The sequence below is a fragment of the Zunongwangia pacifica genome (assembly GCF_023499215.1).
GTDB classification, from domain to species: domain Bacteria; phylum Bacteroidota; class Bacteroidia; order Flavobacteriales; family Flavobacteriaceae; genus Zunongwangia; species Zunongwangia pacifica.
This window is the reverse complement of record NZ_JAKHSK010000020.1, coordinates 1-85,954: the sequence shown is the minus strand read 5'-3', so window position 1 is coordinate 85,954 and position 85,954 is coordinate 1. Positions and strand designations below refer to the sequence as shown.

The 85,954-nt window shown below is 35.9% G+C and carries 74 protein-coding genes and 1 tRNA gene; 37 read left to right on the top strand and 38 right to left on the bottom strand.

Annotated elements, in window-relative coordinates:
- Positions 1 to 138: 138 nt before the first annotated feature.
- The 16 genes from L1967_RS14135 to L1967_RS14060 all read right to left on the bottom strand — a co-directional run bounded on the left by L1967_RS14135 (position 139) and on the right by L1967_RS14060 (position 22,096).
- Positions 139 to 357 (bottom strand): hypothetical protein, encoded by a 219-nt coding sequence (locus L1967_RS14135; RefSeq protein WP_249602153.1) that lies wholly within the window; start codon positions 355 to 357, stop codon positions 139 to 141.
- Between the two features lie 376 nt (positions 358 to 733).
- Positions 734 to 1,006, bottom strand: coding sequence for a hypothetical protein (locus L1967_RS14130; protein WP_249602152.1), 273 nt, complete (start codon positions 1,004 to 1,006; stop codon positions 734 to 736).
- A 100-nt stretch (positions 1,007 to 1,106) separates the two neighbouring features.
- Complete coding sequence (locus L1967_RS14125; protein ID WP_249602151.1) at positions 1,107 to 1,973, bottom strand: RHS repeat-associated core domain-containing protein; 867 nt, start codon at positions 1,971 to 1,973, stop codon at positions 1,107 to 1,109.
- 125 nt (positions 1,974 to 2,098) lie between these two features.
- Positions 2,099 to 2,725 carry a hypothetical protein gene (locus L1967_RS14120; protein WP_249602150.1) on the bottom strand — a complete coding sequence of 209 codons (627 nt, stop codon included), beginning with the start codon at positions 2,723 to 2,725 and terminating at the stop codon, positions 2,099 to 2,101.
- The gene (locus tag L1967_RS14115) at positions 2,725 to 3,606 is read right to left on the bottom strand and encodes an RHS repeat-associated core domain-containing protein (RefSeq protein WP_249602154.1); all 882 of its coding nucleotides are present in this window, start codon (positions 3,604 to 3,606) and stop codon (positions 2,725 to 2,727) included. Before L1967_RS14115 ends, L1967_RS14120 begins: the two co-directional genes overlap by 1 nt.
- A gap of 43 nt (positions 3,607 to 3,649) precedes the next feature.
- On the bottom strand, positions 3,650 to 4,048 hold the full coding sequence (locus tag L1967_RS14110; protein ID WP_249602149.1) for a DUF6896 domain-containing protein: 399 nt from the start codon (positions 4,046 to 4,048) through the stop codon (positions 3,650 to 3,652).
- Between the two features lie 377 nt (positions 4,049 to 4,425).
- Complete coding sequence (locus L1967_RS14105; protein ID WP_249602148.1) at positions 4,426 to 6,621, bottom strand: GH92 family glycosyl hydrolase; 2,196 nt, start codon at positions 6,619 to 6,621, stop codon at positions 4,426 to 4,428.
- 226 nt (positions 6,622 to 6,847) lie between these two features.
- On the bottom strand, positions 6,848 to 8,416 hold the full coding sequence (locus L1967_RS14100) for a RagB/SusD family nutrient uptake outer membrane protein (RefSeq protein WP_249602147.1): 1,569 nt from the start codon (positions 8,414 to 8,416) through the stop codon (positions 6,848 to 6,850).
- 20 nt (positions 8,417 to 8,436) lie between these two features.
- Positions 8,437 to 11,595, bottom strand: coding sequence for a SusC/RagA family TonB-linked outer membrane protein (locus L1967_RS14095; RefSeq protein WP_249602146.1), 3,159 nt, complete (start codon positions 11,593 to 11,595; stop codon positions 8,437 to 8,439).
- A 321-nt stretch (positions 11,596 to 11,916) separates the two neighbouring features.
- Positions 11,917 to 13,338 carry a glycoside hydrolase family 125 protein gene (locus tag L1967_RS14090; RefSeq protein WP_249602145.1) on the bottom strand — a complete coding sequence of 474 codons (1,422 nt, stop codon included), beginning with the start codon at positions 13,336 to 13,338 and terminating at the stop codon, positions 11,917 to 11,919.
- Positions 13,339 to 13,346: 8 nt separating this feature from the next.
- The gene (locus L1967_RS14085; protein WP_249602144.1) at positions 13,347 to 14,012 is read right to left on the bottom strand and encodes a basic secretory family protein; all 666 of its coding nucleotides are present in this window, start codon (positions 14,010 to 14,012) and stop codon (positions 13,347 to 13,349) included.
- 303 nt (positions 14,013 to 14,315) lie between these two features.
- Positions 14,316 to 15,113, bottom strand: coding sequence for a discoidin domain-containing protein (locus L1967_RS14080; RefSeq protein ID WP_249602143.1), 798 nt, complete (start codon positions 15,111 to 15,113; stop codon positions 14,316 to 14,318).
- Between the two features lie 19 nt (positions 15,114 to 15,132).
- Positions 15,133 to 16,752, bottom strand: coding sequence for a RagB/SusD family nutrient uptake outer membrane protein (locus L1967_RS14075; protein ID WP_249602142.1), 1,620 nt, complete (start codon positions 16,750 to 16,752; stop codon positions 15,133 to 15,135).
- Positions 16,753 to 16,764: 12 nt separating this feature from the next.
- Positions 16,765 to 19,839 carry a SusC/RagA family TonB-linked outer membrane protein gene (locus tag L1967_RS14070; protein WP_249602141.1) on the bottom strand — a complete coding sequence of 1,025 codons (3,075 nt, stop codon included), beginning with the start codon at positions 19,837 to 19,839 and terminating at the stop codon, positions 16,765 to 16,767.
- 148 nt (positions 19,840 to 19,987) lie between these two features.
- On the bottom strand, positions 19,988 to 21,019 hold the full coding sequence (locus L1967_RS14065) for a LacI family DNA-binding transcriptional regulator (protein WP_249602140.1): 1,032 nt from the start codon (positions 21,017 to 21,019) through the stop codon (positions 19,988 to 19,990).
- Between the two features lie 54 nt (positions 21,020 to 21,073).
- A complete protein-coding gene (locus L1967_RS14060; RefSeq protein ID WP_249602139.1) occupies positions 21,074 to 22,096 on the bottom strand; it encodes a LacI family DNA-binding transcriptional regulator in 1,023 nt (340 codons plus the stop codon).
- Positions 22,097 to 22,522: 426 nt separating this feature from the next.
- Here L1967_RS14060 and L1967_RS14055 point away from each other — a divergent pair, with 426 nt between their 5' ends.
- On the top strand, positions 22,523 to 22,660 hold the full coding sequence (locus L1967_RS14055) for a hypothetical protein (protein ID WP_249602138.1): 138 nt from the start codon (positions 22,523 to 22,525) through the stop codon (positions 22,658 to 22,660).
- An 18-nt stretch (positions 22,661 to 22,678) separates the two neighbouring features.
- Here L1967_RS14055 and L1967_RS14050 read toward each other — a convergent pair whose 3' ends face one another.
- The 8 genes from L1967_RS14050 to L1967_RS14015 all read right to left on the bottom strand — a co-directional run bounded on the left by L1967_RS14050 (position 22,679) and on the right by L1967_RS14015 (position 35,956).
- Positions 22,679 to 24,382, bottom strand: a complete 1,704-nt coding sequence (locus L1967_RS14050; protein WP_249602137.1) for a sodium:solute symporter — start codon at positions 24,380 to 24,382, stop codon at positions 22,679 to 22,681.
- Positions 24,383 to 24,386: 4 nt separating this feature from the next.
- Positions 24,387 to 25,571, bottom strand: coding sequence for an aldose epimerase family protein (locus tag L1967_RS14045; protein ID WP_249602136.1), 1,185 nt, complete (start codon positions 25,569 to 25,571; stop codon positions 24,387 to 24,389).
- 13 nt (positions 25,572 to 25,584) lie between these two features.
- Positions 25,585 to 27,093 (bottom strand): L-arabinose isomerase, encoded by a 1,509-nt coding sequence (araA, locus tag L1967_RS14040; protein WP_249602135.1) that lies wholly within the window; start codon positions 27,091 to 27,093, stop codon positions 25,585 to 25,587.
- 20 nt (positions 27,094 to 27,113) lie between these two features.
- Positions 27,114 to 27,818, bottom strand: coding sequence for an L-ribulose-5-phosphate 4-epimerase (locus L1967_RS14035; protein WP_249602134.1), 705 nt, complete (start codon positions 27,816 to 27,818; stop codon positions 27,114 to 27,116).
- Positions 27,819 to 29,498 (bottom strand): ribulokinase, encoded by a 1,680-nt coding sequence (locus L1967_RS14030; protein WP_249602133.1) that lies wholly within the window; start codon positions 29,496 to 29,498, stop codon positions 27,819 to 27,821. It abuts the gene before it with no gap.
- Between the two features lie 72 nt (positions 29,499 to 29,570).
- Positions 29,571 to 31,538 carry an alpha-L-arabinofuranosidase C-terminal domain-containing protein gene (locus L1967_RS14025; RefSeq protein WP_249602132.1) on the bottom strand — a complete coding sequence of 656 codons (1,968 nt, stop codon included), beginning with the start codon at positions 31,536 to 31,538 and terminating at the stop codon, positions 29,571 to 29,573.
- Positions 31,539 to 31,748: 210 nt separating this feature from the next.
- Entirely contained in the window at positions 31,749 to 34,133 is a 2,385-nt protein-coding gene (locus tag L1967_RS14020; protein WP_249602131.1) for a glycoside hydrolase family 127 protein, read from the bottom strand.
- A gap of 275 nt (positions 34,134 to 34,408) precedes the next feature.
- Positions 34,409 to 35,956: an alpha-N-arabinofuranosidase gene (locus L1967_RS14015; protein WP_249602130.1), complete on the bottom strand. Its 1,548-nt coding sequence runs from the start codon at positions 35,954 to 35,956 to the stop codon at positions 34,409 to 34,411.
- A gap of 416 nt (positions 35,957 to 36,372) precedes the next feature.
- Between L1967_RS14015 and L1967_RS14010 the strand changes: the two genes are divergently transcribed.
- Positions 36,373 to 37,062 carry an NUDIX hydrolase gene (locus L1967_RS14010; RefSeq protein WP_249602129.1) on the top strand — a complete coding sequence of 230 codons (690 nt, stop codon included), beginning with the start codon at positions 36,373 to 36,375 and terminating at the stop codon, positions 37,060 to 37,062.
- Between the two features lie 167 nt (positions 37,063 to 37,229).
- Here the strand turns inward: L1967_RS14010 and L1967_RS14005 are convergent, their stop codons facing one another.
- Positions 37,230 to 37,805, bottom strand: a complete 576-nt coding sequence (locus L1967_RS14005) for a T9SS type A sorting domain-containing protein (RefSeq protein ID WP_249602128.1) — start codon at positions 37,803 to 37,805, stop codon at positions 37,230 to 37,232.
- A 218-nt stretch (positions 37,806 to 38,023) separates the two neighbouring features.
- Between L1967_RS14005 and L1967_RS14000 the strand changes: the two genes are divergently transcribed.
- Positions 38,024 to 38,902: an AraC family transcriptional regulator gene (locus tag L1967_RS14000; protein ID WP_249602127.1), complete on the top strand. Its 879-nt coding sequence runs from the start codon at positions 38,024 to 38,026 to the stop codon at positions 38,900 to 38,902.
- Between the two features lie 185 nt (positions 38,903 to 39,087).
- On the opposite strand, the gene L1967_RS13995 is transcribed toward L1967_RS14000, so the two are convergent.
- Positions 39,088 to 39,435 (bottom strand): 4Fe-4S dicluster domain-containing protein, encoded by a 348-nt coding sequence (locus L1967_RS13995; RefSeq protein ID WP_249602126.1) that lies wholly within the window; start codon positions 39,433 to 39,435, stop codon positions 39,088 to 39,090.
- A gap of 142 nt (positions 39,436 to 39,577) precedes the next feature.
- Between L1967_RS13995 and L1967_RS13990 the strand changes: the two genes are divergently transcribed.
- The 8 genes from L1967_RS13990 to L1967_RS13955 all read left to right on the top strand — a co-directional run bounded on the left by L1967_RS13990 (position 39,578) and on the right by L1967_RS13955 (position 47,407).
- The gene (locus L1967_RS13990) at positions 39,578 to 40,648 is read left to right on the top strand and encodes an acyl-CoA reductase (RefSeq protein ID WP_249602125.1); all 1,071 of its coding nucleotides are present in this window, start codon (positions 39,578 to 39,580) and stop codon (positions 40,646 to 40,648) included.
- Between the two features lie 96 nt (positions 40,649 to 40,744).
- Positions 40,745 to 41,809: a 3-phosphoserine/phosphohydroxythreonine transaminase gene (gene serC / locus L1967_RS13985; RefSeq protein ID WP_249602124.1), complete on the top strand. Its 1,065-nt coding sequence runs from the start codon at positions 40,745 to 40,747 to the stop codon at positions 41,807 to 41,809.
- A 19-nt stretch (positions 41,810 to 41,828) separates the two neighbouring features.
- Positions 41,829 to 42,800, top strand: coding sequence for an NAD(P)-dependent oxidoreductase (locus tag L1967_RS13980; protein ID WP_249602123.1), 972 nt, complete (start codon positions 41,829 to 41,831; stop codon positions 42,798 to 42,800).
- 262 nt (positions 42,801 to 43,062) lie between these two features.
- Positions 43,063 to 43,674 carry a DUF937 domain-containing protein gene (locus tag L1967_RS13975; RefSeq protein ID WP_249602122.1) on the top strand — a complete coding sequence of 204 codons (612 nt, stop codon included), beginning with the start codon at positions 43,063 to 43,065 and terminating at the stop codon, positions 43,672 to 43,674.
- Between the two features lie 84 nt (positions 43,675 to 43,758).
- Entirely contained in the window at positions 43,759 to 44,184 is a 426-nt protein-coding gene (locus L1967_RS13970; protein ID WP_249602121.1) for a DUF6146 family protein, read from the top strand.
- 45 nt (positions 44,185 to 44,229) lie between these two features.
- Complete coding sequence (locus L1967_RS13965) at positions 44,230 to 44,532, top strand: DUF6787 family protein (protein WP_249602120.1); 303 nt, start codon at positions 44,230 to 44,232, stop codon at positions 44,530 to 44,532.
- Entirely contained in the window at positions 44,533 to 44,856 is a 324-nt protein-coding gene (locus tag L1967_RS13960; protein WP_249602119.1) for a hypothetical protein, read from the top strand.
- Between the two features lie 250 nt (positions 44,857 to 45,106).
- A complete protein-coding gene (locus tag L1967_RS13955; protein ID WP_249602118.1) occupies positions 45,107 to 47,407 on the top strand; it encodes a TonB-dependent receptor in 2,301 nt (766 codons plus the stop codon).
- Positions 47,408 to 47,504: 97 nt separating this feature from the next.
- Here L1967_RS13955 and L1967_RS13950 read toward each other — a convergent pair whose 3' ends face one another.
- From L1967_RS13950 to msrA, 3 genes are read right to left on the bottom strand one after another with little or no spacing between them, the layout of a single operon-like run.
- On the bottom strand, positions 47,505 to 47,804 hold the full coding sequence (locus L1967_RS13950; protein ID WP_249602117.1) for a hypothetical protein: 300 nt from the start codon (positions 47,802 to 47,804) through the stop codon (positions 47,505 to 47,507).
- A gap of 49 nt (positions 47,805 to 47,853) precedes the next feature.
- A complete protein-coding gene (gene folE, locus L1967_RS13945) occupies positions 47,854 to 48,450 on the bottom strand; it encodes a GTP cyclohydrolase I FolE (protein ID WP_249602116.1) in 597 nt (198 codons plus the stop codon).
- 9 nt (positions 48,451 to 48,459) lie between these two features.
- Complete coding sequence (gene msrA, locus L1967_RS13940; protein ID WP_249602115.1) at positions 48,460 to 48,999, bottom strand: peptide-methionine (S)-S-oxide reductase MsrA; 540 nt, start codon at positions 48,997 to 48,999, stop codon at positions 48,460 to 48,462.
- A 178-nt stretch (positions 49,000 to 49,177) separates the two neighbouring features.
- On the opposite strand from msrA, the gene L1967_RS13935 reads away from it, so the two are divergent.
- From L1967_RS13935 to L1967_RS13895, 9 genes are all read left to right on the top strand, one after another.
- Positions 49,178 to 49,837, top strand: coding sequence for an ABC transporter ATP-binding protein (locus L1967_RS13935; RefSeq protein WP_249602114.1), 660 nt, complete (start codon positions 49,178 to 49,180; stop codon positions 49,835 to 49,837).
- Between the two features lie 51 nt (positions 49,838 to 49,888).
- Positions 49,889 to 50,653: a TIGR02757 family protein gene (locus L1967_RS13930; RefSeq protein ID WP_249602113.1), complete on the top strand. Its 765-nt coding sequence runs from the start codon at positions 49,889 to 49,891 to the stop codon at positions 50,651 to 50,653.
- Positions 50,654 to 50,745: 92 nt separating this feature from the next.
- Positions 50,746 to 51,957, top strand: coding sequence for a GAF domain-containing sensor histidine kinase (locus tag L1967_RS13925; protein ID WP_249602112.1), 1,212 nt, complete (start codon positions 50,746 to 50,748; stop codon positions 51,955 to 51,957).
- Positions 51,958 to 52,166: 209 nt separating this feature from the next.
- A complete protein-coding gene (locus tag L1967_RS13920; RefSeq protein WP_249602111.1) occupies positions 52,167 to 54,092 on the top strand; it encodes a BatA domain-containing protein in 1,926 nt (641 codons plus the stop codon).
- Complete coding sequence (locus L1967_RS13915; protein WP_249602110.1) at positions 54,089 to 55,342, top strand: dihydroorotase; 1,254 nt, start codon at positions 54,089 to 54,091, stop codon at positions 55,340 to 55,342. The genes L1967_RS13920 and L1967_RS13915 overlap by 4 nt, the downstream gene beginning before the upstream one ends.
- A 14-nt stretch (positions 55,343 to 55,356) precedes the next feature.
- Positions 55,357 to 55,695 carry a magnetosome magnetite crystal formation protein family gene (locus tag L1967_RS13910; protein ID WP_249602109.1) on the top strand — a complete coding sequence of 113 codons (339 nt, stop codon included), beginning with the start codon at positions 55,357 to 55,359 and terminating at the stop codon, positions 55,693 to 55,695.
- On the top strand, positions 55,695 to 56,354 hold the full coding sequence (locus L1967_RS13905) for an alpha/beta hydrolase (protein ID WP_249602108.1): 660 nt from the start codon (positions 55,695 to 55,697) through the stop codon (positions 56,352 to 56,354). Before L1967_RS13910 ends, L1967_RS13905 begins: the two co-directional genes overlap by 1 nt.
- A 329-nt stretch (positions 56,355 to 56,683) precedes the next feature.
- Positions 56,684 to 58,777 carry a phosphate acetyltransferase gene (pta, locus tag L1967_RS13900; RefSeq protein WP_249602107.1) on the top strand — a complete coding sequence of 698 codons (2,094 nt, stop codon included), beginning with the start codon at positions 56,684 to 56,686 and terminating at the stop codon, positions 58,775 to 58,777.
- A gap of 1 nt (position 58,778) precedes the next feature.
- Positions 58,779 to 59,972: an acetate/propionate family kinase gene (locus L1967_RS13895; protein WP_249602106.1), complete on the top strand. Its 1,194-nt coding sequence runs from the start codon at positions 58,779 to 58,781 to the stop codon at positions 59,970 to 59,972.
- An 84-nt stretch (positions 59,973 to 60,056) separates the two neighbouring features.
- Here the strand turns inward: L1967_RS13895 and L1967_RS13890 are convergent, their stop codons facing one another.
- From L1967_RS13890 to L1967_RS13880, 3 genes are all read right to left on the bottom strand, one after another.
- Positions 60,057 to 60,701 (bottom strand): DUF6624 domain-containing protein, encoded by a 645-nt coding sequence (locus L1967_RS13890; RefSeq protein ID WP_249602105.1) that lies wholly within the window; start codon positions 60,699 to 60,701, stop codon positions 60,057 to 60,059.
- A 154-nt stretch (positions 60,702 to 60,855) separates the two neighbouring features.
- Entirely contained in the window at positions 60,856 to 61,356 is a 501-nt protein-coding gene (locus L1967_RS13885; protein WP_249602104.1) for a hypothetical protein, read from the bottom strand.
- A complete protein-coding gene (locus L1967_RS13880; protein WP_249602103.1) occupies positions 61,346 to 62,116 on the bottom strand; it encodes an MBL fold metallo-hydrolase in 771 nt (256 codons plus the stop codon). The genes L1967_RS13885 and L1967_RS13880 overlap by 11 nt, the downstream gene beginning before the upstream one ends.
- Before the next feature lie 104 nt (positions 62,117 to 62,220).
- On the opposite strand from L1967_RS13880, the gene L1967_RS13875 reads away from it, so the two are divergent.
- From L1967_RS13875 to L1967_RS13865, 3 genes are all read left to right on the top strand, one after another.
- The gene (locus L1967_RS13875; protein ID WP_249602102.1) at positions 62,221 to 63,678 is read left to right on the top strand and encodes a TonB-dependent receptor; all 1,458 of its coding nucleotides are present in this window, start codon (positions 62,221 to 62,223) and stop codon (positions 63,676 to 63,678) included.
- Positions 63,679 to 63,985: 307 nt separating this feature from the next.
- Positions 63,986 to 66,310 (top strand): TonB-dependent receptor, encoded by a 2,325-nt coding sequence (locus tag L1967_RS13870; protein ID WP_249602101.1) that lies wholly within the window; start codon positions 63,986 to 63,988, stop codon positions 66,308 to 66,310.
- Positions 66,311 to 66,351: 41 nt separating this feature from the next.
- Positions 66,352 to 67,071, top strand: a complete 720-nt coding sequence (locus tag L1967_RS13865; protein WP_249602100.1) for a DUF4198 domain-containing protein — start codon at positions 66,352 to 66,354, stop codon at positions 67,069 to 67,071.
- Positions 67,072 to 67,422: 351 nt separating this feature from the next.
- Here L1967_RS13865 and murA read toward each other — a convergent pair whose 3' ends face one another.
- The 3 genes from murA to L1967_RS13850 form a co-directional block, all read right to left on the bottom strand.
- Positions 67,423 to 68,736: a UDP-N-acetylglucosamine 1-carboxyvinyltransferase gene (gene murA, locus L1967_RS13860; RefSeq protein WP_249602099.1), complete on the bottom strand. Its 1,314-nt coding sequence runs from the start codon at positions 68,734 to 68,736 to the stop codon at positions 67,423 to 67,425.
- 15 nt (positions 68,737 to 68,751) lie between these two features.
- Positions 68,752 to 69,387, bottom strand: a complete 636-nt coding sequence (locus L1967_RS13855; protein ID WP_249602098.1) for a DUF4290 domain-containing protein — start codon at positions 69,385 to 69,387, stop codon at positions 68,752 to 68,754.
- Positions 69,388 to 69,630: 243 nt separating this feature from the next.
- On the bottom strand, positions 69,631 to 69,924 hold the full coding sequence (locus tag L1967_RS13850; RefSeq protein ID WP_249602097.1) for a DUF493 family protein: 294 nt from the start codon (positions 69,922 to 69,924) through the stop codon (positions 69,631 to 69,633).
- A gap of 87 nt (positions 69,925 to 70,011) precedes the next feature.
- On the opposite strand from L1967_RS13850, the gene L1967_RS13845 reads away from it, so the two are divergent.
- The 5 genes from L1967_RS13845 (at position 70,012) to L1967_RS13825 (ending at position 74,544) form a co-directional block, all read left to right on the top strand.
- Positions 70,012 to 70,551 (top strand): AAA family ATPase, encoded by a 540-nt coding sequence (locus tag L1967_RS13845; RefSeq protein ID WP_249602096.1) that lies wholly within the window; start codon positions 70,012 to 70,014, stop codon positions 70,549 to 70,551.
- Between the two features lie 2 nt (positions 70,552 to 70,553).
- Entirely contained in the window at positions 70,554 to 72,455 is a 1,902-nt protein-coding gene (locus tag L1967_RS13840; RefSeq protein WP_249602095.1) for a RecQ family ATP-dependent DNA helicase, read from the top strand.
- Between the two features lies 1 nt (position 72,456).
- A complete protein-coding gene (gene fmt / locus L1967_RS13835) occupies positions 72,457 to 73,401 on the top strand; it encodes a methionyl-tRNA formyltransferase (protein WP_249602094.1) in 945 nt (314 codons plus the stop codon).
- Between the two features lie 184 nt (positions 73,402 to 73,585).
- A complete protein-coding gene (locus tag L1967_RS13830; RefSeq protein WP_084842084.1) occupies positions 73,586 to 73,858 on the top strand; it encodes an HU family DNA-binding protein in 273 nt (90 codons plus the stop codon).
- A gap of 125 nt (positions 73,859 to 73,983) precedes the next feature.
- Positions 73,984 to 74,544 carry a YqgE/AlgH family protein gene (locus tag L1967_RS13825; protein ID WP_249602093.1) on the top strand — a complete coding sequence of 187 codons (561 nt, stop codon included), beginning with the start codon at positions 73,984 to 73,986 and terminating at the stop codon, positions 74,542 to 74,544.
- Between the two features lie 39 nt (positions 74,545 to 74,583).
- Here the strand turns inward: L1967_RS13825 and L1967_RS13820 are convergent, their stop codons facing one another.
- Positions 74,584 to 75,429: an aminotransferase class IV gene (locus L1967_RS13820; RefSeq protein ID WP_249602092.1), complete on the bottom strand. Its 846-nt coding sequence runs from the start codon at positions 75,427 to 75,429 to the stop codon at positions 74,584 to 74,586.
- 53 nt (positions 75,430 to 75,482) lie between these two features.
- A complete protein-coding gene (locus tag L1967_RS13815) occupies positions 75,483 to 75,872 on the bottom strand; it encodes an START-like domain-containing protein (RefSeq protein ID WP_013071941.1) in 390 nt (129 codons plus the stop codon).
- Positions 75,873 to 76,044: 172 nt separating this feature from the next.
- Here L1967_RS13815 and L1967_RS13810 point away from each other — a divergent pair.
- The 8 genes from L1967_RS13810 (at position 76,045) to L1967_RS13775 (ending at position 82,634) form a co-directional block, all read left to right on the top strand.
- Positions 76,045 to 76,121: transfer RNA gene (locus L1967_RS13810), tRNA-Met, on the top strand.
- Between the two features lie 354 nt (positions 76,122 to 76,475).
- Positions 76,476 to 77,312: an SDR family NAD(P)-dependent oxidoreductase gene (locus L1967_RS13805; protein WP_249602091.1), complete on the top strand. Its 837-nt coding sequence runs from the start codon at positions 76,476 to 76,478 to the stop codon at positions 77,310 to 77,312.
- Between the two features lie 40 nt (positions 77,313 to 77,352).
- Positions 77,353 to 78,261, top strand: coding sequence for a helix-turn-helix domain-containing protein (locus L1967_RS13800; protein WP_249602090.1), 909 nt, complete (start codon positions 77,353 to 77,355; stop codon positions 78,259 to 78,261).
- Positions 78,262 to 79,113: 852 nt separating this feature from the next.
- On the top strand, positions 79,114 to 79,701 hold the full coding sequence (locus L1967_RS13795; protein ID WP_249602089.1) for a TetR/AcrR family transcriptional regulator: 588 nt from the start codon (positions 79,114 to 79,116) through the stop codon (positions 79,699 to 79,701).
- A 52-nt stretch (positions 79,702 to 79,753) separates the two neighbouring features.
- Complete coding sequence (locus L1967_RS13790) at positions 79,754 to 80,218, top strand: hypothetical protein (RefSeq protein WP_249602088.1); 465 nt, start codon at positions 79,754 to 79,756, stop codon at positions 80,216 to 80,218.
- 10 nt (positions 80,219 to 80,228) lie between these two features.
- Positions 80,229 to 80,534, top strand: a complete 306-nt coding sequence (locus tag L1967_RS13785; RefSeq protein ID WP_249602087.1) for a DUF3817 domain-containing protein — start codon at positions 80,229 to 80,231, stop codon at positions 80,532 to 80,534.
- Positions 80,535 to 80,923: 389 nt separating this feature from the next.
- Positions 80,924 to 81,682 (top strand): SDR family oxidoreductase, encoded by a 759-nt coding sequence (locus tag L1967_RS13780; protein ID WP_249602086.1) that lies wholly within the window; start codon positions 80,924 to 80,926, stop codon positions 81,680 to 81,682.
- A 31-nt stretch (positions 81,683 to 81,713) separates the two neighbouring features.
- Positions 81,714 to 82,634: a helix-turn-helix domain-containing protein gene (locus L1967_RS13775; protein ID WP_249602085.1), complete on the top strand. Its 921-nt coding sequence runs from the start codon at positions 81,714 to 81,716 to the stop codon at positions 82,632 to 82,634.
- Between the two features lie 302 nt (positions 82,635 to 82,936).
- On the opposite strand, the gene L1967_RS13770 is transcribed toward L1967_RS13775, so the two are convergent.
- On the bottom strand, positions 82,937 to 85,186 hold the full coding sequence (locus L1967_RS13770) for an ATP-binding cassette domain-containing protein (protein ID WP_249602084.1): 2,250 nt from the start codon (positions 85,184 to 85,186) through the stop codon (positions 82,937 to 82,939).
- A 48-nt stretch (positions 85,187 to 85,234) separates the two neighbouring features.
- On the opposite strand from L1967_RS13770, the gene L1967_RS13765 reads away from it, so the two are divergent.
- Positions 85,235 to 85,657 (top strand): MarR family winged helix-turn-helix transcriptional regulator, encoded by a 423-nt coding sequence (locus L1967_RS13765; protein ID WP_249602083.1) that lies wholly within the window; start codon positions 85,235 to 85,237, stop codon positions 85,655 to 85,657.
- The last annotated feature ends 297 nt before the right edge of the window (positions 85,658 to 85,954 follow it).

The following is an 85,954-nucleotide window of genomic DNA, read 5'->3' as shown; positions in this document are numbered from 1 at the left end:
ATATAATTCAGATTCCATTCGGTCTTGCTCTGTCATTTTTGGAGCAATAAACTTTATAAAAAAATAAGCTATTATTATAAGTAATAGAACTAGTGTAAAAATTATAAACCTGACTTTCATTCATATTATTAGTTAAAGTTAAAATTTGGGATTTGGGAGTTTCCAATCAAATATTGAAAGAGGGTTTTTCCAAAACTGAGAAGAATGAACAGCATAACCAGCTCCCAAATATCCTTCAATAATACTAAATCTAATTCCCCAGCCTCCAGAACCTCTCCCTCCTAAAACAGCCCAATCATCTCCAATAGCTCCATAGATTCCAACACCTGCTCCAAAAATAGCTAAATTAGCATCCACACCAAATGACAAAAAATAATAACCTCCTCCGAAGAGTAAGGGATCATAGTTAGGGGTGTTTTTAAAATTATAAGCTACAAAAAAAGTTTTACCAGCTTATACTGCTTCTACAATCCCTCCGGTAACACCCCTTGCTTCTGAACCATAAAAGTATGCCTTTCTAAAAAATGTTCCGCATTGACGTTTCCGTTGATTATTTGATTGGCAAGAGTTCTTTATCTACTTATGACGAAGAGGTCTTAAGACGTATCAATGAAATTGAGCATCTAGCCAATGAGAATAAACAGCATATCTTACCTTATTGATAATCTTGTAAAAGCTGCTAAATTGAAGGCTATTTGACTTTACAAATCATTCTGGTTTAGACTACTGTCGGTTAGTCTATTTTTTGATAGTAATAGTTGCTGGAATTATCCACAACAATAGCAAAAGATAAGTTTTTGAACTCTACAGGAAATGAGGCGTTAATCAGTCCTTCTTCATTTACTAAATAGGTATCATCGTATGGTATATCCCTGTCTATAAAAAACTTTGTGAAATCTATCCTTGACTTTTCTGTATAACTCCACTTTCCAGAATTTACATAAATCAGCTTACCTTTTGAATTATATATACTTCGAGTATATTTTCCATTCTCGGATAAATTCAAAGTGTCGATGCTGTTAGAATGATTTTTAATAACGTATGTGCCACAAAGTTGGCTACCATCGGATATACAGCCTATAAGGGATAGAAATAAAAAGAAAATACTACCAATCCGAATCAAATCTTGTATCATAAATATAATGGTTATGTTTTAATTGCTCTTTAGTTAGTAGAAAAATGTAGGTTTGGTTTGTTGTGCTTTTTGGTCCGCCAACGCCATTAACCCTTGGAATATTAACCTCTGAGCCGTCAAAAATATTCCAAGTCCAAGAACTAATTGTCTTGGAATCGTGTAACAAAACTAGCCTATGGTCTCCCAAATTATATATGCTGGTATTGGCTTTGCCTATGAAATGTTCAGTGTCATAATATGAGGTTCGAAAAGGCCCGAAAACGCCAAAACTGCCAGTGAACAAAGTATTTTCCTCATCATTTTTATAAAACTTATCCGTTGCTCGATATACTTGATAAGTCATCGCTACATCTTCGTTTATTGGATGAGATGAACCATACATTATACTGTTCTCGGGTCCATTGCCTTGTTTCCATTCTCTAAATAAATGTTTGAAGTTAGTGTCACTGTTTCTTTGCACATACCCCCTAATTATGGATTCCCCACCCGTTATTAAAGTAGAAGCCCCGGTTTCCCTTACGACTATCCTTGTATCTCCATTAGATTGGTGGAAAAAATCAACTTCATCTCCACCAAGGTTAGAAATTTTATTTCCATTCGCATCATATTCATCAAATCCTCCATCAGGGTCAACCCTGCTAATAGGATTATTCCCCATTCCTAGATATGGAGAACTATATTGACCAGCTGGATCTGTAGTTAACCATCGCCCAATTCTAGCATCCCAAAGCCTTAGCTCAAAGGCTTCCATCCCTGTTTCAGCATCCTTTTCCTGGCCCTGGTATTTATACCGGTATTCAGATTGGTTCGCATCATTATTCCTACCCGGCATAGGCATCCCAAAAACTTATTAACCAGTTGGACGAGGAAGATAAAAAAAACCATCCTTAAAATCATTGAAAAGATGCTTACCAACAAAAAATTTAAGGGCTTTTTTGATAAAAATTTAGCTTCGCTATAAAACTAATTTCTTTCAGACTTATTCAAAGAGTCTTTTATTTTCAAAATGGATTTTGTTTTAAAATCTAACCTCATAGAATCCGCATAGTTTATCATAAACTTATTTAGAGATAAAAGCCTTTTAGAATACTTAAACTTGTTATCATCTATAAAAAACCTCTTTTTATAAAGAGTTTCTTTTTTCTGCTTATTGGTAGCTTTTATGTCTAATACAATACTCTCACTAGACATAGGTTTAAATTCTTTCTCTTCCTCTATGTTTGCTTTATGCATTATTTCGCAAATAATATAATAAAAATCTGAACTGTAACTATTTAAAACTAAATCCTGATTCCTATCTCCTAAAACAGTCCGTTTATCATTTATACTATCATATTTATAAACATACTTATATGGCTCATTTTCATATTTAAAAATTGTTCTTTCTTTTTCACTTAAAATTTTCACTCCAAAAAAATCGCTAAATGTAGGCATCAATAAGTATATATCGTATTTAACGCTTGTATCGCACACATTTTCTTTTATTTGACGTTGTGTCTTAACCACAAAAGAAGCAGTAGCATTCCCCTTTATTTTCTCTTGACAAGAAAAAAAAGACATTAAAACAAGAAAAAATATTAAATGCTTCATTAATTACCACCTATGATTACTTCGTCTAACATAATTGGAGCGCTATAATCATGCCATTTTAAATATTCTTTCAGATAAATACCTCGTAATAGCCCATCACTTTCCATACCGTGGAACTTGTGTAATGCATTCACAATATACCTTTTAAATTCTCCAGTAGTTCCTGCCCAACGAGGCGACTTAACTTGGTTTTGGTAAGCTAATCTATGTGAACCAAAAAGACTACCTTGTTTTTTCATCAAGTGTGAGTACCATTCGTGGTCAATTACTGCACTCCATAGATTTTCAACTGTAGTCATACCATTACTATAACCTTTATCTCTGTTTATATATTTAGTGCCTCTTGACCAAGAATACGCTCCATTTCCTTCATTTGCAGTACCTGTTCTTACTCTAAACTCAAAACTTGACATTGTAAAAGTCTCGTCAAAGATATTTTGCCCCTCTAATCTTGAGAAAATATGCCTCTCTATCTTATCCATAATGGAGTTGCTTAAGGAAGCATTATCATAGAAAGTTCCTCCATTGAAATCTACTAAACCACCAGCAGTCATTTCAGAAAAATCTAAATCACAATCATAAATTATCGGTTGACCTGTAAACCCTTCTACTGTATTTCCTCTATATACTCCATCAGAACCATAAACAGGGTTTTTCTCCGCATAACCACCATCAGAATCTCGTAAAATAACAGGATTATTCCCCATTCCTAGATATGGAGAACTATATTGACCAGCTGGATCTGTAGTTAACCAACGCCCAATCCTTGCATCCCATAATCGAAGTTCAAAGGCTTCCATCCCTGTTTCAGCATCCTTTTCCTGCCCCTGGTACTTATACCGGTATTCAGATTGGTTCCCATCATTATCCCTACCCGGCATAGGCATCCCAAAAGGATAATAAGTTTAAGATTATAAAAAGTCATCAGCATATTTCTACCTGGTATGTAGATGTTTCTATATCGTCTATCTTTAATTTTGATAAAAATTTTTCTTCTACTAATAAAAATAACTCTTTACCTAAATCAGAAAATTCTTTCTCCTCTAATGTAGGATGTGTTTTTATAAAATTCGCTAACTTCCACAAAGAAAATTTTATGCTTTTTCCATTTAACGGCGCAATATCATATTCACAAATAATTCCATTATTTTCAATTCTACAACCAGCCCCATGGAAACTATATTTGTAATCTCTTACCTTTCCTGATTTGGGAAAATCTTTTCCTGATCTTTCCCATATATTTCCTGAAATCTCAAACTTAGAATTTAGTTTCCCTTCAAATTTTTTAATGAATTCTATATATGTACTAAGTTCCTTATTCATATTTCTATTTCATTCTTCTGGAGTTTTTGGCGGAGGTTGGATCATTATAATTCCATTTTCAGCTTTGTCCCCATATATCTGATTCAGATCTTTATTGCCTTTTCTGATTATGCTGATCTCTGCAAAATTTTTTTCATCCGATTTAATCGAATCAGGATCAATAATAGTCTGTTAATCTAAAACAATTATCAGATCCTCAGTTACTTTATCTTCCCATAAAATTAAGCAGAATTTTTCAATTTTCGATTGCGAAAGAAATCTGAATCTGAGTTGAGAAACAGATGTACAAAAGTTTAGAAAAAGTAAATTACCTCAGGGAAAGGCCATAAGGCATTTAACCTCTAATGTCGAGTAAACTAACCTATTAATCTTCGAAATTAATCGTTATTGGTTTTAATCACTACTTTCCCGCCAGATTTGAAAAGCTCAAATGGAATAAAATACCCCTCTAAACTTTCTGAATTCACATTAATTTCCTTCAGGTTTCTTCCTTTACCTTTATGAACAAAATTTAGTTTGCTTCCGTTAGGCATTGTCCAGATTACCTCATCAAAAACCGGTACAGTCACCAAAAATTCGGCATCGGCCGGAGATAATGGATACACTCCGCTGGCCGCAAAAACGTACCAGGAAGACATTTCCCCGGCATCGTCCATTCCAGATAATGCATTCCCGCTTTCTTCGATACCAAAATAATTTTGCATCAAATTATCTAAAATCGCCTGTGATTTTTCAGGTTTATCAATAAAATAATAGGCAAAAGGTGTTTCGTGATCGGGCTGATTTCCCTGACTGTATAGCCCCATAAAACCAGATACATTCCTGGCAATATGTTTAGGATTCCACGGAGTGGTAAAAAGTGAATCCAGTTTTTCCTCAAATTTTTCCCTTCCGTAGAGATTAACCAGACCCGGCATATCATGAGGAACATAAAATGATAACTGCCATGAATTAGCCTCGCGATACATATACTCGTAATAAGGATATGCTGCATCAAAAGGGCTTACCCAACTGCCGTCTTCTAATTTTCCCCTCATAAAATGGGTATTGTTATCAAACACATTTTGATAATTTTTAGATCGCTTCATCAGGTCTTCGTAATGAACTGAATCGCCAAGTGCTTTTGCCAGTAGTGCTAAAGAATAATCGTCATGTGCATATTCTAAGGTTTTGGAAACTCCTGCTTTTGCTTTACTTTCTACATGCGGATTGTCGATTTTTGGAGTAGCGATGTATCCTTTTTCGATATATTCTGAAATATAAGGCCGTGTTCCTCCCTCTTTATAAGCGTTATTCAGTAATAACTCGTAAGCTTTCTCCACATCAAAATCCTGAATTCCCATGTGATACGCTGCAGAAATAAATGAAGCGGCATGATCTCCATGAAAAAACGTAGGTATAAATCCGCTATTTTCCCCTCTATCGATTACCGAGCTTATTACATCTTTAGCAACATCGGGCTGAAGCATGTTTAGCAATACCAACTTATTACGATAGGTATCCCAAAAAGATGGCAGGGTGTAATATAGAAAATTGGCTTTTTTGATCTTACCTTCTACATCGCTAAACTCACCATTAAGATCGCTTCGCAACGCAGGCCATAGGAAGGCACGATACAAAGAAGAATAAAATATTTCTTTTTGCTTCTGGGTACCACCTTTTACCTGTATAGCCCCAAGTAAAGATTCCCAGGTTTCAATTGCCTGATCGTGAACCTCATCGAAACTTCGATTCGCGATCTCTTTTTCAAGATTGTTTTTAGCATTTTCTACACTCACGTAAGAAATACCAACTTTTAAGATTACTTCCTCAGTTTTGCTATTTTCGAGTTCAATTTTTGCATATCCTTCTGGCTCTCCCTGGTTTTCGATCGTTATATTCTTAATATCATGACTCAGTTTTGCAAAAAAATGAACCTTGTCTCCGCCTACCCGTTGATATCCTGAAATTTCGTTTCGGTTGCTAGTGTTAATGTCCCAATCTGAAACGCCGTTATTAGCTTTACCGAGTTTAAAAACAATACTTCGATCTTTATTGTTGCTAAACGTATATTCATGAATAGCACCACGTAAAGTGGAAGTCAGTCTTACATTTATTCCGTAGTCCTCTAAAAATACCTGATAAAATCCTGGCGAGGCCTCTTCATTAGCATGAGAAAACTTCGATTTAAACGGAAATTTTGCTTCCGTAGAAACGGGTAAAATAGGCAAATTACAAAGATTCCAATGTCCTTTATTGGTATGGGTAAACCCATAAATCTCGTTATCCTCGTACTCATAACCGGCACCACTCCCAAATTCTGTAATTGGGCTAATTTGTACCATTGCATTGGGTAGAGACGAACCAGGATAGGTTAAGCCTGCCCAAACACGCCAACCTTCTGGCGGAGTATATCCAATTATAGTCGTATCGGTTAGGGGTGCCGTGCCCAAAAAAGGATTTACATAACTGGTAAGATTTGCTTTTTCTTCAGTTTTTCCTGTTCTGGATTTACAGCCAAAAACAAAACTTAACGCGATAATCAAAAACGCATATTTTAAATTTGATAGAATAGTAGACTTAAAATAGATCATTCCATATATTTTTAGTTTCACAGCCAGACAAAAATACCTATGATATACTCACTGGTCATCAAAGTTTTGACCTTTTTAATCTCAGTATTCAAGAAAAAATCAATCTCTTTTTTGTGGAATATTAGTTTTAATCGATACCGTTTATTCGATATATTCTTCTAATAAAATTCCCCTAAAAAATTTTTAGGGGAATTTTAAACTTTATTCATTTAAAATTTAAATGTTCTTAATTTTCCTGATATCCCGCATTTTGAGTTAGATTAGGGTTACGTTGTAATTCATTCAAAGAAATAGGGAATACCAAATCTGTTTCCTTAAAAGTCGCTCCTGCTGCATTTTGCGCACCAATTAGATCAACATAAGTGACCTCTCCTAGTGTATTTTTAGAAATTTGAGGAAATTTCATGGTACGTACACAATCGTCCCAAATTTTAAACTCTAAAGGAAATTCACGAAGCCTTTCTGTCCAGCATTCCTTAATAAAAGCATCCTGAGACATGCCTAACAGACTGGTCTGAATTTCAGTAACAGACATTCCTGTAGTATTTGCCCTTGCTTTAATCTGTGCTAAATAATTTGCAGCTTCGGTAGTAACACCTTCGGTTTGGGCAATAGACTCGGCATAATCTAGATAGGCCTCAGACAGACGATAAAAATTCCAGTCTTTAGTGGCTATTCCGGTATTTAATATGGCATCTTCATCAAAGTAATACCAGCATCCTGCCTGTCCTTCAGGAGCTGTCCATGTTTTTCCGTTATTAGGATTGGTATAGCTCCAATGAAAAAACTGTTCTTCCTTGATCCTAAGATCATCCTCGTCGTACACATTTAAAAACTGATTTATGGGTCCATATACCCTTTCAAAAATTGAATAGGTATTGAATACGCCTGTAGCCGAAGAAGTAAACGCATAGGTTGGCCACCAGCTCCCATCGCTTATCGAAGCATCATACTCCTGGCTATAGATTACTTCATCTAAATCGTCTACAGCGCGTAATTGGTTATAGGCGCTATTGGCTTCCAAATCTTCATTACTGGCTAGACTATGGGGTGAATTTACCACCATAGCCGCATAGGTTTTAGCATTGGCATAATCTCCAGAATGGAAATAAACATCGGTTAAAACCATCGCTGCTACATATTTGGAAATACGGTGTCCATTTGCAGCAAATGTTTTTGCCGGCAATACATCGATAGCATCTTTAAGATCGCTTTCTATCTGCGCATACACCTGAGTTTTTGCTGTTCTTTCAGGATATAATTCATCTAAAACAGTTGGCTCGGTTAACAATGGTACATCCCCAAAAAATTTCACCATGAAAAAATAATTAAAGGCCCTAAAAAACTTCGCTTCTGCTACTAACTGATTTGCAGTACTTTGGTTCATATCAATTTCAGGAATGCTTGCAATGGCTGTATTGGCTACATTTATAGCTTCATAGCAATTGTCCCAAACATCATCTGAGGTACCTGAAATTTCATTGGTATGCTCTTGTCTTGTTAATAATCGTGAATATTTACATACTACCTCCTGACCTTCATAACTATTGGAAAAATATCCCGTTAGCATTCCTGTTATAGAAACTTTAGGACCTATGTAAGCACTAGACGCGTAAGATATTCTACGAGGCGCACCATTTCTATATAAAAAATTAATGTTAGCCATCGCCTGTGCTTCCGTTTTATAAAAATCGACATCGGTAATCGACGATTTTGGACTTTCTTCTAAAAAATCATCACAGGAAGTTAAACTAACCAGCCCTATCAATGATACTATATATAAAATCTTTTTCATTGTTTCTTCGTTTAAATTAATTAAAAGGTCACATTTATTCCCAATGTCCATGTTCTTGCTCTTGGATAGGAGAAGAAGGTCATGTTCTGCCCAAATTTATTAGAGTCTCCCTGAGAGGTAGATTCTGGATCGTACCCATTAAACTCTTTTGATGTCACTAAAAAAGCATTGTTAACATTGGCATACACCCTAAATTTTGCTAAACCAATAGCATCTGCAGATTTATCTGAGAACGTATAGCCTAGCTGAATTAAATTACCACGTAAATAAGAACCGTCGGCGATCCAACCAGAATCTACTGTAGTATTTTGACCAGCGTGTCCTGAATTTGATAAATAAATAGCCTGTTGCATTGTGTTTGGATTGGTACCATCGTAGGCATCATAAAGAATATTGGATAATCCATTAGTGATCCCAAACCTATCATAAGTAGAATGATAAAATTGTTGCAAAGTTTCTACGCCCCAAACAAATTGAAGATCTACGGTTAAATCGAAATTTTTATAATTGAAGGTATTAATAAAACTACCGGTCCAATCTGGCATTCCTTTTCCTATAATTTCTTTCTCGTTGGTACGTTTTGCACGCCCTACCTGATCGTAATCTATAAGTCCGTCTTCATAATCTTGCTCGGTATATACCCCTAATCTTCTATATCCATAAAAACTACTTAGGTTTTCGCCTACTCTCAATATACTTTCAGAGCCTCCTACCCAATAATTCATTTCGATATCCTCATCATTATCTCCTAAATGCAGAATTTCATTTTTATTGTAATTCATATTAATTGTTGAATTCCAAGTAAAATCCTGAGTATCTACAGGGTAAGCATTCAACATAATATCCAATCCCTGATTTTGTACCGAACCGATATTCTTATAGATAGAACTAAAACCTGAAGAGGTGGGTAACGGAGTATTAAGTAATAAATCTGTGGTCTTTTTATGATAATACGAAATATCCAAATTCAACGCATTACTAAATAATCCCAAATCGAAACCAATATCAAATTGCGATGTTTTTTCCCATTTTAAATCGGGATTAGCAATAGAACTCACATAAGCATAAGGCTCTCTAGAACCGTTTAGTAATAACGTACCTGAATCTACCGAAGCTAAAGATTGATAAGGATCGATCTCTGAATTACCGGTAAGCCCGTAACTAGTATGAAGTTTTAAATTACTAATTAGGTCACTATCTTTTAAAAAGTCCTCCTGAGAAATATTCCAGGCTAAACCGGCCGATGGAAAGAAAGCATATTTGTTATTTTTACCAAATTTTGAAGATCCATCGTAACGACCTGTTAAGGTAGTAGAGTATTTATCGTTATAAGTGTAAGAAAAACGTAAGAAATAAGAGTTCATCGCCCAGCGGTTATAATTAGACTGAGGAGCATCTGGAATTGTTCCTGCTCCTAAATTATTCCACTCAAAAAAATCATCACTAAACCCTTCGGTATAAGAACTATCATAATTATAAGTACGTTCCTGCCAGGAAAGCCCTGCCATGGCATTAATTCGATGTTTATCTATAGTTTTATTATAGGTTAAATAAGTTTCCTCCTGCCAATAGAAAGTATTGGTATGAGAAATCGCTGCCCAACCATTAGGTTTGGATAAATTATTAAGTAAAACCGAAGAATATCCTTTATAGGTTTTATTGTGATTATCTACACCATACTGAGTTTTTAAATCTAGTCCATCTGCTAAATGAAAAGTAAGCGCCGCATTCCCAAAGATCTGCGTGTTATAATTCATTCGTTTTTGCAAATCCAGGATCATTACAGGATTAGACATCCCTTCGAAACCAAAGGTATCAGACATGGAACTGCTTGCTGAAGTGGTATAATTACCTTCTGCATCCTTAACTGGTAACCACGGAAGCATTTCAATCATTGTCCTACGTGCATCCTGGCCTCCACCGGTTTCTGGAGTATAGCGGCCCCAGGTATGGTTTACCATTAAATTCATAGAGGTAGATAACCAACTTAATGGATCTGCATCGTAAGATATTTTTGCATTTACACGCTTACTAAAGGTATTGTTCACTACTCCTTTTTGATCGGTATAGTTTAAGAAACCACCTGTAGACGATTTTTCACCACCTTGCTGAATACTAAACTGGTGATTTTGTGAAAGGGCATCCCGGGTAGCTTCCCGTTGCCAATCGGTATCGTATAATGGATTTCCGTTCTCATCAAAATAATTACGATCTGTAAACCAATCGGCACGATCTAAAGACCAGTCATATCCCATATATTTATTTTCATTAGCCAAACCTTCCATAAAAGCATCAGTCCACTCCTGCGCATTTAAAGGATCCATATATCTGGCTACAGAACTTACACTTACAGAACCTTGATAGTTTACGATTAGTCCTTCCCCTTTTTTACCGCGCTTTGTGGTTACTAAAATAACACCATTGGCTCCCCTGGCTCCGTAAATAGCTGTAGCCGAGGCATCCTTAAGAACTTCCATCCTTTCGATATCATTTGGGTTCACCAGTCCGAAGTTTTCCATAACCACACCATCTACGACATATAGGGGACTCGAAGAAGAGTTTATAGTAGAGAGCCCACGGATAACTACCCGACTTTGATAAGCACCAGGCTGACTGGAATTAGAATAAATATTTACCCCCGAAACTTTACCACGCAAGTTATCTAGCGCACTAAAATTTTGATTTTTGGTAAGTTCAACACCTTTGGCCACAGAAATCGATCCGGTAACATCTGACTTTCGCATGGTTCCATATCCCACAACGACCACTTCATTTAAAGACTGGCTATCTTCTTGCATGGTAATTGAAAGATTGGTATTGTCCCCAACTGTTTTTTCTATTGTTTGCATTCCTACAAAAGAAAAAACCAAAATAGCCTGTTTAGAATCTACCTGAATGGTAAAATTCCCATCAAAATCAGTACTGGCGCCATTAGAAGTTCCTTTTTCAAAAACAGACACACCAGGAAGTGGAACCCCATCACTATCTACAACTTGTCCTTTAACAGTAATGGTCTCCTGATTTAACGAAAACGTTTTAGTTTCAGCATACAAAGAAATATTACTTAGGAACAATAAAAGAGCGATAAAAAAATGTAATCCTACATTTTTTAAAATTTTCGATTGATAAAAACGTTTTAGCACATTAAACATTTTTACGCAGCGTACTTGTTGCTTCATATAAATATTGTTTTGGAAAAATTAGATACTCAAAGTAACTAAAACGTTTTTTCTTTACCAATTTTTTTGTAAGTTTTGTTAATATTTTCTTATTCCTATAAGAAAATTCCCTCTTGTTATTTTCAAAAAAAAATTTTGAAGAACTTATTTTACTAAAAATTTAAATTTTATAGCCAGGTTTCAATATTACGGGAACTGATTTGGCGTATTCAATTTTTACTGAAATTTAAAACGACAAAATTTTTAAAAACAACAATAGCTATCATAGCTAAACAAAAAACAGCGTTTAGCTATGATAAAAGTTCAGTAATATATACACACTTAAGAAAGTAAGTCTGGACTTTCTTGGTAGGTTTTCCAAATGAACTCGCCAAAAAGTGTATTTGCCCAGGCAAACCATGATCTGGAAAAATTAGTTGGATCGTCTTTATGAAAAGTTTCATGCATAAAACCAGTACCGCCATGTGTAGCTTTTAGCATTTTGATGCATTCTTTAATTTCTGCATTACTGATACTTGTTAAACCTCTCATGGTAATCGACATTGGCCAAATCATATCCATCCCAACATGTGGTCCTCCAACACCGTCAGCAGCAGTACCTCTAAAGAAAAATGGATTATCTGTGGACCAGATAAATTCTCTGGTATTTTGATAGATCTCATCATCTACAGGCATGGCATCTAAATAAGGTAGTGACAATAAACTTGGTACATTAGCATCGTCCATTATTAAATGGTTTCCAAAGCCGTCAATTTCAAAAGCATAGATTTTACCATATTTAGGATGTTCTACGATAGCATGTTTTTTTAATGCACTGTCTACTTCTTTTGCAAGACTTAGTAATGCTGAAGCCGTTTGGCTGTCATCGGCTAATGCTGTCATCATTTCAGCTGCTTGTTTTAAGCTTACTACCGCAAAAAAGTTAGAAGGAATTAAAAATGAAAACACCGTGGCATCATCTGAAGGTCTAAAAGCCGAGCAAATTAAACCTACAGGATTTACGGGATATCCGTAACCATGTAAAGCCCTTGTATCGGTTGCTTTGGCCGTTTCTCTTTGAAAGTGATACGACCCCCGATCGTTCTTTTTCTGCTGATCTTTAAAAACTTTTAAAATAGCTTTTATGGCCTTTTGCCAGTTTTCATCAAAAGGCGCAGTATCTCCGGTTGTTTTCCAGTAATTATACCCTAATCGAATTGGGTAACACAATGAATCTATTTCCCATTTGCGTTCATGTACGCCAGGTTTCATATCAGTCAAATCCGTAGTCCACTCCCCTTTTTTATTAGGATCATCATAAAACGCATTGGCATAAGGATCTTTAAGGATATATTGAGTCTGGCGGTTGATCACACCCGCAATTAAATGCTGAAGATCTTTATCTTCATCGGCAAACGCCATGTAAGGCCAAACCTGTGCAGAACTATCCCGTAACCACATGGCATCAATATCTCCTGTAATCACATAAGTATCTGGTCTTCCGTTTTTTGTTGTATAAGTCACCGTTGTATCCAATGTATTTGGAAAACAGTTATTAAACAACCAGGCCAGTTCTTCGTCCTTTACCTTTTTGCCAAATTCTTTTATCGCTTTTTCTATCGCTTTACTTTCAAAATTTCGTTCCCCTTTTGGTCTTCTAACCACAGGATATTTTTCCAGGCTAGAGGCTAATGAAACTTTTGGATTGATCATGGCTAGCGACCCAAATAATGCCGAGTTTTGGATAAATCTTCTTCTTTGCATAGTTTATATTAACTTATTTGCGGTGATTTACTGTATTCTGCCCAAAGTGCATCTAAAGACTTACCGGTATACTGATTCCATAAATCTTCAGAATAGGTTTTATTCCGCATATTTTTATCTAATCTCTTAACGATTTTTTTATCGTATTTTTTAGTTAGCCAGTACAAGAATCTTGCGGTAATTCTATAGCTATTTTTATACGAATGTTCTGGTTTATATGCTGTAAGGCTCCATCCTGCCCCTTTATTGTTAACTCCGTATTTAAACCTTACATAATCGGCTATCCCTTCAGTTAACCATCCGGGGCCACTATTTGGCGGATACGACTGTACAATGTGCATTACTTCGTGCGTAATCACATCGATATCGCCAGGCTTTTTCGCCAACCAGTCTGAACTAATGGTGATACGACCATTATGGGCATAAGCCACACCATCATATTCGGTGTCAATTTTCACTCTAATAGTATCCATAGAGTCTGGATTAAAATCCTTAACTAATTTTGGATATACTTTAAAAAAAGTTTTTATCAGTCCGGTTTTAGTATCCTGATTTAAATTAGGGTCATGATTGGTGAAAATTAATACTTTTCCTTTTTTTTCGAAAGTTTCTTGTTGCTGAGAATATGCCAATGTGTTTATTAATAAGCAGGCAGCTATGATAATTTTTTCCATTTTGATTATTGATTAGGGTTTACCGTATAGTCTTGCTGAAAGCGAAAAGATTGATCACCTCAACTCTATCTTTACATTGTGGGATTGAATTTATTTTCTTGAAATTCAGATCTGTTTTATCATTGAATGAATCGCCTAACACTGCCAATTTGCTAAAATTGTAATAATTTCAATGAAAAATAATAAAGTTAAATCCTTTTAGCAAATTAATTTAAAAAAAGCCCATCTTTTCGGAAAATGAGCCTTTTGGAAATTACCTGTTTAGTAATCAGGTCTATTGATGTTAGGGATTAAATTTTAAGATTAGTCTTCTGGGAATTCAAATATTCCCCATTCAGCCATCTGAAATAACGAGCTACCATTGTTACTGGTTATATCCAGTTTATAATAGGTATAAGCAGTATTGTTATCGAAATAGAACTCTCTGGTCATAAATCTTTCATTGAAAAATTCATTCGTTCTTTCGTCCAAAACCTCCCAATTCTCCCCATCATTAGATCCTGAAATTTGCCAATCTCTTGGGTCTCTACTCGCTGCATCGTTTGCTGAAGTAAATCGGTAAATATTAATTACCCTTGGCGTTTCAAATTCTAAAGTTAAAAAGAATGGATTTAGGTAAGGCGCAAGATATTTTGTAGAGGTATCACCATCTACAAGTTTTGGAGATCCTTCTCCTGCTGCCGGTCCACCATTGTTTTCTCTATAAACACTTAATGTAGCCTGATTGGTAACATCGATAGGTGCTGAAGAAATTACCTGAAGACGTACTGAAGCGGTTAAGGCATCTGAATCCTGAGAAGTAATTCTTAGTAAGGTTTCTCCAGACCCGGTAGCCGTTAGAGATACCGATTGATCATCATTGGTAATCACATCTGCTACGCTTGGATCATCTACTTCCCAGGTGTACTCACGCGCGGGGAAAATATCTGGAACAAAACGAGCGGTTACATCTAAAGTTTCTCCAGATATCAATAAAATAATATCCTGATCGATCGTTACACCTGTTTCTGTAAGTGGTGGAAAATCCCTTCTGCCGTCACAAGCTCCTAGTAAAAATAGGCCAAGAGCAAATAACAAAGGTTTTATATTTAAATTTCTCATTATTTTCATCATATTCAAATTAATATCCTGGGTTTTGTTCTAGGTTAGGGTTACTTTGCACCTGTCGGTAAGGGATAGGATATATTTCGGTATGATCGTCACTATCTGGAGTTTTATCCCACCAAGAACCTGTATTAAATTTATTGAATCTAATTAGGTCTGTTCTTCTTTTACCTTCAAAGATAAATTCTCTCCCTCTTTCGGCTAATAACTCATCTAAAGTTAAAGTAGCAGTGGTATACCTTTCAGCTGGCCAGTCTTCCTCAGAAAAATACCTGCTTTTACTTTCATTAATAAGCGCTACAGCCTCAGAAGTTGCAGCACCACCGTTTTGTCTCATTAAAGCTTCAGCCTTATTGAAGTACATTTCGGTTAAACGATAGATCACGAAATCATTTTCAAGATAATTTTCATCATCCTGGGTACCTGAACGATATTTGTTAAAACGGGCACCACTATTCTCCTCACCATCTGTCATACTTCCTTCACCGGTTTGACCTTCCGAATTTCTACGGATGTTGTTTACATATACAAATGGTTTCCCGGTATATTCTTCAGATCCCAGAATTGGATCTGTCGTTTCGTATCGATATTGAGGTCCAAATAAAAACCACTCTTGTTTACGAATATCATTATCCTGATAAGCATCGAATGCACTGGGAATAACAACTAATGCGTTGTTTCCTGAATAGTTCACATCTAATGCTGCGGTCATATTACTGAAGCCCATAAATAATCCTGCCCAATTATACCCAAAACCATTATCGGGGCTATAAGGAAACTGAAAGATATTTTCAGGAGCATCATCATTGGTATTATTAAACGGTCCTAATGGATCCTGATCTAACATGATGGTTCCTGCCAACGCACCACCATCTCCATCTATAACACGCTCTGCATACGCCGCGGCTTCTGTCCATCTTGCCTCGCCAGACCATACTTCTGCATTTAAGTAAAGTTCAGAAAGCATAGCATAGCCTGCTGCACGAGAAACCCGCCCCAGCATTTGCGGCGATAATAGGGATAGATTCTCTACATTTTCTAATAATTCCTGCTCTACAAAAGCAAAAACCTCTTCTCTACTTTGAGTTTCTGGGTTTTCTGGAATACCTACCTGAGTTACGATTGGCACATTCCCCCAAAGATCCATGATCTTCATGTAGTGATAAGCTCTTAAAACTCGGGATTCAGCCACAATAGCTGCTAATTCTTCTTCAGTAACTTCAGCACTTGCAGGGTCTACAGCTTCGATAGCTTCAATAGCATTATTAATATAACCTACACCTGTCCACATTAAGGACCAGGCAGCCTGTAACCTTACTTCCTGAGGAGTCCAGGTATGATAATGTTGTCTAATATGATCTCCACTATCATAACCATGCCTACCTTTTTGAGGCCAGGCCAGTTGATCTGCCGATAATTCATTATGATAAAAATACCCTCGCTCACCAGAGTAAGAAAGCCAGGCCTGCATATGTGTATATGGCCTTAAAACTGCCTGAGTAAGTTCTAACTCGCTACCATAGAAATTATCTGTAGTTAAATCTGAATATATGGTTTCATCTAGATCGGTACAACTAAACATACCTAATGCGAGAGAAAAACATATAATTATCTTTTTATAATTATTTATTTTCATTTTCATATCATTTTAGAAATTAACATTTACCCCAACAGAAACAGTGGTCGTTCTTGGGTAAAAATCCCTATAATCCATTCCAGGATATAACCCGGTATCTTGAACTTCTGGATCTCTTTCACCACCATTAGCATAACCTGTAATTACCGCTAGGTTTCTAGCACTGGCGTATACTCTTAATCTTGAAAATGCTGCTGACTCTGGGAGCTTAAAATTATAACCTAAGGTTACGTTATCTAACTTTACAAAATCTCCGGACTCCAAATAATAATCTGAATACTGAGGAGCTTCCTGAATATTACTAAATTCACCTAATGCCGATTCTAATACGTTACCTGGTAATAAAGTGGGATTACCATAGAAAAGATCTACTGTATTAAGAATATCAAAATCGAATTTACCTCTAAAGAATACCGTTAGATCAAAGTTTTTATATCTGAAGGTGTTGGTTAGAGAGGCATAATATTTTGGCATACCATTACCAATAACGGCTTTATCCTCTTCAGTCATTTCACTGGTTCTACCTATTGTCCCGTCAGCTTTATGAAATAGCCATTGACCACTTGTTGTAAATCCTGCGAATCTTTTTCCGTAGAAATCACCTATGGGTCCTCCTTCCGTATTTCTAATAGCATCTCCTAAGTTACCCGGGTTCCCTATACTACCTCCAAAAATTTCAGAAGCAATAAATTGATCATTAGAAAGGGTTTCCAGTTCATTTTTCTGATAGTTCGCAGCGACATCCACATTCCATTTAAAATCACCAGAATTAATTACCGCTCCACTTAAAGCGACTTCTATACCACTATTCTTAATAGTTCCCACATTTGTAAAAATTTGAGTTTGTACATACGGAGGTTGTGGTACTGTATAATTCAATAAAAGATCTTCTGTAGTTCTGTCATACACATCGATAGCTCCAGTAATTCTATTTGATAAAATACCGAAGTCTAAACCAAAGTTCCATTCTTTTTTACGTTCCCATCGTAAATCTGGGTTAGGGTTCCTATTTGGCCCATAAGTTTGATAATAAGTTGGAGTTTCAGCACCATCAAGAAAAATTGGATAAGTACCGCCTGTACCTAAAGTAATTAAAGAGCGATAATTAGGGATTCCCTGGTTACCGGTAATACCATAGCCTACTCTTAATTTAAGATTCGAAATGATATCAACATCTTCCATAAAAGCTTCGTCTGAAATTAACCATCCCCCAGAGATCGCAGGGAAATTCCCCCATTTATTATTCGCCCCAAACTTAGAGCTCCCTTCACGCCTTATAGAAGCGGTTAAGAAATAACGATCTAAGTAGGAATAATTAATTCTAGAAAAAAATGCTATTAGAGTATTATCTTCTTTAAAACTTCCCATTTCTGGTCGTGGAAGATCGGTATCTGTAATAGCATTACCAGCACCAAAATTCCAATCTAAGAAACCATCAGTGGTAAAACCACTGTTATTCATTGCGTATCTTTCTTCTGTTCGATATTGATAACTGTATCCTCCTAATAAATCGAATGTATGATCCCCTATTTCTTGTTCAAAAGTAATAGTAGGCTCAAAAGTTTTTGTATAATCTACATGATTATCTCTATGAGCCCAGGCAGTACCTTTATACGCACTACCACTGTTGTATTGCGCCCAATCTGTTGTTGCACGATACTCCCTATCATTCCAGGTATTTCTCTGATAGGATCCAAATGCTGAAATATTTAATCCTTTAATGATTTCATAAGATATTTTTGCATCTCCTGAAAAAGTGGATTGCCTTCTTAAATTAAAGCGGTTAGCATATTCAGAAAATGGGTTATAGCCATTTTGAGGCTGATAAAAACCATATTCACCTTCATTATAAAGATCTGTTCCCTCTTCTACAGAGTAAGGCGCATAAATTGGAGCCGTTGGATTCCAATCGGATATAATACCAAATTGCCCACCACCCTGAAGGTTTGCATTGTTAAAGTTTGTGGCGACACTAGATTGAAAGTTTAATCGCTCATCGAAAGCAGACTGGTTAAAATTAATTCTAAAACCATACTCTTCTCGATCGTTCTCTAATGCAATTCCATCTAACTTTTGGTAATATAAAGAAGCGCGATAATTACTATTCTCTCCTCCACCAGAAGCTACAAAATTATGATACTGACTTAAATTGGTATCATCGACCAGTTCGTCATAAATATCTGTTGTATACCCTAAATCATAATTTTCTGAAATTAGCCCATTTGCAATCGCTTGTCTATATTGACCTGCTGATAAAAACTGTGGCTTGGTTCTTACATAATCACGAGATACATAAGAAGAGTACTCAAATTGAGAAACTCCTTTTTTCCCTTTCTTGGTAGTAATCAAAATAACCCCATTGTTACCACGGGTACCATAAATCGCTGATGCGGCACCATCTTTTAAAACATCAAAAGATTCAATGTCATTTTGCTGAATAAGATCCAGGTTTCCTCCCGGAATACCATCGATAACAATTAGAGGCTCGGTATTCCCACTAATTGATGTTACCCCTCTTAACTGAATAGATGCGCTACTATTAGGATTATTACCACCGGCTCTTGTCACCGAAAGACCTGCAATCTTACCTTGTACCAGGTCTAATGGAGAAGAAACAACTCCCTGATTAAAATCTTCTTCAGATACTTTTGCTACAGCGGTAGTAACAGATCTTCTTGATTGCGTACCATATCCAACAACTACAACTTCATCCAATGCCTGCTGATCATTTTCTAAGGTTACATTAATGGTAGTGTTACCATTAAAGGTTCTTTTAACGGTTGTCATACCTACAAAAGAGAATACTAAAACCGAATCATCTTCTGGTACATCGATGGAGTAATTTCCATCAAAATCTGTTTGTGTACCAATACCTGTCCCCTCTACCCTAACGGTCACCCCGGGCAAAGGAATTCCTTCGCTATCCACAACATTTCCTTCTACAGTTGTCTGTGCAATGGCTTTGGAACTAAAAGCCGAGAAAAGAACAACAAAAAGGAGCAATTGTAAAGATTTTAAAACAAAGGATAATTTGCTAAACCGGTTTAAGTTAATCGATTTAGCATTGCATAGTTTTTGTTTTTTCATTAATGCTAATTTTTAGTTATAATTCACACTTTATTATAATGCGAATATAAATAAATCGATTTAGCTAAAAAATAAAAATGTTATTTTATACCAAAATAATTATCAAATAAATATTAATTATGGATCAAAACCTAGGATTTACCTAGTCTCAGGTAGTTTTATTGGAAAATGATGAATTTCGCTTTATTAATGTCGCAGGAAGTATTTTTTGGTTTCTATAAGGCTTTTCGGGAGTGCTTTTTAACATTTTGAGTACCGTATTCATCAATTCTTTTCCTATTTCTTCCAATGGTTGAGAAACGGCAGTAATTGGTGGAAAATAAATTTTAAAAAGATCATTATCGTCAAAAGTGATGATTCCCAATTCATTGATTCTTTCCGGGAAAGACTCTCTTATGACTTCTAAACCTAGTTGGGTAAGATAGTTGGTAGCAAAAAAAATCGCATCTAGTTGATTATTAGATAAGTAATCAACTATCATCTCTTTTATCTTATCCGTATTCTTTTCGTAAAAATGGACTTCTAAAACAAATTCTGGTAAACCATTTTCTTTCATGGCATCACGATAACCTCTTTGCCTTGCTTCCATTTGTGTCTGATTAGATACAATGGTTATAAATCCGATTCTTTTATAGGTATTATTAATAAGATGCTGACTAGCGTTATGAACGGCTTCAGAATTATCGATAATCACATAATTTGTATCGATTTCAGGAAAATAACGGTCGAATAACACAACCGGGATGTCATCTAAAACCAATTCTGATATATCATCCTGAATACCTGGGGAAGGCACTATAATATAACCATCTACCTGTCTTTCCCTAAACAGGTTAATTAATTCCCTAGAACGTTCATCTTTATTTTCATTACTACAAAACAACACTTTGTATCCTTTATCGTATGCGATATCTTCTATTATCCTTGCCAGTTTAGAAAAGAAATAGTTCGAGATATCTTCTACCATCACCACAATAATCTTACTTCTCCCCGTCCTTAAACTCTGCGCTAACTGATTAGGTTTATAATTGATGGATTTTGCATATTCCAATACTTTTTTGGTAACTTCTTCAGAGATTCTTTTTTCTCTTGCCTTGCCGTTTAATACAAAAGATACCGTAGTTACCGAGACATTTAGAGCCGCCGCAATATCCTTTATAGAATGCCTTTTATTTTTCATGTTAGTGTTAGTTAGTTAGTTAGTTTATTTAGTTAATTAGTTGGTTGTTATGGCCTAGCTTTTGTGTTTTGGTAAAGAACTGCTTCTATATTGAATATCACAATCAAGTTCTATTTTTTTTATGATATTTTCTTCATCTTTACTCTTCAGGTTTTCTAATACTATTTGCATTAATTGCTCACCAATCTTTTGCAGAGGCTGTGATATCGCAGAAATTGAAGGATTAAATAATTTAAATAAAATATCATCATCAAAAGAGAAGAAACCTTTTGTTTGCAGATAATCCGGATATTCCTCCTGTAGTAGCTCTAAAGCACTCACAGCAAGGTAATTTGTCGCAAAAAATATCGCATCAAAATCATCAGATTTTTTTACCTTATCTCGAAACAATTGTTTTCGTTTTTCCCGATCCTTCTCGGCAAAGGATATTTCAAGAATATCTGGCGTTAAACCATACTCTTCAATCGCATTAGTATATCCTAAACGCCTGTCCAGCATCTGAGTTTGTCGCATATCTGTAGTTACAAAAAGAATTTTCCTGAACCCATTTTGTATTAAGTTATTCACTGCCGTATAAGTGGCTTGCTTATTCGCAGCAACAACGTGACTTGCATTTAATTCCGGAAAATAACGGTCGAATAACACGACTGGAATTCCGTCATTAATCAACGCTTTTACGTCCTTTTCTATCCCGGGAGATGGGACTATAATATAACCATCTACCTGCCTGTTTCTAAAAAGGTTAATTAATTCCCTAGATTTCTTATCTTCATTATCGTTACTACAAAATAATACCCGATACCCTTTTTTATAGGCAATATCTTCAATAATTCTGGCTAATCGAGAATAAATATCCTCTACCATTACTACCAAAATTTTACTTCGGCCTGTTCTTAAACTTTGCGCTAATTGATTAGGACGGTAATTGATTTTAGTAGTAAATTCTAAAACCTTATTAGTTAATTCTTCTGAAATTCTTTTCTCTTTTGCTTTTCCGTTTAAGATGAAGGAAACAGTTGTTGAAGAAACACCAAATTCATTGGCTATATCTTTTAAAGAATAACGCTTTTTTTTCATTTAAAAATTTCAATATTTTTTCACCCTGCCAGTGATCATAAGAACATTAAGTCTCTTTTTAAGAATACATTCTTAAGACATTACACCAACTCTACTTTGCCAAATTAAAGAGAAAAAGCAATAACTATTCTCCATCAATAAAACTCATTGCCAAAAAAACTAAAATTTAATCAGTTTATCTTACGAAATAGATAAAATATGATTGTTTTTACAAATAATCGGCATTTTATTTATCATCTATGGCACAAAGCAATATAGGCATTTTACATCATTTTATTTAATCCATCCTACAAGCAAATGACCTAGGGATAAAGCTTATGAGACATTTAAAAATTATTTTCTATTTCGAAACATCGCAATCCTTATCATCATAAGATCTTTCTCAAAGCATTTCATCTGGATAATCGAGTAAAATTCATCCAAAAAATGCCCAAAAATAAGGTTCATTTTTATCAAATATCAACATTACTTGATTTGGGCATTAATTATACAGACTTAAACGAATATTTTTCTGCCTGGACAAATGAAAAAGCCGATAAAACTAAGTTATCGGCTTTAACTTAAATAGTATATAACCTCTTTTTACCAAAAATACCAGTAAAAAGCACCTGTTAAAGCCAAAATAATACCCGAATGAATAACATCCCATTTATTCCAGCTTTTACGGTCTTCTTCATTATCTTCTTTAGTGGTAGTACCAAACACCAATCCTTTAATTTTTTGTGCTTCTGGTGCTTCAGTAGCTAAAGAAACCCCAATTACCACAAGAATACAGAAAAGGAACATCCAACCACAGAAATATAGCCAGTTAAGATCGTAAAATAAGTATTTAAATAACGAATCTGGTGCATCAGCTAAATTACTGTAATACACTTTCGCCCCTAAACGTGTTAATCCTATAACCAATCCAGAAATTAAACCCCACATTCCGCCTTTTGCACTGGTTCGCTTCCAGGTAATTCCTAATAAGAAGGCTGAAGCAATTCCCGGTGCCAGTACAGATTGTACGTCTTGCAGATAGGTATACAATACATCACCTACACTTCTCATAATCGGAATCCATAAAATTCCCAATATCACAATAACAAGGGTAGCAACCTGACCTATTTTCACCAATTTCTTTTCTGGTGTTTCAGGTTTTAGACGCTTATAAAAATCGATCGTAAATAACATCGCAGACGAATTAAATAGCGAAGCTAAAGAACTCATCAATGCTGCTAAAATTCCGCAAACTACCAATCCTTTTACTCCTGCCGGTAACAACTTCGCTACCAAAGTAGGAAATGCGGCATCGGCATTGGCTACACCATTGTCCAAAAATGGTAGGAATCCTTCTCCCCCTGCCGAAATATTTTGATAATGAATCGAAAAAGCGATCATTCCGGGAATTAAGAATAAAAATACCGGTAATAACTTTAAATACGCGCCAAAAATAGTACCTCTACGAGACTCTTTTAAATTCTTTCCTGAAAGGACACGCTGAACGATATACTGGTCTGTACACCAATACCAAAATCCGATAATAGAAGACCCGATTAAAGCACCTAACCAGGGAAAATCTGGATCATTATTACTTCTTATAAGATTAGCCATAGAATCGCCATAATCATTCACTTCTATAGAGCTGGTAATGGCAATCATTTCATCCCATCCGCCTACTTCTTTAAGTCCTAAAACCACAATAATGGCCGACCCTAAAAGTAAAATTGGCGTTTGTAAAATTGAAGTATATAAAACCGACTTCATTCCCCCAAAAATGGTATATAAAGCGGTAATTAAAACCAAACCTATAGCTGCAATCCAGAAGAAATCGATCCCCCATAGTTTCTCAATTCCAAATACTTCCTGAAAAACAAGACCGCCGGCATACACCGTCACCGCAACTTTGGTAAGCACATAACTAATTAAAGAAATTACTGAAAGGATAGTACGTGATTGCTTATTATATCTTCTTTCTAAAAATTCGGGCATGGTATATACCATACTCCTGCTATAAAAAGGCACAAAAACCCAACCTAAAATTAAGATCATCCATCCCTGGATTTCCCAATGCGCCATGGCCATACCACTGGAAGCACCGGCACCGGCAAGACCAATTAAATGTTCAGATCCTATGTTTGAAGCAAATATCGATGTACCAATGGCAATCCAACCGGCATCTTTACCTCCCAGAAAATAATCGGCAGAATCGTTAGATTTTTGTCTTACTACATAAAGTATTACCCCAATAAGCATAAGACAAAACACTCCTATAACGATCCAGTCTAAAGTATCGAATGTTTGCATAGTATTATTTTACAGAGAATTTAAAGGTTGTTTTAGAGCTGTATTGCTCTCCCGGGTTTAAAACCACAGATGGGAAGTTTTCCTGATTGGGTGAATCTGGGTAATGTTGTGTTTCTAAACAAAAACCAGATCGTTTAGCATAGGTCCCTTTACCGCCCTGTTGTGGTAAAGTGCCATCAAGAAAATTACCGGTATAAAACTGAATTCCGGGTTCTGTAGTTGAAACTTCCATAAATCGTCCACTTTCAGGATCGTAAGCTGAAGCTGCAAAATGCATATCTTCGGTTTGATCATTTAACACCCAACAATGATCGTAACCTAATCCAAGCTTTAATTGTTCATTTTCAGCTTCAATTTCTTTACCTACTTTTTTAGCCTCCGTAAAATTAAAAGGAGTCCCTTCAACGTTTCTGATCTCTCCTGTAGGAATTAATGTTTTATCTACCGGCAAAAATTGATCAGCATTAATCACTACTTCGTGATCTAAAATGGTTTTATTAAAATCTCCTGTTAAATTAAAATAAGAATGTTGTGTAAGGTTAACCACTGTTTTTTTATCAGTCTGGGCCTCGTAATCAACATCCAAAGAATTATCTTCATTTAATGTATAAGTCACTTTTACATCAAGATTCCCGGGATATCCCATTTCTCCATCTTTACTTTTATACGTTAAAACTAATGAAGTACTATCTGCAGGAACTTCGGCCCTCCAAACTACTTTATCAAAACCTTTATCACCGCCATGTAAAGAATTTTGGCCATCATTCTGCGGAAGTTGATACGCTTCCCCATCTAAACTGAATTTACCACCGGCAATCCTGTTTCCAAAACGACCAATTAAAGCACCAAAATAAGGATGATCTGAAGTGTACTGACTTATGGAATCGAAGCCTAAAATTACATCTTCAAATTGGCCATTTTTATCTGGAACTTTGAGCGAAGTGATACGCCCGCCGTAGGTGATAATTTTCACTTCCATTCCTGCTTTGTTGGTTAAGGTATACTGCGCTACCTTTTCGCCTTCTGGAGTGGTTCCGTAATCTTCTTTGGTCAAGAAATCGATTTCGGATTCTGTAGTAGTTGCATTTTCCTGAGTCTTTTCAGACTTTCCGTCTCCCTTACAATTAGTAAGGGAAAACAGAAAACTGAACAGACATACAAAGTACACTGTATGCTTTATTTTTTTCATAATTTAAGTCGTATTACATTTTATGTTGAAAGAGATGATAATAAGCTTCGTTAGCATTAATGGTATCTTTAAAGGCCCTTATTTTAGTGTCCTCATCGATAACCAAAAGCTCTACGCCTGCAATATCCGCAAAATCTTCCATATATTCTGTAGTTAATGCCTGCGTATAAACAGTATGATGCGCCCCACCGGCTAAAATCCATGCAGTAGCAGCAACTTCGAGATCTGGTTTACAATCCCAAAGTACCCTTGCCACTGGCAATTTAGGTAATTCCTGCTCTGGTTCAACAGCTTCAACTTCGTTTACGATAAGTCTAAATCGATTACCCATATCTACCCAGGTTGCATTAATTGCGTTTCCTACAGGCGAATTAAACACTAATCGTACAGGATCTTCTTTCCCTCCAATACCTAATGGATGTACTTCACAAGATGGCTTCGCATCAGCTATACTTGGACATATTTCCAGCATGTGCGATCCCATTACCAAAGACTTCTCTGGTGTAAAGTGATATGTGTAATCTTCCATAAAAGATGTTCCGCCTTCCAGCCCTTGTGCCATTACTTTCATTACCCTGGTTAAAGCGGCAGTTTTCCAGTCGCCTTCACCTCCAAAGCCATAACCATCGGCCATTAAACGTTGTACAGCTATACCTGGTAATTGCTTTAACTCTCCCAGATTTTCAAAAGTATCTGTAAAAGCTTTAAATCCGCCTTCTTCTAGAAATTTACGCAGACCTAATTCAATTTTTGCAGCATCAATTAAAGACTGTCTTTTTTCGCCACCTTCTTTTAAACTATCGGTTAGATTATATTCTGTAGCGTAAGTATCCAATAATTTATTGAGTTCGTCCTCAGTAACCTCATTAATCTTCGCAACGATATCTGAAGAATCAAAAGCATTTACCGCTACCCCAAATTTCATTTGCGCCTCAACTTTATCACCTTCGGTTACGGCTACATTACGCATATTGTCACCAATACGGGCAACTTTAAGGTTTTGCATCTCGTCCCAACCTAAAGCTACACGAGACCAGATCCCAAGTTTTTTCTGTACACGTTCGGTTTTCCAGTGCCCTACGATAACCTTACGTTTTTTACGCATTCTAGACATCATAAAACCAAATTCGCGATCACCATGAGCAGATTGGTTAAGGTTCATAAAATCCATATCGATATCGCTCCATGGCACCTCTGCATTAAACTGCGTATGTAAATGGCAAAGTGGTTTGCTTAAAAGCGATAAACCTTTAATCCACATTTTAGCCGGTGAAAATGTATGCATCCAGGCTACTAAACCAATACATTTTTCTGAATTGTTAGCGTCACGCATTACGGCAACGATCTCATCTTCCGTTTTTACGGTGTCTTTATAAACAATCTTAACCGGAATTTCTGCAGAAGCGTCTAATCCTTCTACAATCTCTTTTGAGTTTTTAGCAACCTGTTCTAAAGTTTCAGGTCCGTACAAATGCTGGCTTCCTGTTATAAACCAGATTTCTTTACTTTCTATGGCAATCATTGAATATATTGTTAAGTTTATTAATTCTGACCGTAATACGCATTTTTACCATGCTTACGCTCATAATGTTTTTTAATTAAAGAATCTTTTAGTCTTGGTGCATTAGGGTTAATTTGTAAAGTGAGATAGGCCATTCTTGCTACTTCTTCTAAAACTTTACTGTTGTACACTGCTTTAGCTGCTGTTGGTCCCCAAGTAAAAGGACCGTGGTTACCCAACAATACCATTTGCACCTCTTCATAAGATAATTCCTTATCTTTAAAGCAATCCAGAATCTGGATGCCGGTATTGTGTTCGTAATTACCGGCAATAAGTTCGTCTTTCATTGGTGGTGCACATGGAATATCGGCAGTTAGATGATCTGCATGCGTAGTTCCAAAAATTGGAATATCTAACTGGGACTGGGCCCACGCTACAGAATATGTGGCATGGGTGTGAGCAATTCCCCCAATATTTTCCCAGTTTTTATATAAATAAGCATGTGTTTTTGTATCTGAGGATGGGCGCATTTTTCCTTCGATTACATTATTATCAAAGTCAAGGATCACAATATCTTCAGGCTTCAAATCGGCATAAGGAACTCCACTGGGCTTTATGGCAAAAACACCCTCTTTACGGTCTACTGCACTTACATTTCCGAAGGTATAAATAACAAGATCTAAAGCGTCAAGCTGCATATTGGCCTCGTAACACTCTTGCTTTAAAGATTTATATTTAGAGTTCATTTATTTTGATTTTTTAGTTATGCTTTCTTCAACAAACTGACTTAATTCTTTATAAGCTGCCATTTGTTTCTCAAACTCTCCTACCATTTCTGGTTGCGGATCATATTCAGCTTCAAAATCACTACCTAAGGTTTTGCTGGCTGTAATAACATCATCATACAAGCCTGCGGCCACAGCAGCATAAACTGCCGAACCTAAAGCTGGTGCTTCATCTGATGCTGCTACTTTAATAGGCATATTTAAAGTATTGGCCAGGGTTTGCATGATGTAAGCAGATTTTCTCGCTACTCCCCCAATACCAATTACTGTTTTGATCTCTACGCCTTCTTCTTTAAAACGGTCTACAATTTCTTTGGCTCCAAAACAAATAGCATTTACTAAGGCTTTAAAAATATGCGGTGCTTTGCTGCCCAGGGAAAGATTGCTGATAGCACTTTTTAATTCCTGATTTGCATCTGGAGTGCGGCGACCGTTAATCCAATCTAAGGCTACCGGAATACTATCGTTTAGGTCTATTGCTTCAGCTTCAGCAGACAATTCCTTTATAAATTTCTTATCTACTTCTTCTTTTAAAGCTTCGATCTGTTCTTCGGAAAGGATTTCTGAATTATAAACCAGATGATTTAAAGGCCAGGAAAGTACATTTTTAAACCAGGCCAGTACATCGCCAAAAGCAGATTGACCTGCTTCTAAACCAATCATACCCGGGATAACAGAACCATCTACCTGTCCGCAAATTCCTCTAACCGTCTTGTCCCCTACTACTTTATAAGGAGAAACAATAATATCGCAGGTGGATGTTCCCATAACGCGTACCAAGGCATGCTCTTCAACTTTAGCACCTACAGCTCCTGAATGTGCATCGAATGTTCCTACGGCGATAACAGTATCTTCAGAAAGGCCTAATTTTGAGGCCCATTCTTTACTGATTTTGCCCGCTACCTCATCTGAAGTATAGGTTTCTATATATAGCTTTGAACGTAATTCGGCACAATAAGGATGTAATTTTCCTAAAAATTCTTCTGAAGGTAAACCTCCCCAGCTCTCGTGCCACATGGCTTTATGACCTGCACCACAACGACTTCTTTTAAATGAAGCCAGATCGGTATCTTCAATAAGAATATAGGTCATCATATCGCAATGCTCCATCCAGGAATACGCGGCATTTTTTACCGCTTCATCTTCCCGAACAATATGGGTTATTTTTGCCCAAAACCACTCTGAAGAGTATATCCCTCCTTCGTATTTGGTATAATTTTCACCACCCCAGGTTTCGGCTAATTCGTTAATCTCGTTAGCTTCTTTTATTGCGGTATGGTCTTTCCATAACACCATCATCGCATTTGGGTTATCGGTAAATCCATCTACCAATGCCAAAGGAGTTCCGTCTTCAGTAACCGGTACAGGAGAAGATCCTGTAGTATCTATACAGATACCCTTTACAGCTTCTCCTTTAACCCCGCTTTTTTCGATTACTCCTTTTATCGTTTTCTCTAAACCTTCAATATGATCTAGAGGGTGTTGCCGAAATCGATTTAGAGCAGCATCGCAGTAAAGCTGTTTTTTCCAGCGAGGGTACCAAAACGTATCTGAAGCAAGCTCCTTTCCGCTATTGGTATCTACCAGTACAGCTCTTACTGAATCTGTCCCATAATCAAGTCCTATTACATAAGTTTCCATGTATTTTAACTTTTGGTCTGAAACAAATATATAAATTAGTTTTTATTAAGTGTAATAAAAACACTTATAGTTTTAAGATTTCTTTAATTTTATAATATTTACTGAATTTGGTGCTAATTCAATAGTATTATTGTTTTTAATTTTTACTTCTTTTTCTACCGGAACAATGGTATTTGGCTCTTCAAAAGAATTATAGGCTTTAATATTATCGCCAGAAAGACAAATCCAATCTGCCTTCTTTTTAAAGGTACTACCCGAGATATTAAGTATTACTTCTTTATTTTCAGCAGAGGTATTCACCAATTTTAAAATAATTTCTTTCTTATCTGCATCGATAGCCGCAGTAGCATATATATCTTCATGTCCTATAATTTTATCCCCGTTGCTACGTACCTTTAGTACATTGGTTCCTTTGTTATTGGCAAATAACTTTTGCACGTAGTAATTTACCGTACCGTGAGAAGACAAATTATCGAACCAAATTAGATCTGGTGCCCATTGCCATGCATCTTTATGAGCCATAAGTGGTGCATACGAAGTAAGATGAACCACATCGGCATTACGTTCTAAGCCGGTCATAAATGCAGCTTCGGCCACCGCAGCTTCCAGATTATTTTCTTTAGGACCATCTTCGGCTTTTGGATGCGCCGCATATTCACCGGCAAAAACTTTAGGGCCGTTACGGTCATAATCATCATAACGATCTGCATTTGCCTTAAACCACTCCGGTGATTTGTAATAATGTTCATCTACCAGTTGGGCATCTAATTTTTTGAGTTGCTCCCATCCATAATCAAAATATTCCCCATCGGGCGAAGGACCACTTCCTGAAACAATAATAATCTCGGGATATTTTTCTTTAATGGCTTTCGCAAAAACTTCATATCGCTCGATATATTCCTGTCCCCACTGCTCGTTTCCTACACCTATAAATTTTAGGTTAAAAGGCTCGGGGTGTCCCATATTGGCACGCACTTTTCCCCATTTAGAAGACGTATCACCATTAGCAAATTCTATTAAATCCAAGGCATCTTGTACATAAGGATCTAAACCATCCATAGGCGCTAACTCTCCTGTATTGTACTGGCAGGCAATACCGCAACTTAAAATAGGTAATGGCTCGGCTTCTAAATCTTCTGAAAGTTGAAAATATTCAAAAAAACCAAGTCCAAAACTTTGGTAATAATCTGGTGTTAGTTTATTTGAAAACTCGGTATTCCAACGGTTTACGAGCATTTCACGATCTTCTATTGCTCCTACTGTTTTTTTCCATTGGTAGCGTTTTTCCAGTGTTCTTCCCTCTACGATACATCCCCCTGGAAATCTTAAAAACCCTGGTTGTATATCGGCTAATAATTGTACTAAATCTTTACGCAATCCATTTTTTCGGCCTTTCCAGGTCTCTTCGGGAAACATAGAAATCATATCCATATCTATAGATCCTTTGCCTGAAAATGTGATTCTTAATGTTGCTTTTTCGACTGTTTTAGAAGGTGTAATTGTTACTTCAGAAGTTGTCCAGTTATTTCCTTTTGGAGCGATTGAAGCTTCTCCAAAAACATCTTCGTTTTCATCTAAAAGCTCAAATTTTATTGCTGAAATTCCATTAACCTTTCCAGTCATTACTGAAATTCGATAATTTTCATCTGCTTTTACGCCCATTCCTCGAAAACCTTCATTGATGATCTCGTAACCGGAAGCATCATTGATCTCGAACCTGGCGTAATTTTTATTTCCGGTGTTATCTGTATAATTTATGATTTTCGCTATTCCAGAATTTTTATTTAAAGAGTGGCGGTTACTGTTAGGTTCCTTCCACCCCATTTTAGGAGATTCAAACTCAAAAGAGCGGTTTTTTATAAGCTCGGCATACAATCCACCATCGGCTGCAAAATTGATATCTTCAAAAAATATCCCGTACATGGTGGGCTGAATTTCTGCAATGCTTTTTGAAGCATCTACATCTATTGGGGTTTGTGCAAAGGCACTGGCGCCAATAGCCAAAGCGGCCGCAACACTTAAGTTTTTAATTCTCTTCATATTGTTGATTTTTGTTTGAGTTTTCATCTAATTTCTATTCCATTGGTGATACTTTTCAACATTTTGTATAAATGCAATTGTATCTAAGTATACCAATATTTGGGGTTTAAAGTCTATTTTTGGGTCGCATACAACTTTTAAAATATTCTCCTTTCGGCAGAACTAAAGTTTGGGCTACCAGTAGTCGCTAATCTAACTTGCTGAATATTTTTATTGCTTTTTCATTAATCGAACACCATAGATACCGGCTGTTCTAGAACCCGGTTCGGCTTCAAAGCGTATGCTTAAGGTATTGTTTTTCTGTTCTACTATTTTCTTTGGCAACTCGTAATCTTTGGTAAAAAATTCAGCTCCATTTTCACCTTTTAGATGTTCAGTGGCAACCAATTCTCCATTTACCAAAATCTTGAATTTTCGATCCCTATCTTGTCCAAAGTAGGTTAATCTAATTCTTGCAGCTTCATTATTTGTATCCTTAAATTCGTAGCTAAACCAACCGGTAGCATCACGCCAGTGGCGATCCCTGTTTACGCCTGCATTGGAATTTTCTGTTTTAATAAAATGATCTGATTCGGGTTGTTGTTCCCCCGGACTCACATAATCAATCGTTTTTTCTTCTAGCTCACGTTCGGCAATTTCCTGTTCTTTTCTTTTTTGCTGAATGGCGGCGAGGCTTTCTGGTGACTCTACCGGCAAGTAAATCACATATCTGGAATCATGAACTTTATAAAAAGGCTCGAATTCTAAATCCTGAAATTCTGAAGGATATAAAACCGATTTTGCCGAAAATCGAAGGTCTTTTTTAGCGTCTACCTGCACTTTAGAAGCCAGATCGTCTAGATTTTCTAAAAGAAAAATTGGAGTTTCTGAAAGTGGGATCTTTTTTCCCTCGGCAATATGTCCTCCTCTACTCGCATCGGCAAATAGACCTTTTAAGTCTTCTTTACTTGTTTTAGCAGCCAACACCAATGGCCCATATTTTAAAAATTCGTAATTTGAACCATCAGGTAATCCTTCCGAAGAAATGTTCATGGGCAATTTCATAGAAATTTGATCTCCATTTTTCCATTTTCTAGGGATAGAAATATAAGAGCCCGGTTTTTTATCGAATTTCACTGCTTTGCCATTTACTAAAACTTCAAAACCAGTGCCTGCCCAAGCTGGATAACGCAGATTAATATTTAATTTTTGAGGCTTTTTAGTTTCAATTTTAAAAGAAGTTGTTTCAGCATTCGGGAAATCGGTTTCCTGGATCAATTTAAAATTTTTGGCTTCCCAGTTCACTTCCGAGGGAATAAAAAGATTTACATACAGTGCATCATCGCTATGCGCGTAGATCATTTCGTTATATTTTCCGTGATTTTCTAAACCAGAACCTACACAACACCACATGCTGGTTTCTGGCTGCGAATACACCCGGTAATGGCCGGGTCGCATAGGCGTAAAATATACGAATCCGCCCTCGGGATGCTGTGAAGAAAGGATATGATTATACAATCCCTTTTCGTAAAAATCCATATATTTTTCTTCGGGATCGGCTAAAAACAATTTCTCGCTTAACTTCAACATATTGTAAGTATTACAGGTTTCTGGTCCCTGAACGCTGCTCATCATACTTGAAAAATCATTAGCGGGATGAAAATGCTCCCTAACACTGTTCCCTCCAATAGAAACGGTTCTATGATTCACTACATTTTCCCAAAAATAAGAAGCCGCATTATGATAATCTTTATTTTGATCTAAAGCGGCAATTGTTTCATATCCAATCACTTTTGGGATTTGTGTATTGGCATGCATTCCGTTTAAAATATCTTTCTCATTTTCTAAAGGATGAAGCACTTCTTTTTGCGTAAAAGCATAGGCTAAATCCAGATATTTTTGGTCTCTGGTAATTTTATAGACATCTGCAAAAGTTTCGTTTAATCCCCCGTGTTCTGATTTTAGCATTTGCTGTATTTGCTCTTCAGAAAGATGAGCGGTGACATCAATCATCCAATCGGTTAGATCGATAAGCATTTGTTTTGCCTGCTCGTTACCGCCAATAAGATAGGCATCGCGTAAACCGGCAAAGGTTTTATGAATATTATAGAGCGGTACCCAGCCTCCATTAAGACTAAATCCTCCTGCGTTTATTTTTCCTTCTGAAATTTCGGTCCAGATGCGTTTACTATCGGGAATACCGCCTAAGTAACCATTTCCATTTGCATCCTGCGCTTTTTTTAGTTCAGCAATCATATAATTTAATCGCTCTAAAGCTTCTTCACTACCGGCTGAAGCATACATTTGCGCTAGCGCCGTTAAATAATGCCCACCAATGTGCCCATCTAAGCCCGTATTTTCCCAGTTAGGATAACTCTCTGCTTTGGGCTTTAAACCGGCCTCTCTTAAAAAAGGAGCCAATAAACGATCGGGCTCCATTTGCAGGATATAATCCAAATCGGTATACATTGCCTCTTCAAATAAACTTTCATGAAGTTTTACATTCTTAAGATCAAAAAGCGATAATTGATTTTGCTGCGCAAATGAGGTGGCACTAACAATTGCTGTTCCTATCACCAACCCTACTTTTTTAAAACTCGGGATCCTACTATTCATATAATACAATTAACTGACTATTTTATTTGATAATCAAGGCTTCCTTTCCATTATTAAACCTTGATATAAGCTTAAGCTACAATCCTAAAAAAAGGAATCATCATTAGAGCATTTTTGCTCTAATGATGATGAAATTGGCTAATTTATGAGGTCTTTTTGCTAATCATGTTTTAATCGATAATGTCGATGTAATGCCCGGTTCCTTCTTGATAGCTATGGAGATCGGGATGACTCGAAATAAAAAATAATTTTCTAATAAATGCCTCATGGGTAGTTTATTTACTCTCCAAAACCACTACAGAGAAAGGAGGTAAAGTTATTTTTAAAGTTCCTTTTTTGAATTTAAAATCCTTAAATGCTACAGGTGTTATTTTTTCTGGTTCATCAAAAGTGTTATGATCTTGTAATTCCTCGGAAACTAAAATTTCTGCAATAAAATCATCAATATCGAATCCTGAAAGATCAAACTCCACTTCGTTTTCGTTTTTGGCATCGATATTTACCGCAGAAATATGCACCACACCTTTACTATCTTTAGAAGCAGATACTGACACTGCGGGTAATGATTCTCCTTCAAATTCGTATTTTGGCGAATCGAAATCTACCGGAAGCAATTGTGCATCCTGGTGAACTTTATACATTTCCATCACATGATAGGTTGGTGTAAGGATCATTTTAGCTCCATCTGTTAATGCTACGGCCTGTAATACATTTACCGTTTGGGCTAAATTTGCCATTTTAACACGCTTACTGTGATTGTTGAAAATATTTAATGAAACACCGGCGATCATCGCATCCCGCATCGTATTTTGCTGATATAAAAATCCGGGATTTGTTCCTTCCTGAACGTTATACCATCCTCCCCATTCGTCTACTATAAGATCAATTTCTCCTTTAGGATCATATTTGTCCATGATTTCACTATGCTTGGTCACCAGCTCTTCCATTTTTAAAGCGGTTTGCATAGTTGAAAAATACTGGGATTCATTAAAATCTACCGCATCTCCTTTATCACCCCATTCTACAAAAGAATAAGAGTGTAATGCCACTCCTTCTATTAATTGATGAGGAACATCTCGCATTAAGACCTCTGTCCAATGATAATCGTCTACATTGGCACCAGATGCGATTCTGTATAATCCGGTTTCGTTATCCCAACTGGTCATAAATGTTGCGTACTGGCGATAAAGATTGGCGTAATATTCAGGGGTCATGTTACCTCCACAACCCCACATTTCGTTACCTACACCCCAATATTTAACTCCCCATGGTTTTTCCCTTCCGTATTCTTTACGAAGATTGGCCATGGGGCTTTCTCCATCGTGATTTACATACTGAATCCAATCGGCAAACTCTTTTACCGTTCCGCTACCAATATTTGCAGCCAGGTAAGGTTCTGCTCCTAGAACCTCACAAAGGTTTAAGAAATTATGCGTACCAAAACTATTATCCTCGGTAACTCCTCCCCACCATTGATTTACAATCGTAGGACGATCTTCTTTAGGTCCTATCCCGTCTTTCCAGTGGTAGGTATCTGCAAAGCAACCTCCAGGCCATCTAAGAATCGGAATTTGAAGGTTTTTAAGTGCCTCGATCAAATCGTTACGAACACCATCTGTATTTGGGATCTCACTGTCTTCACCTACATACAATCCGCCATAAATACAACGACCTAAATGCTCTGCAAAATGACCATAAATATTACGGTTTATTACCGGAGCGCTTTCATCATTTTTAATGGTTACTGAAGTTTGAGCTTGCAAGGCAGAAAAAGAAAGCACCAAAAAAAGTAATGATAAATTAAGGAATCTGGTTTTTTTCATAGTATTTGATTCGAGTTATAAATTTGCTGAATTTGACTTTAATGAATTATGAATTTTATTTAGCTTAAAATTTAACCTGAATGCTACTAAATGATCAAATCACCCGAAAAGGTTTTCGGGGTTATTTGAAAATTTCCATTCTTTTGTTTTAAATCTAAAGAAAACAACTTTAATCATTATAAGTGTAAATATCACATTTCCAAATTTAATTAAAGTTTGCTTAAAAAAGCAAATATTTTTTTAGATATTTTTAACTATCCATAATCAAATAAATGAATCTCGTAATTTTACCCTTGGTTATAGGAGCTGGAACATGGTTTTCTAGTATTTTTTTAAATTTTTCTATTACTTTCGAAGTCGATTACCATTATGATTTACTTTTAAATTATCCTAAATTGCCATTTTAAATCCTATCTATGATTCATAGTTATAGTTCTGAAGATAAAGTGCTACTTGCTGTAGACTGTATCATTTTTGGTTTCGATGAAGAAGAACTTAAAATTTTACTTATTAAAAGAGATTTTAAACCTGAACGTGGCAAATGGTCACTTATGGGAGGCTTTCTTAAAAAGGATGAAAATCTGGATCAGGCTGCCAATAGAATCTTACATCACCTAACCGGGATCAATAATGTATATTTAGAGCAACTGTATAATTTTAGTAAAGTAGATCGAGATCCGGTGGAAAGAACCTTATCGGTATCTTATTTTGCTTTAATCAATATTGCCGAGCATAATACTGAGTTAACCGAAAATTATTCTGCCAAATGGTTTACTTTATCTGAAGCTCCTTCCCTAATTTTTGATCACGGTAAAATGGTAAAACATGCTATTAGCAGATTACGTTACCGTGCTTCAAACGGCCCTATTGGGTTTGAATTACTTCCGGAGAAATTCACCATGAGACAACTCCAAAAGTTATACGAAGCGATTTTAGGGGAAGAATTAGATAAGCGTAATTTTATTAATAAAATCAACTCGCTGGATATTTTGGTGAAATTGGATCAAAAGGACATGAGTTCTTCCAGAAAGGGAAGTTTTCTCTACAAATTCGATCAGGAAAAATATAAGCGTAAAACCGATGATGGTTTTTCATTTAAATTATAATTAAAAGCCTTGCTTCAAAATAAATGATTGCTATCGCCTAAACTGCCAAATCACAATTATTACAAAAACGGGATAACCGAAACATTATAAAAAAAGCCGACTAATTTAAATTAGCCGGCTTTTTTATTAAAACCTGTTAAGGGGGATATCAAGTTTTTTTGTCTTTCTTATCCTAAAGTAATGGTTTTTGTAATTGTACGGTCTCCTACTCTTAAAGAGATGATGTATTTTCCTGCTGGAACCTCAGAGAAATCAAAAGTTTTCTTTACTACAAGATCATTATTTGTAGAAGAAGTCATTAAATTACCTTCTGCATCGTAAACTCTAAAAGTTGCATCTTCGTAACCTGGATTGGTAAAAGAAACCATTACTTTATCTTCTAAAGTCTTGTAAAAAGGCTTAAAAAAGATTTTTGAAGATGCTTTATTTACGGTTACTCCGTCTGTATTCTTATTAATAACGGTAGTTACAATACTATCTTCTTTTTCAAAATTTAAAAAATAGGTTCCTTTTGGGATGCTATGAAGATCTAAAGCTTTTTTATAAGAAGTCTCCATTAAAGTATCTTTAAAAAGAACCTCTCCATTCATATCTGTTAAAATTAAAGTAGAACCTTCCTGAGTATTATCTAGTGCTACCATTAATTTCTCTTCTTTCACTTTTACTTCTATATCCTTAGCACTTAGCGTGTTTACTAATCCTAATGCTAAAACCAAAACTACTGTTCTAAATAGATTTTTCATGATCTTCGGTGTTTTTGTTAAATTACTAATTATCCGTCAACAAATATAGAGCGAAACATGAGCGAAGATTAATAGAGAATATACTAAAATATGTGCTATTTTAACCGAAAATATTATCGTAAATGGTTAATTTTGTACTTAGAACATTTTTAGGTTAATTTTCAACATAATGAAATGTTTGTAATTTGAAGCTTTATTTCGGCTAAAACGTTATCGATATGATAAAATCACAAAAAGCAGTCTTCGAAAAGGTTGAACCTCAATTTGGTAGTTCGTTTAGATACCAGACGTTCGATTATTCAAGCCCCAATAAAAACAACAATTTTTGGCATTATCATCCAGAAATAGAACTGGTGTATATAAGTAGCGGGTCGGGAAAAAGACAAATTGGGAGTCATGTTTCCTATTATCGCCAGGGTGATCTTATCCTTATTGGTTCTAATTTACCCCATTGCGGTTTTACCAGTACATTAAATCGATACGAAAGGGAAACAGTTATCCAAATCCATCCAGATTTTTTGGGAAAGACCTTTTTTAATATCCCTGAAACCAAAAATATTGTTACCCTTTTGGAAACCGCCAAAAAAGGAATTGTTTTTCATGGTGAGGATAAAAGATATATAGGGGAAAAAATAGAAGAACTTAAACATCGAACTCCCTTTGGACGACTGGTCGCCTTGCTCGAAATTTTTAAGCATCTGGAAGAAGCCAGAAATTATACCATTCTAAATGCCCAGGGTTTTATTTTAGAAACAGAGCTACAGGATAACAACCGTATTAACCAGATCTTTAATTTTGTAAAAGAAGAGTTTAAAAGATCGATTACTTTAGAAGAAGTTGCTGAGCTTACTAGCATGACGGTCCCTGCTTTTTGCCGATTCTTTAAAAAAATAACCGGTAAAACATTTACACAGTTTGTAAATGAGTATCGCCTTACCCACGCCGCGAAGCTTTTACACGAAGAACAAATGAGTATTACCGATATTTGTTTTGAATGTGGCTTTAATAACTTCAGCCATTTTAACAAGCAATTTAAAAAATTTACTGGTAAATCACCTTCTAAATATAGGAATGAACTGCGAGTGCATCTCTCGTAAAGTACCTCGGGACAAGTCCACAAGGCATTCGTTGAAAACAAATTTTTAATTTCGAGGCAAGCCTCGGGGTATTATACCCTTTGGCGGTGCCAATAAAAAAAGTCCGTTTTTTCAAACGGACTCTTATATTTTCAAAAATCAAAAATCTTGGTGAATTATCCCTCGATAATGGATTATTTTTTCGATTATTCGTGCATAAACTTTTGCTTTGCAAGCAGTGTTTCTTCACTTTCTACGTGATCGTCATCTGGCACGCAACAATCTACCGGGCATACTGCCGCACATTGTGGTTCTTCGTGAAAACCTTTACACTCTGTACACTTATCTGGCACGATATAATAATATTCGTCACTTACCGGCTCCTGGGCTTCGTCAGCATTAGCTTCGGTTCCCGATGGTAATACGATGTCTCCAGAAAGTGCTGTACCATCTGCATAACGCCAGTCATCAGCTCCTTCATAAATTGCTGTATTTGGGCATTCCGGTTCGCAAGCGCCGCAGTTTATACATTCATCTGTTATAATGATTGCCATAGCTGTTTTTTTAATTTATAAAAATAACGCGATTCTTCTCTTTTACTTCCAGTTTTAGGAAATTTTATAGTTTTTCCAGTTAGGAAGTTTTAATTTCGCCGTTACAAATTTAACGTGAAGGCTTTTCATAACCAAATTAGGAATGACAATAAAAGAACGTATTTCATATTTTTCAAAATTAGGCGATTTTCTTAAGAATTTTAATGCTGAAAGCAATTCAGCGCTGAATCTTTCAGAAATCGATAAAAAATACTTCGACGAGCTGGAATACAAAATCAATTCCGCGGTACATTATAATGGCTGGTTTACCAAAGACAATGTCTTATTCGCTTTAAAGCAATGGAGCGAGGCTTTAACTACGGCTAATCTAGAAGCCTGGCTAAAGCCATATAATATTAAAGACGATATCAACCCAAAAACCATTGCGATTATCATGGCCGGAAATATTCCGCTGGTTGGTTTTCATGATTTTTTGAGTGTTTTAATGTCTGGAAATAATGTTCTTATAAAACCTTCAGATAACGACAAGCAGCTTTTACCGGTTTTATGTAATTATTTAGCAAAATTAAATAGTGAATTCGAATCTAAAATCACGTTCACTCAGGACCGATTAGAAAATTTTGATGCCGTAATTGCTACCGGTAGCAACAACACAGCACGTTATTTTGAATATTACTTTAAAAATAAACCGAATATTATTCGTAAAAACCGAAACTCGGTCGCCATTATTCGTGGAGATGAAACCGAAAACGAATTGAAGGCGCTGGCTGAAGATATTTTTAGATATTACGGACTTGGTTGCCGAAACGTATCGAAATTATTCCTGCCTAAAAATTACGATTTTGACCATTTCTATAAAGGGATTTATCATTGGAACGATATTATTAATCAAAATAAATACGCCAATAACTACGATTATAATAAAGCCGTTTATCTAATGAGCGAATTTAATATTCTGGATAACGGTTTTTTAATGCTAAAAGAAGATAAAGGCTTTGGCTCACCAATTTCAGTACTTTTTTATGAGTTTTATGAAGATGAAGCAGCGCTTCAACAACAACTAGAAGAAAAAGGGGAACAATTACAATGTGTGGTACGAAAAGAAGCTTCTGCAAAAAATGAAGTGAAATTTGGCGAAACTCAGCATCCAAAACTTTGGGATTATGCCGATGGTGTAGATACCATCCAATTTTTAATCAACTTAAACCAATAAATTCTTCGCTGTTTCCACAAATTTTGAAAAGTAAATTCAGAATTTACGACCTACAGCAAAGAAAAGCTCACAAATAGAGCTCAATCTAAATACCGTATGAAAAAACATAATTTTAGCGCAGGACCCTGCATTTTGCCACAGGAAGTTTTTGAAAAAGCTTCTGCAGCAGTATTGGATTTTAATAACAGCGGACTTTCAATTCTTGAGATTTCGCATCGTAGTGAGGCTTTTGTTTCGGTAATCGAAGAGGCTCGCGCTTTGATTTTAGAGCTTTTAGGACTTCAGAATAAAGGATATCAGGCCTTATTTTTACATGGCGGTGCCAGCATGCAGTTTTTAATGGTTGCCTATAATTTACTTGACAAAAAAGCGGCATATACCAATACCGGTACCTGGAGCAGTAAAGCAATTAAAGAAGCAAAATTGTTTGGTGAAGTGGTTGAAGTTGCCTCTTCTAAAGACAAAAACTTTAATTATATCCCAAAAGAATACAGCATCCCTACCGATGCAGATTATTTTCACTGTACCAGTAACAACACTATTTACGGAACACAGATGAAGTCTTTCCCTAAAACCGAAGTGCCACTGGTTTGTGATATGAGTAGTGATATTTTATCCAGAACGATGGATTTTAGTCAGTTTGATTTGATCTACGCCGGTGCGCAAAAAAACATGGGACCAGCTGGTGTAACACTCGCTGTGGTTAAAGAAGATATTTTGGGAAAAGTAAAGCGCCAAATTCCATCGATGATGAATTACCAGGTGCATATCGATAAAGACAGTATGTTTAACACCCCATCTGTATTTTCTATTTACACTTCTTTACTGAATTTACAATGGCTTAAGAATTTAGGTGGAATTGCAGGAATCGAAGATAAAAACAATAAAAAAGCGGAATTGCTTTATGCTGAAATAGATCGCAATCCACTATTTAAAGGTTTCGCTGAAAAAGAAGACCGCTCGATCATGAACCCTACTTTTAATCTTGCTGAAGGAGCTGATAAAGCTACTTTCGATAAGCTATGGAAAGAAGCCAATATTAACGGAATTAACGGCCATAGAAGTGTGGGAGGTTATCGAGCTTCTATGTACAATGCGATGCCTATAGAGAGTGTGCAGGTACTGGTAGATGTAATGCAGCATTTCGAAAAGATTTCATAATTAAGAAAAATAAAATTAAATGAATATTTTAGTTACCGATGGACTTTCACAAACCGCAGTTTCACAATTAACCGAAGCTGGGTTTAATGTTTTATCTGTGAAAGTTGCCCAATCTCAGCTAAAAGAATATATCAATGCCAAAAACATTGAAGGGATCATTACTCGTACTACCTTTATAGAAAATGAAGTTATTACAGGTGCACCACAATTAAAATTTATCGCTGTAATTGGTAACGAGCAGGTAGTAAGTTCTGTTGCTGAAGCCGAGAAAAATGGGATTCAGTTTATCACCGCTCCTGTTGCGGCAACAAGATCTGTAGCCGAACTTGTTTTTGCTCATATTCTTGGTGGAAGCCGATTTTTACATCACTCTAACCGAAATATGCCACTGGAAGGCGATATGAACTTTAAGGATCTAAGAAACTTCTATTCTGGCGGAATCGAACTTCAGGGAAAAACGATAGGAATTATTGGTTTTGGAAAAATTGGTCAGGAAATAGCTAAAATCGCCTTAGGTTTTGGGATGAAGGTTATCGCTACAGATCCTAATGTAGTTGGTGCCAAACTTCAACTAAAAATTCAGGATCAAAACGTCGAAATTGGATTAAAAACGGTGAATTTAGAGCAGGTTTTAGAAAATTCAGATATCATTTCTTTAAGTGTTTCTGAGCAGAAAAACCCAATTATTGGAGCTAAAGAAATCGCTTTAATGAAACCGAATGGGGGTATTGTAAACATCTCTAACGGAAATGCGATCGATGAAGAAGCTCTAATTGAAGCTCTAGAGGATGCTAAATTGAAATTTGCCGGTTTAGATACTTACGATAACGAGCCTACACCGGCAATAAAATTGTTAATGAACGAGCGTATTTCCTTAACTCCGCATATTGGCGGACTAACGGGTACGGCTACAGAACGATCTGCAGCGCTTATTGCCAAAGAAGTTATCGCTAAATTTCATGGCAAATCGGGTATGGATTTCTTTAAATAATTCCCTGAAATTTTAAGTATTTCTAAACTTCTTTCCAATCCCAATCTTAAAGAATTCATTTTTGTGATTAGGGATTGGAGAGAAAATATATACCATAAGCACTTACTGTAATTTTATAAGGTATGGGCTATAAAAGATTATAATAAAGATTTAACAGCAGTACCAATCTTTATTGATTAACTTCCGAAAATGATACCGGGTTTTTAAAGATGCAAAAATTTAGAAAATTGCCCTTATTAAAAGCAATAAAACTTTTACCATTATGGCTTCAATATTAGACATTCTAAACACCAATTTAGGGAAAGAACTTATAAATAAAGCTTCCGGTAAAACGGGGGTGCCTTTAAACAATGTTTCTTCTGTTTTAGGAATGGTACTTCCCTTAATTTTAGGAAACTTTAAAAATAAAATTCAGGAAGGTTATACCGAGTCTCTTAATGAAATGCTGGAAGAAGCTCCAAATCCTTCAAAATTTATGAGGGTATTTTCAGATAAAGAAACCGAAGATCTTTTAGAATGTGGTAGTAATTATGGTGAAATGATTTTAGGAGAGAACTTTAACAGCATTATCAACACTATAAGTGATTCTTTAAATGTCGACAAAGCGGCCGTACAAGAAATAACTACAATTTGTATTCCGGTAGTTATCGCTATTTTAAGCATTCAAAAGAAGAAAGAAAATATTAAAAATGACGAAATTGAGGATCTTATTGATAGTGCCCTAGGAAGCTCTTCTAAATATAACAATTCGTTTTTTGATACTATTTTCAATATAAAAAATAATCCAAATATTATTCCTGAAGCTTCAGCAATGGTTATTGGTAAAAAGAATAAAAAAGATAGTATTTTAAAAGGCTACACCGGTGGTAAATAATTTACTTTTTAGCTAAATTGCCAAAATGAAGTCCGTGTTTAGAGACTAAATTTGGCAAATAAATTTCAACCTAAATTTATCCGTTTGAAAAATATACTTTACATCGTCTTAATGGTGCTGTTTGTTTACAGCTGTGGATTAACGAAAAATAGTGGTAAAGGTCATAAAAATTCCAATACCGAAAATGATACGGTTAGAATCGCAAATGATAGTCTGGAATATGAAATCATTATCATTGAACCCGGTTTTAACCTGTTTATTAATAGTATTGCAAGACCCAAAGGATATTATTCCCAAAGTTACCTTGAAAATAAAAACCGCATTTTGGTGAACGATTATAATAATAGAGTTCGCCAACCAATGCGCTACAATAATAACCTATATGTACAGGAAATAAACTATGATCCGCAGATCGATTACGGATATGAGGTAAATTATTTGCTCTATTATTACTTTGTATATCTAAGCAGGCAGTATAATCAAAGATTTACGGTACCAACACGTATTTAAGATATTAAGGCTTTAAAACTCCATTCCTTTTAATATCTTTGCAGTATGGAGAAATTAAAAGAACGATGGGGACTAACCTCTAACCGCCAGTTGGTTGTCATCCTACTTGTTTTTGCAATTACAGGGTCTACTGCCGCAAAATTGGCTGCACCGGTAACAACTTTTCTAGGGATCACTCCACAGCATGACTGGTATGTATACTGGCCCGCTAGAATTTTATTTTTATTTCCTATTTATCAGGTTTTGTTAATCATAATTGGCTGGATATTTGGCCAATTTGAATTTTTCTGGGCATTTGAAAAAAAAATGCTTAGTCGGTTGGGTCTGGGTAAATTTTTTAAAGACTAAATGAAGAAAACGCTTAAAAATATATTTTTTGTTTTCGCGGCGTTTATCATCGTATTTCCGGCAATTGCTAATTTTGCACATGCCTTTAGCGGTCACCATCACGGCCTTTGTGATAATTATGCTAAGCAACATATTCATCACCCAGATTTAGATTGTAACCTACACAAGTTTCATCAAAGCCCTGCATTAAATCTAGAAATTTTACATTTTGAACCTGTTGTTATTAAAACACAGGCGAAACATCTTTTTAGCTTTTACGAATTTTTAAGCGATTATCAGTGTCTATTATTTGAGCTTAGAGGCCCACCTTCCATTATAGCATAATCAAGACAGTACCCCTTCCTTTTTTGCATAATAGAAAGGAAAAATATTTATGATTATTCGCAATATCATAAAATTTATAATCATGCTGTTCCTACAGCTATAGGTATTGATTTAGAATCTCCTTCTAAAATTTTGATTTTTAGTCAAAATAAGATGGAACTTCAAACCTATCAGACAGCGAACAGCTAGTATAAATGATTACTGATAACGGATATTCCTTAATTCATTTAATCGTTTAAAATCCCAACAAATGAGAAAAGTACTCATTACAATACTACTTATAGCAGTATCCAATGTGCTATTTGCACAAAATCAATTTAGTGGAACTGTAAAAAATCAGGATACCGGAGAACCTGTTTTTAGTGCAAGCGTTTATTTCCCTAAACTAGAAAAAGGCACTACAACCGACGAAAGTGGTCATTTTACTATTAAAAATTTACCTTCAGGAAATTATAAATTAGTAATTTCTTCTATAGGCTTTACCTCATACTCCAAAGAAGTGACCATCCCCACAACCAATATTGAGCTGGTATTAAAACCCTCTGCAGTAGAAATGGAAGAAGTGATTGTTTCTACCCCTTTCCACCAGTTACAAAGCGAAAATGTGATGCGGGTAGAACGCGAAAGTGTTTCTGAATTAAATAAAAAAGGAGCAGTTACACTAGCTGATGGAATTTCGCAAATTCCAGGAGTAGAAAATTTAAGCACTGGTATTGGTATTGGAAAACCGGTAATTCGTGGATTAAGTTCTAACCGGGTACTTACTTACACACAGGGTGTGCGTATGGAAAACCAGCAATTTGGTGGTGAACATGGCTTAGGGATTAGCTCTAAAGGGATTGGAAGTGTAGAAGTTATTAAAGGCCCTGCTTCCCTACTTTATGGTAGCGATGCTATTGGTGGTGTTCTTTATCTTAATCCAGAGCAATACGCTGCAGTAGGCCAAACAAACGCTGAATTTAACGGAGATTATTTTAGTAATACTTTAGGCTATCAGGCCAGTGCCATGGCTAAAACTTCCGGAGAAAATTTAAAATTTATCGCTCGTGGGAGTCTTGCCGAACATTCAGATTATAAAACTGGTAATGGCACAAGGGTTACGAATACCAGGTTTAACGAAAAAGACCTAAAAACAGGAATTGCTTATCAAAACGAAAAATTTAGATCTGATCTTCGTTATAATTTTAACCGAAGTGAACTTGGAATCCCGGAAGAAATCACCGCACAAACCACTTCTAAAACACTGGTGTTACCCTACCAGCAAATCGATAATCATATTTTAAGTTTAGACAATACGATCTATTTTGCCAACTCTAGTTTGAATGCAAAATTTGGGTATCAGTTTAATAACCGAAAGGAATTTGAAGACCATCATGATCACGAAGAAGAACATGGTGAGGAACATGATGACCATGCTGAAGAAGAAGATCATGATCACGAAGAGGAACATAGCGAAGAAGGAGAAGAATTGCATCCTGCTTTAGATATGGAGCTGGAAACCTTTAATTACAACATTAAATACAATCTGCCAAAATTAGGAAAGTTTGAAACGATCGCCGGAATACAGGGCATGTGGCAGGACAATAAAAATACAGGAGAAGAAATTTTAATTCCTGATGCCAAAACGGTAGATTTTGGAGTTTTTGCTACCACCCATTTGCACCTAAAAGTTTGGAATTTTCAGGCGGGTTTACGTTATGATACCCGTAATGTCGATAGTGAAACCCACGGTGAAGAAGGTGAAACTGGATATATGCAAGCGGTAGACCGTTCTTTTAATAGTATAAATGGTGCGTTTGGAGCAAAATATCAAATTTCTAAAAATTTAAATGCCAGATTAAATTTAGCAAGCGGATTTAGAGCCCCTAACTTAGCCGAACTTACCAGTAATGGTGCTCACCACGGGGCTAACAGATATGAAGTTGGAAACCCTGAACTGGATAACGAACAAAACTTTCAGGTTGATTTATCACTAGAATGGAGAAATGAGCATTTTGAAGCTTTTGCGAATGCCTTTCATAATACTATAAACGATTATATCTACTTAGCACCTACCGGAGAGCGCATCAACGACGATCCCGTTTATGATTATGTACAGGATGATGCTAAATTATATGGTGGTGAAGTTGGGATCCATATACACCCGCACCCATGGGATTGGATGCATATCGAAAGTAGTTTTGAAACAGTGACCGGAAAAAGAGATGATGATACTTACCTTCCTTTAATTCCGGCAAATAGTATTACCAACACCTTTAGAGTTGAATTTAACAAAGGCAAGATTATCGAAAACAAATACGCCTTTATTCGCTTAAAAAATGTTTTTGATAAAGAAAACACCAGTACATTTGAAACAAGAACCGGAGGATATTCTTTACTAGGTGCAGGCTTTGGTGGCAGGATAAAGTTAAACGATTCTGAAGTACAGGTATCAGTGAACGGAAATAATCTTTTTGATAAAGACTATATCGCTCATTTATCCCGATTAAAAACTGATGGAATTGCCAATATTGGCCGAAATATCATGCTTTCTTTACAGTGGTTTTTGTAAAAACTGAATTCTTAAGAAGCTATAGATTCCAAAGAAAATAAAAAAGCCTGTCTGAATTTATCAAACAGGCTTTTTAGTTATAAGGGGGATTTTCGATTTACCAGCTTTCAACCTCTATGGTTCTCACCTGCTTTCTAGGTTGTTTCTTGAAAACGAAGGTGTATAAATACATTAAAGTGAATGTTGGAATAACATCTGTAAATGGTAAAATTTCTTCGATAAATACTATAGCTGAAGCTAATTTACCATTTTTACCAGGATACATTTCTCTCATTTTACGAGCAGCAAAAGGTGCCCATAAAATATCTAAAAAAGGACCAATTACGGGAACACCCATCGTTAACATCCCTATAGCATCCAACATTAATCCCTTCAAAAAAAATTTATCTTTTAGCATCTTTTTTTGTGTTGATTCAATTTAAATAAGCAAATAAGATGCCAGTTTTTCACGAAAGGTCTGAGCTGATGAGTTTTAAGAATTCGTTCCTGGTTTCTATCTTTTCAAACTGCCCTCTAAAACCCGATGTGGTTGTGGTACTGTTTTGCTTTTGTACACCGCGCATCATCATGCACATGTGCTGTGCTTCTATCACTACAGCAACGCCTTGTGGTTTTAAAGTTTTGTTTAAACATTCTAAAATATCGTGGGTTAATCGCTCCTGTACCTGTAATCTTCTTGCAAAAACATCTACGACCCTTGGCAGTTTACTTAAACCTACAATATGCCCGTTAGGAATATATGCAATATGGGCTTTGCCAAAAAATGGTAACATGTGATGTTCGCAAAGCGAATACAATTCGATGTTCTTTACGACCACCATTTCGTCATAGTCTTCCTTAAACATGGCTTTTTTCAAAATCTTTTCAGCATCCAGTTCGTATCCCTGTGTAAGAAACTGCATTGCTTTTGCAGCCCTTTCGGGTGTTTTTAAAATACCTTCCCTATCGGGATTTTCCCCCAGTTCGGTAATTATTCTTTTATAATTATCTTTTAGGGAATCGGTCACTTCTATCGAATACTCTTCAAAACTTTGGTAAGCCATATTGGGAATTTATTTCTTTAATTTTTCAGCAAAAAGCGATTTTAACTTATTGATTTTAGGATCTATAATATACTGACAATAAGGCTGACTGGGATGCTGATTGTAAAAATTATGATGCTCTTCTTCGGCTTCGTAAAAGTCAGAGGCCTCGGTTACTTCAGTCACTATAGGATCTTTAAAAACCTGCTGTGCTTCCAGTTCTTCAATAACCTGTTCTGCGATCTGCCTTTGTTCTTCAGAATGATAAAAAATGGCGCTGCGATATTGCGTTCCCACATCGTTTTGTTGCCGATTTAAGGTAGTGGGATCGTGCGTAGAAAAGAAAATTAATAATAACTCCTGAAAACTGATAACTTTAGGATCATAGTTAAACTGAATTCCTTCGGCATGGCCGGTTCTTCCCGTCACTACCTCGCGGTATGGCGGATTTTTGATAAACCCTCCGGTAAATCCTGAAATGACATTACTTACCCCTTCCAACCGCTGAAAAACAGCTTCTGTACACCAAAAACAACCCGCCGCCAGGGTCACTGTTTCTTCCTTCTTCATAAAACAATGATTTCTTCAAATGTAAGATTTACAATAAAGATCACACAGGCTATTTGGCTAATTTTAGCATATATCCCTATAAATATTTGCTATAAACATTTACTGTAATCAATTAATACCGGTTTAAACTTGGGGAACGTGATTAATTTGGCTAATTTTCGCACACTTTAAAAGGCTTATGATAACAATTGAAAATATTCATAAATATTATGGCGATTTACACGTTTTAAAAGGTGTAGATCTTCATATTGAAAAAAGTGAAATTGTCTCGATCGTGGGAGCTTCAGGAGCGGGAAAAACCACGTTACTTCAGATTTTAGGAACTTTAGACTTACCTGAAAAAAATAAAGCTTCTAAATTAATTATCAATGAAACCGATATTTATGGCTTAAACCAAAAGAATCTGGCAAAGTTTAGAAACGATCATATTGGTTTTATTTTTCAGTTCCATCAATTATTACCAGAGTTTACGGCGATAGAAAATGTTTGTATCCCGGCTTATATTAAAAACACCCCAAAAGCAGAAGCAGAAAAAAGAGCCATGGAACTTTTGGGCTTTTTAGGTTTGCAAAAAAGAGCGCTTCATAAACCATCGGCCTTAAGTGGTGGTGAACAACAGCGAATTGCCGTAGCCAGGGCACTTATGAATAATCCTGCAGTAATTTTTGCCGATGAGCCGTCAGGAAATTTAGATAGTGAATCTGCCGAAAATCTACATCAGTTATTTTTTAAATTACGGGACGAGTTTGGCCAAACCTTCGTTATTGTAACCCATAATGAAGAGTTAGCCGATATGGCTGATAGAAAATTGACCATGGTTGATGGCGAGATTGTGTAATTTCCCGATGATTTTTCGACTGAAGCATAAGCATCTAAAAAGATTAGTTTTTTGAAGAAAAGCGAATTAAAAGAATTTCTGGATTTTAAGGTCAATCAATATAACACTACGCAGTTTATAGGCACCGATCCCATCCAGATTCCGCATCAATTCAGTAAAAAAGAAGATATTGAAATTGCAGGTTTTTTAACCGCAACTATTGCCTGGGGCAATCGTAAAAGCATCCTGAAAAATGCAAATAACCTTTTGGAGCGCATGGAACATGCGCCACATGATTTTATCCTGAATTTCAGTAAAAATGACCTTGAAGGGCTTGAAGGTTTTGTACACAGAACCTTTAACAGCATCGATCTTTGCTATTTTATGCTGGCACTTCAGCATATTTATAAAAATCATAACGGACTGGAAGCTGTTTTTAGTAAACATGCCTCGGAGAGTTCGCTTCAACCGGCGATCCACGAATTCAAAAAGCTATTTTTTGAACTTTCGCATGAAAAACGGACTCAAAAGCATATAAGTGATCCGTTAAAAAATTCCGCTGCCAAACGTATAAATATGTATTTACGATGGATGGTGAGAAAGGATAATTGCGGTGTCGATTTTGGTATTTGGGAATCACTTTCGCCATCCCAACTCTCCTGCCCGCTTGATGTACATTCTGGTAACATTGCCAGAAAATTAAAACTGCTGAAGCGTAAACAAAACGATGCTAAAGCCTTAGCTGAATTAGATAGGTCGCTTAGAAAATTAGACCATCAAGATCCTGTAAAATACGACTTTGCCCTATTTGGTTTAGGCGCATTCGAAAAATATTGATTAAACCCTTAACATTTTCTTTAAAAAATTTGTTAATTTTATCTTAAATAAAATAACCTTAGTTTTAGGCTATTAAATTTTAATACGTTAAAGTGATTCAACCTGCTGTACCTATAAACGAAAAAGAGCGATTAAATGCCTTAAGTGCTATTGAACTTTTACAAGGTGTTTCTGAAGAGGAGTTTGATAATATTACTCAGCTTGCCTCGTATATCTGTAAAACACCAATTTCTTTAATTACGCTGGTAGAAGATGAGAAAAATTGGTTTAAATCGAATCATGGCGGCCCGCCGATTACAGAAACCGAAAGAAAATACTCCCATTGTGGGCATGCCATTTTAGAACCTGGCAATGTAATGGAGGTAAAAGATACACGCCAGGATAAAAGGTTTTGTGACAATCCCTTTACAACCAATCCAGATTTGCCCATCCTTTATTATGCAGGCATGCCCCTGTTAGATAACGATGGTTTTGCCATAGGCACCTTATGCGTTTTAGATACTAAAATAAATAGGCTCAGTGACGAACAAAAAACAGCTTTAAAAAATCTTGCAAAACAGGTAGAAAAACTATTTGAACTACGCCGTAAAAATCTTCATTTAGAAAAAGTAAAAAAGCAATTAGACGATCATAACTCCTTATTAAAAGATTTTGCGGGTGTAGTTTCCCACGATATGAAGATGCCACTTGCCAATATGATCATCACTGCAGATCTTATAAAAGCCCGTTATAAAAATAATGTTGATGAAAAAGGCCAGCAATTACTGCTTAACCTTAAAAAATCGGCCTTAAAATTAAGCGATTATATTAATGGAATTTTAAATCATTATGAAAGTGATCGTATTGTAGCCTCAGAAGAAGTGGAATTTAATCTTCATCACCTGTTAGAAGACATCATCGACTTGCTAAATATTACAGATAACTGTGAGATTAATTTTCCTCCAGAAAATATGTTACTAAAATGCAACCGAGCTGCCTTAGGCCAAATATTTATCAACCTTATTAACAACAGTATTAAATACAATAACAAGGACAAAATTGTTATTGATATTGAAAGTGCTATGGATGAAAATCATTATTATTTTACCGTAACCGATAATGGTATTGGAATTCCAGAAGATCAGCTCTCTAATATTTTCAAATTATTTAAAACGCTTTATGTTACCGATCGCCAGGGAAATCAGGGTAACGGAATTGGGCTTTCTACCGTTAAAAAACTGGTAGAGTCGTTGGACGGTAAAATAAGTGTTTCCTCGGTACTTGGCGAAAGTACCAGCTTTAAGTTTGATATTAAACGAGCTTAAGTTACTTGAACTGCCACACGATTTACAAAAAGTAGTTCAAAAAACCTCGATCCTCGCCTAAACTATCATTAGGACAATTATTGTGGAAAGTCTTTTTAATCTTGAAACATCCCTATAGCTATCGGGACGAACCTCGCAACATTTAATCTCGATTATCCAGTTTTCCTGCCATACAATTTCTTTATATTTGGGAAATCTTAAAAACCGGTATGCAGTTTAAACATCCAGAACTTCTTTATGCATTAATTTTACTGGTCATCCCCTTTATTGTTCATTTATTTAAGCTTCGTAAATTCCAAAAAGAAGCATTTACCAATGTTAAATTTCTTAAAAAAGTAGTTCAGGAAAACCGAAAAAGCAATCAGCTAAAAAAATGGCTTATTCTAACGACCAGAACTTTAGCTCTGTCTTTTTTGATTCTGGCGTTTGCGCAACCCTTTATTCCTTCTGGCAAAACATCCCAAAAAAGCACCGCTACCCTACTCTATCTGGATAATTCTTTTAGCATGCAGTTGCGTGGCGAACATGGACCAATGTTGCAACATAATATTCAGCAGATTTTAGAAAACAGTGAAGAAAATCAGGCTTTTGGATTATTTACAAATAATAACGATTATGGTGCGATTTCTCCTGTTGAAAGTCGGACTGAAATACAGGATATCGATTACAGCCCAAATTCGTTGAATTTCGACCAGATTAATCTAAAAGCCCGCCAGTTTTTTAAGCAACATCCCGCCGATGTGCAGCGGTTGGTACTGATTTCAGATTTTCAACAAAACTTTGGTGATTTAAATAGGCTTGAAAATATCGAATATTATTTTGTGAAAAACGAAGCGCAAAATATGAGCAATATCAGCATCGATTCCGCGTATGTGATCGATAAAAACCTGAATCAGGTTACTTTAAAGGCCAATTTTAGTAGTACTGAAAAGTTAGATCGGGATATCGCCATTAGTCTGAAAAACGGAGACCAAATATTGGCAAAAAAGAGCCTTAATTTTAAAGAAAATAGGCAACAGGACATCGAATTTCGATTACAGGCAGAAAAAATTGAAAATGGCATTATTTCTATTGAAGATAACGGACTTTATTATGATAACGAATTATTCTTCAGCTATGCAGAAACACCAAAAATCAATGTGGTAAGCATTTCGGGAAGAGATGCCGGTTTTCTACACCGAATTTTTACGGAAGATCAATTCGAGTACTTTAATTTTGATGAAAATCAGGTTGATTTTAGTGCTTTTAGCAGTGCAGACTTACTTATTTTAAATGAAGTGGAGCAGATAAATACCGCTTTACAAAATCAAGTGCTGGAAAAAGTAAAAGAAGGAACGCCTGTTTGCATTATTCCGTCTCCCAATCTTCAGCTTCAAAATTATAATCCTTTTTTATCGAATCTTGGCTTACCGATTGTTCAGAATAAACAAAATCGCGAATTATTAATTACTGAAATTGCCTTTCAGCATCCCTTATTTGAGGCAACTTTCGAAAAGGAGATCAGTAATTTTCAATACCCTAAAGTGCAACGTTTCTACAATTTTAATCAGGATGCCTCAGCGGCTCTTCGCTATCAAAACAACGATGCCTTTTTAATGAATTTCAGCAATGTTTATCTGTTTTCGGCACCCATTAATCAGGACAATTCAAATTTTCAAAATTCACCATTAATCGTCCCTGTTTTTTATAATTTAGGGATTTCAGCTTTAAAAATACCCGACTTGTACTTTACGATAGGCCAGGAAAACACCTTTGATGTAAGCATAGCGGCAAGTGGAGACCAGGTGATTGAAATTCAGCAAAATTCCGAAGAAAGTTTTATTCCGCTACAGCAAAACACATCCAATAAAATCACCGTGACCACTACCGATTTGCCTGCAAATGCAGGAAATTTTATGCTCACTTATCAAAAAAATAATATTTCGCCTATCAGTTATAATTATCCAAGAAGCGAAAGTGATCTTAATTATCTGGATATTAATGATTTTGAAAATGTGCAAAAACAAGCCGACCTAAATACTTTTTTTGAAAGTGTAAAAGCTGCCCAACAAATCGATGTGCTTTGGAAATGGTTTGTTATTTTTGCATTGATCTTTTTAACCATAGAAATGCTCCTCTTAAAATTCTTTAAATGAAGCTACTTATAAAATCTGCCACAATCGTAGACCAGCAAAGCGATTATCATTTAAAACAAGCCGATATTCTTATTAAAGACGGCATGATTATAAAAATCGGAAATTCTATTAAAGAAAAAGCCGATAAGGAAATAAACATCGAAGGGTTACATGTTTCGCAGGGCTGGTTTGATACCAGCGTAAGTTTTGGTGAGCCGGGTTATGAAGAGCGCGAAACTATTGAAAACGGACTAAAAACCGCAGCTTTTAGTGGCTTTACCGATGTGGTACTTAATGCACAAACCAATCCTACTATCGATAACAGTTCCGCTATCCATTCGGTGAAAGCCAAAGCGCAGGGAAATGCGGTGAATTTATTGCCTACTGGAGCCTTAACGGTTAAAACCGAAGGTGTAGATTTAGCCGAACTTTACGATATGAGTAACGCTGGTGCGGTAAGTTTTGGCGATTATAAAAAGCCGGTAAGCAATCCAAACCTTCTAAAAATTGCCTTACAATACACACAAAATTTTGACGGATTGGTACAATCTTTCCCGCTGGAAAAGAAAATTGCCGGTAAAGGGATTGTAAATGAACATCATAACAGTACGCTTTTAGGTTTAAAAGGAATCCCGAATCTTGCTGAAGATCTACAAATTGCCCGTGATCTATATCTTTTAGAATATACCGGTGGGAAACTTCATATACCGACGGTTTCTACAGCAAAATCGGTTGCACTTATTAAAGAAGCGAAGAAAAAAGGCCTGGATGTAACCTGTAGTGTGGCTATCCATAACCTGGTGCTAACCGACGATCTGCTGACCGAATTTGATACCCGTGCAAAAGTATTACCGCCGCTAAGAACAAAAAATGATACCAAGACTTTAATTAAAGGATTAAAAGAAGGGACTATCGATTTTGTAACCAGTGATCATGATCCTATAGATATCGAAAACAAAAAAGTAGAATTTGATAATGCCAGCTACGGAAGTATTGGATTAGAAAGTGCTTTTGGCGCTTTACAGACTATTTTTTCTACGGAAGAAACTGTTGAGATCCTAACTCGCGGAAGATCACGATTTAAAACTGAAAATGCTAAGATAGCTGAAGAGGCATCGGCAAAACTAAGTTTCTTTTTGCCTGAAGAAAAATATACTTTCGAGAAATCAGATATACTTTCAACCTCACAGAACAGTATCTTTTTAGGGCAAAAATTAAAAGGAAAAGCGATTGGTATTTTTAATAATAATCAACTAATCATCGCAGAATAAAAACTTCTAAAAGTATGAGTTCACAATCCCAAAACAGCCCAAATAACGGCAAAACTGCTGCGATTACGGCTTATATCACAATTATAGGATTTATAATCGCCATTTTTATGAATATGGACGATAAGCACAAACTAGCCAGCTTTCATATTCGCCAGGCTTTTGGAACTCATATTATATTTTATTTACTTGGTGCAGTGGCCTCGACCTTTAGCAATTTTTACATTCCAACAGCATTTTATCTGGTTTCTTTAATTATTTGGATTTACGGAATCATTGCGGCTGTTCAGGGAGAATTTCGGTTAATTCCGTATATCGGGGTATATTTCCAAAAATGGTTTAAAACGATCACGTAATGCAAACAGCAAATCTTTCTTTAGAACACCTTATAAAACAACCAAAAGGACAGACCGAGAAAGCTCCTGTAGTTTTTATGTTTCATGGTTATGGCAGTAATGAGCAGGATCTTTTTAGTTTTGCCAGCGAGTTACCCGAAGAGTTTTTTGTGATCTCGGTTAAAGCACCTTATCCCATGCAACCCGGTGGAAATGCCTGGTATGCCATCTATTTTGATAATGTAAACGGAAAATTTAGTGACGATGAGCAAGCTATTGAATCCCGTGACCTTATCGCAAAATTTATTGATGAAGCTATCGAAGCTTATCCCATCAATAAAAACAAAGTAACGTTATTGGGCTTTAGCCAGGGAAGTATTTTAAGTTATGCTGTCGCACTCTCCTATCCAGAAAAAGTTAAAAATGTGATTGCGCTTAGTGGCTATGTGAACAAAGCGATTATAAAAACCGGATTTGAAAACAACAATTTTGATAATCTAAATTTTTATTGTTCTCATGGAAGCGTAGATCAGGTGATCCCTATCGAATGGGCACGAAAAACTAAACCTTTCCTAGATCAATTAAAGATAAAAAATACGTATTCTGAATTTCCGGTAGGTCACGGAGTTGCCCCACAGAATTTCTTTGAGCTAAAGGAATGGTTAGAAAGAAATGGGTAGTTATTTTTATTGATTCTTGTTAATTTGCAGTTATTGATTTTTTTTACCATTCTAGAGCTACCAACTGACGAGGCAGTTTCAGGGTGACCACACCTAATTATGATTTATTACGAGCTTTCAATTATTTCTTACTCTTTTACCTTTCCCATTAAAGTTATTTTAACTTTATAATATGACATTTATTAGGTTTCATGCCTCAAATTACTGGTAAATTTGTACCACTTCTTTAAAATAGAGAAGTATTTTGAAACTAATTTTAATTGTTAAGTATCCCCATAAAACTAGGGAATTAGCATCAAAATCTCACCAGGTGAGAAAAAATAAGCACTATGAATAAAGGTATCTACATTGCTACCATGGAAGAGGACAGCGGAAAGTCTTTAATATCTTTGGGGCTAATGCAAACACTTTTGGGAAAAACAGATAAAGTAGGATATTTTAGACCCATCATCGACGATTTTCCTGAAGATCAGAAAGACAATCACATTGAAACCATGCTTTCCCATTTTGATATCGAAATCCCTTACGAAAAAGCGTATGGCGTTACCCGTAAGGAATTAGTAGATAAAAGAAACGCTGGTAAATCGGGCGAAATTATCGATGTTATTATCCAGAAATATAAAAACCTGGAAGAGCAGTTTAATTTTGTTTTGGTTGAAGGGACCGATTTTTCTGTAAAAGGAAATGTGTTTGAATTCGACACCAATGTAACGGTTGCCAAAAATCTGGGATTACCAACCATAATTATTTCCAGCGGAAAAGATAAAACTCAAAAAGAATTGGTGGATGCATTAAACTTCACCTATAGCTCTTTTAATAACCGCGACGTAAAAGTTATTGGTGTGGTAGCCAATAAAATTCAGGAAGAAAATATTGAAAAAATAAAAGCTGATCTTGATAAATTTTTCCCTAAAGAGGTTGAAGTTTCTATTGTACCAATGATCAATACGCTGCTTCACCCCACCATTAAAGAAATTGTAGAAGAATTAGATGGTAAAGTTCTTTTTGGAGAAACACATTTAAATAATCAAACCGGTAGTTTTGGCGTTGGCGCCATGCAGCTTAGAAATTATATCACCAAGCTTAAAGAAAATAGCCTGGTTATTACCCCGGGAGATCGTGCAGATATTATTCTTGGTGCTTTACAGGCGCATATTTCTACTAATTATCCACCAATTTCAGGGATCATACTTACGGGTGGATTAATTCCTGAAGACAGTATTTTAAAACTTATTGAAGGACTTTCTCAAATTGTACCGATTGTTTCTGTACAGGGCGGAACTTTTGGAGTAACTAACCAGATTGGAAGTATTAAATCTCAGATTTATAAAGACAGTAAACAAAAGATCATGACGTCTTTAGCAGTGTCTGATAAATACCTGAATCTTGATCGCCTGACTGAAAAACTATTTAATTTTCAGCCAAAGGCACTTACTCCAAAAATGTTTCAGTATAGTCTATACAAACGTGCACAGCAATCTAGAAAGCGCATTGTACTTCCTGAAGGAACAGATGAGCGTATCCTTATCGCCACAATGCGTCTAATCGCTTTAGATATTGTAGATATTACCCTTCTAGGAAATATCGATAAGATTAAAAATAAGATTGCAGATCTTGGCTTAAATATCGATTTAAGTAAAGTTACTGTGATCGATCCTATACATTCAGCTAACTATGAAGATTATTCTGAAACCTTCTACGAGCTTAGAAAGCATAAAAATGTAAATATGGATATGGCCCGCGATATGATGGCTGATGTTTCCTATTACGGCACTATGATGATCCATAAAGGTGATGCAGACGGAATGGTTTCGGGAGCGGCACATACCACACAGCATACTATTAGGCCTGCGCTTCAGTTTATTAAAACAAAACCAGGTGTTTCTGTTGTTTCCTCTGTATTCTTTATGTGTCTAGAAGATCGAGTTTCGGTATTTGGTGACTGTGCGATCAACCCAAACCCTAATGCTGCAGAACTTGCCGAAATCGCAATTTCTTCCGCAGAAAGTAGTAAAGCTTTTGGTATCGAGCCAAAAATTGCCATGCTTTCGTACTCATCTGGAACTTCTGGTAAAGGTGAAGATGTTGACCGTGTGCGTGAAGCTACAGAGATTGTAAGAAGTAAACGTCCCGACCTTAAAATTGAAGGACCTATTCAATATGATGCAGCGGTAGATGCCACTGTAGGAAAGAGTAAACTCCCAGATTCTGAAGTTGCAGGACAAGCCAGTGTCCTCATTTTCCCAGATCTTAATACCGGGAACAATACCTACAAAGCTGTACAGCGTGAAACCGGTGCTTTGGCCATTGGCCCAATGCTACAGGGACTTAATAAACCTGTAAACGACCTTAGTAGAGGTTGTACCGTAGACGACGTATTTAACACCGTAATAATAACCGCGATCCAGGCACAAGGAATTTAATATGAATATTTTAGTTATCAACTCAGGGAGTTCTTCTATAAAATACCAACTTATAAAAATGCCAGAAGAAAAAGTGGCAGCAAGCGGACTGGTAGAACGTATTGGTTTAAAGGGTTCTTTGCTTCACTATAAAGCTGGCGAAACCAAGCTTACTAAAGAAATAGATATCCCAAATCACGAAACAGGCTTAAAGAAAATCACCTCGTTTTTAATGGATAAAGAAGTAGGTGTACTTGAAGATGAAAAGCATATTCAGGTGGTAGGACATCGCGTGGTTCACGGCGGAAAAAGTTTCTCTAAAACCGTGGAAGTTACTAAAGATGTAAAAGAAAAAATTAGAAATCTTTTTCCTTTAGCGCCATTACATAATCCTCATAATTTACTCGGAATTGAAGTTGCTGAAAGTGTATTTCCCGAAGCAAAACAGGTGGTAGTTTTCGATACAGCCTATTTTCAAACGATGCCACAAAAAGCCTATCAATATGCCATTCCTAAGAAATTTCTGGAAGATCACGATGTTAGAGCTTACGGTTTTCATGGCACAAGTCATAAATATGTTTCAGAAAAAGCAATTGAATATTTAAAAGAAAAAGGACTTCCTTCAGAAAAAATTATCAGTGTACACCTTGGCAATGGTTGTAGCATCACCGCTATTAAAAACGGAAAAGCGATTGACCATTCGTTGGGAATGGGGCCTGCAAACGGCCTAATCATGGGCACTCGTGCGGGCGACATCGACCAATCGGTCATTTTTTACCTAATCGATAAACTTGGCTATACTGCAAAAGAAGTAAATAATATTCTATTAAAAGAAAGCGGCATGTTAGGCCTTACCGGCTATAGTGATATGCGCGATATTGAAGAACGATCTGCTGAAGGCGACGAAAATTGCAGGCTCGCACTTTATATTAATGGCTACAGGATCAAAAAATATATTGGTTCTTACGTTGCAGCCATGAACGGTGTAGATGCTATTATTTTCACTGCCGGAATCGGAGAAAATAGCAGCGTTATTAGAAAAATTGCTTTAGAAGATATGGAATATTTAGGGCTTCATCTGGATCATCGAAAAAACGATATTCGTGCGAACACCATTCGTCCTATCAATCCACCTGAAGCAGAAAAACAAATTTTAATTGTCCCCACCAATGAAGAATTAGAGATTGCCAAACAATCATATACTTTGGTAAGCTAAGCTAGTTATCTGTTGTAAATTGAATAAGCTCAGATTCGTTAAAAATCTGAGCTTATTTTTTAAATGAAATTAATAGCATTTCGATTAGTTTTTCTTTGCTAGCAATGCTTTTAGCTCTGGTAAATCCTTATAATATTGTTCCAGGCTCCAATCCATCTGAAAACCCTGCTGAAGATAGGTTTGCATATCTGGAAGACCAACTTCTGCCCGTAAACTATCTACTTTTTCTGGATTTTCGATAGGTTGCACATACTTTTTACCGGTATTGGTATCGAGCCAGACCTGACTACCATAAATTTGCTCTCCTCCTTCCCTTAAAGCTATTCGATCTTTTAGCAAAGCTAGGTTAGAAGCTAAAGTTTTGCCATTTTTAACCGCAGATTCGATAATAGGAAGATACTTTTTTTGCGTTTCTAGATCGGCATGCTGAATCACCAAAAATAACGTCTGATTTTGTTGTAAATTCAGATTTTCCGGCCATCCACTTTCTAAAATTTCAAACACTTTTTTCTGATTGATGGAATCCTGAGTTTTCATTTCGCTAATAAGCTCCTGAAATTTTGAAGTATTCGTTTTTCCCTGTTGCTGAAGTTTGATTAACTCCATCCTAATCCCCTGATCGGTTTTCCAAATGGAGTCTAACTGTGCTGAAATTTGCTCATTTTGGGCAAAAACAGATTGACAAATAAATAATAAAGAAACTAAAATAACTGATGATAATCTTTTCATGATTGATGTCTTTCTTTCAAGACGAACCAGAAAAAGATTTGTTACATTATAAATTAGTTTAACAATTAATCTATTTTCAATTTTAAAACAACGACAAATCTCCTGACATCAATAATTATTGCTTTGAGTTATTTTAACGCTTTACTATAAAAAATTATTCCGAAGGATATAAGAAGGAATTTAGAGGCTCAAATTCAACGTTACCATCATCAGTAATATAATAATTCAGTAAAATTTCCCCCCAGTGTTTTCCATCGGTAAAATTAGCGATAAGCCATTTGTGATTTAGCAGCTTTACTTTATTGATGCGCATGGGACCATTCATACCTTCAAACGGAACCATTTTATTATCCTCACTACTTTTATTCATATCGATTAAGGCATCCTGAACTTTACGTTCAATTTCCGAGGCTTCAAAACCGCTATTCTCAAAATAGGTAATTGCCGGCTCATTTCTTTGCAAACTAAAGTCGTAAAACTCTTCAGATCCTGTTGTTTTAGTATTTTCTTCTTCTGCCTTCAAGTCGTCTAACTGCTTTTGTAAACTCACGATCCTCTCTGTTTGATCGTCCAGAATTTTCTTATCATTTACATAAATAAAAATTGTGAACAATGCGGCAAATATGAATAAATATAGTAGGATCTTATTTTTCATCAATAGTGATTTTCAAATTGTCGTAAGCCAGATGAACGTTTTCAGGTAGCGACTGTTCCACCTCATCATGAAATCCAAGCAAATGACTAATATGGGTAAGGTACGCTTTTTGGGGTTTAATTTTATCGATAAATTCTAGTGCTTCAGCCAGGTTAAAATGAGAATGATGGGGCTCGATTCGCAAGGCACTTACTACAACTACCTCCAGGTTTTTAAGTTTTTCAGCCTCTTTTTCAGAAATAGATTTTATATCGGTTAAATACGCAAAATTAGCCATTCGATATCCGTATACCTGCAACCTGTTATGCATGTAACTTACCGGAGTGATTTTTTTTCCTTCGATCTCAAAATCATCATCGGTAACAATATGTTCTCTAACCCCGGGGGCACCGGGATATTTATTTTCAGTAACAAAAATATAATCAAAGCGCTTTTTTAAAGAATTTAAAACACGTTGATGGGCATAAATTGGGATGTCGCCCTGCCTAAAGAAAAATGGTCTAATATCGTCTAACCCCGCAACATGATCATTGTGTTCATGCGTAAAAAGTATGGCGTCCAGCTTGTCAAAATCGTTTGCCAGCATTTGCATTCTAAAATCGGGACCACAATCAATCAAAATATTTAGTCCGCCCCACTCTACCATAATCGAGACCCTTAGACGTTTGTCTTTAGGGTTTTTACTTAAGCAAACGGGGTGCGTACTACCAATAATGGGAATTCCCTGTGATGTTCCTGTACCTAAAAATGTAACTTTCAAGAATGTTATATTTGTGACAAAGTTAGGTATTATTTTTTTGTTTAGCTTCCTGTTTTAGTACCTTTGGCAGCGTTAAATAAGGAAAATCACCTAAAAGGAAAAATATGCCAATCACTATAATGGGCGACAAGGAATTTGAGAATGTTCCTTCGATAAAGAGTAAAGCACTCCGCATCAATCTAAATGAAAATATTTATGGTACCTTTTCTGAAATTGGCGCAGGACAGGAAACTGTAAGAAATTTTTTTAGAGCGGGTGGTGCTTCTGGTACAATAGCTAAGGCTATGAGTGCCTACGACAAAGATTTTAGTGATGCGATCTACGGTGTTGAAGATGACAGAAGATACGTTACTGAAGCCCGACTTAAAAAAATGCTTTCTCATGAAATTAAGCTGATTGAAGAAAGGATTTCCAGAGAAAAACACCCCAATAAACTTTTCTTTAGTTACGCCAATACTGTTGCCACTATAGATTTTGCAAAAAAATATAAAGGACATGGCTGGGTAGGAATTCGTTATCAGGTAAGCCCAGATGAAGATTATAACGAAATAAGCCTTCATATCCGGTTTAAAGAAAACGATGCACGTCACCAACAAAATACCTTAGGGATTTTAGGAGTAAACCTAATTTATGGGGCTTATTATAAGTACGATAATCCTAAAAAACTACTTCGATATTTATATGATCATATCGATAAAGATCAATTAGAGATTGACACCATTAACTTTTCTGGCCCAAGATTCGAAAGAGTTGATAACCGATTAATGAGCTTACAATTGGTTAAAAATGGGATGACCGATGCGGTAATGTTTAGCCCCAATGGAAACAACGTGTTACCGGCTAAGATCCTTTACAAAAAAAATATCCTAGCGCTTCGTGGTAGTTTTAGACCGGTTACCAAGGTGAACATGGATATGTTTGATAGGTCTCGCGAATTATTCTTTAGCGAAAACAGGGTCTCTGAAGAAGATACCGAGGTGATTTTTGAAATTACACTTTCTAACCTAAGAGCTGAAGGTGAAATTAACGAAAAAGACTTTATGGATCGGGCAAAGCTGCTTTGCTCTTTGGGACAAACGGTAATGATCTCTAACTTCCAGGAATATTATAAAGTGGTAGAATACTTTAGTAAATATTCTAAAATGAGAATGGGTCTTGCTATGGGTGTAAATAACCTGGTAGATATTTTTGATGAAAAGTACTATCGTCACCTAAGCGGTGGTATTTTGGAAGCTTTTGGTAAGCTGTTCTTTAAAGATCTTAAGGTATATCTTTATCCTCTTAAAGATCCTGAAACCGGCGAAATCACTACAAGTGAAAACTTAATGGTACACCCGCGTATGAAAGAATTATACAAATTCTTTAAGTACAATGGCCGTGTAGAAGACATCGAAAATTATAACCCGGATATTCTGGATATCTATTCCAGAGAAGTGCTACAAATGATCACCGATGGAAAAGAAGGTTGGGAAGATATGCTTCCTGAAAAAACCACTCAAATGATCAAAGAACAAAACTTATTTCATTATAAAGAAAATAAAGAGCGGGCTCAAAAAGTCTGATTTTTAATTTAACATTTAGGAATAAAGCGATCAGTAATCTGGTCGCTTTTTTTATGCTTCTTTATAAAAAAGAGGACTTTAGGCTAGTTTATAATCAGATATTATGAGTATCGTAAGAATTACCTCTATAAAAAACGAATATCCAACAAACACATAAACAATTAAATTTCAATTATTTAGTTAAAAACGCGGTCATTACTTGCTCTTTATATAGATTCATTCAAAATAATTTTCATTTCTTTATGATTCTTCCCAGCACTTTAATACATTTGTTTTATTATTTATAAATAATCTAAATAAAAATAAAATGAATAAAAATTTACTCTTTCTTCTTCTTATCTTAAGTGGATTTTATGTCAGTTCTGCACAAAACCAGCAAGTAGAACTCAGCGGATTTGTTTTTGATGACCAACAAAACCCCATTAGCAATGCCCATATCTATTTAAAAGATTCCAGGTATGGGGCGTATACTAATCAAAATGGCTACTTCAGCATACAAAACATAAAAAAAGGTGAATACACGATTGTCATTTCAGAAATCGGTTTTATAAAAAAAGAACTTCAAGTTAATTTACAGTCGAATAAAAATATAGAGATCAATATTCAAAAAGAGATTACCGCCCTTTCCGATGTTTTGATTTCAGGAGCAAAAGAAACTTCTTATGCCACCCGTAAAGTATCACCTTCACTTAAACTAAACGAAGCAATTATCAATATTCCACAAAACATCCAGATTATTACCAACGACGTTTTAAAAGATCAGGCCACCATTTCTATTATGGAAAATGTGACCAGAAACGTGAGTGGGGCGCAAATGATCGAACATTGGGGAAATTTTGCAAGAATTAATATGCGCGGATTTAGGATTCCGCCTTTTAGAAATGGGATGAATGTACTTTCTACCTGGGGGCCAATGGCTGAAGATCTTGCATTAGTAGACCGGATAGAAGTGGTTAAAGGCCCCTCTGCCTTTATGCTTTCTAGTGGAGAACCGGGTGGTCTTTACAATGTGGTCACCAAAAAACCAACAGGTAAAACCGGTGGAGAAATCGGCCTACTTACCGGAAGTTACAATACCTTGCGGGCCACAGCAGATATTGAAGGTTATTTATCTGAAGATAAAAAACTGCAATATCGTTTTGTGGGTGCAGCTTCTACCAAAGAATCTCATAGAGATTACGAGCCAGAAAATCGCTACACGATCGCACCGAGTATCAAATACAATTTTAACAACAAAACCTCGGTAACCGCACAATATACGTATCAATATTACAAAACAAAACTTATAGGATCGGCTTACGTGTTTGGTCCCGATAAATATGCCGTTGTAGACCGTGATTTCACCCTGTCTGATCCAAGACTTGGACCAACGGTGATGAAAGAGCATTACGGGTTTATTAATTTTGATCATCAACTGAGTCAGAATTGGAATCTAACCGCGCAGCTTAGTTATATCAACTATCAGCACGAAGGCTCTAGTTTATGGGTAAACAGTGCTTTTGGAGTGAAGGAAAATGGGGATCTATTAAGAAGCATTAGTATCTGGGATGCCAAAGAAGAACAAAAATTAGGACAGGTTTTTATAAACGGGAAAGAATTAACCGGCGATATTTCTCACACCATTTTGGGTGGATTAGACTACGGAAATAAAAACTATACTGCAGACTGGTCACAACATGTAAGTATAGATACCGAAGATAAACCTTTTAATATCTACAATCCACAGCCACCTGCCATATTGCCCGAATTTGATAGAAGCAAAAATTTACAACAACGCGCCAGCGGAATTATAACATCTAACTATCTATCTTATTACCTTCAGGATCAATTAGGTTTTTTTGAGGACGATCTTCGGGTGACCCTTGCCGGTAGATATACCGAATTTAAAAGTAATGCTTATGGCGTAACTTCAGATGATAAAGTCTTTACACCACGCGTAGCGGTTTCTTATTCGATTTTGGATAATTTGGTGGCCTACGGAATGTACGACCAGACATTCTTACCTCAGCAGGGAACCAATAGATTTGGCGAAGCTTTTGATCCTGTAACTGCTGAAGATATTGAAGGAGGATTAAAATTTGAATTCTTAAACGGAAAATGGCATGCTACCGCGACTTACTTCGATATTCATAAAGATAAATTCCTGGTTGCCGATCCCGATGATTCTAACTATTCTTTGCAGGTAGATACCGATATTACATCACGTGGTTTCGAGTTTGATACCCGCGGCGAAATAATTAAAGGATTAAACTTAATCTTAAATTATGCCTACACTAATGTAGAAGATGCCAACGGAAATCCTATTGCGGGGTTCTCTAAACATATCTCTAACGGCTGGTTAGATTATACTTTTCAGGATCAATATTTAAAAGGAATTGGAGTATCACTGGGGTACCAATATTTGGTAGACCGATCGTCATGGGCCTGGGGAACTAATGGAAAAACAGATCTACCCAACTATTTTAGAATGGACGGAGGAGTAAGCTGGGAGAACGACAACTTTCGCATCGCTCTTAATCTTAATAACCTTCTTAACGAATATCTATATTCTGGGGCAGATTATGGTAGCTACGTTTACTGGCAAAGTGAACCGGGAAGAAATTTTAGATTAAGCCTTAACTATAAATTTTAATCTGAATTAATGGATTTAAATATTAAAACAAATTGAGTTACATGAAAAAACTAAGCCTAATTTTCCTATTCTTATTGTGCTACAGCACATCGTTTGCACATTACTTATGGATAGAGACCAGTCCTAACGGCGAGCTGAATAAAAAACAGAAAGTAAAAATTCATTATGGTGAATATACCTACGGCATTATCGAACAAACCGATGGTGATGCCTTTAAAAGTGTTTCAAAATTTGAAGTCTGGATAATTAACCCCGATGGAACCTCTAGCAAGCTTGATTTAGACAAAAAAGAAGATCATTATTTAGGATATTTTACCCCTACTCAAGAAGGTTCTTATACCATTCAGCTTAAAAATGATAATATTGATGTTGTTGATTTTACCGAATATGACTTCGGAATTTTTAAAAGCTACTACCAGTCTTTTGCAAAAGTAAATGTATCTGATATCCCTACGGCTTCAACTATTACTGAAGAAGGATTAAGCATTAAGGAAATTCCTACGGGAAATGATGAAAAAATACTTCAGATATTTTACAAAGGAGCTGCTATTAGCGAGCAGGAAGTAAAAATTTATGTTTCAGATTTATGGTCTAAAACTTTAAATACCGATGCAGAAGGTAAAATCTCATTTAAACTTCCCTGGAACACAAAATATACGATAGAAACCACTAAAAACGAAAATGTTCCAGGAACTTACAATGGTGAAGATTACGAATTCATCTGGCACTGTGCCACATATTGTTTTCCGCAGTCAAACTAAATAAGATAAAACTCAAAAAGATTTGATTTAGCAAATCCAAGTAAATTACCTTAAGGCAAGCCCACCGGGCATTTGTTTGGAAACCATTTTTATTGCGACGCTTCCCGATCCCGTCCCGATAGCCATCGGGATTGGGACGGGACCGGAGCATTTCATCTTGATTATCCAGTAAAAATGGCTGTTCTTACATAAGAAAAGATGTGAAAAACATCGAATCTGGATTCAACATTGTTTGCTCACAAAGAATCCCACACCTATCGTTCTCTTATCAAAGGGCAGCCTATTTTTTAATAAAAAAACTTCGAGAGTATAAAATCTCGAGGTTTTTTGTTTTATGATAATTGATAGACTTTAGTCAATCCGTTCAATTTTAGCTCCTATACTTTTTAAACGTGCTTCGATATCTTCGTACCCTCTATCGATCTGCTCGATATTGTGAATGGTAGAAGTTCCTTTCGCAGAAAGTGCGGCAATTAACAAAGAAATTCCTGCTCTAATATCTGGAGAACTCATGGTAGTAGCCTTTAAAGACGAATGAAAATCGTGACCAATTACTGTCGCCCTATGCGGATCACACAAAATAATCTTAGCCCCCATATCGATAAGTTTATCTACAAAGAACAAGCGACTCTCAAACATTTTTTGATGAATAAGCACACTACCCCTGGCCTGCGTGGCAACTACCAAAATAATGCTTAGCAAATCTGGTGTAAAACCTGGCCATGGCGCATCGCTAATATTCATTATAGAACCATCTATAAAACTCTGCACTTCGTAACCCTCGTTATGTGCCGGTATAAAGATATCGTCTCCCCTGCGCTCGATGGTAATCCCCAACTTTTTAAAAGTGGTAGGAATTAAACCCAGCATTTCCCAATTCACATTGGTGATGGTTATTTCACTCTTGGTCATCGCCGCAAGACCTATCCAGGATCCTATTTCAATCATATCTGGTAAAATGGTATGCTCACAACCGCTCAATGCTGTAACGCCTTCTATAACCAGTAAGTTAGATCCTACACCACTTATCTTTGCTCCCATCGAGTTAAGCATCTTACAAAGTTGCTGTAAATAAGGCTCACAGGCAGCATTGTAGATCGTGGTTGTCCCTTCAGCCATTACGGCAGCCATTACAATATTGGCGGTTCCGGTAACCGATGCTTCTTCTAAAAGCATGTATTTACCTTTTAGTCCGTTTGGCGCTTCTACACCATAAAAACGTTCCTCTTTATTATATCTAAAGCTAGCGCCCAGATTAATAAAACCTTCAAAATGGGTATCTAAACGACGGCGACCAATTTTATCACCACCCGGTTTTGGAATATATCCTTTACCAAATCTTGCCAAAAGTGGCCCGACAATCATTATAGAACCACGCAGTCCGCTACCATCTTTTTTAAACTGCTCACTTTGCAGATAATCTAAGTTTAGCTCGTCACTTTTAAACGAATAGCTTCCTTTTCCTAATTTCTGGATTTTAACACCAAGATTATCTAATAAACTAATAAGCTTATTCACATCTATAATGTCTGGAATATTATTGATTATTACTTCTTCCGAAGTTAATAATACGGCACAAAGAATCTGCAGGGCTTCGTTTTTTGCTCCCTGGGGCTGAATTTTCCCCTGAAGCTGATGCCCTCCTTCAATCTGAAAAGTTCCCATGAAATCAGCTAAATTTTAGTAACGTTTACGGCTTTTACGGCCTGTTCTTTTTGGGTTATTTGTTTTGGTATATTTTTTCTTACCGCGCATAAGGTTAGAAGAGTCACTTAGATCTTCATCTGAGTTTTTAAGATTTAAAGCGCCTTCACTTAACTCTTTTAAATGCTCAAAAATAACATGATCATCTACGGCATCACGATTCCAGTTTAAGAAAGATTTCTTCATGTGATTGGCAATCGCTAATACCAAAGCATCTTTAAATTCGCCATCATCATATTTTTTGGCCTCATCGATCATTCGTTTAATATTATTTCCGTAGAAACGATATTTTGGATGATTTTGCGGATAATCCAAAGGATCTGGATGTTCTTCTAATTTTTCTCTGCTTGGTTTAGGAAAAGGGGAATCTACATCTAGTTTAAAATCACTTATTATAAATAACTGATCCCAAAGTTTATGCTGAAAATCTGGTACATCACGTAAATGCGGGTTCATATTTCCCATAACCGCGATTATAGATTTGGCTACACGGTTTCGCTCCTCATCATCCTCAATGCTTACGGCATGTTCTACCATTTTTTGCAGGTGCCTGCCATATTCAGGAATTATCAACGTACTCCTTTCAGAGTTATATTCTAATGCGTTTGTCAAAAAAATTAGATTTAAATTCGGTAATATTAAATTGCAGAAGTTTATTCTGCCTGCAAAATAAGAAATATTAACCAAGTTGTATAAAAGATCACAGGTTTTTAATAAAGAATTAAAAATTTAATCCTTCACATAAGGTTTAATTCCCAATCCTGTCGATAGATTCTGTATTCACAAGCAAACTATCATATCGGGACTGGAGCATTTCATCTCGATTATCGAGTAAAAACCCAAAAAAATAACATTTTATAAGGAAATTACCCCTTCTATCTTTTCGCCTACTTCTTTATACTTTTCAATCACTGCATCTGGATTTTTCATCCTCACATTTATAGAAACGCTAGTATAAGTGCCTTTTTTAGACTTTTTGGTGGTAATCACCGCACCCATATTATCAAAAATATCTTCTACACCTTTTATCTTATCATCTTCAGAGGGGACAATAAACTTATAAAGATATTCTGAAGGCCACATGGCAGTGTCCTGAAGCTGCGTTTTCAGTTTTGCGTAAAATTCATCGGGATTATTCGATAGACTCATATTATATTCTTCTTCAATTTTAAAGAATACAAAGATACAAGCTTTATACCATTTTTATAATCAAAATCAAATGTCGAAATTTGCAGGGTGAAAGCAAAGAAAATTGTAATTACCGGCGGGCCCGGAACAGGAAAATCTTCGATTATTTTCGAACTGGAAAAACGTGGCTATACCTGCCTGCACGAGATTTCGCGACAGGTAACATTAGATGCTCAAAAAGAAGGTATAGATCAACTATTTTTAGAACAGCCATTACTGTTTAGCAAAAAACTTCTGGAAGGCAGGGATGCACAGTTTATGGAAGCCGAAGAATCGAAAGAAAATATTATCTTTATAGATCGCGGCGTGCACGATGTGGTGGCCTATATGGATTATTTTAATACAGAATATGACGAGCCATTTATTTCGACCTGTAAAAACCGAACGTATGAACAGGTTTTTATGTTACCGCCCTGGGAAGAAATTTACCAGAGTGATAACGAACGTTACGAAAGTTTTGCTGAAGCCGAAAAAATCTCCAAATACCTCTCTAATACGTATATTGACTACGGTTATCAACCTTTAATTGTCCCTACCGGAACTGTAGAAGAAAGAACCAATTTTATTTTACAAAATATTGAGGTATAATATTGCAGGAAGCGGTACAAATACTAAATAAATACTGGGGTCACAAAGAATTTAGACCTTTACAGTGGCCCATCATTGCTTCGGTTCTAGAAGGTGAAAACGTATTGGCGTTACTTCCTACAGGAGGAGGCAAATCGATATGTTTTCAGGTTCCCGCTTTACTACGCGAAGGCATTTGTATTGTGGTTTCTCCACTCATTGCCTTAATGGAAGACCAGGTAAGCAATTTGCAGGCTAAAGGTATAAAAGCCATGAGTATTACCGGCGGTATTTCTTATGTCGATCTTGATAAAAAACTGGATAATTGTATCTACGGAAATTATAAATTTCTATACCTCTCTCCTGAAAGGCTTCAAATGGAACTGGTACAGGAACGCATCAGGTTAATGAATGTAAATTTGATTGCTGTAGACGAAGCCCATTGTATTTCGCAATGGGGACACGACTTTAGACCGGCCTATCGCAATATTCATATCTTTAATGAGCTAAAACCAGCAGTCCCTTTAATTGCCTTAACGGCAACGGCAACTCCGCAGGTTATTGAAGATATTAAAGCACAGCTAAAGTTGCCCCATCTTAGATTACATAAAAAGTCTTTTTACAGGCCAAATATTGCTTATAATGTAATTTATGCTGAAGATAAATTTTATGAAGTTGCTAAACTTTTAAAATCTGCGGAAGAAACAGCGATTATATATGTAAGAAGTCGGAATGCCACGACTGAAATTGCCGGTTACCTGCAATCACAAGGCTACAAAGCTGAAGCTTTTCATGGCGGAATGAAACAGGCAGCTAAAAAGAAAAAGCTGGAAGACTGGCTTCAGAACAAATTTAGGATCATGGTGGCCACTACCGCTTTTGGGATGGGGATCGATAAACCAGATGTTCGGCATGTAATTCACCTTAACCTTCCTGAGAATTTAGAGAGCTATTTTCAGGAAGCAGGCCGTGCCGGGCGTGATGGTAAATATGCTGCGGCAACCGTAATCACCAATAGGAGCGATATTCCGGTTTTAGAGAACCAATTTTTGGTAAAATTACCTTCGATCCCTGAAATTAAGGAAGTGTACAAAAAAGTGCTCGCTTATTTTAGAATTGCTTACGGAGAAGGTGAACAGGAAGTTTTTAATTTTAATTTTAACCTATTCTGTAAACAATACCATTTTAATATCCATAAAGCTTATGCGGCTTTACAAATTTTAGAACGCTGTTCTATCCTGAAATTAAGTGAAGAATTTCATAAACGTACTTTGGTAAAATTTGAAGTTTTCCCGGGTACTTTAAATAACTACTTAAATAATCAGCCTGAAGTTTCAGAATTCACCAAAACCATTTTAAGGACCTATGGGGGCGTTTTCGAGAATCTAACTGCCATAAACCTGTCATCTTTAGCCGAAAAATCAAATATTTCTGAAACCGAAGCTTTACAGTTCCTTCAGAAATTAGAAAAAGATGAAATTATTGAATTCGAATATGCGCAGCACGATGCTTCCGTCACTTTTCTGGTACCCAGGGAAGACGAACGAACACTCATACCGCATACCAAATTCATCGAGCAATACCTTCAGCATAAAAAAGAAAAAATAGCTCAGGTTTTAGCCTATATCGATAATCAGGAAAACTGTCGCAGCAAACAACTTTTAACTTATTTTGGAGAACAGGATATTGCAGACTGCGGACTTTGCTCGATTTGTACAAAAAAGCAAACCGGAAAATTAACCCGGGAATTGATGAATATCATCTATTTTGAAATTATCAAAATACTGAAAAATACTGAGCAATCTTCTAGAGAGTTAGTTACACAATTACCTTTTGCTGAAGCCCACATCTTAGAAGTATTACGCCTTTTATTAGAGAAAAACCGAATAAAAAGAACACCGATAAATACCTACAAAGCAAACTAAAATGAAAGATTTACGAATATTATTTATGGGAACGCCAGACTTTGCTGTAGAAGGTCTCGCAAAAATTATTGAAGCCGGCTATCATGTTGTGGGTGTAGTAACGGCTCCAGATCGTCCCGCCGGTCGCGGAAGAAAATTAAACCAGAGTGCAGTAAAAAAATTCGCGCTAACCAAAGGATTCCCTGTTTTACAGCCCACCAACCTAAAATCTGAAGAATTCGAAAATCAGCTTAAAGAATTGAACCCCAACCTGCAGGTAGTTGTGGCTTTTAGAATGTTACCTGCCAAGGTGTGGAAATTTCCGGCATACGGCACCTTTAATTTACACGCCTCTGTCTTACCAGAATATCGTGGCGCAGCACCCATTAACTGGGCTGTAATTAACGGTGAAAAAACCACGGGAGCAACTACTTTTTTTATCGATGACAAAATCGATACCGGCAATATCATTCTGTCTAAGGAAATCGAAATTGAAGCCACAGAAAATGTAGGGTCGGTTCACGATCGTTTAATGAAACTTGGAGGAGAACTAATCGTAGACACTCTTAAACACATCGAAAGTGGCGAAGTTAAAACAATCCCTCAAAACAAAGAAGAAGACCCTAAGCCTGCTCCTAAATTAACCCGTGAAAACACCAAAATCGACTGGGCAAAAAGTACCAGTACTATTTATAATCTGATACGCGGATTAAATCCTTACCCGGCGGCATGGTGCTTTTTTGAAAATGGAGAGAAAATGAACGTTAAAATTTTTGACAGCGAAATGATTTTAAAAGCACATAAAGAGGAGGCCGGGCAGCTAACCATTGAAAATCATCAACTTAAAGTAGCGACTAAAGACGGGTACATTCTTATCAATGAAATTCAACTTCCCGGGAAACGTAAAATGCAGGTAAAAGAATTATTAAACGGTTTAACGATAGAAAGCAATGCTTGCATGCTTTAAACCCTTACAAATACTGAAATCATAAAAAATCAATAAATTTAGCCGTCAATTATTAACATTTTGATAAAGTTATCAACAAACAAACCGTTTTCCCTTGCTATTACTTGCATAGGCAATAAATCCATATAAATTTGTAAGAGCAATTGAACAGAATGTTTAACCAACAATTATTTAAATTCAAATTATGAACAAAACAGATTTAATCGACGCAATGGCTGAAGATGCAGGTATTTCTAAAGCTGCAGCTAAAAAAGCATTAGAATCATTTTTAGGAGGAATTGAGAGTTCTCTTAAAAAAGGAGACAGAGTTTCTCTTGTAGGATTTGGTTCTTGGTCTGTGTCTAAAAGAGCAGCACGTGAAGGTAGAAACCCACAAACTGGAAAAACTATTAAGATCGCGGCTAAAAATGTAGTGAAGTTTAAAGCAGGTGCAGACTTACAAAAAGCTGTAAACTAATAATTATCACTATTTTAGTTAAAGTATTAAAGCTTTCCTACAAGGAAAGCTTTTTTTATACATATTTTTTTAATATTTATTGTAAGGTTAGGAATAATTAGTTAGATTAGTTAAAAAGTATGCCTATGATTGCACTTAAACCCTCTAAAGGCCACCTTTTAATCGCAGAACCTTCAATTATTGGAGACATTTCCTTTAACAGATCTGTGGTGCTTCTGGCCGAGCACTCTGAGCGTGGGTCTGTTGGATTTATCTTAAACAAGGTGCTTGATTTTACCCTTAAAGATTTAATTCCCGGCTTAAATGTTGATTTCCAGATTTATAATGGAGGTCCTGTAGAGCAGGATAACCTTTACTTTATCCATCGAATCCCAGATTTGATTCCCGATAGTGTAGAAATCGCAGACGGTATTTACTGGGGAGGAAATTTTGATGCGGTAACCACGCTTATTTCCCAGAATATGATCGATGAAAATCAGATACGGTTTTTCCTGGGATATTCTGGCTGGGATGCTGAACAACTGAATAATGAATTAGATTCAAATTCATGGATCGTGGTCACTAACGAAGATCAAAAAAGTATTATCGAACGTCCCTATGATTCTTTCTGGAAAGATCAGATGATGCAATTGGGTGGCGAATATGTTTTATGGTCTAACGCACCCGAAAATCCTAGTTATAATTAAAAAATTAAAATCCTTCTTTCTCCTAGCCTAACCACTACTTTAACCTAATCTTGCCTTGGCATTTAGTTTGGCTAACAGGTCTTTAGCCACCGTATTGGTATATTCTTTTTTACGATATTTTGATATTGGCTGTATCCCAACGATGACATTGGTGATAAAAAGTTCATCTGCTTTTTGTAATTCGAATGGTGAAATCGATGCTTCTTCAAATTTATACTCTTGTAGCTTTTTAATCACATTCATTAACTGCTTTCTTGTAATCCCATTTAAAGCACCATCGGTAAGTGGTGGCGTTTTAATCTTATCTCCCTTTACAACAAACAGGTTTCCATTTAGTGCTTCTACAACAGATTTTTTTTCATTAACCAATAAACAGTTGTGATAATTATTTTCTTTCGCAAAAATACCACCAAGCACATTTACTGCTTTATTATTGGTTTTTATTGTTGAAAGCAAACCAGAATTAATATAGTGATCTTTAAAAAGTTCAACTTCATAAAAACCTTCATTAAGTGTGTAAAAAGAATGCTGAATTTCTGAAGTTAGTATAAAATATTCGATATCCCGTACTTCAGGAGTGTACAAACCGCCTTCTTTTCTAAATACCGAAAATTTAACCCGTACCGTCTTATCCTGAAGTTTATTTGCTTTAATAAGATCAATAATCTGCTCTTCTAAAAATTCAGGAGAAAACTCATGGGGAATTTCCATACGCATAATACGCATAGAAGCCATCAACCTAAAATAATGGTCTTCCCAAAACATCACCTTTCCATTAATTACCCGTATGGTTTCAAAAACCGAATCCCCATAGGCATATCCACGATTAGTGATCGATAAATTCGCTTCGTTTTCTTGCTGTAATTTTCCGTTAAAATTGATCATAAAAAAGCCCCGATTAATTAAGCGGGGCAAAGGTAAGTTTTAAATATCGAATATTAAACCGATCCCAATACCTGTTTTAGATCTGAAATCATATTTTCCCAAAGCATTTTACCTTCTTCTACTTCGTCTTCATCTTCAGCAAAATCGGTAATCATTATAGAAACATCTTTTGTGATATCATCTACCTGAATCCGAATTTCAAAATAATATGGTGTGCCTTCTTCTTCTGCCCATCTAAATTTTACACGCTCATCACTTTTTTTGCTCACAAGCTTTGCCTGCTCTTCGCTACCTTCCCAGATAAAAGTAAATAACTCTCCACGTGAATTCACATTATCGGCATACCACTCGCTTAATCCAGAGGGTGTAGATATGTATTGATATAATAATGAAGGAGAAGCGTGAATTGGAAATTCCATTTCGTACTTTATCTTATCTTCCATTTCTTGATTTATTAGTTTCGAGCAATATATATATTAATTGGAAACATTAAAAGAAAACATTTTAAATATTTTTGAAAAAATTATTTGTGGCATTTTAAATTGTTGCTATATTTGCACCCGCATTTGCAATACAGCGCAAATATTTTGTAACAGCAGTGATACTGCACAATTTGGCGAGATAGCTCAGTTGGTTAGAGCGTCGGATTCATAACCCGGAGGTCCCGAGTTCAAATCTCGGTCTCGCTACCAGGAAAATTAAGGCTTCACAGAGATGTGAAGCTTTTTCTTTTTACACCTAGTACAGAATAAGTACATAATTTTACGTATTTGAACCATATCCATTTCCTTAGCTTCTGTAATAGAAAGTTTTTGTTTCCTGAAATCCATAACCGCACATTTTCATCTTCACTATTCAATTTATTGACGTAAAGTTAAACAAGTGGTATGGCTTCTACCCATCCTCTCTATATTTTGAATGGCATGATGATACCTCGATTAAGAATATTAAATACAATCTGTAATCTGGATACTAACCCCAGTAATAAGAATACTGTATTTCTACTAAACCTACACAACTTTGTATTCATAAATTAAAAATAAATTATGATGAGTACAGAAAATCAAAAAGTATGGTTGATCACAGGAACTTCCAAAGGCCTTGGGCTTCATTTAACCAAACTCCTACTTTCACAAGGACATAAGGTGATAGCCACCAGCAGAACTACCGATGTTCTTAAAAAAGAAATCACTTCTTTTAAAGAAAATCTTTTCCCGATAGAACTAGATATTACTTCGGATACAGCGGTAAAGCAAGCTATAGATGAAAGTATCGAAAAACTGGGCCGTATTGATGTGATAGTCAATAATGCCGGTTATAGCCTTGTGGGAAGTATGGAAGAAATGACCGATGCAGAGTTTCGGGCAACTATGGATGTGAATCTTTTCGGAACGGTTAATGTTATTCGAAATGTGATGCCTCATTTGCGCAAGCAACAAAGCGGGCATATCATTAATATTTCTTCTAATGCGGGGTATGTGGGCTTTGGAAAAGCAGCCAGTTATAATGCAGCTAAGTTTGGTGTCATCGGACTTTCGGAAGCACTAGCGCAGGAAGTAAAAGATTTTGGAATTAAGGTTACGGTGGTGGCTCCGGGACAATTCAGGACTGAATTTATGAATTCCATCAACTATGTTAAGAACCGTATTGAAGTGTATGGTGTAGATGAAGCAGAAAAAATGTGGAATCAATATAGTGGACAGCAACAGGGAGACCCTGAAAAATTGGTTAACATTTTAGTACGCATTACAGAAATGACACAACCGCCGCTTCACTTATTGTTGGGACCGGACACCTATGAATTGGTAAGGCAAAAGCGAAAAGAAGAAAACGCCGAATTTGAACAATGGAAATCACTGACGTTATCAACCGATTTTGATTAACTTTAAGGAAGAAGAAAAGTCTTTTTAAATTTGCAGTGAAATGAAACCTTATACCATACAATCCATTAGAGAATTACACCAATTACTGGAGTTGCCAAAACCAAAGCATCCTTTGATTAGTGTTATTGACTTTTCGACCATCAAATGTTTTGATGATGAAAAACTGGAGGCAGTTACTTATGGTTTTTACTGTATTGCAATAAAAAAGAACTTTAAGGCTAAAATGCGCTACGGGCAACAGCATTATGATTTTGATGAGGGCGTAATGACTTTTTTTGCGCCCCATCAGGTTGTAATTACCGAAATCAGGGACGATTGGGAGCTGGAAGGCCTTTGGCTGGTGATCCACCCTGATTTTTTACAGGGCTTTTCCATATTTAAAGAAATCCGGCAATTTGGTTTTTTCTCCTATTCCGTTAACGAAGCTTTACACTTATCCGAAGAAGAGGAGCATACAATTAACCAACTTTTGGCCAATATTTCCAACGAAAGTGAGGCTACCATCGATACCTTTTCACAAGACATCATTATCAAACAAATAGAACTCTTGTTGCATTATTGCGACCGTTTTTATCGTAGGCAGTTTTTAACCCGTAAGCAAGCTAACAGCAGTTTAATTTCTACTTTTGAAGATTTGTTAGGAGCCTATTTCAACAATAATCTGACAGTGACAGACGGTATTCCCAATGTTTCCTATTTTGCTGAAAGAATGAACCTTTCACGTAACTATTTGAGTGATATGTTGCGGAATAGTACCGGACAAAGCGCACAACAGCACATACAGCAAAAAGTAATAGAAAAGGCTAAAGAATTACTAACTAATTCTGAACTGACAGTTTCGGAAATAGCCTACCAATTAGGGTTTGAATATCCCCAATCTTTCCATAAACTATTTAAAAACAAAACCACATTTTCTCCTTTGGAATATCGCCAATCTTATAATTTGTAATGACCTCACTTTTGTCATCTCATTGTCTATGAGTATCCAATCAACAACTTTCGACAAAATATGTAACATTTCCATTAGATAGTATTCGATTATAGTAAATGTCAGTTTCCTGCAAAGCATTTTTTAATCTTTCATTATTGAAGCGTCACTTTATATTTGTTTCAAGGAGGTTATTCCATCCCCATTCAAATCGTTCTCTTCTAAAATGTAAATCATTGGGAAAACTTTCTAAATCTGTTTGAGTTACTCTTAACTTGGTTTTGTTCTTCTCAGAAAATAAGTCGAAAGTAACTTCTGAAATTCTAGGATAGTTTTTATAAGCCCGTGGGCTAACATTTTTCCTTCCACAATGTTAGTTACAATTCACTCTTTCTAGTATTTGGAGCCGTTATCGTTAAATTGGAATTACTAAACCTACCAACTCAGAATTTTCAAGAGTACATCTACCAATTTCAATATGTTTTTTTACGAATTCATAAATTTATTTTAAAAGCATAGGTTCTTATTTTATATCCAAGTTTATATTAAAATTTAATCACAGATATAATTTAAAAATAACATACTAATTAGTATGTTATAAAAAAATAAATTAACTTTGTCAAAGTTTATATACTCGCTTACAATATTTGAGAGGCTGAATAATCAGTAAAAAATGAATAAAGTCACCGTGTTTTGCGGTTCAGGTTTTGGAACTGACAAAGATTTTGAATTTCAAGCTAAGGAACTTCAAAGACTGCGACAATATCTCTAAGAATTGAGAGCAAGGACACCTCAATTACGAAGAAAGTTTCAGAAAGTCTTCAAAAAATCGGTTATTTACGTATGGAGTTGTATTAATTAAAAAACAAGGAAATGTCTAAAGGACAACTGACAAGATTGAATATTTTAAGCAAAGCATTTGAGTTGGTTTATCGAAACGGCTATCAAACGACCAGTGTTGATGAGATTATCGCCAGTACTTCGGTAACTAAGGGTGCTTTTTACCATCACTTTAAAAATAAAGATGAAATGGGGATAGCACTAATCAAAGAAGTTCTTTTTCCAGCAATGAATAAGGCAATGGTAAAACCTCTTTTAAGTTCTAAAGATGCAGTAAAAGATCTTTATGAACTAATGGAAGGCCTTTTAATACACAATTCCTTTTTTAATGTAAAATATGGATGCCCTGCTGTTAACTTAATTGAAGAAATGGCAGCAATAAATCCTAATTTCAACAAAGCCCTGACTGAAATAATTATCAGTTGGCAAAAAGCCATTGGAGTGAGCATTGAAAATAGTATTTCTAATAATACAATAAAAGATGATGTGAAGGCTGATCAAGTAGCTACTTTTATTATTTCAGGATATAGCGGAGTGAGAAACACAGGTAAAATATTAGGGTCAAATGCTTATAAGATTTATCTTAAAGAATTAAGAAACTATTTAAAAACACTAACGTAATTTTTTTTGCAACAAAAACATACTATTCAGTATGTTTATAATTATATAATTTATGTATCAAATACTTTTATCCCTCCATTCGATTTTTAGATGGCTCGTTTTAGTAAGCCTTTTATATGCCATATATGCGGCTGTAAAAGGGCTTTATTCAAAAACCAATTTTACAAAAAGAGATAATGCTGTTCGCCATTGGACAGCTACAATATCCCATACTCAATTAATCATAGGGATCTTGCTGTATACTCAAAGCCCAATGGTTAAATATTTTTTTAACCATTATAAGTTTTCCCAAGGATGGAACGAGGCTTTATTTTTTGGTTTTTTTCACCTACTTCTAATGTTCATATCAATAGTGCTTATCACCATCGGATCGGCAATAGCAAAAAGGAAAGAAGTTAGTGGTGAAAAATTTAAAATTATGTTGATATTTTTTTCACTGGCGCTTCTCCTGATATTTTTAGCCATTCCTTGGCCGTTTTCTCCATTGGCCCATCGTCCCATATTAAGACCTTTTTAAACTTTTTTATATGATTTCTTTAAAATCAAACATCGGAAGACTACGTCTTATAGGATTTTTAGAAGGCATTTCCTTACTAATATTAATTTTTTTAGCGGTGCCTTTAAAATATGGATTTGCTTCACCAGGTTTAGTAAAAACAATGGGGCCTATTCACGGCGCATTATTCTTGCTATTTATATTCAATGCACTTAGTGTGGGTGTAGATCAAAAATGGAAATTCTCAGAAATAACCTGGAAAGTATTAATCGCGTGTCTTATACCATTGGGTACCTTTTATATTGACAAAAAGATATTATCACAACTAGAAAAATGATTTATAATTTGCTGAAAAGATTATGTTTCTGTTTACTTCTTCCCTTAACATTGGACAGGTACTGAACCATTTCCTTAGCTTCCGCAATGGAAAGCTTTTGTTTCCTAAAATCCATAACCGCACATTTTCATCTTCACTATTCAGTTTACTGACGTAAAGTTAAACAAGTGGTATGGCATTTACCTATCCTAATTATATTTTGAATAGGACATTTAAAGATGTTTAAAAATCAATTGTGGGTATTTAATCTTTCATTAGGTTCTCAAGGATTATTGATTAGTAATACTTCCAACACTACAGTAATTCCGTTACGGAATTACTCATTTTAGTTAACTCTTTATCATCGCGTGTTTTGAACTTTGTAATATTAAAATTTAAAACAATGTCAGATGAAAAAAGTATTGATTACAGGAGCCAATAAAGGTATAGGCCTTGAAATGTCCAAACAATTGGGGCAACAGGGTTATTATGTGTATATGGGAAGTCGAAATTTGGAAAACGGATTAGCGGCAGTAAAAAAATTGAAAGCACAGGGAATCGACAATGTGGAAGCCATCCAATTAGATGTTACCAGTCAGGAATCGGTTGAAAATGCCCGTACTGAAGTCGGAAAAAAAACAGATGTTTTGGATATTCTCATTAATAATGCCGGAATCAACGGAATTGAATTTGTAGAAGAAAAACCCATTATGCACACGGCAACCGGAACAGGGGTAGAAAAGTTTAAAGAAGTTTTTGATGTTAATGTTTATGGAGTTATTCGAACTACACAAGCGTTTATCGATTTGTTAAAAAAATCTCCGGAACCACGTATTACCAATGTAAGTTCCAGTCAAGGTTCTTTGACGTTGCATAGCGACCCAAGCTACAAATACTATCAGTACAAAGGAGCGGTTTATCAGTCGTCAAAAGCGGCACTCAATATGTACACTATTGTTTTAGCTTTTGAACTGCGTGATACCAATTGCAAAGTAAATGCGGTAAGTCCGCCTTCCACCGCTACGGATTTTAATCATCATTTAGGAACAGCAACAGTAGAAACCGGGGCACAACATATTTTGAAATATACTTTACTTGATAATAATGGGCCGACGGGTAAATTTTTCTGCGAAGATAACAATCCGGAAACCGGAGAAATTCCCTGGTAATTTTGGTGATATAATTCATTAAATTTACTAGATGAAAAAGGATAAAAGTCTTCCATATCATTACAATTCTCTCTTTGAATTACATCGGTTGTTAGGACTTCCCAATCCTCAACAGCCGTTGGTTAGTTTGATAAATAATGAACATAATAAATTGGTTGCAGGTAAAATACAAAGTTTACGCACTTCGGCCTTTTACAAAATTTCGTTCAAAAGCAATTTAAACGGAAAGCTTAAATATGGGCAGCATTATTACGATTTTGAAGATGGTGGAATGTTTTTTGTAGCTCCTAACCAAGTCACTGAAAATGGCGACAGCAATGGAGATTTTTCTGGTTACACGCTTATTGTACATCCTGATTTTTTGTTGACCTATCCCTTGGCGAAAAAGATAAAGCAATTTGGTTTTTTCTCCTATACTACCAACGAAGCCCTGCACTTGTCCACGGAAGAAAAGGAAATTATTATTCCCATTTTTCAAAATATCGAAAAAGAATTGCAAAATAGAATTGATGATTTTAGTCAAGATGTCATTATCTCTCAAATAGAAACTTTATTGAATTACAGCAATCGTTTTTACAAGCGTCAATTCATTACCCGAAAAGTGGTAAACAATGACGTGTTAGAAAAATTTGAAGCCTTTTTGGAAAGAGATTTCCAAGAGAAACAATTACTACTTCACGGAATGCCCACCGTTCAACTTATGGCAGAACGATTAAATTTATCATCCGGTTATTTGAGTGATATGCTACGGGCTGTTACGGGGCAAAGTGCCCAACATCATATCCATCATAAACTGATAGAAATCGCCAAAGAGAAACTCTCCAGTACCAATTCAACCGTCAGTGAGATTGCTTATGAATTAGGTTTTGAGCATCCACAATCCTTCAGCCGTTTATTCAAACAGAAAACCCATCAAAGCCCTGTGGAATATCGCCAATCTTATAATTTGTAATGACCTCACTTTGGTCATCTCATTGTCTATGAGTATGTAATCAACAACTTTCGACAAAATCAGTAACATTTTCATACAAATCATATTCTATTAAAGGAATTCCATACTTGGCTAGCATAAAAACCACTTCCTTTTTATGTGTCTCAGGCATATAACTCTCCAAGGGATTATTAAAATTAGAAATCAGAATGTACATCCTAATTTTAGGAATTACCTTTTTTAAAGCTTCCAGTTCCACGCCGGTTATAGTATTGTTGGAAGTTCAAGAAGAGAGGAAGAAGTTTATAAAACTACTATTCTACCTAATTCAGGTGTTTCCGTAAATATTCTGCCGTTAACGAAACATTATCTTTCAACAAATCTGAAACCGTTCCCGTAAAAACGACATTCCCACCATATTTACCAGCTCCGGGCCCAATATCTATAATCCAATCGGCTTGAGCAATTACGTCAAGGTTATGCTCTATAACAATTAAAGTATTATTGTTGTCAACAAGTCCATTTATAAAGTACAATAGTTTTTCAGTATCGCTTGGATGTAAGCCTGTGCTGGGCTCATCGAGAACGACTATTTTATTGAAATTTTTTAATTCTTTGGTCAGTTTTAAGCGTTGTCTTTCCCCACCCGAAAAACTGTTTAATCTTTGCCCCAAAGTAAGATACCCTAAACCTAATTTAAGTAACATATCAAAAGATTTACGATAGAGTTTGTCCGGAAAAAAATCAAAGGCTTCTTCTACGGTCATATCCATTACCTCAACAATATTTTTCTGGTTGTAATGATATTTTAAAACCTGTGGCTTAAAACCAGAACCACCGCAAACTTCGCAGGTTTGTTCAATATCATCCATAAATGCCAAATCAATTTTTTCCACACCTATACCTTTACAATTTTCACAAGCTCCTTTGCTATTTCTGCTAAAAAGTTTATCGGATACTTCATTTGCGTTTGAAAACTGTTTTCTTATGGCATCAGATAAGTTTAGATAGGTCAGCAAATTGGAGCGTACACCTGTGGCAAATAACGATTGGTCAATAATGGTCACCTCGGGATAAAATTCAGGTAGAACTTTGTTAATCAGCGTACTCTTACCCGAACCTGCAACTCCTGTAATTACCGTCATCACGTTTTTAGGAATGTTTACATTGACATTTTTAAGATTATACAGTTTGGCATTCCTGATTTCTAAATATCCTTTTGCAGACCTTGGATTGCCATTAATTTTAGGTGTTTTTGTAAAGTACATACCTGTTTTTCCTTTCGACCTTTTCAGTCCCTCAAACGTTCCTTCGTAAATAATTTCTCCACCATTCTTTCCTGATTGTAATCCCATATCAATAACCCAATCAGCAATTTTTATTAAATCAGGGTCGTGTTCAACAATTAAAACCGTATTGCCTTTGTCGCGTATTTGTTTAATGATTGTAGAGATGTTTTGCAAATCTTTTGGATGAAGTCCTATGCTTGGCTCGTCAAAAATATAGAGTAAATCCATAAGATTGTTGCCAAGGTTTCTTACCATTTTTATTCTTTGGCTTTCCCCGCCCGATAAGGTGTCTGTTCTTCTTCCCAATGTCAAATATTGCAAACCTATGTTTACGATATTTTGAAGTTTCTTTTTCAGTTCAGTAAGAATTACATCAAAAGTTTTGGATTGTAAAGAATAAACAAATTCCAAAAGTTCATCTATCGAAAGAGCTGTACAGTCAGCTATGTTTTTGCCGTTTATTTTGCAAGACAAAATCTTATGGTTCAATCTTTTACCGTTGCACAAAGAACAAGGTTTGGTAATGATAATATTTTTCAAAGCCTTTTTTCGGGTAATGATTTCTTTAGACTGCTTCTTTAGGAATGCTTTTTCAATTCGGGGAATTATACCCTCATATTTTACCGTTTTTCCCCATTCTTTATCGGGGTTTTTCGGTTTGTGTTCCGTAGCATTCAAAAGCATATCCCATTCTTCCGTAGTATAATCTTTTAGTTTTTTAGTATTATCAAAATAACCTGAGAATGTGTATCGTGTTAAACGCCAACCGTCAGGCTGAAAAGTAGGAAATTGTATTGCACCCTCGTTCAAAGACTTTTCTTTATCTATCAGGGCATCTATATTTATGGTCTGCACAATGCCAAGCCCTTCACACTCCTTGCACATTCCCAGAGGATTATTGAATGAAAAAGCATTGGAATATCCCACAAACGGCTTTCCCATTCGGGAAAAAAGCAATCTCAAAGAAGCATAAACATCGGTGGCAGTCCCAACGGTTGACCTTGCATTTCCTTCTAATCTTTTTTGATTGATAATAATAGGGACATTAAGATTGTCTATTTTATCCACATCGGGAATACCAATATGTTGCAGGCGATTTCTGATAAAACTGCCCTGTGTTTCGTTGAACTGCCTTTGTGCCTCAGCTCCTATCGTTTCAAATACTAAAGACGATTTACCCGAACCTGAAACACCTGTAAAAACAGTAATCTTATTCTTAGGTATCTGTACAGAAATACTCTTCAGATTATTTTGTCGTGCATTTACGAGGTTAATATATTGCATATTTATTAACTTTGTTAATAATTAACAAAGTTAACTATTTTTTATACGATGAACAGAGCTGAAAGGAAATTTTATGAAGTGTTTACAGATTTGCAATGCTTCATCTTGGCGAATATGAATAGGAGCGACATCAATGGAGTTACAGCAACTCACTATAACATTATCGAATACATTTACCGCAATGATAAATGTATCTTAAAGGAGATTGCTAAAGCGTTTAATATAAGTCCACCTGCTATTTCCAAACAGCTCAAATTTTTGATTGAGAATAGTTTCATTGAACAGCAACAGTCATCACTCGACCGTAGGATTTTCAATTTGAGTGTAACAGATAAAGGTAAATTCGTTATCGATAATTCTGAGAATTTCAGGGAGACCATAGCGAAAAAAGCTTCTAAAACCTTAACGAAAGATGATTTAAAAAATCTAACGGAATTGCTTCATAAAGTGTTGGCAGAGGTAATGAAGTAGAAACAAATAATCAATGATTTTAAGATTTAAGTTAATCACTGAACACAATGTTCTAAAGAAATATGGAATCGCAACAAAAAGTGGGGTATTTTTAAGATCTATGCTACATTAGTAAGTAGATAGAATTCTTGTTTCGGGACTGACTCAAAAACTGTGTAATTAGAAAATATCGGGGGTTGCAAACCCCGATATTTTTTTAACCTTGCCTGAGAAATTCAGGCGCTAATATTTACACAACAATGAAAAAAGAAGATCTATTCGATGACGAATTTTTAAAGCAGTTCAAATCAGGAGAAG

Bases quoted from the DNA above. Each gene is read 5' to 3' on its own strand.
- L1967_RS14065 (WP_249602140.1), bottom strand. From the start codon at position 21,019: ATGAAAAATAAAAGGCATTCTATAAAGGATATTGCGGCGGCTCTAAAT.
- L1967_RS13790 (WP_249602088.1), top strand. From the start codon at position 79,754: ATGTATCAAATACTTTTATCCCTCCATTCGATTTTTAGATGGCTCGTT.
- L1967_RS13800 (WP_249602090.1), top strand. From the start codon at position 77,353: ATGAAACCTTATACCATACAATCCATTAGAGAATTACACCAATTACTG.
- L1967_RS13865 (WP_249602100.1), top strand. From the start codon at position 66,352: ATGAAAAAACTAAGCCTAATTTTCCTATTCTTATTGTGCTACAGCACA.
- murA (WP_249602099.1), bottom strand. From the start codon at position 68,736: ATGGGAACTTTTCAGATTGAAGGAGGGCATCAGCTTCAGGGGAAAATT.
- L1967_RS14060 (WP_249602139.1), bottom strand. From the start codon at position 22,096: ATGAAAAAAAAGCGTTATTCTTTAAAAGATATAGCCAATGAATTTGGT.
- L1967_RS14125 (WP_249602151.1), bottom strand. From the start codon at position 1,973: ATGCCTATGCCGGGTAGGAATAATGATGCGAACCAATCTGAATACCGG.
- L1967_RS13875 (WP_249602102.1), top strand. From the start codon at position 62,221: ATGCCAATCACTATAATGGGCGACAAGGAATTTGAGAATGTTCCTTCG.
- L1967_RS14080 (WP_249602143.1), bottom strand. From the start codon at position 15,113: ATGAGAAATTTAAATATAAAACCTTTGTTATTTGCTCTTGGCCTATTT.
- L1967_RS14120 (WP_249602150.1), bottom strand. From the start codon at position 2,725: ATGAAGCATTTAATATTTTTTCTTGTTTTAATGTCTTTTTTTTCTTGT.
- pta (WP_249602107.1), top strand. From the start codon at position 56,684: ATGAATAAAGGTATCTACATTGCTACCATGGAAGAGGACAGCGGAAAG.
- L1967_RS14025 (WP_249602132.1), bottom strand. From the start codon at position 31,538: ATGAAGAGAATTAAAAACTTAAGTGTTGCGGCCGCTTTGGCTATTGGC.
- L1967_RS14010 (WP_249602129.1), top strand. From the start codon at position 36,373: ATGATTCATAGTTATAGTTCTGAAGATAAAGTGCTACTTGCTGTAGAC.
- L1967_RS14095 (WP_249602146.1), bottom strand. From the start codon at position 11,595: ATGAAGCAACAAGTACGCTGCGTAAAAATGTTTAATGTGCTAAAACGT.
- L1967_RS13765 (WP_249602083.1), top strand. From the start codon at position 85,235: ATGAACAGAGCTGAAAGGAAATTTTATGAAGTGTTTACAGATTTGCAA.
- L1967_RS13990 (WP_249602125.1), top strand. From the start codon at position 39,578: ATGACAATAAAAGAACGTATTTCATATTTTTCAAAATTAGGCGATTTT.
- L1967_RS13830 (WP_084842084.1), top strand. From the start codon at position 73,586: ATGAACAAAACAGATTTAATCGACGCAATGGCTGAAGATGCAGGTATT.
- L1967_RS13960 (WP_249602119.1), top strand. From the start codon at position 44,533: ATGAAGAAAACGCTTAAAAATATATTTTTTGTTTTCGCGGCGTTTATC.
- L1967_RS14050 (WP_249602137.1), bottom strand. From the start codon at position 24,382: ATGCAAACATTCGATACTTTAGACTGGATCGTTATAGGAGTGTTTTGT.
- folE (WP_249602116.1), bottom strand. From the start codon at position 48,450: ATGGCTTACCAAAGTTTTGAAGAGTATTCGATAGAAGTGACCGATTCC.
- fmt (WP_249602094.1), top strand. From the start codon at position 72,457: ATGAAAGATTTACGAATATTATTTATGGGAACGCCAGACTTTGCTGTA.
- L1967_RS13890 (WP_249602105.1), bottom strand. From the start codon at position 60,701: ATGAAAAGATTATCATCAGTTATTTTAGTTTCTTTATTATTTATTTGT.
- msrA (WP_249602115.1), bottom strand. From the start codon at position 48,999: ATGAAGAAGGAAGAAACAGTGACCCTGGCGGCGGGTTGTTTTTGGTGT.
- L1967_RS13820 (WP_249602092.1), bottom strand. From the start codon at position 75,429: ATGATCAATTTTAACGGAAAATTACAGCAAGAAAACGAAGCGAATTTA.
- L1967_RS13935 (WP_249602114.1), top strand. From the start codon at position 49,178: ATGATAACAATTGAAAATATTCATAAATATTATGGCGATTTACACGTT.
- L1967_RS14075 (WP_249602142.1), bottom strand. From the start codon at position 16,752: ATGAAAATAAATAATTATAAAAAGATAATTATATGTTTTTCTCTCGCA.
- L1967_RS14055 (WP_249602138.1), top strand. From the start codon at position 22,523: ATGCCCAAAAATAAGGTTCATTTTTATCAAATATCAACATTACTTGAT.
- L1967_RS14030 (WP_249602133.1), bottom strand. From the start codon at position 29,498: ATGGAAACTTATGTAATAGGACTTGATTATGGGACAGATTCAGTAAGA.
- L1967_RS13775 (WP_249602085.1), top strand. From the start codon at position 81,714: ATGAAAAAGGATAAAAGTCTTCCATATCATTACAATTCTCTCTTTGAA.
- L1967_RS14005 (WP_249602128.1), bottom strand. From the start codon at position 37,805: ATGAAAAATCTATTTAGAACAGTAGTTTTGGTTTTAGCATTAGGATTA.
- L1967_RS13980 (WP_249602123.1), top strand. From the start codon at position 41,829: ATGAATATTTTAGTTACCGATGGACTTTCACAAACCGCAGTTTCACAA.
- L1967_RS13850 (WP_249602097.1), bottom strand. From the start codon at position 69,924: ATGAGTCTATCGAATAATCCCGATGAATTTTACGCAAAACTGAAAACG.
- L1967_RS13815 (WP_013071941.1), bottom strand. From the start codon at position 75,872: ATGGAAGATAAGATAAAGTACGAAATGGAATTTCCAATTCACGCTTCT.
- L1967_RS14015 (WP_249602130.1), bottom strand. From the start codon at position 35,956: ATGAAAAAAACCAGATTCCTTAATTTATCATTACTTTTTTTGGTGCTT.
- L1967_RS13795 (WP_249602089.1), top strand. From the start codon at position 79,114: ATGTCTAAAGGACAACTGACAAGATTGAATATTTTAAGCAAAGCATTT.
- L1967_RS13975 (WP_249602122.1), top strand. From the start codon at position 43,063: ATGGCTTCAATATTAGACATTCTAAACACCAATTTAGGGAAAGAACTT.
- L1967_RS14035 (WP_249602134.1), bottom strand. From the start codon at position 27,818: ATGAACTCTAAATATAAATCTTTAAAGCAAGAGTGTTACGAGGCCAAT.
- L1967_RS13780 (WP_249602086.1), top strand. From the start codon at position 80,924: ATGAAAAAAGTATTGATTACAGGAGCCAATAAAGGTATAGGCCTTGAA.
- L1967_RS13995 (WP_249602126.1), bottom strand. From the start codon at position 39,435: ATGGCAATCATTATAACAGATGAATGTATAAACTGCGGCGCTTGCGAA.
- L1967_RS13770 (WP_249602084.1), bottom strand. From the start codon at position 85,186: ATGCAATATATTAACCTCGTAAATGCACGACAAAATAATCTGAAGAGT.
- L1967_RS14110 (WP_249602149.1), bottom strand. From the start codon at position 4,048: ATGAATAAGGAACTTAGTACATATATAGAATTCATTAAAAAATTTGAA.
- L1967_RS13825 (WP_249602093.1), top strand. From the start codon at position 73,984: ATGATTGCACTTAAACCCTCTAAAGGCCACCTTTTAATCGCAGAACCT.
- L1967_RS13785 (WP_249602087.1), top strand. From the start codon at position 80,229: ATGATTTCTTTAAAATCAAACATCGGAAGACTACGTCTTATAGGATTT.
- L1967_RS13910 (WP_249602109.1), top strand. From the start codon at position 55,357: ATGAGTTCACAATCCCAAAACAGCCCAAATAACGGCAAAACTGCTGCG.
- L1967_RS14000 (WP_249602127.1), top strand. From the start codon at position 38,024: ATGATAAAATCACAAAAAGCAGTCTTCGAAAAGGTTGAACCTCAATTT.
- L1967_RS13955 (WP_249602118.1), top strand. From the start codon at position 45,107: ATGAGAAAAGTACTCATTACAATACTACTTATAGCAGTATCCAATGTG.
- L1967_RS14045 (WP_249602136.1), bottom strand. From the start codon at position 25,571: ATGAAAAAAATAAAGCATACAGTGTACTTTGTATGTCTGTTCAGTTTT.
- L1967_RS13870 (WP_249602101.1), top strand. From the start codon at position 63,986: ATGAATAAAAATTTACTCTTTCTTCTTCTTATCTTAAGTGGATTTTAT.
- L1967_RS14090 (WP_249602145.1), bottom strand. From the start codon at position 13,338: ATGCAAAGAAGAAGATTTATCCAAAACTCGGCATTATTTGGGTCGCTA.
- L1967_RS14105 (WP_249602148.1), bottom strand. From the start codon at position 6,621: ATGATCTATTTTAAGTCTACTATTCTATCAAATTTAAAATATGCGTTT.
- serC (WP_249602124.1), top strand. From the start codon at position 40,745: ATGAAAAAACATAATTTTAGCGCAGGACCCTGCATTTTGCCACAGGAA.
- L1967_RS14100 (WP_249602147.1), bottom strand. From the start codon at position 8,416: ATGAAAAAGATTTTATATATAGTATCATTGATAGGGCTGGTTAGTTTA.
- L1967_RS14020 (WP_249602131.1), bottom strand. From the start codon at position 34,133: ATGAATAGTAGGATCCCGAGTTTTAAAAAAGTAGGGTTGGTGATAGGA.
- L1967_RS14070 (WP_249602141.1), bottom strand. From the start codon at position 19,839: ATGAAAAAACAAAAACTATGCAATGCTAAATCGATTAACTTAAACCGG.
- L1967_RS14085 (WP_249602144.1), bottom strand. From the start codon at position 14,012: ATGGAAAAAATTATCATAGCTGCCTGCTTATTAATAAACACATTGGCA.
- L1967_RS13905 (WP_249602108.1), top strand. From the start codon at position 55,695: ATGCAAACAGCAAATCTTTCTTTAGAACACCTTATAAAACAACCAAAA.
- araA (WP_249602135.1), bottom strand. From the start codon at position 27,093: ATGATTGCCATAGAAAGTAAAGAAATCTGGTTTATAACAGGAAGCCAG.
- L1967_RS13920 (WP_249602111.1), top strand. From the start codon at position 52,167: ATGCAGTTTAAACATCCAGAACTTCTTTATGCATTAATTTTACTGGTC.
- L1967_RS13950 (WP_249602117.1), bottom strand. From the start codon at position 47,804: ATGCTAAAAGATAAATTTTTTTTGAAGGGATTAATGTTGGATGCTATA.
- L1967_RS13805 (WP_249602091.1), top strand. From the start codon at position 76,476: ATGATGAGTACAGAAAATCAAAAAGTATGGTTGATCACAGGAACTTCC.
- L1967_RS13895 (WP_249602106.1), top strand. From the start codon at position 58,779: ATGAATATTTTAGTTATCAACTCAGGGAGTTCTTCTATAAAATACCAA.
- L1967_RS13965 (WP_249602120.1), top strand. From the start codon at position 44,230: ATGGAGAAATTAAAAGAACGATGGGGACTAACCTCTAACCGCCAGTTG.
- L1967_RS13885 (WP_249602104.1), bottom strand. From the start codon at position 61,356: ATGAAAAATAAGATCCTACTATATTTATTCATATTTGCCGCATTGTTC.
- L1967_RS13915 (WP_249602110.1), top strand. From the start codon at position 54,089: ATGAAGCTACTTATAAAATCTGCCACAATCGTAGACCAGCAAAGCGAT.
- L1967_RS14115 (WP_249602154.1), bottom strand. From the start codon at position 3,606: ATGCCGGGTAGGGATAATGATGGGAACCAATCTGAATACCGGTATAAG.